The organism is Mesorhizobium sp. GW821-FHT04C10 (genome assembly GCF_059420305.1).
The window spans coordinates 2881291-2996633 of record NZ_JBWKTL010000001.1; the positions used below are offsets into that span (position 1 = coordinate 2881291).

107 protein-coding genes and 1 pseudogene (2 of these 108 only partly in view) are annotated in these 115343 nt (G+C 63.7%); 45 read left to right on the forward strand and 63 right to left on the reverse strand.

Translation table 11 applies throughout. From position 1 onward, the window contains the following. From AC07UC_RS13905 to AC07UC_RS13915, 3 genes are all read right to left on the reverse strand, one after another. A protein-coding gene (locus AC07UC_RS13905; RefSeq protein ID WP_494906330.1) for a SphA family protein crosses the window boundary here: on the reverse strand, window positions 1-141 show its start. Its footprint begins 819 nt before the window's first position; 141 of the gene's 960 nt are visible here — the first part of the coding sequence; the start codon lies at window positions 139-141; its stop codon lies off the left edge, out of view. Between the two features lie 35 nt (window positions 142-176). Then, window positions 177-1025: a transporter family protein gene (locus AC07UC_RS13910; protein WP_494906331.1), complete on the reverse strand. Its 849-nt coding sequence runs from the start codon at window positions 1023-1025 to the stop codon at window positions 177-179. A gap of 127 nt (window positions 1026-1152) precedes the next feature. Next, on the reverse strand, window positions 1153-1362 hold the full coding sequence (locus tag AC07UC_RS13915; RefSeq protein ID WP_494906332.1) for a hypothetical protein: 210 nt from the start codon (window positions 1360-1362) through the stop codon (window positions 1153-1155). A gap of 443 nt (window positions 1363-1805) precedes the next feature. On the opposite strand from AC07UC_RS13915, the gene AC07UC_RS13920 reads away from it, so the two are divergent. The 4 genes from AC07UC_RS13920 (at window position 1806) to AC07UC_RS13935 (ending at window position 4412) form a co-directional block, all read left to right on the forward strand. Further along, entirely contained in the window at window positions 1806-2597 is a 792-nt protein-coding gene (locus tag AC07UC_RS13920; protein WP_140774357.1) for a DUF2092 domain-containing protein, read from the forward strand. Further along, window positions 2594-2926 carry a hypothetical protein gene (locus AC07UC_RS13925; RefSeq protein WP_244735401.1) on the forward strand — a complete coding sequence of 111 codons (333 nt, stop codon included), beginning with the start codon at window positions 2594-2596 and terminating at the stop codon, window positions 2924-2926. The genes AC07UC_RS13920 and AC07UC_RS13925 overlap by 4 nt, the downstream gene beginning before the upstream one ends. 12 nt (window positions 2927-2938) lie before the next feature. Then, window positions 2939-3934, forward strand: a complete 996-nt coding sequence (locus tag AC07UC_RS13930) for an HAD family hydrolase (protein WP_494906333.1) — start codon at window positions 2939-2941, stop codon at window positions 3932-3934. Window positions 3935-3995: 61 nt separating this feature from the next. Further along, complete coding sequence (locus AC07UC_RS13935) at window positions 3996-4412, forward strand: hypothetical protein (RefSeq protein ID WP_140774354.1); 417 nt, start codon at window positions 3996-3998, stop codon at window positions 4410-4412. A gap of 474 nt (window positions 4413-4886) precedes the next feature. Here the strand turns inward: AC07UC_RS13935 and AC07UC_RS13940 are convergent, their stop codons facing one another. From AC07UC_RS13940 to AC07UC_RS13970, 7 genes are all read right to left on the reverse strand, one after another. Beyond that, complete coding sequence (locus tag AC07UC_RS13940) at window positions 4887-6176, reverse strand: NAD(P)/FAD-dependent oxidoreductase (protein WP_494906335.1); 1290 nt, start codon at window positions 6174-6176, stop codon at window positions 4887-4889. After that, complete coding sequence (locus tag AC07UC_RS13945) at window positions 6169-6918, reverse strand: ABC transporter ATP-binding protein (RefSeq protein ID WP_140774345.1); 750 nt, start codon at window positions 6916-6918, stop codon at window positions 6169-6171. Before AC07UC_RS13945 ends, AC07UC_RS13940 begins: the two co-directional genes overlap by 8 nt. Next, entirely contained in the window at window positions 6842-7672 is an 831-nt protein-coding gene (locus tag AC07UC_RS13950) for an ABC transporter ATP-binding protein (protein WP_494906336.1), read from the reverse strand. The genes AC07UC_RS13945 and AC07UC_RS13950 overlap by 77 nt, the downstream gene beginning before the upstream one ends. Then, entirely contained in the window at window positions 7669-8664 is a 996-nt protein-coding gene (locus AC07UC_RS13955; protein WP_140774343.1) for a branched-chain amino acid ABC transporter permease, read from the reverse strand. Before AC07UC_RS13955 ends, AC07UC_RS13950 begins: the two co-directional genes overlap by 4 nt. Beyond that, entirely contained in the window at window positions 8664-9614 is a 951-nt protein-coding gene (locus AC07UC_RS13960; protein WP_224620706.1) for a branched-chain amino acid ABC transporter permease, read from the reverse strand. The genes AC07UC_RS13955 and AC07UC_RS13960 overlap by 1 nt, the downstream gene beginning before the upstream one ends. A gap of 150 nt (window positions 9615-9764) precedes the next feature. Then, a complete protein-coding gene (locus AC07UC_RS13965; RefSeq protein WP_181180015.1) occupies window positions 9765-10877 on the reverse strand; it encodes a branched-chain amino acid ABC transporter substrate-binding protein in 1113 nt (370 codons plus the stop codon). Window positions 10878-11018: 141 nt separating this feature from the next. Continuing rightward, window positions 11019-11792, reverse strand: coding sequence for a GntR family transcriptional regulator (locus AC07UC_RS13970; protein WP_181180014.1), 774 nt, complete (start codon window positions 11790-11792; stop codon window positions 11019-11021). A gap of 125 nt (window positions 11793-11917) precedes the next feature. Here AC07UC_RS13970 and AC07UC_RS13975 point away from each other — a divergent pair, with 125 nt between their 5' ends. After that, window positions 11918-12670, forward strand: a complete 753-nt coding sequence (locus tag AC07UC_RS13975; RefSeq protein WP_494906339.1) for a pyrroline-5-carboxylate reductase family protein — start codon at window positions 11918-11920, stop codon at window positions 12668-12670. Between the two features lie 23 nt (window positions 12671-12693). On the opposite strand, the gene AC07UC_RS13980 is transcribed toward AC07UC_RS13975, so the two are convergent. The 7 genes from AC07UC_RS13980 to AC07UC_RS14010 form a co-directional block, all read right to left on the reverse strand. Then, window positions 12694-13443 carry an SDR family oxidoreductase gene (locus tag AC07UC_RS13980; protein WP_202326427.1) on the reverse strand — a complete coding sequence of 250 codons (750 nt, stop codon included), beginning with the start codon at window positions 13441-13443 and terminating at the stop codon, window positions 12694-12696. 24 nt (window positions 13444-13467) lie between these two features. Next, the gene (locus tag AC07UC_RS13985) at window positions 13468-14391 is read right to left on the reverse strand and encodes a 3-hydroxyacyl-CoA dehydrogenase NAD-binding domain-containing protein (protein ID WP_494906341.1); all 924 of its coding nucleotides are present in this window, start codon (window positions 14389-14391) and stop codon (window positions 13468-13470) included. Continuing rightward, window positions 14391-15257 carry a hypothetical protein gene (locus AC07UC_RS13990; protein ID WP_140774337.1) on the reverse strand — a complete coding sequence of 289 codons (867 nt, stop codon included), beginning with the start codon at window positions 15255-15257 and terminating at the stop codon, window positions 14391-14393. Before AC07UC_RS13990 ends, AC07UC_RS13985 begins: the two co-directional genes overlap by 1 nt. 1 nt (window position 15258) lies before the next feature. After that, window positions 15259-15582 carry an NIPSNAP family protein gene (locus tag AC07UC_RS13995; RefSeq protein ID WP_202326429.1) on the reverse strand — a complete coding sequence of 108 codons (324 nt, stop codon included), beginning with the start codon at window positions 15580-15582 and terminating at the stop codon, window positions 15259-15261. 79 nt (window positions 15583-15661) lie between these two features. Then, a complete protein-coding gene (locus AC07UC_RS14000) occupies window positions 15662-16960 on the reverse strand; it encodes an alpha/beta fold hydrolase (RefSeq protein ID WP_494906344.1) in 1299 nt (432 codons plus the stop codon). 11 nt (window positions 16961-16971) lie between these two features. After that, the gene (locus AC07UC_RS14005) at window positions 16972-17946 is read right to left on the reverse strand and encodes an alpha-ketoacid dehydrogenase subunit beta (RefSeq protein ID WP_202326431.1); all 975 of its coding nucleotides are present in this window, start codon (window positions 17944-17946) and stop codon (window positions 16972-16974) included. A gap of 1 nt (window position 17947) precedes the next feature. Further along, on the reverse strand, window positions 17948-18919 hold the full coding sequence (locus AC07UC_RS14010; RefSeq protein ID WP_494906346.1) for a thiamine pyrophosphate-dependent dehydrogenase E1 component subunit alpha: 972 nt from the start codon (window positions 18917-18919) through the stop codon (window positions 17948-17950). Between the two features lie 102 nt (window positions 18920-19021). Between AC07UC_RS14010 and AC07UC_RS14015 the strand changes: the two genes are divergently transcribed. Continuing rightward, window positions 19022-19768 carry an SDR family oxidoreductase gene (locus tag AC07UC_RS14015; RefSeq protein ID WP_140774332.1) on the forward strand — a complete coding sequence of 249 codons (747 nt, stop codon included), beginning with the start codon at window positions 19022-19024 and terminating at the stop codon, window positions 19766-19768. A gap of 30 nt (window positions 19769-19798) precedes the next feature. Here the strand turns inward: AC07UC_RS14015 and AC07UC_RS14020 are convergent, their stop codons facing one another. From AC07UC_RS14020 to AC07UC_RS14035, 4 genes are read right to left on the reverse strand one after another with little or no spacing between them, the layout of a single operon-like run. Continuing rightward, a complete protein-coding gene (locus AC07UC_RS14020; protein ID WP_494906349.1) occupies window positions 19799-21538 on the reverse strand; it encodes a cobalamin-dependent protein in 1740 nt (579 codons plus the stop codon). Beyond that, window positions 21528-22340 carry an alpha/beta fold hydrolase gene (locus AC07UC_RS14025; protein WP_494906351.1) on the reverse strand — a complete coding sequence of 271 codons (813 nt, stop codon included), beginning with the start codon at window positions 22338-22340 and terminating at the stop codon, window positions 21528-21530. The genes AC07UC_RS14020 and AC07UC_RS14025 overlap by 11 nt, the downstream gene beginning before the upstream one ends. Next, on the reverse strand, window positions 22340-23116 hold the full coding sequence (locus AC07UC_RS14030) for an aspartate dehydrogenase (RefSeq protein ID WP_494906352.1): 777 nt from the start codon (window positions 23114-23116) through the stop codon (window positions 22340-22342). The genes AC07UC_RS14025 and AC07UC_RS14030 overlap by 1 nt, the downstream gene beginning before the upstream one ends. A gap of 11 nt (window positions 23117-23127) precedes the next feature. Further along, entirely contained in the window at window positions 23128-23664 is a 537-nt protein-coding gene (locus AC07UC_RS14035) for a cupin domain-containing protein (RefSeq protein WP_140774328.1), read from the reverse strand. Window positions 23665-23815: 151 nt separating this feature from the next. Between AC07UC_RS14035 and AC07UC_RS14040 the strand changes: the two genes are divergently transcribed. Next, window positions 23816-25420: an FAD-dependent oxidoreductase gene (locus AC07UC_RS14040; protein WP_494906353.1), complete on the forward strand. Its 1605-nt coding sequence runs from the start codon at window positions 23816-23818 to the stop codon at window positions 25418-25420. A gap of 266 nt (window positions 25421-25686) precedes the next feature. Here the strand turns inward: AC07UC_RS14040 and AC07UC_RS14045 are convergent. After that, window positions 25687-27548: pseudogene (locus tag AC07UC_RS14045) on the reverse strand (ABC transporter ATP-binding protein). Between the two features lie 256 nt (window positions 27549-27804). After that, window positions 27805-28770 (reverse strand): LysR substrate-binding domain-containing protein, encoded by a 966-nt coding sequence (locus AC07UC_RS14050; RefSeq protein WP_244735412.1) that lies wholly within the window; start codon window positions 28768-28770, stop codon window positions 27805-27807. Window positions 28771-28977: 207 nt separating this feature from the next. Here AC07UC_RS14050 and AC07UC_RS14055 point away from each other — a divergent pair, with 207 nt between their 5' ends. From AC07UC_RS14055 to AC07UC_RS14075, 5 genes are all read left to right on the forward strand, one after another. Beyond that, window positions 28978-30816 carry an ABC transporter substrate-binding protein gene (locus AC07UC_RS14055; RefSeq protein WP_494906354.1) on the forward strand — a complete coding sequence of 613 codons (1839 nt, stop codon included), beginning with the start codon at window positions 28978-28980 and terminating at the stop codon, window positions 30814-30816. 101 nt (window positions 30817-30917) lie between these two features. Further along, window positions 30918-31925, forward strand: a complete 1008-nt coding sequence (locus tag AC07UC_RS14060) for an ABC transporter permease (RefSeq protein ID WP_244735417.1) — start codon at window positions 30918-30920, stop codon at window positions 31923-31925. Further along, complete coding sequence (locus tag AC07UC_RS14065) at window positions 31922-32794, forward strand: ABC transporter permease (RefSeq protein ID WP_494906356.1); 873 nt, start codon at window positions 31922-31924, stop codon at window positions 32792-32794. The genes AC07UC_RS14060 and AC07UC_RS14065 overlap by 4 nt, the downstream gene beginning before the upstream one ends. An 18-nt stretch (window positions 32795-32812) precedes the next feature. Next, window positions 32813-34483: a serine hydrolase domain-containing protein gene (locus tag AC07UC_RS14070; RefSeq protein WP_494906357.1), complete on the forward strand. Its 1671-nt coding sequence runs from the start codon at window positions 32813-32815 to the stop codon at window positions 34481-34483. A gap of 111 nt (window positions 34484-34594) precedes the next feature. Further along, window positions 34595-35392 (forward strand): M55 family metallopeptidase, encoded by a 798-nt coding sequence (locus AC07UC_RS14075; protein WP_065005242.1) that lies wholly within the window; start codon window positions 34595-34597, stop codon window positions 35390-35392. Window positions 35393-35631: 239 nt separating this feature from the next. Here AC07UC_RS14075 and AC07UC_RS14080 read toward each other — a convergent pair whose 3' ends face one another. Beyond that, entirely contained in the window at window positions 35632-36891 is a 1260-nt protein-coding gene (locus tag AC07UC_RS14080; protein WP_494906360.1) for an amino acid deaminase, read from the reverse strand. Between the two features lie 151 nt (window positions 36892-37042). Here AC07UC_RS14080 and AC07UC_RS14085 point away from each other — a divergent pair, with 151 nt between their 5' ends. Beyond that, entirely contained in the window at window positions 37043-38512 is a 1470-nt protein-coding gene (locus AC07UC_RS14085) for a M81 family metallopeptidase (RefSeq protein ID WP_494906362.1), read from the forward strand. Here AC07UC_RS14085 and AC07UC_RS14090 read toward each other — a convergent pair. The 6 genes from AC07UC_RS14090 to AC07UC_RS14115 all read right to left on the reverse strand — a co-directional run bounded on the left by AC07UC_RS14090 (window position 38509) and on the right by AC07UC_RS14115 (window position 44769). Then, a complete protein-coding gene (locus AC07UC_RS14090; protein WP_494906364.1) occupies window positions 38509-39519 on the reverse strand; it encodes an ABC transporter ATP-binding protein in 1011 nt (336 codons plus the stop codon). The two genes, AC07UC_RS14085 and AC07UC_RS14090, sit on opposite strands and share 4 nt — an antisense overlap. After that, window positions 39516-40511, reverse strand: a complete 996-nt coding sequence (locus tag AC07UC_RS14095; protein WP_140774319.1) for an ABC transporter ATP-binding protein — start codon at window positions 40509-40511, stop codon at window positions 39516-39518. The genes AC07UC_RS14090 and AC07UC_RS14095 overlap by 4 nt, the downstream gene beginning before the upstream one ends. Further along, a complete protein-coding gene (gene ddpC, locus AC07UC_RS14100; RefSeq protein ID WP_140774318.1) occupies window positions 40508-41392 on the reverse strand; it encodes a D,D-dipeptide ABC transporter permease in 885 nt (294 codons plus the stop codon). The genes AC07UC_RS14095 and ddpC overlap by 4 nt, the downstream gene beginning before the upstream one ends. Continuing rightward, on the reverse strand, window positions 41392-42408 hold the full coding sequence (locus AC07UC_RS14105) for an ABC transporter permease (protein WP_494906366.1): 1017 nt from the start codon (window positions 42406-42408) through the stop codon (window positions 41392-41394). The genes ddpC and AC07UC_RS14105 overlap by 1 nt, the downstream gene beginning before the upstream one ends. Before the next feature lie 17 nt (window positions 42409-42425). Beyond that, window positions 42426-43973 (reverse strand): ABC transporter substrate-binding protein, encoded by a 1548-nt coding sequence (locus tag AC07UC_RS14110; protein WP_140774316.1) that lies wholly within the window; start codon window positions 43971-43973, stop codon window positions 42426-42428. Between the two features lie 127 nt (window positions 43974-44100). Next, window positions 44101-44769, reverse strand: coding sequence for a helix-turn-helix domain-containing protein (locus AC07UC_RS14115; protein ID WP_202326447.1), 669 nt, complete (start codon window positions 44767-44769; stop codon window positions 44101-44103). A gap of 144 nt (window positions 44770-44913) precedes the next feature. On the opposite strand from AC07UC_RS14115, the gene AC07UC_RS14120 reads away from it, so the two are divergent. Then, on the forward strand, window positions 44914-46050 hold the full coding sequence (locus AC07UC_RS14120; RefSeq protein ID WP_494906369.1) for an NAD(P)/FAD-dependent oxidoreductase: 1137 nt from the start codon (window positions 44914-44916) through the stop codon (window positions 46048-46050). Window positions 46051-46068: 18 nt separating this feature from the next. Continuing rightward, a complete protein-coding gene (gene cuyA, locus AC07UC_RS14125) occupies window positions 46069-47067 on the forward strand; it encodes a D-cysteate sulfo-lyase (protein WP_494906371.1) in 999 nt (332 codons plus the stop codon). Window positions 47068-47109: 42 nt separating this feature from the next. Here cuyA and AC07UC_RS14130 read toward each other — a convergent pair whose 3' ends face one another. From AC07UC_RS14130 to AC07UC_RS14215, 18 genes are all read right to left on the reverse strand, one after another. Then, window positions 47110-47598, reverse strand: coding sequence for a hypothetical protein (locus AC07UC_RS14130; RefSeq protein WP_494906373.1), 489 nt, complete (start codon window positions 47596-47598; stop codon window positions 47110-47112). A gap of 113 nt (window positions 47599-47711) precedes the next feature. Continuing rightward, entirely contained in the window at window positions 47712-49334 is a 1623-nt protein-coding gene (locus AC07UC_RS14135) for an acyl-CoA synthetase (protein WP_494906375.1), read from the reverse strand. Further along, window positions 49331-50500 carry an acetyl-CoA acetyltransferase gene (locus AC07UC_RS14140; protein WP_494906377.1) on the reverse strand — a complete coding sequence of 390 codons (1170 nt, stop codon included), beginning with the start codon at window positions 50498-50500 and terminating at the stop codon, window positions 49331-49333. The genes AC07UC_RS14135 and AC07UC_RS14140 overlap by 4 nt, the downstream gene beginning before the upstream one ends. A 79-nt stretch (window positions 50501-50579) precedes the next feature. After that, complete coding sequence (locus AC07UC_RS14145; RefSeq protein WP_494906379.1) at window positions 50580-51944, reverse strand: aminotransferase family protein; 1365 nt, start codon at window positions 51942-51944, stop codon at window positions 50580-50582. A gap of 39 nt (window positions 51945-51983) precedes the next feature. Then, the gene (locus tag AC07UC_RS14150; protein WP_494906381.1) at window positions 51984-52793 is read right to left on the reverse strand and encodes a TetR/AcrR family transcriptional regulator; all 810 of its coding nucleotides are present in this window, start codon (window positions 52791-52793) and stop codon (window positions 51984-51986) included. 11 nt (window positions 52794-52804) lie between these two features. Continuing rightward, on the reverse strand, window positions 52805-53656 hold the full coding sequence (locus AC07UC_RS14155) for an ABC transporter ATP-binding protein (RefSeq protein WP_181180010.1): 852 nt from the start codon (window positions 53654-53656) through the stop codon (window positions 52805-52807). After that, a complete protein-coding gene (locus AC07UC_RS14160; RefSeq protein WP_494906383.1) occupies window positions 53637-54587 on the reverse strand; it encodes an ABC transporter permease in 951 nt (316 codons plus the stop codon). Before AC07UC_RS14160 ends, AC07UC_RS14155 begins: the two co-directional genes overlap by 20 nt. A gap of 11 nt (window positions 54588-54598) precedes the next feature. Then, window positions 54599-55684 carry an ABC transporter substrate-binding protein gene (locus AC07UC_RS14165; protein ID WP_494906385.1) on the reverse strand — a complete coding sequence of 362 codons (1086 nt, stop codon included), beginning with the start codon at window positions 55682-55684 and terminating at the stop codon, window positions 54599-54601. 413 nt (window positions 55685-56097) lie between these two features. Then, window positions 56098-56892, reverse strand: a complete 795-nt coding sequence (locus tag AC07UC_RS14170) for an SDR family oxidoreductase (protein WP_494906387.1) — start codon at window positions 56890-56892, stop codon at window positions 56098-56100. 2 nt (window positions 56893-56894) lie between these two features. Then, window positions 56895-57782, reverse strand: a complete 888-nt coding sequence (lsrF, locus tag AC07UC_RS14175; RefSeq protein ID WP_494906389.1) for a 3-hydroxy-5-phosphonooxypentane-2,4-dione thiolase — start codon at window positions 57780-57782, stop codon at window positions 56895-56897. Window positions 57783-57812: 30 nt separating this feature from the next. Then, window positions 57813-58448, reverse strand: coding sequence for a dihydroxyacetone kinase subunit DhaL (dhaL, locus tag AC07UC_RS14180; protein ID WP_202326452.1), 636 nt, complete (start codon window positions 58446-58448; stop codon window positions 57813-57815). Between the two features lie 5 nt (window positions 58449-58453). Continuing rightward, window positions 58454-59407, reverse strand: a complete 954-nt coding sequence (locus tag AC07UC_RS14185) for a dihydroxyacetone kinase subunit DhaK (protein WP_494908936.1) — start codon at window positions 59405-59407, stop codon at window positions 58454-58456. 43 nt (window positions 59408-59450) lie between these two features. Beyond that, on the reverse strand, window positions 59451-59654 hold the full coding sequence (locus tag AC07UC_RS14190; protein ID WP_056570758.1) for a hypothetical protein: 204 nt from the start codon (window positions 59652-59654) through the stop codon (window positions 59451-59453). Next, window positions 59654-60760 (reverse strand): ABC transporter ATP-binding protein, encoded by a 1107-nt coding sequence (locus AC07UC_RS14195; protein ID WP_494906392.1) that lies wholly within the window; start codon window positions 60758-60760, stop codon window positions 59654-59656. The genes AC07UC_RS14190 and AC07UC_RS14195 overlap by 1 nt, the downstream gene beginning before the upstream one ends. Then, window positions 60757-61845 (reverse strand): ABC transporter ATP-binding protein, encoded by a 1089-nt coding sequence (locus AC07UC_RS14200; RefSeq protein WP_140774302.1) that lies wholly within the window; start codon window positions 61843-61845, stop codon window positions 60757-60759. The genes AC07UC_RS14195 and AC07UC_RS14200 overlap by 4 nt, the downstream gene beginning before the upstream one ends. Further along, complete coding sequence (locus AC07UC_RS14205; RefSeq protein ID WP_483125715.1) at window positions 61845-62795, reverse strand: carbohydrate ABC transporter permease; 951 nt, start codon at window positions 62793-62795, stop codon at window positions 61845-61847. Before AC07UC_RS14205 ends, AC07UC_RS14200 begins: the two co-directional genes overlap by 1 nt. Window positions 62796-62799: 4 nt before the next feature. Beyond that, complete coding sequence (locus AC07UC_RS14210; RefSeq protein ID WP_202326455.1) at window positions 62800-63672, reverse strand: carbohydrate ABC transporter permease; 873 nt, start codon at window positions 63670-63672, stop codon at window positions 62800-62802. Between the two features lie 103 nt (window positions 63673-63775). Then, window positions 63776-65185, reverse strand: coding sequence for an ABC transporter substrate-binding protein (locus AC07UC_RS14215; protein WP_202326456.1), 1410 nt, complete (start codon window positions 65183-65185; stop codon window positions 63776-63778). A 395-nt stretch (window positions 65186-65580) separates the two neighbouring features. Between AC07UC_RS14215 and AC07UC_RS14220 the strand changes: the two genes are divergently transcribed. From AC07UC_RS14220 to AC07UC_RS14255, 8 genes are all read left to right on the forward strand, one after another. Then, entirely contained in the window at window positions 65581-66342 is a 762-nt protein-coding gene (locus tag AC07UC_RS14220) for a DeoR/GlpR family DNA-binding transcription regulator (RefSeq protein ID WP_140774298.1), read from the forward strand. Window positions 66343-66375: 33 nt separating this feature from the next. Then, window positions 66376-67209, forward strand: a complete 834-nt coding sequence (locus AC07UC_RS14225; RefSeq protein ID WP_494906396.1) for a class I fructose-bisphosphate aldolase — start codon at window positions 66376-66378, stop codon at window positions 67207-67209. A gap of 77 nt (window positions 67210-67286) precedes the next feature. Next, entirely contained in the window at window positions 67287-68249 is a 963-nt protein-coding gene (locus tag AC07UC_RS14230) for a LysR family transcriptional regulator (protein WP_494906398.1), read from the forward strand. 120 nt (window positions 68250-68369) lie between these two features. Next, window positions 68370-69536, forward strand: a complete 1167-nt coding sequence (locus AC07UC_RS14235; RefSeq protein ID WP_494906400.1) for a CaiB/BaiF CoA transferase family protein — start codon at window positions 68370-68372, stop codon at window positions 69534-69536. Then, window positions 69533-70867: an MmgE/PrpD family protein gene (locus tag AC07UC_RS14240; protein ID WP_140774294.1), complete on the forward strand. Its 1335-nt coding sequence runs from the start codon at window positions 69533-69535 to the stop codon at window positions 70865-70867. The genes AC07UC_RS14235 and AC07UC_RS14240 overlap by 4 nt, the downstream gene beginning before the upstream one ends. Continuing rightward, window positions 70867-72024, forward strand: a complete 1158-nt coding sequence (locus AC07UC_RS14245; protein WP_494906403.1) for an acyl-CoA dehydrogenase family protein — start codon at window positions 70867-70869, stop codon at window positions 72022-72024. The genes AC07UC_RS14240 and AC07UC_RS14245 overlap by 1 nt, the downstream gene beginning before the upstream one ends. 11 nt (window positions 72025-72035) lie before the next feature. Then, window positions 72036-72899: an HTD2 family dehydratase gene (locus tag AC07UC_RS14250; RefSeq protein WP_494906405.1), complete on the forward strand. Its 864-nt coding sequence runs from the start codon at window positions 72036-72038 to the stop codon at window positions 72897-72899. A gap of 38 nt (window positions 72900-72937) precedes the next feature. After that, the gene (locus tag AC07UC_RS14255; protein WP_494908937.1) at window positions 72938-73726 is read left to right on the forward strand and encodes an HpcH/HpaI aldolase/citrate lyase family protein; all 789 of its coding nucleotides are present in this window, start codon (window positions 72938-72940) and stop codon (window positions 73724-73726) included. A gap of 230 nt (window positions 73727-73956) precedes the next feature. Here AC07UC_RS14255 and AC07UC_RS14260 read toward each other — a convergent pair whose 3' ends face one another. The 9 genes from AC07UC_RS14260 to AC07UC_RS14300 are packed head-to-tail and all read right to left on the reverse strand — an operon-like array spanning window position 73957 to window position 82380. Next, window positions 73957-74970 (reverse strand): zinc-binding dehydrogenase, encoded by a 1014-nt coding sequence (locus AC07UC_RS14260; RefSeq protein ID WP_494906407.1) that lies wholly within the window; start codon window positions 74968-74970, stop codon window positions 73957-73959. A 56-nt stretch (window positions 74971-75026) separates the two neighbouring features. Continuing rightward, window positions 75027-76595, reverse strand: coding sequence for a class I adenylate-forming enzyme family protein (locus AC07UC_RS14265; RefSeq protein WP_494906409.1), 1569 nt, complete (start codon window positions 76593-76595; stop codon window positions 75027-75029). Between the two features lie 38 nt (window positions 76596-76633). Beyond that, window positions 76634-77260 carry a VOC family protein gene (locus AC07UC_RS14270; RefSeq protein ID WP_494906411.1) on the reverse strand — a complete coding sequence of 209 codons (627 nt, stop codon included), beginning with the start codon at window positions 77258-77260 and terminating at the stop codon, window positions 76634-76636. A gap of 14 nt (window positions 77261-77274) precedes the next feature. Continuing rightward, the gene (locus tag AC07UC_RS14275; protein WP_140774287.1) at window positions 77275-77697 is read right to left on the reverse strand and encodes a PaaI family thioesterase; all 423 of its coding nucleotides are present in this window, start codon (window positions 77695-77697) and stop codon (window positions 77275-77277) included. Then, window positions 77690-78415, reverse strand: coding sequence for an ABC transporter ATP-binding protein (locus AC07UC_RS14280; protein WP_494906413.1), 726 nt, complete (start codon window positions 78413-78415; stop codon window positions 77690-77692). The genes AC07UC_RS14275 and AC07UC_RS14280 overlap by 8 nt, the downstream gene beginning before the upstream one ends. Continuing rightward, window positions 78412-79200 (reverse strand): ABC transporter ATP-binding protein, encoded by a 789-nt coding sequence (locus tag AC07UC_RS14285; RefSeq protein ID WP_494906415.1) that lies wholly within the window; start codon window positions 79198-79200, stop codon window positions 78412-78414. Before AC07UC_RS14285 ends, AC07UC_RS14280 begins: the two co-directional genes overlap by 4 nt. After that, the gene (locus tag AC07UC_RS14290) at window positions 79197-80123 is read right to left on the reverse strand and encodes a branched-chain amino acid ABC transporter permease (RefSeq protein WP_494906417.1); all 927 of its coding nucleotides are present in this window, start codon (window positions 80121-80123) and stop codon (window positions 79197-79199) included. Before AC07UC_RS14290 ends, AC07UC_RS14285 begins: the two co-directional genes overlap by 4 nt. Further along, entirely contained in the window at window positions 80120-81133 is a 1014-nt protein-coding gene (locus tag AC07UC_RS14295; protein WP_172349247.1) for a branched-chain amino acid ABC transporter permease, read from the reverse strand. The genes AC07UC_RS14290 and AC07UC_RS14295 overlap by 4 nt, the downstream gene beginning before the upstream one ends. A gap of 5 nt (window positions 81134-81138) precedes the next feature. Next, the gene (locus tag AC07UC_RS14300) at window positions 81139-82380 is read right to left on the reverse strand and encodes an ABC transporter substrate-binding protein (RefSeq protein ID WP_172349248.1); all 1242 of its coding nucleotides are present in this window, start codon (window positions 82378-82380) and stop codon (window positions 81139-81141) included. 154 nt (window positions 82381-82534) lie between these two features. Here AC07UC_RS14300 and AC07UC_RS14305 point away from each other — a divergent pair, with 154 nt between their 5' ends. The 8 genes from AC07UC_RS14305 to AC07UC_RS14340 all read left to right on the forward strand — a co-directional run bounded on the left by AC07UC_RS14305 (window position 82535) and on the right by AC07UC_RS14340 (window position 90966). Further along, window positions 82535-83566 (forward strand): TetR/AcrR family transcriptional regulator, encoded by a 1032-nt coding sequence (locus AC07UC_RS14305; RefSeq protein ID WP_494906419.1) that lies wholly within the window; start codon window positions 82535-82537, stop codon window positions 83564-83566. 371 nt (window positions 83567-83937) lie between these two features. Further along, a complete protein-coding gene (locus AC07UC_RS14310; protein WP_494906420.1) occupies window positions 83938-84813 on the forward strand; it encodes a sulfurtransferase in 876 nt (291 codons plus the stop codon). 5 nt (window positions 84814-84818) lie between these two features. After that, window positions 84819-86219, forward strand: coding sequence for an LLM class flavin-dependent oxidoreductase (locus AC07UC_RS14315; RefSeq protein WP_494906421.1), 1401 nt, complete (start codon window positions 84819-84821; stop codon window positions 86217-86219). After that, entirely contained in the window at window positions 86216-86869 is a 654-nt protein-coding gene (locus tag AC07UC_RS14320) for a YkoF family thiamine/hydroxymethylpyrimidine-binding protein (RefSeq protein ID WP_494906422.1), read from the forward strand. Before AC07UC_RS14315 ends, AC07UC_RS14320 begins: the two co-directional genes overlap by 4 nt. A gap of 164 nt (window positions 86870-87033) precedes the next feature. Beyond that, on the forward strand, window positions 87034-87792 hold the full coding sequence (locus tag AC07UC_RS14325; RefSeq protein ID WP_494908938.1) for an ABC transporter permease: 759 nt from the start codon (window positions 87034-87036) through the stop codon (window positions 87790-87792). Then, window positions 87789-88556, forward strand: coding sequence for an ABC transporter ATP-binding protein (locus tag AC07UC_RS14330; protein WP_494906423.1), 768 nt, complete (start codon window positions 87789-87791; stop codon window positions 88554-88556). Before AC07UC_RS14325 ends, AC07UC_RS14330 begins: the two co-directional genes overlap by 4 nt. Before the next feature lie 22 nt (window positions 88557-88578). Next, complete coding sequence (locus AC07UC_RS14335) at window positions 88579-89601, forward strand: ABC transporter substrate-binding protein (RefSeq protein WP_494906425.1); 1023 nt, start codon at window positions 88579-88581, stop codon at window positions 89599-89601. Between the two features lie 6 nt (window positions 89602-89607). Then, window positions 89608-90966 carry an LLM class flavin-dependent oxidoreductase gene (locus AC07UC_RS14340; protein WP_494906427.1) on the forward strand — a complete coding sequence of 453 codons (1359 nt, stop codon included), beginning with the start codon at window positions 89608-89610 and terminating at the stop codon, window positions 90964-90966. Window positions 90967-91021: 55 nt separating this feature from the next. Here the strand turns inward: AC07UC_RS14340 and AC07UC_RS14345 are convergent, their stop codons facing one another. Continuing rightward, window positions 91022-91675 (reverse strand): MarR family winged helix-turn-helix transcriptional regulator, encoded by a 654-nt coding sequence (locus AC07UC_RS14345; protein WP_202326472.1) that lies wholly within the window; start codon window positions 91673-91675, stop codon window positions 91022-91024. A gap of 118 nt (window positions 91676-91793) precedes the next feature. Between AC07UC_RS14345 and AC07UC_RS14350 the strand changes: the two genes are divergently transcribed. Continuing rightward, on the forward strand, window positions 91794-93320 hold the full coding sequence (locus AC07UC_RS14350) for an MDR family MFS transporter (RefSeq protein WP_494906430.1): 1527 nt from the start codon (window positions 91794-91796) through the stop codon (window positions 93318-93320). Window positions 93321-93467: 147 nt separating this feature from the next. On the opposite strand, the gene AC07UC_RS14355 is transcribed toward AC07UC_RS14350, so the two are convergent. Together AC07UC_RS14355 and AC07UC_RS14360 are read right to left on the reverse strand one after the other, a co-directional pair. Beyond that, window positions 93468-94067 (reverse strand): hypothetical protein, encoded by a 600-nt coding sequence (locus AC07UC_RS14355; protein WP_494906432.1) that lies wholly within the window; start codon window positions 94065-94067, stop codon window positions 93468-93470. A gap of 323 nt (window positions 94068-94390) precedes the next feature. Continuing rightward, window positions 94391-95284: a LysR family transcriptional regulator gene (locus AC07UC_RS14360; protein ID WP_494906434.1), complete on the reverse strand. Its 894-nt coding sequence runs from the start codon at window positions 95282-95284 to the stop codon at window positions 94391-94393. A 129-nt stretch (window positions 95285-95413) separates the two neighbouring features. Between AC07UC_RS14360 and AC07UC_RS14365 the strand changes: the two genes are divergently transcribed. The 4 genes from AC07UC_RS14365 to AC07UC_RS14380 are packed head-to-tail and all read left to right on the forward strand — an operon-like array spanning window position 95414 to window position 100487. After that, the gene (locus AC07UC_RS14365; protein ID WP_494906436.1) at window positions 95414-96655 is read left to right on the forward strand and encodes an FAD-dependent oxidoreductase; all 1242 of its coding nucleotides are present in this window, start codon (window positions 95414-95416) and stop codon (window positions 96653-96655) included. Window positions 96656-96666: 11 nt separating this feature from the next. Continuing rightward, window positions 96667-96918, forward strand: a complete 252-nt coding sequence (locus AC07UC_RS14370) for a sarcosine oxidase subunit delta (protein ID WP_140774272.1) — start codon at window positions 96667-96669, stop codon at window positions 96916-96918. A gap of 1 nt (window position 96919) precedes the next feature. Then, window positions 96920-99814, forward strand: coding sequence for an FAD-dependent oxidoreductase (locus AC07UC_RS14375; RefSeq protein WP_494906437.1), 2895 nt, complete (start codon window positions 96920-96922; stop codon window positions 99812-99814). A gap of 1 nt (window position 99815) precedes the next feature. Next, complete coding sequence (locus AC07UC_RS14380) at window positions 99816-100487, forward strand: hypothetical protein (protein ID WP_494906438.1); 672 nt, start codon at window positions 99816-99818, stop codon at window positions 100485-100487. Window positions 100488-100515: 28 nt separating this feature from the next. On the opposite strand, the gene AC07UC_RS14385 is transcribed toward AC07UC_RS14380, so the two are convergent. Continuing rightward, window positions 100516-101934: a pyridoxal phosphate-dependent aminotransferase gene (locus AC07UC_RS14385; protein ID WP_494906439.1), complete on the reverse strand. Its 1419-nt coding sequence runs from the start codon at window positions 101932-101934 to the stop codon at window positions 100516-100518. 137 nt (window positions 101935-102071) lie between these two features. Here AC07UC_RS14385 and AC07UC_RS14390 point away from each other — a divergent pair, with 137 nt between their 5' ends. From AC07UC_RS14390 to AC07UC_RS14420, 7 genes are read left to right on the forward strand one after another with little or no spacing between them, the layout of a single operon-like run. Next, a complete protein-coding gene (locus AC07UC_RS14390) occupies window positions 102072-104081 on the forward strand; it encodes a CocE/NonD family hydrolase (protein WP_494906440.1) in 2010 nt (669 codons plus the stop codon). 18 nt (window positions 104082-104099) lie between these two features. Then, on the forward strand, window positions 104100-105050 hold the full coding sequence (locus AC07UC_RS14395) for an ABC transporter permease (RefSeq protein ID WP_494906442.1): 951 nt from the start codon (window positions 104100-104102) through the stop codon (window positions 105048-105050). Continuing rightward, on the forward strand, window positions 105034-105921 hold the full coding sequence (locus tag AC07UC_RS14400; protein WP_494906444.1) for an ABC transporter permease: 888 nt from the start codon (window positions 105034-105036) through the stop codon (window positions 105919-105921). Before AC07UC_RS14395 ends, AC07UC_RS14400 begins: the two co-directional genes overlap by 17 nt. Next, a complete protein-coding gene (locus AC07UC_RS14405; RefSeq protein WP_202326483.1) occupies window positions 105918-106883 on the forward strand; it encodes an ABC transporter ATP-binding protein in 966 nt (321 codons plus the stop codon). The genes AC07UC_RS14400 and AC07UC_RS14405 overlap by 4 nt, the downstream gene beginning before the upstream one ends. Next, entirely contained in the window at window positions 106880-107908 is a 1029-nt protein-coding gene (locus AC07UC_RS14410; RefSeq protein WP_494906446.1) for an oligopeptide/dipeptide ABC transporter ATP-binding protein, read from the forward strand. The genes AC07UC_RS14405 and AC07UC_RS14410 overlap by 4 nt, the downstream gene beginning before the upstream one ends. Window positions 107909-107924: 16 nt before the next feature. Next, on the forward strand, window positions 107925-109472 hold the full coding sequence (locus AC07UC_RS14415) for an ABC transporter substrate-binding protein (protein WP_494906448.1): 1548 nt from the start codon (window positions 107925-107927) through the stop codon (window positions 109470-109472). Window positions 109473-109518: 46 nt separating this feature from the next. Continuing rightward, window positions 109519-110199, forward strand: coding sequence for a TetR/AcrR family transcriptional regulator (locus AC07UC_RS14420; protein WP_494906450.1), 681 nt, complete (start codon window positions 109519-109521; stop codon window positions 110197-110199). Here AC07UC_RS14420 and AC07UC_RS14425 read toward each other — a convergent pair. Continuing rightward, the gene (locus AC07UC_RS14425) at window positions 110196-111734 is read right to left on the reverse strand and encodes a trimethylamine methyltransferase family protein (protein WP_140774260.1); all 1539 of its coding nucleotides are present in this window, start codon (window positions 111732-111734) and stop codon (window positions 110196-110198) included. The two genes, AC07UC_RS14420 and AC07UC_RS14425, sit on opposite strands and share 4 nt — an antisense overlap. A 70-nt stretch (window positions 111735-111804) precedes the next feature. Then, window positions 111805-113907 (reverse strand): oxidoreductase, encoded by a 2103-nt coding sequence (locus AC07UC_RS14430; protein ID WP_494906453.1) that lies wholly within the window; start codon window positions 113905-113907, stop codon window positions 111805-111807. A 329-nt stretch (window positions 113908-114236) separates the two neighbouring features. Between AC07UC_RS14430 and AC07UC_RS14435 the strand changes: the two genes are divergently transcribed. After that, window positions 114237-114527 carry a YciI family protein gene (locus AC07UC_RS14435; RefSeq protein WP_494906455.1) on the forward strand — a complete coding sequence of 97 codons (291 nt, stop codon included), beginning with the start codon at window positions 114237-114239 and terminating at the stop codon, window positions 114525-114527. A 15-nt stretch (window positions 114528-114542) separates the two neighbouring features. Next, on the forward strand, window positions 114543-115343 hold the 5' portion of the coding sequence (locus AC07UC_RS14440) for a maleylacetate reductase (protein WP_494906457.1). 261 nt of this gene lie beyond the right edge of the window; 801 of the gene's 1062 nt are visible here — the first part of the coding sequence; the start codon lies at window positions 114543-114545; its stop codon lies off the right edge, out of view.

Genomic DNA, 115343 nt, shown 5'->3' on the forward strand with positions numbered 1-115343 from the left:
GCCCGCGCCAGGGCCGGCGAAGGCGCCGGGGATATAGCGGCCCGCGACGGCCTCGGTGGCATTTGCTTCCTTTACGGAAGCGAACGCCGCAAGAACCGCTGTCGCGGTCACCAGCCAGGCAAGTGATCTTGCTTCAGTCATCGTCTCCCTCTCCATGCCGAGGTTTTCATTGGCCGCTAGAAACTCACCAACGAAACACCAACCTCCATATTGAAGTCGTACGGCCGGTCGTTCCCGATACCGATGCCTGGCCTGATATAACCGTTGATGGCGCCGCCATTCGGCATCCTGCCCAGATTGAACCCCAGGGCGACCTCCCAGGACATGGGTTCGGTCCTGGCTTCGAAATCGTAACTCGCGGTCAGGTCCGACGTCAGCCACCAGCGTTTGGCATGCGGCTTGTAGACGACGTAGATGTCGAAATCGCCGCGATTGACGTTGGCCCGGTCGCTGTCGCCGGCAAATGAAAAGCTCTGGATATAGGCCGGCGCGATTATGACCTCGGGGCTGGCAAAATAGGCCCAGGTCAGTCCGGGCGCTGCGACCCATTTGCCGGTGCCAAGCACGTCCTCGGAGGCGGTCGGCGCGTAGATCTCGGTGCTGAGGATAAATGCCTGCCGCCTGCTTAAATAAGGAATCCAGCTGAGCTTCGCCGAGATGTCGCCGAGGCCGAATTCGTCGTCGCCGCCCAGGTTGGTTGCGTCGAGCGGCAAGGTCAGGCGAACCGAAGCCTTTCCGTCGAAAAACGGCTCGGTGTAACGGACGTTCGTGATGTTGTAATATTCGTCCCCTGGCAGGAATCTATACTCGTTCGAGAATGACAGCGTCCTTGTCAGGACGGCAGGGTTCGTCCCCGAAGTATCCTTGGCCTCCTGGGCTTCGGCGTGTCCGGCAAGGGCTAGCGCAATGGCAAAGGCGAGCGCATGACAATTCGAGCCGGATGCGGGAGCTGCTGCTTCGAGCCCCTGAGGGCGGAAGGTGCCAGCCGGCAGGATTGCACCGGCGCCGGAGCGAATGCGTCCCATGAACATACCCGGTCACGACCCTCTGCTGCGCGCCGAAGCTTTTCGGCGCATCACACAATTGAATCGGAATGCCGGGAAGCGAAGTACGTTACAGTTACAGAGGCCACGCTCACGTTATCGCCGGATGTCACTGGCACATGCGAATAATGTCGGTCTCCAGCTCGGTGCAAAGCTCTTCATATTCGGCAATCGCATCGCGGTTCGCGTTTCCCTTTTCCTTTCTCAACCGATCCAGGGCCACGTTGGCGTCCTCGTAAGCGCCACACAGGCCGAGCAGATGAGGATCCGTCGCGCTGAGGATTTGAAGCATGCCGCGCAAGGCCGGCATCTTGATCATGAGCCTTAGCAAGCCCCGACGATCGTGGTCGCGTTCCGAAGGCATGGCCATGGGTTTCAAACCGGATGAAGGACCTCGTGCGTGGGAGGCATTCCATCAAACATCACCGCAGTTCGGGGAGGCGCGCCAGCACTTTACTGTTACAATCGAGTTTTCTCCGGGTCTGCCCGGGTCGTTCAACAGCGCTATCCGGCTTCTGGCGGCGTTTCCATCGGTCAATCTCCCGGAAGGCCTGCTTGTTACCGTTTCGTATCGGTATATGTGGCAGCCAAGTATTGTGCCTGCGGGGCCATCTCCTACTCTGACTGCCTGACGCGCTCGGTCAATCGGATGGGGCTTCTCCGAGGCCTGCATCCCTTGTCAGCCAGCGCATCCAAGCCGCAGTCATTGACTTCGCAGCCTGAAGTCTGTGCCGGCGCGACACCAAACCGTTGGAGTCCGCGATGCCAAGAGATCTCGTTTCCAAAAGCTTTATCCGTCCTTGCGGCTGGCTGCTTGCCGGCGCCCTGACCATCCTGCCGATCAGCAACGCGATGGCCGACGATGCGAAAGACATACTCAAGGCCATGTCGGACTACATGGCCAAGCAGAAGAGTTTTTCCTTCGGTTACGATTCCTCGATTGAAGTCGTCACGCGCGATTTCGAAAAGCTGCAGTTCGCCAGCTCGGGCAAGGTCGAGGTCGCCAGGCCCGACAAGATCGCCGTGTCGAGGATTGGCGGTTTTGCCGATGTCGAAACCGTCTTCGACGGCACCACCTTGTCGATCCTCGGCAAGAACTTGAACGTCTATAGCCAGGTAGAGGCCAAGGGCACGCTGGATGACCTTGGTGAGCGACTTTCGAGTGCCGGCATTGATCCGCCGGGAGCCGATATTCTGGCGTCAAACGTCTTCGATACCCTTATGGATGGGGTCACCGACGCCCGACACATTTCAAGCGCCTATATCGATGGCGTCGAATGCGAGTATCTCGCCTTCCGATCGCACGACGTCGACTGGCAGATATGGATTCAGGCCGGCGATCAGCCGATCCCCAGGCGCTATGTCATCACCAGCAAGCACCTCTCGCAGGCGCCGCAATACACCCTCCAGACCAGGGATTGGAAATTCGATTCCGATGTCGCGGCGAACGATTTCAAATTCAAGGCACCGGCCGACGCCAAGAAAGTCGACCTTAGCGAAATCGCGCAGATCGATGAGGTGCCAAGCCCTGAAGACGACGGAGACCAGCAATGACCAGGTTCGGCAAACTCCTGACGGCATCGATTTTCGGTGGATTTTTGTGCGCTGAAATCGGACCTGTTTCCGACCTCGCTTTCCTCGGGGTTCTCAACCCTGTTTCGACCGCACAGGCAAGGATCGGTCATCCGTTGACGCCGCTGTCCTATGCCGGAGTGGCGCGCCGTACGGCGCGCAGAACAACAAGGCGCGTCATTGCACGGCAGATCGCGGTGCTGCCGCCAGCCTGCGTCTACGGTCTCTACTACGGTCACTACTACTACAATTGCGGTGGCGTCTATTATGCGAGGACTGGTGGCGTGTACGTCGAAGTCGTCGTTCGGTAGATGAGCCCGATCATGGATAGACGCACGGTGCTTGCCGGCATGCTGGCGGCCGGACTGCCGCTCTCCAGCGTCGTGTCCGCTCGCGCTCAGGCAGCACCTCTCGCTTCATGGCATGAGGGGCCTGCCAAGGCATCGATCATGGACTTTGTCGCCAAGGTCACGACGCCATCCGGCCGTGATTTCGTTATCGCGGATGAACGGATCGCGGTTTTCGACAATGACGGAACACTGTGGTGCGAACAGCCTATCTATTCTCAACTCGCCTTCGCGCTGGATCAGGTAAAGCTGCTCGCGCCGGATCACCCGCAATGGCAGACGCAGGAGCCCTTCAAGTCGGTGATCTCCAATGACCTGAAAGGTCTGGTCCGCTCTGGCGAGCAAGGAATATTCGAGATCGTCGCGGCGACGCATGCCGGCATGACCACCGACGAGTTTGACCGCGCCGTCCTCGATTGGACCAGAACGGCAAGGCATCCCCGCTTCCGTCGCGCCTACACCGAACTTGTTTTCCAGCCGATGCTGGAACTGCTCGAGCTCCTGCGCCAGAACGATTTCAAGATCTTCGTGGTCTCGGGTGGCGGTATCGATTTCATGCGTCCCTGGATGGAAGCGGTCTATGGCGTCCCGCCGGAGAGGATCGTCGGCTCATCGGGCATGACCAGATACGTCGTCGGAGCGGACGGCAAGCCGGCCCTGATCAAGGACGCCAAGGTCGATTTCGTCGATGACGGTCCCGGCAAACCTGTCGGTATCAACAAATTCATTGGCCGCAGACCTATCTTTGCGTTCGGTAATTCCGACGGCGATCTGCAGATGTTGCAATGGACCGCGGCTGGAAGCGGCCCGCGATTTATGGGGATCGTGCATCACACCGACGCCGATCGTGAATATGCCTACGATCGCGTCTCTTCGGTCGGAAAGTTGGACAAGGCGTTGGACGAAGCTGTGAACGGCCATTGGGTCGTCGTTGACATGAAGCAGGACTGGAAAGCGGTCTTTCCTTCCTGAAAGGCACGGGCCTCATCGGGAATTCAATGCACGGGATCTGAATACGTCGGGGTAGAGAACAATGAACGGAAAACCGTTTCGTGGCGCAATGGCTGGCATTGTCTTGTTTGCCGGAGGAGCGGGCCATGTCGCAGCTGCCTCCATGGAGGCGTTGCAAGGCGCATGGACGATGAACGGGACGGGATGTGAGGACAATTTCGAGAAGCGGGGCAAAGGTTTTGAGTACAAGGACCGGAGTTCTTCGCTGACGACGGGAATCATCGTCTCCGGCAGCAGGGTCCTCGGACCCAACTCCAGTTGCAAGGCGGAGAAAATCTCACAGAATGGCGATCGCTTTTCGGTACTGCTGAGCTGCTCGGATGCGGTTCTGTTCAGCAGTTTCTCAGCATCCTTCCGTGTCATCGACAAGACCCATTTCGAGCGTTTCGACCCTCAATTTCCAGAGATTTCCGTCATCTATTACAAATGCGAATTTTGAAGTGACCGTGCGCGGCCCTGGCCAACAGGCTTCCGCGCTGTTTTCGGCGGCGCCCTGTTGTTTGGATCCGGTATCGCTCACGGCAGCCTGTTTGACGGACGTGCCGCCTTCCCGATCGCGTGGTCCGGTCATCATGTTCGTCGCGGCGATCGGTGCTTCTTGCGCGGCCTCCAGCCCGTGAGCGATCCTGGAAGCGGTCGCTCGTTCTCCGGCCCATTTCGATCATTCACGATATTCATTGGGCGATTTAGCCGCCATTACTACTGGTGATGAGGAAGACGACAAGGATTATAGCGCCACCCGTCGACCCCATGGAATCCTCTCAAAGAAAGCGCGACGGAACGAGCGCACGAAAACAAGAGGGGAGGGCATCGCGGGACTGCCGCCCCAATGGCATGACATGCCAGGGCAACACCTTGGCTGGACCATCAAGCCGTCGGCACACGAAATCTGCGTCGTCGGCCTATAACGCCATCAAGAGCTTCGATCCTTGAAGCGGTTCCAGAGATGCATGCTGTTGGCGACCTGCACGGCGACCGGATGGAACGGAACCGGTTTCATGTTGGTGACCGGCAAAGGCATCTGCTCGTCCCGGCGCCGGCCCGCTGCCCAGCGGCCGATTTCCTGGCCAAGCGACATTGCCAGTGCCACGCCGCGGCCGGAATAGACGCCGCCAAACACGAGGCCGGGCGCCAGGCGATAGAGGCGAGGCCTGCGATCAGGCACCACGGCAAAGGTGCCATGCCAGTATTCCACGATCGCCGGTTCGCCGCCGAATGCCCGAAAAGCCTTGCCCAGCATGTTCGAGACCTTGGCGCGGCCGCGATCGGCCTCGTCGAACCAGAATGTATGCGTGCCGCCGCTCACCAGCCGGCCGTCGACGTCGTAGTGGAAATAGCGGATGTCGTTGCGCATGTCGGACACTGCGGGGTTGCCGACAAGGATCTTGGTGCGCAGGCCTTCCGGCAGCGGGTTTGTCGCGGCCTGGAAGACCTTGAACGGCATCAGTGTCTTCTTCAGCCCAGGCCAGAGGTCGCCGGTAAGCGCATTCGTGGCAAGCACCACTTCCGGCGCCGTGACGCTTCCCGTCGCGGTGAAGACGCGCCAGCCGCCGTCCACCTTCTCGATGCGGGACGCCGGGGCGTTCTCGAAGATGGTCACGCCTTCGCGCTCAAGGGCGCCGGCAAGGCCAATGGTCATGGCGAACGGATTGATGTGACCGGAATTGTGCACCATCCAGCCACCGAGATAGGGGCTGCCGATGCGCGCGGTGGCTTCGGCCCGGTCAAGCCAGGAGACATTGGCGCCGAAGGCTTTCCACTCCTCGTGGAACTGGCGCGCGCGGGCAAGCGTGGCCTCGGTGTGCGCGGGCTGGATCCAGCCTTCCTGAACCTGGTGGGCGTCGATGTTGAAGCGCTGCATCAGGCCGAAGGCGACGCCGGCCGCATCCGCAACCATGCGATTGTAGCGCTCGCCGATCGTCTTGCCGTAGACCGCCTCGAACTCCGCCGGCGAGGCCTTGGAATGGTGGGAGATGACAAGGCCGTTGTTGCGGCCCGACGCCGCCGATCCGATCTCGTTGCTCTCGAGCAGGATGACGTTGACGCCGCTGTCGCGCGCGCCGAGTGCCGCGGCCATGCCGGTGAAGCCACCGCCGACCACCAGCACGTCCGTCCTCAGGTCGCCTTGCAGCGCCGGTGCGGCCGGGCGCCTGTTCGCGGTCTTGCGCCACAGATGCGGCGTCTTCCAGTCGACCTCAAACATGAAGGACGTCCTCGCTGGCGCCGCCGAGATAGTGTTCCCTCAGGGCCGAATGCGCGGCCATTTCCTGCGCCGGGCCATGCAGCTTCACCTTGCCGGTGTTGAGCAGGTAGGCGTAGTCGCCGCATTCGAGCGCCAGCTGAACGTTCTGCTCGACGAGCAGGATCGAAATGCCGTTGCGCGACAGGTCGAGGATGATGCGGAATATCTGGTGGACGATCTTCGGGGCGAGACCGAGAGACGGTTCGTCCAGCATCAGAAGCTTCGGCTCGGCCATCAGCGCGCGCCCGATCGCCAGCATCTGCTGCTGGCCGCCGGACATGCGGCTGGCCATGCCGTTGCGCCGTTCCTTGAGCACCGGAAACAGCTCGAACACCTCGGCGCGCAACGCTTCGAAACTCTTTCCGCCGCGACCGATATGGGCCGCGACCATGTTTTCCTCCACCGTCAGGCGCTGGAAGATCTGGCGGCCTTCCGGGCAGTGGGTGATGCCGAGACGCACGACCTGTTCGGGGCGCATCCCGGTGATGTCGCGGCCCTCGAAGGCGATGCTGCCGGCGGTGGGCCGCGCAACGCCGGAGATTGAGTTGAGCAGCGTCGTCTTGCCGGCGCCGTTGGGACCCAGGATGACGACGATCTCATGCGGATCGACGTCAATGCTGATGTCCTCAAGAACGCCGACGCGCCCGTATCCCGAGCTGAGCCCGGCGATCCTGAGCAGCGGCTCGGATGTCGTCGATGTCATTGGCGGTTCCCAGATAGGCGAGTTGGACGTCGGTGCTTGCCTGCACCTCGGTGGGCGTGCCCCGGAAGAGCAGTTTTCCGTGATGCATGACGATGATGCTGTCGCAGAGCGTCATGACGAGATCCATGTCGTGCTCGACGACGATCATGATGCGGTCGGGCGAACGCAACGCGGTGAGTTTTGCCGTCAGCTCCGCCGTCTCATGGTGGTTCAATCCGGCGGCGGGCTCGTCGAGCAGCAGGACGCGCGGATTGGCGACCAGCGCGCGGGCGATCTCCAGCATGCGTTGTCGGCCATAGGGCAGGCCCCCGGCATCGACGTCGGCATAGGACTGAAGGTCAAAAAACCGCAGGATTTCCATGCATTTTTCACGCCGGCGCCGGCGCTGGGCGTTGGCATAGGGTGGCCAGATCACTTCCCTCCAGGCGGCCGCAACCTCGGCGGGATAGAAACAGACCTCGAGGTTTTCGATGGCCGTCATCTGGTCGAAGAGGCGGATGTTCTGATAGGTGCGGGCAATTCCCGAATTGGCGATCTGGTATTTCTTGAGCTTGTCGAGACGCTTGCCGTCGAGCGTGATCGAGCCGGAGGACACCGTGTAGGAACCCGCCGTCATGTTGATCAGCGTCGACTTACCGGCGCCGTTCGGTCCGATGACGCCGTGGATCATGCCGGGGGCGAAGGCGGTCGACACGTCGTCGATGGCGACGACCTCGCCATACACCTTGCGAAGGCTCTGAAAGACCAGTGTCATTTTCCGAAAAGCCCCCGGATCAGTTTCTCCGGCCCGAAGCTGCGCGGCACGATGCCGGCCGGGCGCGCGATGATCAGCGAGATCATCAAAAGACCGAGGAAGAGGATGCGCCATTCGGCGAATTCGCGCAGCAGCTCCGGCAGCAGGATCAGGATTGCCGCGCCGGCGACGATGCCGAAGATGTTGCCGATGCCGCCGACCACGATCATCAGCACGATCAGCACCGATTCCTGCAGCGTGAAGCTTTCCGGGCTGACGAAACGCTGCGATGCGGCGAAGATCGCGCCGGCGATGGAGCCGATCGTGGCCGAGGTGGCGAAAGCGGCAAGCTTGGCATTGGTGGTGTTGATGCCGATGCCGCGCGCGGCGTCCTGGTCCTCGCGGATCGCCGCCCACGCCTTGCCGAGGATGGAGCGTTCGAGCCGCCAGACCACGGTGCCGACGATGAGCACGGTGATCAGCAGCAGCCAGAAGAAATCGATCGGCCGGGCGATCTGAATGCCGAGGATCGAGGCCTTGTCGAGGCGGGCAATGCCTTGCGGCCCTCCGGTCAGCCAGTCGAGATTGTTGATGATGATGCGGATGATCTCGCCGAAGCCAAGCGTGACGATGGCCAGATAGTCGCCGCGCAATCGCAACACCGGAATGCCGAGCAATATGCCGGTGATCGCGCCAAGGCAGGCGGCGACGAGCAGGATGAGCAGGAACGGCATATGCAGGCCGAGCTGGGGGCTTGCCAGCAGCCCGTAGCTGTAGGCACCGACCGCGTAGAAGGCGACGAAGCCGAGATCCAGCAGTCCCGTATAGCCGATCACGATGTTCAGGCCGATGCCGAGCAGGATGTAGATCAGCAGGCTGTTGAGGACACGCACATGGTAGTTGGGCAGGAAGGGCGTGGCCACGATCAGCGCGATCGCAATGGCTAGGACGAGCCAGGAGATGGTCCGGTTCGCACGCGGCCGGGCCGTGGCCAGGGTGTCGACGGCGGCCATCAGAATTCCCTCTTGTACACGATGCTTTCCTCGGAGACGGCCTCGCCGAGTATGCCGGCGGGACGGACCAGGAGCACGAGTATGAGGATCGCAAAGGCGAGAACGTCGCGATACTCGGTGCCTAGCACGCCGTTTGTGACAATGGGCAGCAGCGCGGTTCCCCACACTTCGATGAAAGCCAGGATGAAGGCGCCGAGCATGGCGCCGGGGATCGAGCCGATGCCGCCCAGGATGGCCGCGGTGAAGGCCTTCAGCCCGATGACGGCGCCCATGCTGGGCGACATGATGCCATAATAGCTGGAATAGAGGATGCCGCCGGCAGCACCCAGCAGCGGCCCGACGAAGAACACCATCGAGATGGCGCCGTTGACGTTGATGCCCAGCAGCTGCGCGGTCGGGCGGCTTTCCGACACGGCGCGCACGATGATGCCGATACGGCTCCGGTTGACCAGGACATGCAGGCCGAACATCAGCACGAAGGCGGCGATCAGGATGCCGATTTGCATCAAGGTGATGGTGCCGCCCATCACCTGATAGCGGACGACGGGGAAGAAGCTGGGAAAGGCGACCGGCTGTGGGCCGGCCAGGATCTGCACCCCGGTGACGAGCGACAATGAAACGCCGAGCGAGGACAGCATCGGCGCGAGCCGGGTGGAGCTCCTCAGCGGTTTGTAGGCGACCCTTTCGATGCCGACGCCGATGAGGCCGACGAGGAAGATCGCCACGAGAAAGGCCGCGGTCAGCGCCAGCGCGCCCGACATCCCGACATCGCCGACCAGCAGGCTGAGCGCCAGAAAGGCGACATAGGCGCCGAGCATGAACATCTCGCCATGGGCGAAGTTGATCATGCGCAACACGCCGTAGACCATGGTGTAGCCGAGCGCGATCAGGGCGTAGATCGAGCCGATGGTCAGGGCATTTACCGTTTGTTGGATAAGGTTTCCCAGCATGGGCCGGCGTCCTGTGCCTGCAACCCCATGGACCGGTCGAACCGGGAAGGGGAATGGTCGACGAGGCCGCCCGTACTTGCGGCAGGCACGCCCGTCAACAGGTGAGGGAGCCGCTTCGCACGTCGCGATGCGGCTCCGGCGGTCTGGCTGCTACTTCGAACCGACGAGCTTGAAGCCCGTTCCCTCCACCTTGTAGAGGTAGGATGGGGCGACTTTGAGTTCACCGGTGTCGTCGAATTCCAGTTCGCCGACGACCGTCTTCGCCTTGACCGCATGCAATGCCGCGTTGAGGTCCTCACGCGTCAGGCCTTTGGTCGTCTTCAGCACCTGTTCCAGGATCTGGCCCTGCACATAGCCGTAGATCGAATACGGGCCGGCTTCCTCGCCATACTTCGCCTTGTAGAGCTTGGCGAAATCGGCGATCTCGGGGGAGGCATCCATCGGCGGCACCTGGATCGCGACAAGCGTGCCCTGGATATTGGCTTCGCCGGCCTGCTTGATGAGGTCCGGCGTGTAGCCGCCGTCCGGCACCATCAGCGCGGCGGCGATGCCTTGCTCGTGCATCTGCTTGGCAAACAGCGCAAGCTGCGGCATGACGGCGCCGAGATAGATCGCATCGGGCTTCTTGGACTTGATCTGGGCCAGCACGGCGGTGAAGTCCACGTCGGACGGCGCCACGGCAATGGTATCGAGGACCTTGCCGCCGCCGGCTTCGAAGTTCTTGGCGAAGATTTCGGAAATGCCCTGACCGAAGACCTGCTTGTCGTTGACGATCACGGCAGTCTTGGCGCCGAGCTTGCCCAGCGCATATTCGGCCGGCAGCAATGCCCCGGCCAGATCGTTGGCCACCGGGCGCACCATGAACTTGTAGCCCTGCTTGGTGAGAGACGGATTGGAGCCGAAGGTCATGGTCGGCAGCGTGCAGTCTTCATAGATAGGCAGCGTCGACTGGGCGACGCCGGAATTGAAGTTCACCAGGCCAAGCACGACCTTGTCATTGTCGCAGAATTTCTGGGCCACGAGCGTTCCCTCGCGCGGGTCGGCCTTGTCGTCCTGCTGGTCATAGGCAATGGTGACGCCATTGACGCCGCCATCGGCGTTCAGCTTGTCGACGTAGAGCTTGAAGCCATTGTGCCAGGTGCTGCCGAAATAGGCCTGCGCGCCCGAGAGCGGCGCGGACATTCCGACGGTGATCTGCTCGGCCATGGCCGGCGCCGCAAAAAGCGAGGCGCCGAGAAGAAGTGTGGCGATAGATTTTTTCATCATGGTTCCCCTTAGCTGCTGACTACGACAGGGGAGGCCGTTCCGGTCTTCTTCCCCGTGTAAGCCCATCGAAGCAGACAAAGAGAGCGCCGTCAAGAAAGTGTCGACACTATTGCGTTCAATTTTGTGCTCAGATATCGATTATGCGTCGCGAGCCCTTCGGCGACGCTTCAACTCGGCGCCATTGTCGGGCGCGAAAACCTTGAGCAGGGCGTCCTTGAGCGCCTGCTGCGTGGCGGAGACGGTCATTTCGATATGTTCGCGCAACAGTTTCGCGCCATTCTCGGCATCGCGCTTGACGGCGGCTTCGACGATGGCCGAATGGGAGGTGATCTGTGCCTTGTCATGCGAGGGGTGTTCGATCTGGATGCGCCGGATGAAGCGGATGCGGGCATTGATGGAGCTGAGCTGCCCGACGAGTTCGGGATTTCCGGACAGTTCGGCGATGAGCAGATGAAAGCCTTCGTCCTCGGCCAGGATGATATCCGGCGGCTGGTTCGGGTAGACATCGACGATTGCTTCCCAATACTGCCGCAAACGGTCGATCTCGCTGTCGTCAGCGCGCTCGCACATCAACTTGAAGGCGGCGGATTCGATGATGGAGCGCAGCTCGTAGAGATCGAGCAGGCCCTCGGTGCTGAGGCTCCGGACGAAGAAGCCGCGATTGGGCGTGAGCGAAACGAAGCCCTCGGAGGCAAGCCGGTTCAGCGCCTCGCGGATCGGCGTGCGCGACACGCCGAGGCTGCGCGAAAGCTGGACCTCGTTGATGCGTTCGCCAGGCTTCAGCTTGAACTCGACCAGAAGCTTGCGGATGGTGAGATAAGCGCGTTCGCTGCTGTCGGCGCTGCGGCGCGTCTCGGCCTCGTTGGCAACGGACGAGTCGCTATCGGCGCCAGTCTCGGCTCGTTCGGTCATGAAGGTTCCAATCCGGTTTGTCTGCAGGCTGTGTCGACACTTTATGGTGCATCTTTCTTTCCCAACTTCACAGGAATGGCAAGCCACAGGTTGCAGGCTTGGGAGACAAGGCTCGGGAGACAAGCATGATCATCGGTGTTCTTGGCGTCGGGCATCTGGCGACATCCATGCTGGCCGGGTTCCTGCGTTCCGGGCTTGACCCCGCGGCAGTCATCCTGTCGCCGCGCGGCAAGGCCGCGGCACTTGCCGCCCGCCACGGCTTTCAATTGGCGGTGGACAATCGCGATCTCGTCGAACGGTCCGATGTCGTCATTCTGTCCGTGCGGCCCAGCCATGCGCCGGATGCGGTTCAAGGCTTGCCGTGGCGCGAAGGCCAGGTGGTGGTTTCGGTCTGCGCCGGGGTTCCGCTGTCACGGCTCGATGTCGCGCCCGCGCGCGCTGTGCGCGCCATGCCGTTCACCGCTTCGGAGATTGCCTCCAGTCCGACGGCCTACTTCCCCGATATCGAGCAGGCGCGGGCGGTTCTTGACCGGCTCGGCCCCTCGATCGCCCTTGCCAGCGAAACGGACTTCGAGGTGGCGACGGTCAGCGCCGCCGTGTACGGCTGGGCGCAGGATCTGATCCGCAACACGGCCGATTGGTCAAGCGCCAGAGGTCTCGACCCGGCAATCGCACGCCGGCTGGCGGCAATGACCTTCGTGGCGGCCGGGCGGCTGATTGCGGAGAAGAGCGAGCCGATGGATCAGATGCTCGAAGAGCTGGTGACGCCGGGCGGCATCACCGAGCGGGGGCTGCAGGTTCTTTCGGCGCGCGGCGTGCCAGCGGCCTGGGAGGAAGCCTGCGCGGCCGTGCTCGACAAATTGACCCGACCTGGCTGATGCGCGGCCTCTTTGCTGCGCGGTCACCGCTGCGGGGCTGGTGGATAAATGTGGCCGCCGCTGGCCTGTTCGCTCGGCGTGACGGTCAGTTCGGCAATGTCGACATGGTCCGGCATCCGCAGCGCTGAGACAAGCACGGCCGCGATATCGGCCGGGCCCAGCGGCCGCTGCTCGCTGTACATGCGCTTGCGCAGGCCCTCGCGGTCGCCGTCGAAGGCCTTCAGGTAGAAATCCGTTTCCACACGGCCGGGCGCGATCTCGGTCAGCCGCACGCCGGTGCCGGCGAGATCGAAGCGCAGGATGCGGCCAGCCTGGGAGAGGCCGGCCTTGGCCGCGCCATAGGTCGTCGTGCCGGGAAACACGGCGCCGGCCGCCGTGCTTGTCAGGTTGAAGATGTGGCCACGCTTGCGCGCGATCATGCCAGGCAGCAACAGGCGGATGAGCTGCAACGGCGCGGTGAGGTTCAGCGCCACAACCTCGGCCGTCTCCTCGGCACTCTGCTCCTGAAGGGGACGCACCGTGGCCAGACCGCCGGCATTGTTCACCAGCACGTCGATTTCCGCCGAACCGAGTGCCGAGGCGATCGCCTGATGGTCGCGCACATCGGCGACAAGCGGCTTGACGCGGGGCCCGAGCCGTTGCTGCAAGACCCGCAGCGCGTCATCGCTGCGCGCCAGCGCATGGACGGTCAATCCTTCGGCCACCAGGCTCTCGACGATCGCTGCGCCGATGCCCTTCGAGGCGCCGGTGACAAGGGCAGTACGGTAATCCATGGTTGCTCTCCAAAGCCGCTATGATCAAAGCGCGCCGCGTTCGGTAACCGTTTTCAAAATGTCGACGAGGCCGGCCTCGCGTGCCGCCTTCAGTTCGCGCTGGCTGCGCTCTCCCACGGCTGCATCCGTCGAAGCCGTGATCGCGCGGATCGTCTCGCCGTCGAGCTTGGCATCGAGCAGCGTGTCCCAGATCGCCTGATAGGTCGGGCCATATTTGTGCAGGAAATCCTCGATGCCATCGGCGTTGAGGCTGTTGGAAATGAACGAGCCCTGCAGCGTCCATTTCGGTCCCGGCCCGTACATGAAGGCTCGATCCACGTCCTCGACGGAGGCGACGCCGTCGCGCACCAGCGCGATCGCCTCGCGCCACATGGCGCCCATCAGGCGCAGGGCGATATGACCGGTCACTTCCCGGTTGAGCGTCACCGGCTTCTTGCCGATCGCCTCATAGAGGGCGCGCGCCCGGGCGATTGCCTGTGGATCGGTCGCCTTGCCGCCGACGATCTCGACCAGCGGCATCAGATGCGCCGGGTTGAAGGGATGGCCGAGCACGATGCGGCCGGGCAGGCGGCACTCGGCCTGCATGTCGGACACCAGCAGCGCCGAGGAGGAGGAGGCGATGATAGCCTCGTCACCGACATGGTCTTCGATTTCGGCGAGCAGCCGGCGCTTGAGGGCCAGGTTTTCCGGGCCATTCTCCTGCACGAAGCCGACGCCTTCGAGCGTCTCGGCGAGCGTCGGGAAAAGACGGAGCGTACCGGGCGCCGGCGAGGGGCCCTTCAATGCGTCGAGGTCGGCCATGAGGGTGGGCAACACCTCGCTGAATGCCGTCTCGCGCCGGTCGGTGGGATCGAACACGCGAACCGCATGGCCGGCATGGGCAAAGCAAGCCGCCCAGCGCTGACCGATCACGCCGAAGCCAACAATGCCGATAGTCAGCTTTTCCATCAGCCGGCCTTTCTGCCATCAAGCGCGACGCGAAAAGCCTCGTTGAGGTCGTTCCATGGAATCAGGAGATCTAGCCAGGCGCCGATCCGGCCAGCGACCAGGATTGCCTCGTCGATCAGGGCATCGAAGGGATGGCCGTCGCCCATCGCCGCCTCGAGCCGAAAAAGCAGAGCCGGCGTTTCTTCCATGTGGCAGAAGTCGCGCAGGCGCGTGCCGGTCTTGTTGAGCGCGAGCGCGGCCGTCTGCCGCCGCACGGCCTCGTCCCTGCCGCGTGCCGCGCGGATCCACCACAGCAGCTCGTGCAGCACCCGCGCTTCCGACTCCGCCGTGAAGACGGGACCGGCCGGGTGCATGATCGCGCGGGACGCGGTGACATTGCCGATATCGGCGGGACAAGCCGCCCACAACGCCTTGCGCGCGGCGATGATATCCTGCGGGAGCGGCGGCGGCGCCGACGGCTCGGCTGCGCCGCCATCCGATTGGACCAGCGTGCCTTCCAGAATGCGTCGGCCCTGATCCCGCTTCAGTGTCGCGGCGAGCTCGGCAATACCTTCCACCGGTGCGTCAAGATGGCCGAGAACGGTGATCTCGGCATTCTCCGCCTGAAGCGGCGCGAAGGTGATTTCGAGGAACTGCCGTACCGGCCAGTAGATGAAGGCGCCGGCGCTCGCGGCGAGCACATGCGTGGCGCCCTCGACATCCTCCACGAAGGGCGCATGCCAGTAGATATGGCTGCCGGCGATCTTGGGCGTATGGAGTTGCAGGCGCATTGGCAGCGCCGACAGCAAGGCACGGCGGGTGCGGTCGGCATTGCCACTGAGGCGCAGCGGCCAGCTTTGCCCCTCGGCCGAGAAAATCAGGTCCATCTTATTTTCCCGGATTGAAGAACGAAACGGGCTTGAGGATCTGGTTGCGCATATCGAGCAGATAGTCGGTCTCGATCACCTTGCGCCGGTAGGCCTGCCATTCCGGGTCGGCCTCCATGCGGTCGCGCCGCTCTTCCCGGTCGGCGAGGCTGTCATATTTCCACAGATGCACGGTGCGCGAGAGGTCGCCGATATGCGTCTGGAAGAAGCCGAAGGGCTCGCCCAGATAATGCCGCTGCATCGGCAGGCCGACCTCCTCGTAGAGGGTGAGGAAATGCGACAGCTTGTTCGGGCGGGCGGTGTAAACGCGGTGGTCGAAGATCATTTTTGGCACTCCTTCTGGCATCTGCTCCGGCGCCCCGGCGCCGGTCAAAATGGTCTGTCTGCCTTCCGTGGCCGACGGCTCAGCCGGCGCTTCGCACCGTCTCGGTTATCAGCCGTGCCGTGAGCGCCGGCGCCTCGATCTGCGCGACATGGCCGATGCCATCGAGAAGATGGACGGCGGCAAAGCCTGGCGCGCGCGCCGCATGGGCGGCCGGGATGATGCGGTCGAGCCTGCCCCAGATGAGCCGCGTCGGGACGGCGAGTTCCGCGAGCGCGCCGCCAAGATCGAAGCCTTGCGTGCCGTCGGGGAACAGGCTTTCTGCCATCGCTGCGAGCGTGTCGCGATTGCCGGTCTTTTCGATCTGCCGCAGCGCGGCCTGCGCGTAGCCGCCCGGCAAGGCCGAGGGGGCGCCGACCATGACCGCCAGCCACCGATCCAGCGCCTGGACGGTTGTTGCGCGGGCGAGCCCGGCAAGGAAGCCCGCATTGATCTCGGGGCCGAGCCCGCCGGGAGCGAGAAGCGTGACAGAGCGGACCGCAAGGCGGCCAAGCCGGGTGAGCGCGAGAGCCGCCGCGCCGCCGAGCGAATGGCCGACGAGATGGGCATTGCCCACGCCCATTTCCTCCAGCCGATCGGAAAGGAGGAAAGCGATCTCTTCGATGCTGCCCGCCGTCGTGGAGGCTTCACCGCCGTGGCCGGGCAGATCGAGGCTGATTGTCTCGATCCCCGATCCGAGCAGCGGAACGACCTGCTGCCACACGGAGCGATCCGCCCCGAAGCCATGGATGAAAACCACAGGCATGGCTTGTCTGGCCACCATCGGCGCGGCAACAGACGATGTCCGACCCGGGGCCGGCGTCCGTTGGACCGCGGCATCCTGTTGGTTCGTGCGAGCGGCAAGGGTGGCATCGATGTCGCGCTTCTTGATGCGTCCGCGCGGCCCGCTTCCCGAAATGGCGGCAAGGTCGAGCCCGGCCGCGGCGGCAAGCCGCCTTGCTAGCGGGCTGGCGATCGGGCGGCTGCCGGGCTGCCGGATGGAGGCAGAGGCTTCGTCAGCCACAAGCTCGCGCGGATTGGCTGCCGTGGCGGCTGCTGCCGCCGGCCCGGGCGAGGCTGGCTGGCCAGCCATCGGCTTCTCGTCCGCGATCGTGCCGAGCACGGCGCCCACCGGTGCTTCCAGTCCTTCGGCGAAGAAGATGTCAGCCAGCCAGCCGTCGCGGTCGGCTTCGATTTCGGTCGCGGCCTTGGCCGTCTCGACGGTGACGACCAGATCGCCGGCCTTGACCGGATCGCCTGGCTTCACCGCCCAGGCGATCACGAGCACGGCTTCCATATATTCGCCGCCGGCGCTGTCGATCGTGATCGGATGGGTTGTCATCGCCGCCTCCGTCACTTCAGCGTCTTCAGCGCGGCGGTGCGGATCTTTTCGGCATTCGGCAGCATCGCCGTTTCCAGCGGTTCGGAGTAGGGGATCGGCATGTCCGGCAGGGTGACGCGTGCGACCGGTGCATCAAGCTCGTCAAAGGCGTGGTCCATGATCGTTGCCGAAAGCTCGGCGGCATAGCCGCAGAAGCGCCAGCCTTCGTTGACCACCACGGCATGGTGCGTTTTCGAGATGGAGGCGACGATGGCGTCGACATCGAGCGGGCGCAGCGATCGCAGGTCGACGATTTCGGCCGAAACGCCGTCAGCGGCCAAGAGGTCGGCGGCCTTCAACGCCTCGACCACCATCTTGGAGGTGGCGAAGATCGAAATGTCGCTGCCCTCGCGCATGGTCGCGGCCTTGCCGAGCGGCACAGTCACATCGCCGTCCGGCACCTCGCCGCGAATGTTGTAGAGCAGCTTGTGCTCGAGGAAGACCACCGGCTGGTCGTCGCGGATCGCGGCCTTCAGCATGCCCTTGGCGTCGGCAGGCGTCGACGGGGCAACGACCTTGATGCCGGGTATGTGGGCAAGCATGGAATCGAGCGCCTTGGAGTGCTGCGCGCCGGCACCGGCGCCGCCGCCGCCCTGCGTGCGCAGCACGAAAGGCATCTTCACCTGGCCGTTCCAGATGTAGTTGTAGATCGAGGCCTGGTTGACCAGCGCATCGAGCGTCAGCGGTATGAAGTCCGCATACATGATTTCCAGCACCGGACGGGTGCCGGTCATGGCCGCGGTCACCGCCATGGCGGTCATCGCTTGTTCGGAGATCGGGGTGTCGCGCACGCGCGTCTCGCCGAACTCCTCCATCAACCCTTTCGTCACCTTGAAGACGCCGCCATAGCGGCCGATGTCCTCGCCGAAGAGGAAGACGGAAGGATCGGCCTGCATCTCTTCGCGCAGCGCCGCGTTGAGCGCCTCGGCGTACCGCATCATGGCCATGTCAGTGCGCTCCGCTGTAGGGATTGCAGGCTTCGTCGACGGAAAATTCCGGCAGGGGATCCGACAGCGCGGTCTCGAAGGCCTCGGCCACCTCGGCCTTGGCCGCCGCCTCCATGTCGGCGAGCTTGGTCTCGCCGACATCGCCAAGAAGTGCCTTGCGCGAAACCAGCAGCGGGTCGCGTGCCTTCCAGGCGGCGATGTCCTGCGGCTTCTGGTAGCCGCCCATGTCGGAGGTGGAAAAGCCTTCGATGCGATAGGTCTTGCATTCGACCATGCCGGGGCCTTCGCCGCGCCGGGCGCGCTCGGTCATGGCAGACACGGCGCGGTAGACGGCGACAGCATCGTTGCCGTCGACGATCTCGGCCGGCATCGCGTAGCCGGCGGCGCGGATCGACAGATCCTCGACCGGCGATTGAACGTCGGACGGGACGGTCAGGCCGAACTGGTTGTGCTCGAGCACGAAGACGACAGGCAGCTTCCACAGCCCGGCCATGTTCATCGCCTCGTGGCAGATGCCGGTCTGGGCGGCGCCGTCGCCGAAGATGCACATGGCGACGTTGCCGGTGCCGAGGATCTGCATTGAAAGCGCCATGCCGGTTGCCGCCGGGATGCCCGCGCCGACAATGGCATTGCCGCCGATGACGCCCTTCTCGGCATCAGCGATCAGCATGTGGCCGGCGCGTCCACCGCAGGCGCCGGTGGCGCGGCCGAGGATTTCGGCGACCACGGGGCGCATGGCCATGCCCTTGCCGATATAGACCGCGTGGCCGCGATGGGTGGTGGCGACCTTGTCACCCGCCTCCAGCACCGCCGTTGCCGCGACACCGACGGCTTCCTGGCCGTCGCAGCGATGGATGGGACCGCGCGTGCGGCCTTCCTTGTGGAGCGCGCCAAGGCTCTCTTCCAGATGCCGCACCAGCAGCATGCGGCGATAGATTTCCAGGTGCTGTTCGACGGAAGGAGTGTTTTTCACTGATATCTCCGATCTCGTGTCGAAATTAAATACAAAAGTGTCGACACTTTGCAAGGGGTTCTGCAAGATGGAGACGAAACAATCTGGAAAACAGGATCAACAATGCGTTTGAAGGACAAGATGGCGATCGTGACAGGCGCGGGGGCCGGCATCGGCGCGGCCGTGGCGGAACTGTTCGCGCAGCAGGGCGCGCGTGTCCTGGTCGTTGACCGGGACGGCGCCAAAGCACGGGAGGTTGCGCATAGAACGGGTCAGCTGGCGATGGAGGCCGATGTCTCGGACGAGAGTTCCGTCATGGCGATGGTGGCGCGCGCGCGGGAGGCGTTCGGGCGCATAGACGTGCTCGTCAACAATGCCGGCTACGGCATACGCGGCTCCGTCGTCACCACCGCGGCGCAAGACTGGGACGCGCTGATGGCCGTCAACCTCAAGGGCGTTTTCCTCTGCTCCAAATATGCCGTTCCGGTCATGGCCGAGGGCGGCGGCGGCGCGATCGTGAACACCGCCTCCAACGTCGCCCATGTCGGGATTGCCGATCGCGCGGCCTATGTCGCGTCGAAGGGCGGCGTCGCGGCGCTGACACGCGCCATGGCGCTCGACCACGCGGCGGAGAAGATTCGCGTCAATGCCGTGGCGCCCGGCACCACCTGGTCGAGCTATTTCGACAAGATTCTCGAAACCCATTCCGACCCCCAGGGCTTCGTCACGGCGTTGAATGCACGCGCGCCGATGAACCGCGTTGCCCAGCCGGTCGAGATTGCGCAGGCGATCCTGTGGCTTGCCAGCGACGAATCCTCCTTTGCGACCGGCTCGATCCTGACAGTCGACGGCGGCATGACGGCCTGGTGAGATTAGCGCCCGTCCGGACCATGGCGGGCGTCACCGACCGTTCGGAATGGAGCGCAGGGCGACGAGCATCGCATCGAGATCGGCGCATGGCACGCAGCCGAGCTTTGCGATGTCCTCGGTCACATCCACCGGCAGGCCGGAATTGGAGTCCTTCGGGACTTCGTTCAGCCGTCCGCCGATAAGCACCGGCAGGACAAGTCCGCGCGCCGACATCGCCGCTTTCACCGCCTGCGCATAGCGAAGCGCCACGCCATTGTAGGTGCTGACGGCGATGGCATTGGCCCCGGTCTCAGCCGCGTGGGCGACAAGCGCTTCGGGATCAACGGCCACGCCGGCATCGGCAATGCCAACGCCCAGGCCAGCCAGCGCCTGCTCGACGAGATACTTGCCGTGCTCGTGCACATCGGTCGTCCCGATGCAGACGATCAGGGGTTCCCGGCTTGCCAACGGTGTCTGCGTCGAAACCCAGTCTGCCGCCTTGTGGTTGAGCTCGCGGGCCCATTCGGCATGGATCAGTGGCGTGCGTCCGCGCCCGCTTGCCGCGCCCGGGCCGAAAAGATCCTCCAGGCGCTTCGGTCCCAGGCGGCGGATGGCGAGCATCAGCGCGGCCGGGTCTTGGGTATCCACCCCCCGCTCGGCCAGCCCCTTCATGACGGTGTCGGCAAAACGGCGTCCGCCTTCGACCAGCACATCGGCCATTGCCTCCGCCTTGGTCCAATCGAAGACCGGGTCGTAGAAAGGGGCGTGCAACGTCAGCCGATGCGCGAAGGTCTGCGCGTCGATGATCTCGTCGACATCGGGAATGCGCTGGTTCTCGGTCACCGGCACGGGATTGATCGCATGGCCGGACGGCCACCGCCCGACCGCCAGTATGTCGGCCAGGAGATAGCTTGCCAGGCTGGCATAGTTGCCCGCCGGGGTCGACTGATAGGAGACGGTGTTGCCGAAGATCATGGTGCCCGGCGTGTCGTTGACCCGCACCAGCGCGGCATGGAAGGCGGTGCGCGACAGCGGATCGCTGAAATGGTGGCCATAGCAATGGGCGAGGCGCGCGCCGATCAGCTCCTCGACGATGTGCTTTTCGATCAGCACCATGCCCAGCGCGCAGGCCATGTCGATGAACAGCCCGGCAAATCCGTCGTCGAGATTGGAATGGACGAGGATCTCGGCATCCTGCGCTGCGATCAGGCCGAGCGCGGTGACGGTCGCCTCGGTGGTCGCCACATCGTCGTCCCAATAGGGCAGCCGGAAAGTGAAATACTGCCCCAGATTGCCGACCGCCGTCGCCCCGGCGGCGATGGCCGAGCGGGTGTTTTCCAGCGCACCCGGCAGGCCGAGCATGAAGTCGCCGAAATGGGCGGCGGCGGGTGCGGCATTGGTGATGCGGGCAAAATCCCCGGGACCGGTGAGCACGATGCCGGTGCCGCGCGCCGCCTTGGCGCGCATGGCTTGCGGATAGCCCATCGACCAGTCGAGGGTGATGCCGAAACGGTCGACCGTCACCCCAGCCTTGCGGCATTGCCCGTGCACCTCCGCGATCGCCGCGATGGTGCGGTCGACGCTTCTGAAGCCGATATGGGCGTGCTGCATGACGCGCTTCTCGGCCGCTGCCTTGCGCTTCCAGGCGGCCTCCGAAGGCATGCCGGTTTCGGTGAGGAAGAGGCAGCTGCCGAGCCGCCAGTCGCGCGCCATGGCGCGGCCTTCGGCGAGGAGGTCGGCGCCCGGCTTCAGGCGCGGATCGATGAGAGCGGCGGCGATTTCAGCGGTCATGATATTTGCTCTCGGCTCCGGCGATGAAACGGCGAAGGATGGCGGCAAAGCCCTCGGGATCGGCGAGAGGATGAAAATGCGCGCCGGGAACAGTTACATGGTCGGCACCCGGTATTGCCCTGGCGATAGCCTGCGAAAGGGCGGGCGGCGTCAGGATATCTCCAGCGGCCGCAATCACCTGCACCGGGGCGGCGATACGCGGCAGGTCGGCGAGGCGATCGTGGTCGAGCAGCATGCGCACACGCGCCGCGGCGACGGCGAGTGGCGCCAGCGTATGCGGGGCGCTTGCCGCCGCCGCGTCGAGTTGCCCGGCATGCGTCTCGAGGTAGGACGGTTCGTGGCACAGCACATGGCCAAGGCGCTGAAAGGTTTCGGCCATGCCGGCATCAAGCAGTTCGGCACGGGCGCCAAAGAGCGTGCGGAAGCGGACGTCGGCCCGCGCCCAGGAGCTGCTGATCGTATAGCTCAAGCCGATCTCGGCATGATCGAGCGCCAGCACCTGCGCGATGGCGCCACCGGTCGAATGCCCAACAATATGAGCGGGACCGCCCGTCTGTGCCAGCAGGCCGGCAATGTCGCTGGCGATCAGGGAAATGGAATAGAGGCTGTTCGGGCGATCGCTGCGACCCGCGCCGCGATGGTCGGTGACGATGATGCGATGGTGGGCCTCGAGCAGCCGAACGACGCCGGCCCAGAACCTCCCATCGCCGCCGAGCCCGGGGATGAGGATCAGGCGCGGGCCATGGCCGCCTGATGTCTCGTAGTGGATGCGGCAACCATCGGCGGCGGCGAAGAAGGGCATCAGCGATGGCCTTCCCGGTCGAGCAATTCGCGAAGGGCCGCGACGAGGCTGAGCGCGGTGAGCGCCGAAGTCTTGGGATTGTCGGGCGAGGGCGCGTTGACGAGATGGAAGGAGGCGGTGCCGGCGGCACTCTCGACTTCGATTTCGTGGGTGTTGCCGGCAGCCGCCGGATCGGCAACCACACGCACCGTCACCTTGTCGGCGCCCGCCGCCAGCGCTACGGCGAAAGCGGCATTGAGGTTTTTTGGATAGCGCCTTGCCGCCTCGGTTGGCGTGCCCTCGAAGAGAGTTACGGCGCCATTGTCGGTTGTACGGCCGGCGGAAGCCAGCTCCGCCGCCCAGGCGGCCGGCGGCTTGCGCGAGGTGTAGCGGACGCGCGCATCGGGAAGTACCGCTATCGCCTGCAAATAGTCGAGGCCTCCCAGGGCGCCCGACGGCAGGACCAGGCGCGCGTTTCCGATGCGCTCGGCATCAGTCAGTCGGGCGGCAAGCGCCGGATCGGACAGCGCGCCGACCGAAGCGATGATGGCCGGGATGCCGGCTTCAAGAAGCGCGGGCACGCAGGCGGCCACCGCTTGCTGGCTCGCCGCCTCCACCACCGCCGTGGGCCGTGCGTCGATCAATGCGTCAAGCCGCGTCACCGCGCTGACATGTGCCGGCAATGCCCGGCTGGCGCCTTCGCGCAACAGCGCCACCCAGCGAACCGCATCCGGCGGGAAGGCGCGGACGATCTCGTGCGCGATCGCACCGTAGCCGATGAGGCCAATCGTCAGCATCCTGGCCTGCTTCAGGAGGTCTGTTTCGTGGGATCGAACTTGTCGGCGAGATCAGCCCCGAACACCGTCTTGCGCTCGATCTCCAGCACGTTTTCCGGACGCGGAAAGTTGGACGGCACGCGCTCGCCTGGCTTGCGCGGTTTGCCGATCAGGCGGAAGAAGTCCTCCAGACCATTGGGCACGATCAGCCAGATCCAGCGCAGCCGCGTCTCGCCATCGTTGATGAACATGTGCCTGACATTTTTCGGCAGGAACACCACGCTGTCCGGGGTCAGCGGATATTCCTTGCCGTCGATGACGGCACGGCCATGGCCTTCGATGACATAGACCGTCTCCTCGTTTCGGTCATGCGTGTGCTCGCGCACATAGCCGCCGGGCGCGACCGATTGCGTGCCAAGTGCGAAGGGGTGCTCCATGCCGACGATATGCGGTGCCAACGCCACGTCGATATGGCCGTTTGCCGGTACCGGCTGCCAGTAGCTTTCGCGGGATTCGGATCCGGAAACATGGATGCCGGACGGAGCGGTTGGGAGGCGGGTATCGTCCATGGTTTCTGCCTGTCGAAAGAGCTGTGGGATCATGCCGGGGACGCTGGCAACCTCAGGGAAGCTACAATGCAAAAAGTGTCGACACAAGAGTAGACAGATCTAATTTCCTGTTCCTATAGTGACGCGGCTATGAAAAAGCAGGGGAACGCCAATGGACGAATTCGACGTTCTGGTCATCGGTTCGGGCTCGGCGGCCTGCTCAGCGGCCCTGAGGGCCGCCAAGGGCGGTCTCAAAGTGCTGGTCATCGAGAAGACCGAATGGCTGGGCGGTACATCGGCCATGTCCGGAGCCGGTGTATGGATACCGGCCAATCATGTCGCGGCCGAAGCCGGCATCGCCGACAGCCGCGAGGACGCGCTCGCCTATCTGCGCGCCGTCGCGCCCGAAGGGTGGGAGCGGAAGGAAGACGCGCTCTGGACTGCCTTCGCCCAGGCGGCACCGGATATGCTGCGCTTCCTCTCCGGCAACACGCCGCTCGACTTCCGCCTGATCAACGAACCCGACCCTTTTGCCGAGGCGCCGGGTGGCAAGCTCTACGGCCGCATGCTCTCGCCCAGGCCGGTCAGCCGCCGCATCCTGGGCAGGTTCGCATCCAGCCTGCGCCGATCCACCTTGCCGCACAGTTTCACCTACCAGGAGATCGTCGACCTGGATCTTTATCATCACCCGATCCGCGCGGGATTCAAACTCTGGCCGAAGCTTCTTTGGCGATGGCTGACCAATTCCGGGGGGCAAGGCACGGCACTGATGACCGGGCTGATCAGGGGCTGCCTTGATGCCGGCGTCACCTTCAGGCTGGGAACGCGCGCCGTTACCCTGCTGCAGGATCTGGACTCACGTATCACCGGCGCTGAGGTGGAAAACGAGGGCCAACGAAAGAAGATTGTCGCGCACCGAGGCGTCGTGATCGCCACCGGTGGGTTCGAATGGGACAACGAGATGCGCAAGCACCATTTCCCCGGTGCATTCGACCGGATCGGCAGTCCGCGCGGCAACGAGGGCGACGGCCAGAAGCTTGCGGCGTCCGTCGGTGCGCAACTGGACCGCATGGACCAGGCGAACGTCTATCCCTGCCTGCCGACACGCTACCAGGGACAGCCCCACGGTCTGCCGATGACCTTCCAGGCCGAGCCGCATTCGATCGTGGTCGACCGTCACGCAAAGCGCTTTGTCAGTGAAAACGCCTTCAATATCGGCGAGGCGATCGATGCGCGCGGGCCGGACGGCGCGCCCATCCATCTGCCCTGCTACCTCGTGGGCGACCATCGTTTCCCGCGGACGTCGTTGCCGTTCCGCTGGTACGCCTCCTATGAGCGGGACTGGGTGAAGAAGGCGGATACGATTGCCGGCCTTGCCGCAAAGCTCGGGCTGCCGCCGGCAGCGCTCGAGGAGACGATTGCCCGCTGGAATGGCTTCTGCGCCAAGGGGCACGATGCGGATTTCCAACGCGGCGAGAACGGTTGGGAGGCATACAAGGCGCATGGCCCGGAGAACCGTCTGAAGCCGATAGACAAGCCTCCCTATGTCGGCATGACGATCAATCGCTCTATTCTCGGCACCAAGGGTGGCGCCCGCACCAACGAGCGGGCGCAGGTGGTGAGACCGGACGGCTCGATCATTCCCGGCCTCTACGCGGCAGGGCTCGCGATGGCCAATCCGATCGGCACGCGCGCCGTGGGGGCCGGCACCACGCTCGGCCCCAACCTGACCTGGGGCTTCATCGCCGCCGAGACGATCCTGCATCAGAACAGGTGATCGCGTAGCGAACAAGACGAAGATCTCCGACCGTCGTCCTTTAAAACAAGAAGATCAGTGTTTGCGGCACGCTCTCCTCTTTGCACTGTGCGCCAGGTGCCCGCCGCTTCCTGCGTTTCTTGCTGATCGTTCGGCCGACCAGTTGCTTCGGAAGCAACCCCCGTCGAGTGGGAGGCGACTTGGCGGCACCGCCGGTGATAGTGCCGTCGGTGGTGATGGCAGCATCGGTGCCGTAGCGCGTGACTGATGTGGGCGTGATGGTCCGATCAGGCCGGTGATGTCTCGCGCACGAAATGGGTAGGCGAAACGGCATTCATCGGTAGGCGGACCGGAACAAAATCAACGCCGCGTACCGCGCTGGGGATCTCATCCGACATCGGTTCGCGTCCAACCGTTCGTCGCGCCGGATCCGCGACGGGAACCGCCGAAAGCAGCTTGCGCGTGTAAGGGTGTTGGGGATTGCCGAAGACCGATCGGCGGTCGCCGATCTCCACGATCTCGCCCAGATACATGACGGCAACGCGATGCGCGATGCGCTCGACCACGGCCATGTCATGGCTGATGAACAGAATGGCGATGCCCATGTCGCGCTGCAGGTCCATCAACAGGTTGATGACCTGGGCCTGGATCGTGACGTCGAGCGAGGCGACCGCTTCATCCGCGATGAGGAGGCGGGGATCGAGGGCCAGAGCCCTGGCGATGCAGATGCGCTGCCGTTGACCGCCCGAGAAGGCATGAGGGTAGCGTTCGAGATATTCCGGCGGCAGATGCACTTTTGCCAGCAGGTCCGCCGCCCGCTTCCGCAGCTCACTGCCGCGCGCGATGCGGTGGACGCGCATCGGGTCGGTCAGGGCCTGCCCCACCGTCATCCGCGGATTGAGCGAGGAGAACGGATCCTGGAAAACCATCTGCACCTCGCGGCGGAAGCCCGCGAGGGTTGCCCGTCCTGCGCCGATCATCTCCTTGCCGTCATAGCGAATGGCGCCGGACAAGGGCTTGTCCAATTGCATGATGCTGCGCGCCACGGTCGACTTGCCGCAGCCAGATTCCCCCACCAGCGCCAGGGTCTCACCCGGGAGAATATCGAAGGAAACGCCCTCCACCGCATGAACCCGGCCGGCGACGCCGCCGAAGAGACCGCCTCTCAGGTCGAAACGCGTAACAAGCTCGCGGACTTCGACCAAGGGCTTTCTGTCCGTTGCGGGCGGTGCGACGCTCATGCCGAAACCTCCGGCTGCGAGACTTCGGCATTGTATATGACCAGCGGGAATTTCTCGGGCCCATCCTTATCGGCCATGCTGCCCAGCCTCGGCACCGCCGAGATCAGCGCGCGTGTGTAGCGGTGTCGGGGATCCACGAGGATCTGGTGCACCGAGCCTGATTCCACGATCTCGCCCTTCAGCATGACACAGACGCGATCGGCGATTTCCGCGACCACACCCATGTCATGGGTGATGAAAAGAACGGACATGCCGATATCGCGCTGCAGTGCGCGGACAAGATCCAGAATCTGCGCCTGGATGGTGACGTCGAGCGCGGTGGTCGGCTCATCGAGGATCATCAAGGAAGGGCGGCAGGCCAAGGCAATGGCGATCATGACGCGCTGGCGCATGCCGCCGGACAACTGGTGCGGGTATTGGTCTAGCCTGAGGGCGGCGTCGGGCACGCGAACGAGCTTGAGCACATTCAGGGCGATGTCGCGCGCCTCGCGCGGCGACTTGCCCTGGTGTCTCGTGACCACCTCCGCAATCTGGTCGCCGACGGTGAACACCGGATTGAGGCTCGACATCGGGTCCTGGAACACGATCGAGAACTCAAAGCCACGCAGCCCCTCCATGCGCTTTTCGGAAAGCTTTGCCAGGTCGGCCACGCCGCCGTCCTTGAGCCTCATCAGGATGCGGCCGCCCGTGATCCTGGCGCCGTCATATTCCGTCAGGCGCATTACGGTCATGGCGGTGACCGATTTGCCCGAACCCGACTCGCCCACCAATGCCACCGTCTCGCCGCGCCTGATCTGGAACGACACGCCCTGAACGGCCCGCACCGCTTTTGTCGCCGTCGACCCGAAGCAGACTTCAAGGTTCTCGACCGACAGGATCACATCGTCGGGAAGGCTCGCGGTGGCGATGGACTTGAGGGTCAAAAGGCACTCCAGGCGCAATGGTCGCGACACCGGGTATCGAACGCAGCGAGCATGTGGGCTGTCAATAGGGGCCCATCGCCAAGTCCCCTGGAAGCCGTGCCTTGGAATGCCCCGGAATGCCTCGCCGGACGGTATCTTCCCTGCGATTGTCAGGCTTCCCGGTCGCTCCACCAGAGTTATGCAATCTCTGCATCGCCCTGTCGGATTTCGCATTAAACGCGCGAATGGGCCTTCGGTCCGCTCAGCGCATGGTCAGTGTCGGATCAACCAGGTTGCGTCCGCGCGTCTGCTCAGCGGTTCGCGAGAGATATTTCCACAGCGCTTCGCCGTCACGGCTGCGCGCGCCCACACGGCGGAAAATCCTGATCTCGATCTCCAGGGACAGCTGTTGCCCGCCAATCTGGATGAGCTCGCCCTGGGCGATCGATTTCTGAACGCAGATCTGCGGCAGCCAGACCACGCCTTGCCCGGCGATCGCCATCTGCTTCAGGCCTTCGGCAAGCGAGGACTGGTAGACGATGCTGAGATTGAGAGGACGCCGCCAGCGTGACTGGATGAGCGAGATCAGCTTGCCGAGATAGCCGTCGCTCCAGGAATAGGCGAGGTAGGGAATCCTGGTACCCTCCGGCACATCGACATCGAAGAGCGGCGCTCCGGTCTGGTCGACACCAGACACCAGAACGAGGCGATCCCTGCCGATTTGAAGCGATTCGAACGGTCCGCCCTCAAGGACCGGCGGTCCGTCGGGGTGATCGTAAGTGATGGCGAAATCGCATTTGCCGGACGACAGGTGCTCGACGCATTCCAGGAAGTCGCCAGTGTGCATGCTGCTGCGGACCGGCGCATTTGGCAGTTCGGGCTGGCTGATCCACCTGGGAAAAAAATAGATAGCCAGCGTATGAAGCGCGGCGAAAGTGAGAAGCCGTGAGCTGGCGCCGGCGGCGTTGCGGCAGTCGGTCCGCAGGCGGTACATGTCGCGAAGCATTTCCTGGCAGCGCGGAACGAAGATGTTGCCCGCGCTGGTGAGGTGCACCGGATATGTACTGCGGTCGATGAGTTCGGCGCCAACCCAAGCCTCCAGCGCCTTGATGCGACGGCTGAAGGCCGGCTGCGAGATATTCCGGGACGCCGCGGCGGTCGAGAAATTCCGCGTCGCGGCGATCTCGAGGAAGTCTTCAAACCACGCCAGCTCCACGGTCGACCTCATGCATTATTCGCATAACTGATCCTATCTACGCATTGGACAGTGGCGCAAGCCTCCTCCTAGCTTTCACACGCAACGATAAAAAGACCTCGAGTCAATTGTGGGAACATACTCATGAAAATGAAACGTGCCTTGGCACTAGCGTTCTGCATGGGCATAGGCGCTTTTGCGTCGCCTGCCGTGGCAGAAACCAAGAATCCCGGAACGTTTGTGTTTCTTTGGACTGACGATGTTCAGTCCTTTGATCCGGCCTACATTGCAAACACGCCGAGCTCCTACGGCGTGCTCAACGTCTACAGCCGCCTGTTGAATTACAACGGCTCCCAGATTTCCGAATTCGTGCCCGCATTGTCCGCGGAAGTGCCGAGCCTCGAAAACGGCCTGATCAAGCAGAACGCGGACGGTTCGGTCAGCTACACCTTCCCGATCCGGAAGGGCGTCCACGCCCACAAGGTCGGCATCAAGGGCGAAGACGGCAAGATCACCTGGCAGTACTATGACGGGCTGAGCGACGAGCAGAAGGCCAAGATCGAGCCCGGCTATGGCGAGATCACGGCCGAAGACGTGCGCTACTCGCTGCTGCGCGCCATCCTGATGGGCCAGTCGTGGATGTCCAACGCCATCACCGAGGTGGTGACGGCGAGCAAGTACACCGACGTCGCCAAATGGGTCGAAGCCGAAGGCAAGGTGTCGGACATCAAGGATGCCAGCCCCGAAGCGCTGCGCAAGGTATATGACGAACTCGCGTCGCAGATCACCGTCGAGGGCGACAATGTCACGCTGAAGCTGCCGAAATCCTTCCCCGCCACGCTTGGCGTCCTGGCGCTGCCGTTCGGTGCCTCGATCGTCGACAAGGAATGGGTCGCCTCCGTCGGGGGCTGGGATGGCGACGGGAATACCTGGAAGAAGTACTACCGTCCCGAGCTCGGCGACGATCCGCTGTTCGCCCAGGAAAACGGGACCGGTCCGTTCATGCTCGACGAATGGGATCGCACCGATCGCCGCATCACGCTGAAGCGTTTCGACAATTACTTCATGGGCAAGGCCTCGCTCGAGCGCGTGGTCATGCGCACGGTTCCGGAATGGACCACGCGCCGCCTGCAGTTGCTCTCCGGCGACGCCGACTTCGTGACGACGCCCGTCGAGTTCCTGGACGAGCTCAGCAAGACGGACGGTGTCAAGGTCGTCGACGGCTTGCCCAAGGTGTTCAGCCGTGGCCTCTATTTCGCATGGCCGCTGGATGATGCCGACAACCCCGCCATCGGCAGCGGCAAGCTGGACGGCAACGGCATCCCGCCGGACTTCTTCTCCGACATCGATGTTCGTCAGGGCTTCAACTACGCCCAGAATTACGATGCGCTGATAAAGCAGGCGCTGCTCGGCAAGACCGTGCAGGCGCGCGGTCCGACCGTGCGCGGCATCATGGGCTACCGCGCAGACTCGCCGATCTACAGCTACGATCCGAAGAAGGCCGCGGAGCACTTCAAGAAGGCCCTCGGCGGCAAGCTGTGGGATACCGGCTTCACTTTCACGGCCTATGTGCAGGAAGGAACGCCGCAAGGCACGGCCGCACTTTCCGCGCTCCAGCAGGGACTGCAGCGGATCAACCCGAAGTTCAAGATGAAGATCCAGTCGCTGCCCTGGGCCTCCATCTCGGACAAGCTCAACAATCGTGAAAAGCCTGCTTCGCCGCTCACCTACATGGGCTGGGGACCGGACTATTCCGACCCGGGTGGTCCGCTGGGTGCGGCGACCTACTATCTGTCCCCGACCGGTCTTGTCGGTGGCATGCTCGGCCAAGGCTACCGTGACCTGATGGCGGAGAAGTTCAAGCCGCTTCTCGACCAGGCCTGGGCCTCGAGCGATCCCGCCGTGCGTGAGCCGATCTATGCCAAGCTGCAGGAAATGTCCTACGACTATGCCACCACGCAGTTCCTCTGGGAGGACTTCGGGTACATCGTCACCCGCAGCAACATCGACGGCTACGTGCACAACATGATCCTCTACGGCGCCTGGGATTTCTATCCCGTCACCAAGAAGGCCGACTAGAGAGCTTCGGGTTTCGCCGGGCGCCATCGTCGCCCGGCGAAACGGCTATTCCTCATGGTGCGGATGCTGATGTGCTGAACTACGCTTTGCGGCGGCTCCTGATGTTGCCCGTCGTTCTCTTCGCCCTGTCGCTGATGCTTTTCGCGCTGCAGATGTCGCTGTCGCCGACACAGCGCCTGGCGGCGTACGCGCCGTCCCCGGACTTCCTCAAGGGCGGCCAGGACAGCATTCGCAGGATGATCGAGCAGTATGGGCTGAACGATCCCTTCTACATTCAATACGGACGCTGGATCGGCAACATCCTGACCGGCAATCTGGGCTGGTCCGAGACCGCGCGCCAGCCTGTTGCCCACGCGCTGGCTTCCCTGCTGCCGGCGACGCTGGAACTGGTCCTGCTGGCGTTCATTCCCGGCTTTCTGCTCGCCATCTACCTGGGTTCGCGGGCCGGCATCCATCTCAACCGTTGGCCGGATCATGTGATCCGCATCTTCACCATCCTGGGCTGGTCATTCCCGGTCTATGTCTTCGGACTGCTGATGTTGCTGATCTTCTACTCCGCGCTTGACTGGTTCCCGCCCGGGCGCCTCAGCCAGTGGGCCCAGGCCGCCGTCACCGCGCCCGGCTTCACCCGCTACACCGGCGCGAACACGATCGATGCGCTGCTCAACGGCAATCTGGCCATTTTCTGGGATTCGCTCAGGCATCTCGCCGCGCCCGTCATCACCCTGACCTACGTCAATCTTGCCAACATGACGCGTGTCATGCGCACGTCGATGCTGGAAACGCTGCGTCAGGACTATGTCCGCACGGCACGCGCAAAGGGCATGCCCCGGCGTGTGGTGGAACTGCACCATGCCAGGCGCAACGCGCTGCTTCCGGTCACGACGATCGCCGGAATGGAACTCGCCGCCATGATGGGTGGCGTCGTCATCACCGAAACCATCTTCGACTATGCGGGCCTCGGCCAGTTCGCGGCCAAGACGGCCGCCAACCTGGATTTTCCGGCCGTGCTGGGCTTCGGGCTCTACTTCGCGGTGGTTCTCGTGGTGCTGAACCTGGCCGTCGACATGATCTATCCGCTGCTCGATCCGAGGGTAAAGACGCGATGAGAGTGCTTGGCTATCTGAAGCGTAATCCGATCTCGCTGGTCGGGGTGCTGCTGTTGCTGGCATTCGTGCTGATCGCGATTTTCGCGCCGGTGCTCGCACCGCCGCAGGAATTCCAGATGTCGGTATACGACACGCCGAGAGCGGGCTTCCTGGCAACGCCGCAACCGCCATCGCCCGAGGCGATCTTCGGAACGACCGAAGGCCAGTACGACATCTACTACGCCGTGATCTGGGGCACCCGCACGGCATTCAAGATCGGCCTCGGCGTCGTCGCCATCTCCGTGCTGATCGGCACGATCATCGGATCGCTCGCGGCCTTTTACGGCGGCATCGTGGACGAAGTGCTGATGCGTGTCGTCGACGTCTTCATGGCGGTTCCCTTCCTCATCGCCGCCATGGTGCTGACCGCCCTGCTCGGCAAGGGGCTCGGGCCGATAACCGTCGCGCTGACGACTTTCGGTTGGATGGGTTATGCGCGCGTGGTGCGCAGTGAAATCCTGCGGATCCGCGAGATGGATTTCGTGAATGCGGCGAGAAGCTACGGCGCCGGCGACTTCAGGCTGATCGTGTTCCACATCCTGCCCAACGCCTTCTTCCCCGTGCTGGTTCTGGCTACCATGGCCACGGGTTCGATGGTGCTGACCGCGTCCGCCCTGAGCTTCCTCGGAGTGGGCACGGAGGAAGGCTACGCCGATTGGGGGCAGTTCATCGCCTATGCGCGCAACTGGATCGTCGGCCAGCCCGGCAATCCGTTCCAGTACTGGTACACGCTCGCCTTCCCCGGAGCCGCGATCTTCCTGTTCGTGCTGGCGTGGAACCTCGTCGGCGACGCACTGCGCGACATTCTCGATCCCCGCCATACAAACTGAAATCAGGGAGTATCCCCCGTGTCTTCGCTTTCCCCCCACGCCATCGAGCTTCTTGAAGACCTTATCCGCCACGAGGTGGAGGACAAGGCGATCCCGTCGATCTCCTATGCCATGGTCGACAGGGACGGCCTCATGACGCACGGCCACATACAGCGGCACGATCGCCACTTCGACATGAAGGATGACACCTGTTTCCGCATCGGCTCGATCACAAAGACCTTCACATCGGTTGCCATCATGCAACTCGTGGAGAAGGGACTGGTCGACCTTGATGTCGATGTCTCGGAGTATCTGCCCGGTTTTCACCCGGTCAATCCGTTCGCCGGGCGTGAAAGCGGACCCCACGGCTCGCATGTCAGCCTGGGCAAGCTCATGAGCCACACCGCCGGGATCGTGCGCGAACCCAAAAGCGGACACTATCTGGATTCACACAAGCCGCCGCTTGCCGACACTGTCGCCGAACTTGCCACATCCACGTTGAAGCAGGATCCCAGCGCCGGGATCATGCATTATTCCAATGCCGGCATTGCCGTGGTCGGCATGGTGATCGAGCGGGTGACGCGAAAGAGCTACTCCGACTATATCACCGAGAACATCCTGAAACCGCTGGGCATGAACGATACGTCGTCGGGCATGGCCCCGGGCATCCGTGAAAGGCTGGCGCCGGCCGACATGTGGACGCTGGACGGGGATAGCCCCGCGCCGGTGTTCAATCTGGGCGGATCGCCCGCCGGCAACATCTTCTCGACCACTTCCGATATGGCCAATTATACGCGGTGCCTGCTGCGGGGCGGCTTCGCGCCCAACGGCGATTCCATTGTCAGCCCGGCATCGCTGCGCAAGATGTGGACCCCGATCGGCAAACGCCCCGAAGGTCACAACAAGGACCTCAATGGGTATGGGCTGTGCTTCGGCGTCGGCGACATGGACGGGTGGACTTCCGTCGGCCATGGCGGCGCGGTTTACGGCTATGCGTCGCAGATGATGCTCCTGCCGAGGGCCGGCTTCGGTGTCCTGATCTTCGCCACGCTTGATTTCGCCAACCAGATAGCCTCCCGGCTCGCGGGCGACGGCTTGCGCATCGCCCTTGCCGATAGCGGCATGGGACGCATGCCGCTTCGCAGCCAGACCCCGCCGCGCATCACCGAAGACCAGTTCGCAAGCCTGCCCGGCCTCTATCGTCATGAGGTGGGCGGCGAGGTCGTCGAGGTGAAGAACAAGGACGGCAAGCTGTATCTGATGGGCGAGGGCGTGCCGCTGCAGATCCGCCCGGTCTCGGGCAACGACTTCGTCATCGACGGACGCATCTACGGTCGCGGCGCCGACTACGCGCATATGAACCTCTCCTTCTCCAAGGCCAACCAGTTGACCTGGAAAGGGGCGAACTGGTCGCGTGTCGATAGTCTGCCTGTCGAGAAGGTGCCGCCGGAGATCGCGCCGCACCTGGGCGAGTACGGGCCGGATTTCAACATCACCTACCTGACCTACAGCCACGGCCAGCTGAAATGCCTGATCGAGTATTTCTGCACCCATACCTGCGAGCCGGTGGATGCCGGCCGGTTCCGCATGCACGGGCTGCTCTACGAGGAGGAGATTCTCGAGTTGGACGCCGTCGACGACAATGGACGCCGCGGCATTCGCGTCGGCCCCATGTTCCTGGAGCGGCGACGGGCTGAAATGGCAGCCTGAGACGCCTCGGCCCGGGCAGCCATCGCTGCGCGGGCCGCCTCCACCGCACGAGCCAGGACGCCATTGAAGCCGCGTGCGCGGTGACCTTCTCTGAAATCGAAAGGCAAGCACATGAAAGTCTTTATCAGCGCCGACATCGAAGGCACGGCGGGCATCACCAACTGGGACGAGGCGCGCAAGGGCAATCCCGACTACGCCGAGTTCCGGGAATACATGACCGACGAACTGGTCGCGGCCTGCGAAGGCGCCAAAGCGGCGGGTGCGACCGAAATCGTCGTCAAGGACGCCCATTCGACGGCGCGCAACCTCATCCTGTCCAAGCTTCCAGCCTATGTCCGCATCGTGCGCGGCTGGAGCGGCCATCCGGATGCGATGATGTTCGGCATCGACGACACCTTCGATGCCGCTCTCTACACCGGCTACCACAACAAGGCCGGCACCGACACCAATCCGCTGGCACACACGTTGACCGGCACCGTGTCCAGGATGCTGATCAACGGGGAGGTGGCATCCGAATATACGCTGAACGCGCACTGCGCCGCCCGTTACGGCGTGCCTTCGGTCTTTCTGTCTGGCGATGCCGGCATGTGCGGCGAGGCGAGGGCACTGGTGCCAGAGATCGCAACCGTTGCAACCAGCGAAGGCTTCGGGCCGGCGACGTCGTCCCTCTCGCCGCAAGGCTCGGTCAAGGCCATACGCGAGACCGTGGAGGCCTCGCTTTCGCGCGATCTGTCGAAATGCCTGCCGAAGCTGGCCGACCGGTTCGAGCTCATCGTCGAATACACCACGCCTATCGAGGCCTACAGGGGAAGCTGGTACCCGGGCATCGAACATCCCGCCGCGCGCACGCTTCGCTTCGAGGCAGACAATTTCTTCGATATCCAGCGCGCGATACGGTTTGTCGTATGAGTTAGGGCAATTCCAGGAAAAGTGTGAGCGGTTTTCCGTCCGGAATTGCCTCAAAAACAAAGAGATGGAGCGTTTCGCCGTTTCCCTGAAACGGCGAAACGCTCTAGCCCGCCAGTGTGAGATCGACTTGTTTCCGGCGCGGCCCGTTCGATCGTCGACGGGCTGTTCGGGCAGGTCGTCAGAGTAGGGTGAAATCGTTTCGGCGGCGCGATGATCGCGACGCCATCGCTGGCTTCCGATCAGAAGTAGGTCTTCAGCGCGCCGACGATTTCATAGGCATCATCGACCAGGAAAAGAATCTGCCATTTGTCGAAGGTTGTGCAGGGATGCGACACGCCCAGTCCGATGCGATCGCCGACTTTTACCGAAACCGTCGCCGGAACGCGCATATAGGCGTGCTGGTCGTTGCTGGCGAAGATCTCGCAGCCCGCCAGCGTTTCGGGCGAACCACCATCGCGAGACACGAGAAGCGGTACCGGCAGTCCGGCGTCGGTTCCGAAATCCCGCTTGCCGGCGGTCAGGATGGCCAGCCCCGGTTCGGGGCAGGACTGGACATGGGTCCATACTTCCAGCGCGTTGACCAGGCCTTCGTTCTCGCCGGTCGCGGCAAGGATGCGCTTCTGCTCGGCCTGGTAGATGCCGCTGTCATGGCTGACATAGCAGCCGCTGCGCGTCATGACCTGCGCGCCGCTGCCGGAGAGGCGATCGAGCACGATGTCGTAGAACGACGAACCGCCGGCCGTCACGATCGGTGGCGCGCGCTCGAACAGGTTTTCGCCGGCGCATGCTTCGTAGAGCGCGCCGATCTCGTCGACGAAATCCGCGACCGCCTGTGCCGGGCCACCGTCCTTCGGCTTGATCAGTCCCTCGAAAGCCTCGACGCCGCAGAGCCGCAGTTGCGGCGCCGCATGCGCGGCGCGCGCGACCTCGAGCGCCGTGTCGTTGTCGCGGCAACCGGTCCGGCCGCCCGGATATCCGCGCTCGACCAGCACCTGGATCGGCCGCGAGGCCGGTCCGGCGCGTCCGACCGCCTCGCTCGCCAGGCGCACGGCATCGAGGCTGTCGATCAGCATGTAGAAGTCGAGGCCGGGCGAGGCGTTCAGCTCGGCGACCAGAGCGTCCAGTTCCAGCCGTCCGACAAGCTGGTTGGCGAGCACGATGCGATCGATGCCGAACCGACGGCAAACCTTTATCTGGTGCAGCGTGGCGACGGTCACGCCCCAGGCGCCGTCGCGCAATTGCCTCTGCATGATCTGAGGGCACATCGTGGTCTTGACATGCGGCGCGATGACCGCGTTGCGCTTCGCCAGGAAACGCTGCATCCAACGCGAATTGTGATCGAGCGCCGACTCCCTGATGACCGCTGCCGGCAGCGGCACATCACCGCGCAGGAGGTTCCAGCCCATCGAACCGACATCATGAAGACGGACCGCGACGCCAGGCGGAATGGCCTTGGTGGTTTCGTCAAGCACCAGATCGTCGAGCGGGTGAAGATGCATGTGAATTTCCGATTTTCTGCCACCCGCCGGAGGCCGCGTGAATGCGGCTTGGCGCAGCTGTTACATGGTCCAGGTGCTTGCGGAAATCATATAATAGTTTGATGATGAGAAAAGTTTTTTCTTAAACGAAAGACGAGTTGAGGGCGAAAGAATGCGCATTTTCATAGCGGGCATGGACACCGAGACCAACACGTTCGCGCCTATCCCGACCGGCTACCATAGTTTCGAGGAAATGGGCATCGCGCGGGGCGACGCCACCTCCAAGGCTTTGAATGAGCCGTCCTGTCAGCTGTTCGTGTGGCGTCAGCGCGGCGAAGCCGACGGCCACGAGATCGTGGAAAGCCTGTGCGTTTGCGCCGAGCCCGGAGGCATAACCATCCGCAATGTCTACGAACAGTTCCGCGACGAGATCCTCGACGAGCTCAAGGCCGCCATGCCGGTCGACTGCGTGCTTCTGGCGCTGCATGGCGCTTTCGTCGCGGAAGGCTATGACGATACCGAGGGTGATCTTCTCGCGCATGTCAGAGCTGTCGTCGGACCCGACATCCCGATCGGGGCGGAGCTCGATCTGCACTGCCACACAACCCAGAAGATGGTCGACAACGCCACCGCCATCATCGCCTACAAGGAATATCCTCACACCGACATCATGGACCGGGCCGGCGAGCTCTACCGCATTATCGTCGACGCGGTGGAGGGCAAGGTCAGGCCGGTGATGGCGCTTTACGACTGCCGCATGATCAGCACCTTCCGGGTGCAGGAGCAGCCGATGCGCGGCTTCGTTGACGGCATGACTGCCGCCGAAGCCGAGCCTGGCATATTGTCGGTGTCGCTCGGACATGGCTTTCCGCATGGCGACGTCGAGGATGTCGGAGCCCGCATGCTGGTCGTCACCGACGATGACAAGCCGCTTGCCGAGCGGACCGCCGAAAGGTTCGGCAAGCAGCTTTTCGCCTTGCGCAACGACCTGATCCCGAAATTCCTGGGCATCGACGAGGCGCTCGATATCGCGCTCGCCGAGCCGCAAGGGCCGGTCGTCATCGCGGATGTTTCGGACAATGCCGGCGGCGGCGCGCCGGGGGACTCCACCTACATCCTGCGCCGGCTGATCGAGCGCGGGATAGGGAACGTGGCCAGCGCCATGTACTGGGACCCGATCGCCTATCGCTTCTGCGTCGAGGCCGGGATCGGCGGTACCATAGACCTGCGGGTCGGCGGCAAGTGTGGCGTGTTCTCGGGTATGCCTGTCGACCTGCGCGTTACAGTAAAGGGCCTCGGCCGCGAACTGACGCAGCTGTTCGGCACCATGCCCTGGCCGCTCGGGGATGCGGCATGGGTCACCACCGACGGCGGCATCGACCTGATCATCAACACGGTACGCACGCAGGTCTTCCATCCCGATTGCATGACCGCGCTCGGTCTCAATCCAAGCGAGCGACGCATCGTCATCGTCAAATCCAATTACCATTTCCAGGCTGGTTTCGCGCCGATCGCCAAGCGCATCCTGTTCTGCGCCCCGCCCGGTGCGACGCAGCCCAACTTCGCCGCGATCCCCTACACAAAGCTCAAGACGCCCTATTGGCCGAAAGTGGAAGACCCATTCGCGGCCGACGCGGCTTAAGCAATCGCATCATTCGGGGAGGAAAACACCGGTCGCGGCGCCGTGCGCGGTAACGCCGCGTCGTTTGCGCGCGTGACCAGATGACAGCGGACTGTTCGCGATCCGTCGGCGGCTACCAGAACCTGCGGCAGTTCGCAGCCGGTCGTCGCGGAGGGGCAACGCTCCTGGAAGAAGCAGCCGGTCGGCAGTGTCCGGTTGCTCGGCAATTCGCCGGCGCGCGGTGCGATCGAGTTCAGGGGACGATCGAAACTCGGAACGGCATCGAGGAGCGTCCTGGTGTAGGGATGCCTGGGAGCGTCAAGCACGTCGAGTGTCGGGCCTTCTTCGACGATCTGGCCGAGATACATGACGGCGACACGATCGGCCACGTGGCGCACCAGCGACACGTCATGCGAGATGAGCACATAGGATAGTTTGCGCTCCGCCTGCAACGACAGCAGCAGATTGACGATCTGCGCCTGCACCGACACGTCCAGCGCCGAGGTCGGCTCATCGAGGACCAGCAGCGCCGGTTCGACGGCGAGTGCCCTGGCAATCGCGATGCGCTGGCGCTGGCCGCCCGAGAACTCGTGCGGATAGCGATCGACATGCTCCGGCCGCAAGCCGACCGAGACGGCCAGTTCGGTTGCGCGCTCGATCAGTTGCTTGCGGGTGTAGCCGCCGCGAATGTGCAGAGGTTCGGTGATCAGGCGCCAGACCGGAAGACGCGGATCGAGCGACGATTGGGGGTCCTGGAAAATGATCTGCAACTGGGTGCGCCGTGCGCGGTCCCGTTCGGTTCCCCTGAGTTTGATCGCACCCGCGGAAATATCGGTCAGGCCGAGAATCGCCTGTCCAAGCGTGGTTTTTCCGCAGCCGGATTCCCCGACAATGCCGATGGTCTCGCCTTCGGCCACGCTGAACGACACGCCGTTGACGGCATGGACGTCGGCGCCACCGAACCAGCCCGAGGTGACGCGGTAGCGGACTTCCAGGTTCTCGACGGAGAGGAGCGGAGGCTCGGTCACGCGGCTTGCGTCTCCTCGATACGGCGCCAGCAGGCGGCGCGGCGGGTGGGCTCCATGGCAGCCAGCGGCGGCACCGAGACGCAACGGTCATCCGCCTCGCGGCAGCGCGCCCGAAAGAGGCAGCCGGCGGGCGGGTCAAGCAGGTCGGGCAAGGTACCGGGGATCTGTTCCAGGGGCTGCTTGGGTGGTGCCAGTCCCGGCAGGCAGCGTATCAAGGCGCGCGTGTAGGGATGGGCTGGCGCCGCCAGCACAGACGCGGTCGTTCCGGCTTCCGCGACCCGTCCCGCATAAAGCACGTAGAGCCGGTCGCAAAGCTGCGACACCACGGCCATGTCATGCGATATGAAAACGACGGCCGTTCCGGTGCTCATCGCCTTGTGCTTGATGAGGCCCAGGATCAGCGCCTGTACCGTCACATCGAGTGCCGTCGTCGGCTCGTCGGCAATGATGAGCTTGGGTTCGCAGGAAAAGGCCATGGCAATCAGCACGCGCTGCCGCATACCTCCGGACAGCTCGAACGGATAGGCCTGCATGATCCGCTCCGGCTCGCTGATCAGCATGTCGCGCAGCAGGCCCGAGGCTTTGCTCGTCGCCGCCGCGTTGTCGAGGCGCTGGTGACGGCGGATGACCTCGACGATCTGCTCGCCGATCCGTCGGGTCGGGTTGAGGGCGTTCATCGGCTCCTGGAAGATGGTCGACACCTGCCGCCCGCGCACATGCTGGAGTTCGCGCTCGCTGAGCTTCATCGGATCGCTGCCGAACAGGCGGATGCCGCCGCCGGTGATGTGCGCGCTTCCCTTGGGCAAAAGCCGCGTCGCCGCCATCATGGTCACCGATTTGCCGCACCCGGATTCTCCCACGATGCCGACGATCTCGCCGGCACGGACATTGAGGCTGACCCCGTTCAGCGCCTTGATCGGCCCGCGATAGGTGCGGAACTCGAGCGAAAGGTCGGTGATTTCGAGCAGGACATCGCCGGAGGGTTCGGTCATCGGCCACCCAGCCGCGGATCGAGCATGTCGCGCAATCCGTCACCCAGCAGGTTGAAACCCATCGCGCTGATCAGAATGGCCAGGCCGGGAAAGGTGACATACCACCACTGGTCGAGGAAATAGTTGCGCCCGCTCGACACCATGGAGCCCCATTCAGACGTCGGCGGCTGGGCGCCGAGGCCGATGAAGCTCAAGGCCGCGGCCGTCAGTATGGTGCCGCCAAGGTCCAGCGTTGCCTGAACGATGATGGGTGACAGGGCGTTGGGCAGTATGTGCCAGCGCAGCATATAGGCAGGCGAAGCCCCGAAGCTGCGCGATGCCTTCACATAGGTGCGGTTGCGCAGCGACAGCGTCTGCCCACGCGCCAGCCGCACATAGGCGGGCACCCGCACCACGGCGACGGCCAGCATGGCGTTGAACAGGCTCGGTCCCAACGCGGCGGCCAGCGCCATGGCGAGGATGAGTGCCGGCAGCGCCAGGAAGACATCCATCAGCCGCATGATCGCGGTATCGACGATGCCGCCGACCACGCCGGACAGGCAGCCGATGATCGAGCCGATGACGGTCGAGATGATGACGATGGCAAAGGCGATGCCGCAGGACGCGCGCGCGCCGAAGAGCACCCGCGAGAACAGATCGCGCCCAACCTCATCGGTGCCGAAGAGGTGCTGCAGGCTGGGGGCGGCAAGCCTTGCCGAAAGCGAGATCTTGTCGGGCGGGTAGGGCGCCAGAAGGGGGGCGGCCACGATCACAAACAGCACCAGCAGCGCGATCGCGGCGCCGACCAGGGTGAGGGGGCTTCCCTTCACGCGATACCACAACCGTCCCATGCGAAGCCGCGATGCCGGCCGGGGCGATGTGGCGATGCCATCCGCCGCCATCAGCCGAGTTCCCTGATCTGTGGGTCGAGCACCATGTAGGTCAGATCGACCGCGAGGTTGATCAGCACGTACCCCAGCGAAGCGACAATGGTGAAGCCCATGATCGCGGGAAAATCCAGCGTCTGGATCGATGACACCACATAACTCCCCATGCCTGGCCACGCGAAGATCGTTTCGGTCAGCACCGCGCCGTAGAGCAGATCGCCGAAGGCGAGGCCAAGCAGCGTCACCGACGGGATCAGGGCATTGGGCAAGGCGTGCCGCAGGATGACCGCCGACCGCGACAAACCGTTCGCACGCGCGGTGCGCACATAATCCTCCTGCAGGACGTCCAGCATCGAGGCCCGGATCTGGCGCGTGATGATGCCGAGATTGGCGAAGGCCAGGACAAAGGCCGGCAGGACGAGGTGATAGAGCGACGACCAGAAGGCTTTCAGGTCGCCGGCGACAAGCGAGTCGACCAGAAAGAAGCCGGTGACACGCGGCGGCGCGGCGATGCCAAGCGTGATGCGGCCGCTGCCCGGCAGGATCGGTATCTTGACATAGAACAGGAGGATGAGCGCCAGCCCGAACCAGAATACCGGCATTGAAATGCCGGCGACCGACACGACACGCGCTGCCTGGTCGACCGGTCCGTCCTTGTAGATCGCCGAAAGCACGCCGAGCGGCACGCCAATCATGATCGCCATCACAAGTGCTGTGATGCCAAGCTCAAGCGTGGCAGGAAGGAAAAGGGCGATATCGCCAAGCACCGGGCGGCGCGTTCGCAAGGACTGACCGAGGTCACCGGACAGAAGCTGATGGACGTAGATGGCGAATTGCTGGGTAACGGGCTTGTCCAGACCAAGCTCCTGGCGCACATGCGCCAATGTCTGGGCCGAAGCCTTGTCCCCGGCGATCAGCTGCGCCGGATCGCCGGGGATCAAATGCGAAATCGTGAAGGTGATGATCGCGACACCAGCCACCACGAACACCAGCAAGACGAGGCGCCGAAGGATCGTTGATATTAGCGACATACCTTCGGCGCCGATTTCTATTCGGACTTGGACATATCGGCGATGTTGTAGACCTGGATCAGCATCGGATTGTAAACGTACCCTTTCACCGAGGATCGCATGGCGAAGATGTCGTTCTTCTGGAACAGAAGGACGTATGGTGCATCCTCGTTGGTGATTTTCTGCGCGTCGATATAGAGCTGCTCACGCTTCTTCTGGTCGACGGTCGCGAGCGCCTGGGTGATCAAATCGGTCACTTTCGGGTTTTCATAGAAGGCCCGGTTGCCGGGTGCGCCCATCTTGGTCGGGTCGAACCAGATGTTCATGAACATGAACGGATCGGCGAAATCGGGGGTCCAGGCGCCGGTCGCGATGTCGTAGTCGCCCTTGGCGACCAGCTCGCGCTTGGTCGTGTCGGCGACATTCTTCATGTCCATCGTTACGCCGATTTCGGCGAGCGAAGCCTGCAGCGCAAGACCCACCGGCTCCCAGGCTGAGTCAGCCTGCGAATAGGTGAAGCTGATGTGCAGATTGGAGACGCCGGCTTCGGCAAGCAACTGCTTGGCCTTCTCCAGATCGTAGCTGTACTGCATGCCCTGCGGGTCATGGCCCCACATGCCGTCCGGGACAGCCCCGCGCATCTGTTCGGCCTGGCCCTGCATGACGCCATCGACCAGCCCCTTGTAGTCGGCTGCATAGGATATGGCCTGACGGACCTTCGGATTGTCGAACGGCGCTTTCTTGTTGTTCAAATAGAGATAGACGACATAGAGGCTGGGATTGCTCTCGATGGTCACCCCCGCGCTCGATTTCATGGCCTCGGCCTGGTCGACCGGAACCTGGTCGATCAGGTCGGCGTCTCCGTTCTCCAGTTGCAAGCGACGCGATGACATCTCGCGTACGATCTTGAAGATGACTTGCTTGAAAGCCGGCTTCTTGCCGGCATAGTGCGGGTTGGGATCGAGCGTGATCTGCTGGTTGCGCTCCCAGGCCGAGATCTTGAAAGCGCCGCTGCCGGCGGTGTGCTCGGCGAGCCAGGCTTTCGCGTCATCGCCGTTGACCGCGTGCTCTTGCGCCTTCGGATTGATGATCGACCCGGCCGACGTGGCGAGCGCCGACAGGAACGGTGCGAATGGCGCCGACAGTTCGAACTTCACGGTCTGCGGGTCGACAATGACGACATCCTTGACGGTCGGGAACATGTCGCCCGGGCCAGCCGCCAGCTTCTTTACGCGGTCGAATGAATATTTGACCGCGGCGGCATCGACCGGCGAACCATCGTCGAACATGTGTCCCGACGCCAGCTTGAATGTCCAGCTGAGGTTGTCGGGCGCCGTGGTCCAGCTCTCGGCAAGCTCCGGAATGACCTCGGTCTTGGCGCCATCATATTTCACCAGGCGCTCGTAGGCCGGAAAGATCAGCGTATAGCCGTTGTTGGAGACCTCGACGCCGGGGTCAGCCGTGGGCGGATCCTCGGACTTGTCGATAACCAGGACATCCTTGTCGGTGGCCCAACTCGGTCCTGCAAAGGTCAAGGCTGTCAAAGCGGCAAATGCCGCAAAAGTCGGCAGGCGACGTAACAACATGATGCGCTCCCCTCGAGCTTGTGTTTTGCATCTCTCACGGGATCACCGAGGGATGCCTTTCGCACACGCTAACACCCGCATTTCGGATGGCAAGCCGATTTTTCTGATAGGAAAGCGATTTTTCTAATTAGCCAAGTGTCATTTCCGCGTCGACAGTCTCGCGCTCGTCATGAGGGCGCACGCCCTTGGCGCCGCTGATGAGGGTCTGCTCCGACTGGCCGGATGCCGACGTGCACACGCATAGAATCCGGGCCGGCGTGTCGCCGACGCTGACATAGGCGTGCCCCATTGTGCTTTCGAAGTAGACCGACTCTCCCGTCTTCAGCCTCAGCGTTTCGTACACGTCGGTGTGCAGCTCGACTTCGCCCTCGAGAACATAGGTGAACTCCTGGCCGGGATGACGGATGAGCTCGCCGAACGTTTCGATGCTTTGCTGGGTGATTGCCCCCAGCATGGGGATCATTTCCTTGCGCGACAGCTCCGTGCATAGAAAGCGATAGACGTAGTTGGGGGTCTCGACGATCCGCCCGTCCTCAAGCCGGCTGACGGCGCGCGCGCCGTGCGCGATGGGAGAGACGCTGGCCTTTCTCACGCCGAACAGCTCGGTTATGTCGACCTTGAGCCCTTGGGCAAGCTGCAGCAGCTTGTCATAGGTCAGCGACATCTGGTTGTTCTCGACCTTCGACAGGGTGGAGATGGCGAGCCCCGACATCTGGGCGACCTGCGTCAGCGTCCAGCCCCGCTCCCGGCGCAGCAGTTTGAGGCATTCTCCCAGACTTGGTTTCGAATCGCTCATGGCGGACCCTTTTTGCATTGGCCGCAGTCTAGGGTTGAGACCGAACAAAGTCGACTCGCAAGCGACGGGGCCTTTATCATAGGAAAGATGTTTGACCGATCGGAAATATTCTGCTTGGCTGCCGGCGCTTGCGCGAGGGAGGCTATGCAGGACGTTCTTATCATCGGCGGCGGCATGGCTGGCGCTTCGGCGGCGTTCTTTCTTGCGCCCGGCCGACAGGTGACCGTGCTTGAAGCCGAAGCCCATTGCGGCATGCACACAACGGGACGGTCCGCCGCTCTCTTCATAGAGGGTTACGGGAACGCCGCCATCCGCGCCTTTACGCGCGCCAGCCGGCAGTTCTTCCTTGAGCCGCCGTCCGGCTTCTGCGACGTACCCTTGCTGACGCCTCGCGGCGCCATGTTGATCGGCACGGCGGCGCAAAGACCCGGGCTGGAGGCACTGTTTGCCGAGAGGGTCACGGAATCGGCAACAGCCATGGAATGGCTCGACCCCGACGCTTGCCGATCGGTCATTCCAATCCTGCGACCTGAGTACGAGGCGAGCGCCTTCCTCGACCGTTCGGCGATGGACATCGATGTCGACGCTCTTCACCAGGGCTTTCTGCGGGGCGCACGCCGTCAGGGCGCGCGGATCGCTACCAATGCCCGGGTCGAGGCGATCGAGCGGGTTGGTGGCAGATGGATTGTGACGACCACGGCCGGCGTCTTCGAGGCGCCCATCCTTGTCGACGCGGCGGGTGCATGGGCGGACCAGGTGGCCGCGATGGCAGGAGCCACGCCGCTTGGCCTGGTCCCAAAACGGCGAACGGCAATGCTCGTCGAACCGCCACCCGGCATCAACGCCAGCGACTGGCCGGGCGTGATCGATGTCGACGAGATGTTCTATTTCAAGCCATCCTCGGGAATGCTGTTGCTTTCACCAGCCGACGAGACACCGAGCGAACCGTGCGATGCACAGGCCGAAGAGATCGATATCGCCATCGCGGTCGATCGCGTTCAACAGGCCGCCGCGCTGCCGGTAACGCATGTTTCGCGCAGTTGGGCGGGGCTGCGGTCGTTCTTTGCGGACAAGACGCCGGCGGTTGGTTGGGACACCCACGTCGAGGGCTTCTTCTGGCTGGCCGGACAAGGCGGCTACGGCATCCAGACCGGACCCGCGCTCGGCCAACTGACCGCGGCGCTCGTGACCGGTGGCGACCTGCCCAGGCCATTTCCTGGCGAAGGCGCTGATCCCAGCCTGTTGTCGCCGGCCCGCTTTCATGCACCACGACCGACCTGAATGACTGTTGAGGCGCCCATGTTGCCGGATACGATCCCTCGATCACGCTTCTGTCACACGCCCACGCCGCTGGAGCCGATGGCTGCGCTGTCGCGCCACCTAGGCGGACCCAACCTCTTCGTCAAGCGCGACGACTGCACGGGTATGGCGCTCGGCGGCAACAAGACGCGCAAGCTCGAATTTCTCGTTGCCGAGGCCATGGCTTCCGGTGCCGACACACTGGTGACGGCTGGCGGCGTACAGTCAAACCATTGCCGTCAGACCGCGGCGGTCGCGGCGCGGCACGGATTGCGCTGCGAACTGGTTTTGTCGCGCAACGTCGCACGCAACACGCCGGGCTACGACCGCACCGGAAATGTTCTGCTCGACCGGATGTTCGGGGCCGAACTGCACTTCGTCTCAGGCGATTCAATCCCCGCGATAGAACTTGAACGTGTTGCCGAGGATATCCGTGAGCGTGGCGGAAGGCCTTTTGTGATGCCCATCGGCGGCTCGACCGCGACCGGGGCGCTTGGCTATGTCGGCTGCGCCGAGGAGCTTGTTCGACAAAGCAGCGACAGCAGCTTGACGGTCGATGCGATCGTCCACTGTACCGGCAGCGGTGCCACGCAGGCCGGCCTTCTCGTTGGCCTCGCTGTCCTGGGGCATCAGGCGCCCGTGGTCGGCATCAGCTCGGCGGAACCGAGCGATGTGATCGAGGCGCGCGTGCACGAATTGTGCGGCGAGACGGCCACCAAGCTCGGAGCTTCCGTCGTGATAAAGCGAGAGCAGGTGGAAGTTCTCGACGGGTATGTGGGACCAGGCTACGGACTGCCGACTGAAGCCATGCGCGAAGCCATGGACCTGTGCGCAAGGCTGGAGGCGTTGCTCCTCGATCCGGTCTACACCGGAAAGGCCATGGCCGGCCTGATCGATCTTGTGAGAACGGGACGCTTCTCTGCCGGTCAGAACGTGGTCTTCGTTCATACGGGTGGCGTACCCGGCCTGTTTGCCTATGAAGACGTGCTGAGCCCATGACTGGCCGGGAGCTCGTTGCTTCGCCTGGGCTGTGACGGCGCGCTACGACGTCTCGTTGCCACCCAAGGAGGCCGCACGGTCACGGTCGATGCGGCCAGCCTTGGCAAGTTCGGCAAGCAGCTTGGTTGCCGCCTCGAGGTAGCTGGCGCTTATCTGCTCGGCCATCGGCAGCGCGCACCAGGCGCTCAGTTCCGCGATCAGGGCGTAGCTGCTTCCGTCGACTGGCGCTGAAGCAAGTCCTCCGTCCCTGTCCATGACGACCGCGACGACGCCGTCCGCCCCGTAACCGATTGCCGCGATCCGTTGAATGCCAGGATCGCCTTCGACGCGAACGTCGAACAACACGGAGCCGTCCGTCTTCTGCGCAATGTCGCCCACACGATCAGAGAACGGGCGATTCAAACCCCCGGTATCGGCCAGCGACTGCTCAAGCAAAACGAGATCAACGTACTGCGCCCCCATCCTCGTGACTATGGACGCGTTCGTGCAATCGGCAATCCCTCCCTTCAGCCTTTCACACAGGAAAACCATGGGACCCGGCCACGCCAGCAAGCGCGTCCACACCGCTGTAACCGCCAGCAGGCCACGACTATCGGTCCGTTGGAAAGCAGCGTCGCCTCCGCGGCCTTGCCGTGCCGATCCCTCTATCGTCGCTCATCGTCCTGACTCGGCTGGATCTGGCTGGCGAGCAATTCCCTGAGCGTCTTCTTGACCACTTTCCCATAACCGGACTTTGGCAGCTCGCTCCAGAACAGATAGCGCTTGGGCAGCTTGTAGCGTGCGATCTTGTCGATCAGCCAAGCATCGATGTCCAACGTCGCGGCGTCGGTGCCTGGCGCGGCGACACAAACAGCAATCCCAACTTCGCCCCAGATCGGGTCCGGGAAGCCAAGCACCGCCACCTCGCTGATACCGGGATGAGTGAGGATCTTCTCCTCGATTTCGCGCGGGTAGATGTTCGAGCCACCGGAAATATACATGTCCGATACCCGGCCAGTTATGTACAAGAAGCCTTCCCGATCCATGTGCCCGATGTCGCCGGTGCAGAACCAGCCGCCCCTGAAGGCCTTCACGTTCGCTTCCGGATTTTGGAAGTATCCGGGAAAGACGGCCGGGCCGATCACGCAGATTTCTCCCGTTTCGCCGAGCTCGAGTTCCTTGCCCTCGGGCGACCTGATGGCAATTTGCATCCCTGTCCGCTCGAAGCCGCAGGTGCCGATCCTCGCATCGGGACCGTCACCCAGTCGATGGTGGTTGGGCGGGAGAACGGTGATGTTGCCTGTCACCTCGCCGAGCCCGAAATACTGGACCAGAACAAGCCCGAGCTTGGTCAGGGCGTGTTCCTGATCCGCGCGATACATCGGGGCTCCAGCATAGATGACATGGCGCAGCGATGAGTGGTCATACCGATCCACGGCCGGATGCTCGACGAGCATCTTGAGGATTGTCGGGACTGTGAAGACGTTGGTGATGCGCCACCTTTCGATCAGGGCCCACGCTGCTTCGATGTCGAAGCGATCTGTCGCCAGCAGCACCGTCTTGGCGCCTCGCGCCACCTGTGTCAGCTGGTGAACGCCGGCGCCGTGGGACAGTGGCGCCACCACCAGCGATGCGTCGTCTTCCGTCGTCCCCGGCATGAGATCGCAGAGATGGTTGGTGATGACGAACGCCATCTGTCCGTGCGTCAGCACTGCCGCCTTCGGCCGTCCCGTCGTGCCTGATGTGAACAGGAACCAGCAGGGGTCGTCTCGTTCAACCGCCGCCGTCTCGACCCGCTTGCCGTGGTGCTGAGAAACCACCATGTCGTAGTCCGCACCGAAGGCAGCTTCGCCGATGGATATGAAGAAGCGCAGAGGCGCGGAGGATGCGGCACAAGCGGCCTGATGATGCGCAAACATATTGCCGCAGATCATCCCAATGGCGCCGCTTGCCTCTGCCTGGTAGGCGACTTCTTCAGGCGTTTGGCGGAAATTGGTGGGGACCCATACCGCTCCGATGCGGAAGCAGGCGAACATGGACTCGAACATCTGGTTGCAGTTTTGCGACTGCACGAGAACGCGATCGCCTTTCCTGACCCCGTAAGTTTCGGCAAGGGCGCAAGCCATCGCATCGATGCGCCGATCGATCTCGCGCCATGTCCAGCTTTCATCTCCCCAGACAAACGCAATCCGTTCGGGAAATCGGCGCGCCGCCTGGGTGAGGAAATGCGACAGATTCATCACGCGCCGGGACACCGGTTCGATCGAGCCTTCAGCTGGCCTGCTCATCGGGACCGCTCCAGGATCGAGACGTAGTTGGTGACGGCGGCACCTCCCATGTTGAAGACACCGGCAAGGCTTGCATTCGAAACCTGCATTGCGCCGGCCTCGTTCATCAGTTGCTGTGCGGCCATCACATGCATGGAGACGCCGGTGGCGCCGAGCGGATGGCCGCGCGCCTTCAGGCCTCCGGAGGGATTGACCGGCAGCCGGCCGGAACGTTCCGCGACCCCTTCGCGCACGATGCGAAACCCCTGGCCGGGCAGCGCCAGGCCCATCGCCTCGTATTCGATCAATTCCGCGATGGTGAAGCAGTCATGTGTCTCGACAAGGTCGAGATCATCGATGGCCAACAGGGAGGTCCCGAGCGCCGTTGCCCAGGCCCGCCGCGCGCCATCAAAGGCGATCGGATCGCGCCGGCTCAGCGCCATGAAGTCATTGGCATGGCTTCTGGCGCGAAATGCGATCGCACGAGACATGTGGGCCGCCGTCTCCTCGTCCGCTATGACGATGGCGACAGCGCCGTCCGACACCAGGGAGCAATCGGTTCGCCGCAGAGGTGCGGCGACATAGGGGTTGCGCTCCGACACCGTATTGCAGAAGTCGAAACCCAGATCCTTGCGCATATGCGCAACCGGGTTGGCGACCCCGTTGCGATGGTTCTTCGCGGCGATCATCGCCAGTTCCTCGGATCTGTCGCCATGGCGCTGGAAATAGGCCTGCGCGATGCGCCCGAATACGCCCGCGAAGCCGCCTTCCACATCCGCCTCTTCCTTGCGATAGCAGCCGGACATCAGGACATCGCCAACCTCGCTGGAGGGCAGGCCGGTCATCTTTTCGGCGCCGATCACCAGGGCGATCCGTCCGCGACCGGCCTCGATGAAATCAAGTGCGCCAAAAAGTGCCGCTGAACCCGTCGCACAGGCGTTTTCGAAGCGCACGGCAGGGGTCGCGGCAAGACCTTGATGTTTCATGCCGACAAGCGCCGCCTGAAAATCCTGACGGGAAAAGCCATTGTTGTAGACGCCGACGAAGATGCCATCGACATCGGCGGGTCCGACGCCCGCATGGTCGAGCGCCGGGCCAACGACTTCTGCCATCAGTGTCTCGGTGTCGGGGGCGGCGGACTTGCCGAAATCGCCGTGGGCCCAACCGATCATCCGCGCTTTGGCCATGCCAGTTCCTCTCGGCACTCGAGGAGCGCCGTCCAATCAGCCGTTCTTTTGCTTGCGGCACGCACTGCCGCTATTGTGGTCAGGCGCTTGCGCGCCATTCCGGCCTTGCCGAAATCTCGCTCTCGAAAGCGCGGATGCCGGCGGTGAAAGATTCCATCAGTTCCTCGATTTCCGCTTCGCGGATCGTCAGGGGAGGGCAGACCATCAGCCATTCTCCAAACGAACCGCCCGCGGTGCGCCGCGAGAACAAGAGCAGTCCGTGGTCGCGGCAGATCATTCCGATCCGTTCGCTTGCCCGCATCTCTGCCGGGAACGGTTCCTTGGTGACCTGATCCGCGACGATCTCCACGGCCATGTGCAGTCCAAGCCCGCGAATGTCGCCGATAATGCCGGTCTTGCCTTTGATATCCTCCAGTCGGGACTTGATCAGCGCGCCCAAATTGCGCGCCCGTTCCATCAGGCCATCTTCCTCGACAACCCTCAGGACCATGTCGGATGCGGCGCAACTGACGGGATTGGCCGAATAAGTATGGCCGTGCTTGAAGCCCCCCGAACGGCGCACATCGCTTACCATGTCCGCCGAGGCCAGGACCACGCCAAGTGGCGCATAGGAGCCGCTGACGCCTTTTGCGAGCGTGACGATGTCGGGCCGGCAATCCGGCCAATGATGACCGGCGAGGAACTTGCCCGTCCTGCCGGCGCCGCTCATGATCTCGTCGTAGATCAGCATGACGCCGTAACGGTCGCAAATCTCGCGGATGCGGGTGGAATAGCTGTCCGGGGAAACCAGGGCTCCGGTCGACACGCCGCCGACCGGTTCGATCATGAAGGCGAGGATGGTTTCGGGACCTTCCCGGAGGATCGTTTGCTCCAGCTGCCGCACACAGCGGTCGACGACATCCTGTTCGCTTTCGCCGGCCGGACGCCGATACATCAGCGGCGCGTCGATCTTTGGCATGTCGACGAACATCGGCCTGTAGGCTGCCGCATAGTCCGGGTCACCGGTGATGCCGAGAAGCGCCGTAGTCGCGCCATGATAGGAAGGGACGCGGCTGATGATCTTGAAACGTGATGCCTGGCCTCGCGCCACCGCCACCTGACGGGCGAATTTGATCGCGGCCTCATTGGCCTCCGAGCCGCCGGAGACGAAGAAGGCGGCGCCATAGTCCCAGTTGCTCAAGCGTTCGAGCCTGGCGGCCAGCCGCTCGTTGGGGTCATTGTCCCATCTCATACTGTGCGCGTAGATGATGCGCCCCATCTGGTCGCGCATCGCTTCAAGCACCCTGGGATGGGCATGGCCGACATTGACCGAAATGGCGCCCGACGATCCATCCAGCAGCCGGCGACCGGTGCTGTCCCAGATATAGACGCCTTCGCCGCGGACGACTTTCGGGAATTCCTTTGTGCCTTCGGGCGTGATGAAATGCTGATAGCGCAGTGTCATGAGTATCCTCGCACGGTTGCCTGCGGGAGGCGGGTCTCTTCAGGACCGCTTGGCAGGGTAGGAGAAGCCATTGAGTGGGGAATTCGCCGTCAGCAGCTTCGGGTCGGGGTCGGAGCCGAACAGCATGCGATGGCGCGTGAAGGCCAGGAGCTCGGCCACGTGCTCGTCATTGCGCGGATCGTCGGGGAAAGCCGCGCCAAAGATCTCGTCGACATAGATGCGAGTCATGATCTCGTCGGCGAATGCACTCGTTGCGTGCCCGATGAACCGGTCGAAGGCCGCGGGAACCGGCTGCCTGGCATGATCCCTGGCGATGGTCGAAAGTATTTCGGCCCACTGCGCGGTCAGCCTCAACCAGACCGCATTGGCTTCCGCGTCCTGCCGCTTCATCTGGAACAGCGACCGGAAGAACATCCGGCGGCGGCGGAATGCCCCCACGATTTCGATGAATGTCGCCTTCATCTGGGAGAAGAGGTCGACAAATTCGTCGCCTTCGGGAATCGCCGGCGCGATGTCGACCGCGGCGAACTCCGAGAACACCTCGAGCACCAGGTCGCGGATGCTGTCGAAATGCAGATAGAACGTTCCTGCCGCGACCTTTGCCTTGCCGGTGACCGAGCCGATCGTCAGGCTGGCAAGGTCGCTTTCCGTCAAGCAATCGAACGCCGCCCGTTTCAGCTTCGCGCGTGTGCGCGCACTCTTGCCTTCGCCACCCGCGCCCTTGATCTGTGCATTCAGCGCGGCAACGTAGCGATCGCCCAATGCCAGATGGGATCCGGCAGGACCTGTTTGGCTCTGGCTTGCGGAAGTTCCAGCCGGCGAGGCATTTGGCGCGTTGCGGTCCGTCATCTTGTCTCTCATCAGGAAGCCGCCGCAAGCAGCGTGCGATCAGGCAGGGCCTCGCCGACCAACCTCTCGAATTGAGCGGCCAACTCGGCCACGTCGAGCGCTGCTTTCTTCTCGCCCGACAGATCCATCACCACCTTGCCGCGATGCATCATCAGCACGCGATCGGTGTGGCTGAGCGCATGACCAAGATCATGCGTGACCATCACCGTCGTGATGTCTTGCGCGCGCACGATCTCTCCGGTGACATCCGCCACGATTTTCGCGCGCTTGGGGTCGAGCGCCGATACGTGCTCATCCAGCAGCAGGACGCGCGGGTTGCGGACCGCGGCCATCGCCATCGCCACAGCCTGGCGCTGCCCCCCGGAGAGGGTGCCCGTCGATTCGCCGAGCCGGTCTTCCAGCCCCATGCCAAATCGCTGAAGCGCGCTTCTTGCTGCCAGCCTCACGCCGTCGCGGTCATAGCGGCGAAGGCGGAAGGCACGCTCCCTGCCCATCACGGCCAGTGCGAAATTCTCCTCGATGCTGAGCGAGGAAAGCACGTTGTGCTCGGGGTTCTGGCGAACGAGCGCAATCTTGGAAGCCCTCTGCCACGAGGGTTTCTCGCTCATGTCCTCGTCGTCGATGTGCAGGGATCCTTCATCGAGGAGCAATGTCCCCATGAGGATTGAAAGCAGCGTGGACTTGCCAGCACCGTTGGAGCCGATCAGCGCAACGTAGGAGCCGCGTGCGATATCAAGGGTCAGATCATCCAGCGCGGTGAAGACTTCCTTTTTGCCAAGGCCGGCAAAGCGCTTCGTCGCATGGCGAAGCCGTATGGCTGGTGGTGCGCCACCAATGCGTCGCTCAGAGAAGGGTGGTGACACGATCGTTCTCCAGGAATTGCACATGTTTGCGCCGGCGGGCCCGCCAGCCTTCGAACCCGGAAAGCGTAAGCGTGCCCTTTCCGTGGATGCGGGCCGCGATGAAGGCGAACACCAGGAGCGCGGTGATCAGCCGAACGGAGTTTGGCGGAATGCCCATTCTGAGGCTGAGCGCCACGATACAGCGATAGATGATCACGCCGACGATGACGGAGGCCACCCCGACGGCGACCTTGTCGGAACGAATGACGCTGGTGCCGATCGTCAGGGCTGCGAGGCCGACCACGATCACGCCGCCCTGGATGGAGACATCCATGAACCCCTGGCTCTGCGCCACCAGCGCGCCCGATGCAGCCGCCAATGAATTGGCCAGCATAAGACCAAGAACCTGGTGCATCTCCGTGCGGATGCCGAGGCTTCGCGCGGTCTGTATGTTCAGCCCGCTTGCGCGCGTCGCGAGGCCGTATCCGGTATGCAGGAGCCAGACCAGGAGAGTGGCGAAAATCAAGGTCACGACGCCCGCCACAAGTATCGAAGCGGACTGGTTGCCGAGGCCCAGATGCTCGGCCCAGGTGAACAACGTTTCCACGCGCACGAGAGAGACATTGCCCGTGCCCATCACCGCGATGCTGACGGACCATGCCGCCGTGGTCATCAGAATGCCCGCGAGCAGAACGTTCATCTGCAGGATCACGTGCAGCAGAGCCGTCACAAGTCCGGCAAGCGCGCCGGCACACATGCCGAGCAACAGCGAACTGATGGGATCGAACCCCATGAGAAGGCTGCTCGCGGCTGCCGCGCCGCCGAGGCCGAACGAGCCCTCAAGTGTCAGATCCGGCAGGCTGAGCACGTTGATCGCCAGGTAGATACCGAGCGCCAACGGTCCATAGAGGAGCCCGATCTGGGCTCCGATCACAAGCACATCGATGAGCATCGAAATTCGCCTCAGTAGGTTTTGACCGCCGAGGTCATCATAGTCTCGGGAATCTTGAGCCCCAAAGCGCCCGCTTCGGTCTTGTTGATCTCGAAGCCGGCAATCTTGGGGATGATGACCGGTGTCGTGGCGGGGCTGGCGCCCTTCAGCACGGCTACCACAAGGTCGGCCGCCTTCATTCCAACAGTCACATAACTGTAGCTGCCAGCCAGGATCGCGCCACCCTTGACCGCATCGGATGTGCAGCCGAACACTGGCAGCTTGGCGTCCTTGGCTACCTTTAGAGCGCCTGCCATGCCCGAGATCGTCGTCGTGTCGCAGGGGAACTCGATTGCCTGGACGCGCCCTACGAGCGATTGCGCCGCCTGGGTGGTTTCACCGGCATTGGCGATGCCCGCGGTGACGTGCTTCAAACCCTTGCTTTCAAGGTGCGCGATAGCGCGCGCCGCCAGCGGATCGCCGGCGGGATCACCAACCTTGTAGATGAGGCCGATCGTCTCGATCGTTGGCAGGATGTTCAGCATGCCGTCGATTTCCGATTCGACAGGGAGGGGATCCGAAACCCCGGTCATGTTTCCGCCGGGCTTTTCGAGGGACTGGACAATGCCGGCCTCGACGGGTGTCGATACTCCGACGAAGACCACAGGCACGGTCTTGGTCGCCTGCTGTATGGATTGCGCCGCGGCGGTGCCGATGACCACGATGAGATCGCAACCACCATTGGCAAATTGCTGCGCTATGGTTTGCTGGGTTGCGGCGTCAGCCTCGGGGTTCTGGATGTTCTGGACGATCTTTTCGCCGCCCGAAGCCTTCAGGCCGTCGTTCATTCCCTTCAGGATGTCATCGATGACGGGGGCCGACGCATATCTGTTCACACAGACTGTCTTGCCGGAAAGTGCAGCATCCTCGGCCTTCGCAATTCCCGAGCAGGCGAGAGTCAAGCCTGCAACCGTCGACAATGCGATCAGTGGCTTCATGTCAGTTCCCCATGTTTGGCCGCCTTGCCGGCAGCGCTTGTCTGTTCCAATTATGAAACTGAATGCAGTTTCATAATTTGTCAATCCTTGTTGCGAAGGATTTGTTTCGGACTGTTCCATTGCTCCGCCCCAACGGGTGGGTACCCGAAGTGGGATGGCTGCTTAACTGCGGATGTCGCCGAAAGGAGACGGGCCGATCTCGGCCCCCGAACCAGCCGCGTTCGCAGCGGTTCATCGACCTTTTTTCGGGATGACGAAACACCGCGCGGAGGGAAACCAGTCCTCCTCCTGGGTCTTAGGTTCGCCAGGCCATATGAGGAACACGAAGGAAATAGGTTTGCGAACCTGCCGCTAACGTATTGATTTTCTGTGGAAAACGATGACCTTTCGGGTCCACCGGATTATTCTACATCAAAATGCTACGCTCAGTTCTCGAGGCTGAATTGGGCGATAGCTCCGCGCTGCACGTGGCGGCGCGAAAGGCGCGAGCCTCCGACCTTGGCAATGCGCCCTAGCTATTGGAAGCTGCAATGCTATCGCAGCGATGTCGCCATTACGCCGCCGTCGACGGTGAGGACGGCCGCGTTGACCTTGTCCATCTGGGCCAGATGCAGGAATGCGTTGGCAATGTCGCTTGCCGTTACCTCTACTCCAAGCAGATTGCCGGCCATGTATTCGTGCGGAGTCATCCCGCGCGCGCTGGCACGCTCAACGATCATCTGATCGGTCATCAGGCCGGAGCGGATACGCCCCGCATTGATGCCATTGGCGCGGATCCCCTCGCGGCCATGGTCGACCGCATATTGCTTCATCAAGGCCAGCGTCGCGGCCTTGGGTATGCCGTACGGACCGAAATCCTTTCCCGGATTGACGGACTGGTTGGAAATGTTGAACAGGATCGCGCCGCCCCTGCCTTGGCGTCGAAAGATCTGTATCGCCGCCTGGCAGGCGTTCTGGTGGCCGAAGAAGTTCAGTTCGAAGCTTCGCCGCAGTTCCTCCATCGGCAGGTCGCCGATCGCGCCTTGCTGGGCGGAGCCGGCGTTGGAGACGAGGATATCGAGGCCGCCCAGCTCATCCGCCGCCAGGTCGAGCACGCGCTTCACCGACGCCGCATCCGTCACGTCGCACCGGTATGGCCGGCAGCCATATTCGGCGGCGAGCGACCCGAGTGCGGCATCGTTGATGTCCAGCGTTGCGACAGCGGCACCCGCCTGGGCAAAGACGCGCGCAATCTCGCGGCCTATCCCGCTCGCTGCGCCGGTTACAGCCACGACCTTGCCCTGCATCGGCTTGAGGGCCACGTCGTGTGATGCCTCATCGAGGGTCATCGTCAAGCTGCCTCTGCCGTTTCCAGGTCGCGGAACATGGCATAGGCCTTGTCCGCTTTCTCACCGCGATGAACGATGGCGGCGAGCGCCTTGAGCATGGCGACGGGGTTCGACGACTGGAAGACGTTGCGGCCCATGTCCACGCCGGCCGCGCCCTGGTCGATCGCCAGCCACGCCATCTGAAGCGCCTCGCGCTCCGGCAGCTTCTTGCCGCCGGCAATCACGATCGGCACCGGACAGCCGAGCGCGATGCGCTCGAAGCCCTCGTCGACATAGTAGGATTTCACGAACTGAGCTCCGAGCTCAGCCGCGATGCGCGTCGCCAGGCCGAAATAGCGGGCATCGCGCACCATGTCCTTGCCGACGCCGGTAACCGCCATGGTGGGAATGCCATAGCGTGTGCCGGTGTCGATGAGCTTGACGACGTTGGAAATGGATTTGTGCTCGTATTCGGCACCAACATAGACCTGGGCGGCCATGGCCACCGCGCCGAGGCGGATCGCATCGTCGATGTCGACCGCCACCAGTTCGTTGGAAAGTTCCGTCAGGATCGAATTGCCGCCCGAGCAACGCAGCACCACCGGCTTGTTGACCTCCGGCTGTATCGTGGCGCGCAAGCCGCCACGCGTGCACATCAGCACATCGGCGTGTTGGGCAAGCGGCGCGATCGTCAGGTCCATCCGCTCAAGGCCAGTCGTCGGACCCTGGAAATAGCCATGGTCGAAGGCGAGCATGACTGTCCTGCCACTGTCGGGATTGAAGATGCGCGACAGCCTCGCCTTCATGCCCCAGTCGTGATGCGCCGCTCCCTTGAGGTAGAAGCGGCTGGTGTCGGCGGGACGGTCCCGGCCCCAGTCCTTGCCGTCCTTGATGTCGTCGAGATCAGCCATGTCGAAGTCCTTTTTCCGTAACCGGCAGGGTCAAGCCCTGGCCGTGAAGTCCTGCATTGCCTTTAGAATGAGCGAAACCGAGATCGCGCCCGGATCCGGGTAGCCAATGCTGCGCTCGCCAACCGAGCGCGCCTTTCCCGTCGTCGCTATCATTGCCTTGCTGGCCTCGACCCCATCCAGCGCGCCCTGGGTGGCCGCCGCCGTCGCGGCGGCGAGGCCCTTGCCAACGGCGGCGCGCGCGGCCCGCGCGGCCGGGGCAAGCGCGTCGACCATGGTCTTCTGGCCCTCGGTCACGCCGCCGCGCTTCAGCACCGCCGCAAGACCCTCTTCCAGCGCCGTCGCGAACGAGGCGTCGTCGATGACATCAGATGCCGCGAAGGCCTTGGAGCCGGCGCGAAACAGCGTGCCGAACACAGCACCCGCCGCACCGCCGGTATTGGACAGGATAGCGGTGCCGACCGCCTTATAGGCGGCTTCGGCACTTTCGGCGGCGCCGGCGTCGAGCGCCTCGAGCGCGGCCTCGAAGCCGCGGCGCATGCCGACGCCATGGTCGCCATCGCCGATGGTCAAATCGGCCTCGGTCAGCACGTCGGTCTGGTCGATCAGGGATTGCGCGACGGAGCGCATCATCTCGCGCGTAGCGTTGGCATCGAGCGTTTCGATCATCGCCGTTACATCCTTGAATAGCCGAGCGATTCCGCCGGCATGTCGAGATAGTGTTTCAACTCGTCGTCGAGCTTCATCAGCGTCACCGAGAAACCGGCCATTTCCTGCACGGTCAGCCATGTGCCGACATCGGTGCGGTGGACCGAGATGCCTTCGCGCTCCAGGATCGCGCGGATGCGCCGGTTGACGATCAGCATCTCCATCATGGTGGTGGCGCCGAGATTGTTGATCATCAAGGCAACTTCGTCGCCCCTGGCGAACGGCAGATCGGCGAGGATCTTGTCCATGAGCTCGTCGGCGATCGCATCGGCCGATTTCAGCTTCTGGCGCGCGATGCCGGCTTCGCCATGGGCTCCCATGCCGACCTCGATCTCGTCGTCCCCGAGTTCGAAGGTCAGCTTGCCGGTCTCCGGGATCGATCCCGCGGAGACCGCGACGCCCATGCTGCGCACCCAACCCTGTGCCTTGCGCGCGACGCGTTCGACCTCGTCAAGCGTCCCAAGCTCGCTGGCTGCGCCGCCCGCCACCTTGATCATGTAGATGTCGCCCGCGATGCCGCGACGGTCGTGCATCCGTTCCGGCGGCGCGGCCGCGACATCGTCGCAGACGCGCACGGTGCGGACCTCGATGCCGTCATCCTCGAGCAGTTCCACGGCCATGTCGAAATTCATGTTGTCGCCGGCATAGTTGCCGTAGAGAAACAGGACGCCCTTGCCGCGATGCACCGCCTTGGCCGCGGCCGCGATCACATCGGGCGAGGGCGCGGCAAAGACGTTGCCGCAGGCGGCGCCGTCACCCATGTTCTTGCCGACGAAGCCATGGAAAAGCGGCTCGTGGCCGGAGCCTCCGCCGATAAGCAGCGCCACCTTGCCGTCCGGGATGTCCTTGCGGATCAGCGCCGGCTTGCCGTCGAGCTTGTAGACACGGCCGTCATTGGCAAGCGCCAGCCCATCGATCATTTCTGGTACGACGCGCTTGACGTCGTTAAGGATTTTCTTCGGATTAGCCACGGTCTTCCTCCTCGGTTTCCGGCCGCCCGTCGGGCACGTGATCCAGGATCATGAAAAGCACAACCCCGGCAAGCAGCACCGGGAAACCGATGACGAAAAGCCTGTGCGTGAAGGGCTGGCAGAGCATGGCGAAGCCGCCAAGGATCAGCACGCTCGCCAGGCGATAAAACCATTTCTTGCTGAACAACGGACCCATCAGCGGGAACCCTCCGCCTGCGAGATGCGGCGTCCGCCGGCTGCGTCGAACAGGAAGCCGCGGCCTTCCGGAATGCGGAATGAACAGGCATCGCCCTGCGTGAAGCGCATCGACAGCGGAACGACCTTGCGGAATGAACCTCCTGATGTCTCGACCTGGATGGCGCGCTCGAAGCCGCGATTGTCCACGGCATAGATCGTGCCCGTGCTGGCCCCGGCGGCATCGGCGGAGCCGACCTCGATGTCCTCCGGCCAGACACCCAGCAGCACCTTGCCGCTCCCGCCGGCGACCGTGCCGAACTCGCCGATCGGGATGCGCTGCCGCGCACCCTTGACGATGACATGGCCGTCCTCGATGCCGGCCTCGAAGAAGGCCATCGAAGGGCTGCCGACCAATCGGCCGACGACGACATTGGCCGGAAGCCGGTATATGTCCTCTATGGTGCCCGCCTGCTGGATGACGCCGCCGTCGATGATGCCGATCCGGTCGGCGATGGCGATGGCGCCATGATAATCGTGCGTGGCGTAGAGCATCGTCGAGCGATGCTGGCGGTGGATCTGGCGCAGTTCCGCGCGCAAGCCCTCGCGCAATTTGAGATCGAGCGCCGACAGCGGCTCATCGAGCAGGAACATTACCGGGCGGCGTACAAGCGCGCGGGCGATGGCGACACGTTGACGTTCGCCGCCCGACAGCGTGTCCACGTCGCGATCGAGCAGATGAGAAATGCGCAGCAGTTCCGCGGTGCGGCCGACGCGAAGGCTGATTTCGCCTTCGGATTCGCGGAACGCCGGCGAGCGCAACGCAAAGGCAATGTTGTCCTTTACGTCGAGCACCGGCAGGAGGTTGAAGCCCTCGAACACGATGGCGATGTCGCGGCTGCCCGGGTCGGAGTCGGTCACATCGCGCCCGGCAAGGTCGACGCGCCCGGCATCGAGATCGATCAGGCCGGCGGAGGCGAGCAGCGTCGAGCTCTTGCCGGCGCCGGTCGGTCCGAGGAGCGCGAATATCTCGTTGTCATTGACGGTGAGGTCAAGGCTGCGAAGCGCCGTCTTTCCGCGATAGGCCTTCTTCAGTCCCTTCAATTGGAGCATTGGCTTGGGGGTCATGCCGCGACCTCCGCGTCGACACGCCGGCCGGTGGCGGCATCGAAAAACAGCAAGCCATCCGGATCGAAATGCACGCGCATCACGGAGCCCGATGGCGACCGGCGCTTGTCGACACCCTGGTGGATCGTGTCGCCGATGCGGAACGAGAAGAAGCGTTCGCGGCCGATGGAAAAGACATCGTCCACCGCGATTGCGACGCCGGCGGCCGGATCGTCGGTCAGGTGCACGTTCAGCGGGCGCACGCCGAGCTTCAACGGCCGCTTCGACGAGAGAGCCCAGTCGGGAAGGCGGTCGCGCGCGGCGGTCAGCGTGACGTCGCTGTCGCCCAGCCGCAGGCCGCCCTCGACGGGCGCGAGGTCGATGAGGTTCATCGACGGCGAGCCGATGAACTGGCCGGCGAAGATGTCGACCGGTTCGAAGAACATGCGGTCAGGGTTCGAGACCTGGACGATGCGGCTGTTGTTCATGAGCACGATGCGGTCGGCGAGCGACATGGCCTCGCGCTGGTCGTGCGTGACATAGATCGTGGTGACGCCGAGCTGGCGCTGCAGATGCCCGAGCTCCCAGCGCATTTCTTCACGAAACTGCTCGTCGATCGCCGACAGCGGCTCGTCGAGCAGCAGGACGGCCGGATCGCGGATGACGGCACGCGCAAGCGCCACTTTCTGCCTTGCGCCGGGTGGCAGCGCGCCGGGATAGCGGGCTAGCTCGTCGCCGAGCTTGAAGATGTCGGTGACCCAGTCGAGCTTGCGCGCGATCTCGGCCCTCGCGACGCCGCGCGCCTTCAGCGGAAAGACGATGTTTTCCTTGATGCTGAGATGCGGGTAGAGCGAAACGAACTGGAACACCATGGCGATGTTGCGCTCGCTGGCGCTCAGATCGTTGACGGCCGCACCGTCGAACAGCACGTCGCCGCTGGTTGCCTTCACCAGGCCCGCGATGCAGCGCAGGGTCGTCGTCTTGCCGCAGCCTGAAGGCCCCAGATAGACGACGAACTCGCCGTTCTTCACGGTCAGGCTGACGTCGTCCACCGCCTTGAAGGCGCCGAACTGGATGCTCAGGTTCCTGAGAGTGATCTCGGCCATCAGTACTTCTCGCCCATCTTGGTCAGGTGCCGGACAAGGATCATCGACAGACCGATAATGATGACCAGAAGAATGACCGCGAGCGCCGACGCTTCCCCGGTGTAGAAATAGCTGAATGCCGTCTTGGCCACCGAGAAGGATACCGTCTCCGTGCTCGACCCCGGGCCGCCGCCTGTCAGCGCGACGAAAAGGTCGTACTGCTTGAAGCTGTCGATCAGGCGCAGGATCAGCGCGATGAACAGCACAGGCGCCGACATAGGCAGCGTGATGCGGAAGAAGCGATAGGCGGGGCTGGCGCCGTCCACCTCGGCCGCCTCGTAAATGGTCTCGGGAATGCCGCGAAAGGCGGCGGTCGCCAGAAGCACGATGAAGGGCGTCCACATCCAGGTGTCGGCGGCGGCCGCCGCCCACAGCGCCGGGCTGGTCTGGCCAAGCCAGTCGACCTTGCTGAAGCCGACCGACGACACCAGGAAATTGATGACGCCCCACTCCGAATTCAGCATGTAGCGCCACAGGAAGCCCACCACGACCGGGGACAGCATCATGGGCATCATCAGCATGGTGAAGATGACGTCGCGGCCGCGGAAATTCTTCTGCATCTGGTAGCCGACGAAAATGCCGATCAGCATCTGCAGCGTGACGCAGATGAACACGAACTTGCCGGTGAATATGAAGCGGTCCCAGAGATCGGGATCCGAAAGCAGGAACTTGTAGTTGTTGAAGCCGACCGGCTTCATCGTGCCTTGGCGCAAGGCCGAGAAATTGAAGAACGAATAATAGATCAGCGAGAAGATCGGATAGGCGACCATGAATATCAGGATCGCCAGCGTCGGCGACAGGAAGCCGAAGATCATCATGCGGCCAGAGGAGCGCTTGCGCAGTTGCGTCTGCCGCGCCGCGTGGGCGGCGGCCTGCGTTTCGGGTGCAAGAGGCGTGTTGGTGGCAGTCATTGGTCTACCTCCTTCCCAGCACGCCGAAGGTCATCCCCATCAGCAGATGTTTGCGGATGAGATAGAAGAAGATCAGCACGGGAATGATGAGGACGACGCCGGCAGCGCATATCTGCGTCCACTCGATGCCGGTTGCGCCGGAAGCGGCCGAAATCTTGACGGGCAGGGTCTTGGCCTGGGTGGTCGTGAGAATGGATGCGAAGGCGAATTCGTTCCAGGCGAAAATGAAGCAGAAGCCGGCGGTGGCGGCGATGCCGCCCTTCACCATTGGCAGCACCAGTTTGAGGAATGCGTACATGCGCGTGTAACCGTTGACGATGGCGATCTGCTCGACCTCCTTCGGCACGCCGTCGAAGAAACCCTTCATGATCCAGGTGGCCAGACCGACATTGGCGAAGATCGAGACGAGGACCAGACCGGTTCGCGTGTCGGCGAGCCCGAGCCGCGCGAACATCAGATGGTAGAAGACGAGAACCGCGACCGGCGGCAGCATGCGGGTCGACAGGACGAAGAACATGAAGTCGCCCTTGCCGATGAAATTGAAGCGCGAGCAGACATAGCCGGCCAGCGTCCCGAAGAAGACGGCGAGCGACGTGCCGGCGACAGAGACGATGATGCTGTTGATAAGCGAGTCGAGGACCCCGACCGCCGAAGCGCTGTCCTTGGCCGCACCGATGCCGAAGACCGCCTGGTAGCCGCTGAAGTCCGGCGTGAAGAGGAGTTTCGGCGGCATGGTGAAGAAATCCATGCGGCTCTTGAACGAAGACAAAAGCAGCCAGAAGATCGGGCCGACATTGTAGACCGTGTAGATGGCGAGCAATCCCAGCACCAGCCATCTGCCGGCAAGGTCCATCGTCGATGTCTTGGAATGCGTCATGACGACCTGTCTTCGAGCCGGCGCGGTGCGGGCTCTGCTGCATGGGACGGGGATGAGAAAGGGCACGCGGAAGACGCTCCGCGTGCCCTTCGGGTCAAGGCGGTTATTCGACGGGAACGACCGCGTCGACGCCAACCGGCGATATGACCTCGTCCGGCACTTCCGGGGTCTTGTCGCCACGCTTGATTTCGTATCCGGCGCGTTGGAGCGTGCGCTCGTTCTTTTCCGCGGCGTCCGAAAGGGCCTGCTGCACCGTCTTGGCGCCGGTGGCGGCGTTTGAGATCTCCTGCTGCAGCTCGTCGAGCAGCACCGGATATTCAGGCAGGTGCCAATAGTCGTTCAGATATTGCAGCGCGGTGGAGAACTGCCGGTTGTAGGAATTCAAACCCTGCCAATCCGGGCTTTCCAGCACCTGCTTCAGGCCGGTCTGGCAGACGGCGGCATAGCGCTTCTGCTGCTCGGGCTGAAAATACCATTCCATGAACTTGGTCAGCTCGGGCAGTTTCTTGGAGTACTTGTTGATGCCCATGCCCTGGCCGCCGACCGAGAACTGGCGACGGAACTTCTTGTCGCGGCCGATGGCGCCCGGCAGAACCCCAAATGCGATCTTGTCGGCGAATTTGCTGACCTTGGGATCGACATTGGATCCGTTGAAATAGAACCACTGCATCGCCATGGCGACCTGGCCTTGCTGGATCGCGGTGTTGACCTCGTCGAAGCCCCAGTTGGTCGATCCGGGCGGACCATACTTGAACATATCGACATAGGCCTGCACCCCATCCACCGAAGCCGGCGAGTCGAGGTAGCCCTTCACTTCCATCGTCTCAGGATTGTAGAGCTCGCCGCCGAACGACCAGAGGAAGGAGTTGGATGCCGTGGTCGCGAAGTCATAGTCGCGGCCGCCCATCTGGCCCCAGCCATAGAGCCCCTGCTCGGGACGCGTGAAGAACTCGGCCACCTGCTTGGCGTCCTGATAGGTCTGCGGCACCACCAGGTCCCTGCCGTACTTGGCCTTGAAGGCTTCCTTCTCCTTGGGATCCTCGAACAGGTCCTTGCGGTAGGTCAGGCCATAGGCATCCTGGTTGGCCGGCAGGCCGAAGAACTGCCCGGAGCCATCCGGATACTCACCATAGCGCGAGAGCGAAGCCGCCGGGAAGATGTCGGCCTTCAGGTAGGTCGACTTCTCGAAGATGTCATTGAGCTTGACGGCATGCTGGGCAAACTCGGCGGTGGACTGGCTGTCCCACATTGCGAAGTCGAAGGCGTCGCCCTGGATGGCGAATTCGGACGCGATCTTGTCGTGCCACTGCGGGCCATAGGGGACAAGCGCGGGCACGATCCTTACCGATTTGTCCGGATAGTCCTTGGCGATGGTCGTCAGCGCGTCGGCGCAAGTGCCTGCGTGCCAGACGAAAGTCAGATCGGTGGCGCGGGCAGAACCCGCGGTTGCAGCGAGCGCGGCTGCAAGCGCTGCGGCTGACGTCAACAGACGCGTGCGCATGGCCATGTTCATGTTCTCCTCCACTTGTCAGTTCAGGGGGCAATGGTCGGACCCGACCCTCTCCTAACCCCTGTCCAAAGCCTATGCATGGGCGTTATAAATATCAATAGAAAAGTTACAAACAGTGCTTTTTGATGTTAAATATGGTTGCGCGGTTTGCACGAAACATTTGCTAACACGCCCATTCCGGGGTCGCGCTGCACTGCGAAAAGCCATTTAAATCCATAATTCTGAGGTACTTCGCGCCGAGACCACGGAATTCGGATGTTTTCTCGCGGCGCAGTGCAACATCGAAATTTTGATATCTTAACATTTTTCTCTGGCGCGCTTTGTCAATGATGTTAAAACAGGCAAGGGGCAAAATCGCCGGAGGGACAAGCAGCTTGGAATCCGAAGAGGCGCAACATTTGTCGAAGGCGGACCATCGCCGTTCGGAAATCATCCGCATTCTGATGGAAAGCGGAACGGCGCAGATCAAGGACCTGGCCGTCCTGCTCGACGTATCGCTGATGACCATCCACCGCGATCTCAACGATCTGCATGACCAGGGCCTGGTGCGGCGTATCCGTGGCGCCGTCTCGGTAGAGAAGTCGATGCTGTTCGAGAGCAGCTACCTCTACCGGGCGCGTCAGCATGTAGAGGAGAAGCGCCGGCTGGCGCGCGCCGCGGCCGCCCATATCGAACCCGGCAACGCCATCGTCTGGGACGACAGTTCGACGACCTTCCATGTCTGCGACTTCATCGAGCAGATGACGCCGATAACCGTCATCACCAATGCACTGCCCGTGATGGAGCGGCTGCGCGACAAGCAGGACGTCGAACTGATCGGACTGGGCGGCAAATACCACCGGGTCTACAACGGCTTTTTCGGCATAGCCTGCGAAAGGGCGATCCGCTCCTACCATGTCGATGTGGCGTTGATGTCGACGACCACCATCCAGGGCATGTCGCTCTATACCCAGGACGAACAGGTCGTGCGCTCCAAGCAGGCGATGATGGAGATCGCGCGCAAGAAAATTCTTCTTGTCGACGAGAGCAAATTCCACTTCTCGGCCCTCAACTACGTGGCCGAACTCACGGCATTCGATGTGGTCCTGGTTTCGCAATCGGTTGACCGCGACATCGTGCAGAACATGAAGGAAGCGGGCGTCAGGCTGGAACTTGTCTGACCGGGCCGCACCCCACCCAAAGGAATGAAAGAAATGTCCGAAATCGGTAAGGCACGCCGGCTTGCACGGTTGCTCAACAAGAAGTCGGGGCGAATGCTCTGTGTTCCGCTCGACCACGGCATGCAGGTCGGACCGATCGCCGGCATCGCGGATCCCGCGCCTTTGATCGACATCGTGGCGGAGGCAGGGGTCGACGCGGTCATCGTCAATCCCGGCATGCTCTTGCGCCATGGCCACCGCCTGGCAGGCGGGCCTGCCGTGATTCTGCGCCTCGACCAGACGACCATGTGGCGCCACGGGACGCCGACAGGGTATCCGGACACGCACAGTCGTCTCGTCGCGACGGTGGAGGAAGCCGTGCAAATGGGTGCCGAAGCGGTGATCACCTACCTGTTCACCTGCAACAACCGCCCGGAGGAGGAAACGAAATCGTTCGAAACCGCGGGTATCGTCGCTTCCGAATGCCGGAAATGGGGTGTCGTGCATGTCATCGAGGCGATGGCGGCAAAGGGCGGCTTCGCGCGCGCCGACGACCCGGCCGTGGTGGCGATGAACTGCCGTATGGCAGGCGAACTCGGTGCCGACATGATCAAAACCGACTGGTGCGAACCAGAGCGTTTCACCGACATTGCCAGGCAATCGCTGGCGCCCATCGCCGTCGCGGGCGGTCCGGCCTTGGCCACCCTGGCGGGTACGCTGCAGTTCGCAAAGGACACGATCAGCGCCGGCGCGACCGGCCTGATGTTCGGACGCAACGTGTTCCAGCAGGCGGATGTCGCGGCAACCCTGGCGAGATTGGCGGACGTGGTTCATGATCGCTCGGAATTCCAGGGCGGTTCTTGTGCGATGCCGTTGGGCCCGGGGTAGACGGAGGGCCGGTTTTCGCCGTTGCCTCAATAACAAAATGTTATACGGTGACCCTGCATCAAGCGTAGGGAACTGGTTTGGACCTTCGTCAGCTTAGATATTTTTCCCAGGTCGTGGAGAGCGGCTCGTTCTCCAAGGCCGCGACGCAGCTGCACGTGGCGCAGCCGGCGCTGAGCCAGCATGTCCGGCACATGGAAGAGGAGCTTGGCCTCTCCCTTCTGCATCGCGGGCCGCATGGGGTCAGCGCGACGGAAGCCGGCGCGCGCCTCATGGTGCACGCCAAGCGCATTCTTGCCGAATTCGCCGAAATCACCGACAGCGTCAGGGGCGCCGCCATCGCCCCTCGTGGCGAGGTGCGCTTCGGATTGCCGGGCACAGTCAGCGAGCTGCTCGCGGCGCCGCTGATCGAGGCCGCCCGCGAGCGCTTCCCCGAGGTTCGCATCCGCGTCGTGGAGGCGATGAGCGGCTACATTCTGGAATGGCTGAAACTTGGGGAAGTCGACCTTGCGATGATCTATGCGACGTCGGATCCCCGAGGACTCGCGGTACATCATGGGCTGTCCGAGGAGATCTGTCTCTTTGCCAGCCCGTCGATGCCCGGGGCGGACGCCTTTCGGGGCTCCTCCGTGGAGCTTCGCGACGTCGCCGGATTGCCGCTTGTCGTACCAGGTCCCGGGCACGGCCTGCGGGAACTGATCGATGCCGTGGCGACGTCGGTCAAGGCCGTCATCAACCCGGCGATTGAAATCGACTCCTACACCCAGATCAAGAGATTGGTGACGCGCGGAATCGGTTACGGGATCTTGCCGAGGATGGCGATCAACGCGGAGGCCCAGGCCGGACTGTGCCGGGCGTGGAGTTTCAAGAACCCTCCGATTACCCGGAAAGTGTATCTGGCCTACTCGACGGAACGCCCCCTGCAAACCGCTCCCCGCGCCGTCGGGCAGTTATCGTGGGAAATCCTTCGCCAGCTGGTCAAGGACCAGATCTGGAGCGCCGAGCTGTCCGACGAAAATCAGCGCCCCGACCTCTTTGGCTAGCCTGTTCCGGGCAGGCGCACGACTGTACCGTTTCGCTATACCTCCCATTACAAAACGCTATTTGACGCAGTGGCCCCTTCCGGTGCGATGGTGTCGGAAAAGCAGGACAGGGAGCATGCCATGCCCGGCGCGCTGGAGGGAACGACCGTCATTTCGCTGGAGCAAGCCGTGGCCGCGCCCCTGGCGACGTCGCGGTTGGCCGACGCGGGCGCACGTGTCATCAAGCTCGAACGGCCCGAGGGTGACTTCGCGCGAGGCTATGACGATTACGTTGACGGCCTCTCCAGCTATTTCATCTGGAACAATCGCGGCAAGCAATCCTGCACCGTCGATCTGAAGCGGCCCGACGATCTCGCACTCGTCGAGTCCATGCTCGCCTCAGCCGATGTGTTCGTGCAGAACCTTGCGCCTTCCGCGACCGACAGGCTGGGCATCGGCAGCGCTGATCTCAGGAAGCGGTTTCCCAGGTTGATCGTCTGTGACATTGGCGGCTATGCGCCGGGAACGCCCGACCATGATCGCAAAGCCTACGATCTGCTGATCCAGGCTGAAGCGGGTTTGGCGGGAGTAACGGGATCCGCTTCGTCGGGCCCGACCCGCGTCGGCATATCGATATCCGACATCGCCACGGGGCAGGGGGCCTACGCCGCTATCCTCGAAGCGCTGATCGTGCGCGCTCGAACCGGGGAAGGGGCTCACCTTCAGGTTTCGCTATTCGACACGCTCGCCGAATACATGAACGTGCCCTATCTGGCGCAGCGTTACGGCGGCAAGGAGCCGCGACGGCTCGGCCTCGCCCACCCCTCGATCGCGCCCTATGGGCTGTTCAAGGTGAGCGACGGCGAAATCCTGATCGCCGTCCAGAATGAGCGCGAATGGGCCGTGTTCTGCGACAGTGTCCTGCGCCAGTCGTCGATCGCAACGGACCCAAGGTTCGAACGCAACGTCCTGCGCATCAAGAACCGCGAGCCGCTGGACGCATGCGTACAGGCGCTGCTGGCGAGCTATACCATGGCCACATTATGCGAACTGCTGGACCAGGTACGCATCGCATATGGGCGTGTCTCAACCATGGCGGATCTGGCGGTGCACCGCAGCGCGACCAAAGTCCCGGTCGAGACATCGGTGGGGCAGGTCGAGCTTTTTGCCCCGCCTGTCACGGTCAACGGCAGGCGGCCGGTGCTTGGCAGGGTGCCAACGCTTGGCGAACATGACCTGGCCTTGCGGCAGGAGTTCGGCACCGCCCGCAGGGTGGATGCCAAACGGATAGGAAATACAGTGCCATGAGCTTGACCCGTAACCTGACCCGCCTGATCCGCGAAAAGCCGGTAACCGAACGCGACCTCGAATGGGCGTCGCTGTTCGTCCTCGATACGCTTGCCTGCGCCCTCGGCGCGCTGCCGACCGAGCCGGCCCGCATGCTCAGGACGGTCGCGCCGCCGACGCAAGCGGACACCGCCCGCAAGGCGTTTTATCTGGGCGGTCTGTCCCATATCCTGGAGATGGACGATCTGCATCGGGATTCGGTGACCCATCCGGGCAGTGTCGTCATTCCCGCGGCCTGGGCGGTGGCTCATGACCTCGATCTTGGCGGCGAAGCTTTTCTCAAGGCGGTTCTCGCGGGATATGAAGCCTGTTGCCGAATAGGCATGTCCGTCGGCAAGAAGCATTACCGGGTCTGGCACAACACCTCGACCTGCGGTCCGTTCGGCGCCGCGTTTGCCGCGGCTGAACTCATCGGCCTCGACGACACCAAGACCGTGTGGGCGCTTGGCAATGCGGGCACGCAGTCGTCAGGGCTCTGGGAATTCCTCGCCGAAGGCGCCATGAGCAAGCATCTCCACACCGCCAGAGCCGCGGAATCGGGCCTTCTCGCGTCATTCCTGGCCAAGGAGGGATTCACCGGCGCGGAGAATATCCTCGAAGGCGAAAAGGGGTTTTACGCCGGCCTCTGTCCGGACCCGATCCCGGAGGCCGTGACAAGCGGACCCGAGCGCCCGTGGCAGCTGATCAACACCTCGATCAAGCCTTGGCCTTGCTGCCGGCATACCCACCCCGCGATCGACGGCGCGATCGCCCTGCATCACGAGATCGCCGGCGAGGCCATCGCACGGGTTCAAGTCGGAACGTATCGTGCCGGCCTCGACGTGTGCGACCGTCCGAGCCCGGAAGATCCATACAGCGCCAAATTCTCGCTGCAGCATACGGTCGCGATAGCCTTGGCGGACGGCCGCGTCGACCAGGCCAGCTTCGACGCGGATGCACGGCAACGGATGGTCGGCGAACGCGGCAAGGTCAAGGTCGAACTCGCGCCCGGGATTGAAGCGGCTTATCCCAGGTCATGGGGAGCCGAGATCGTGGTGGAGACCGCTTCCGGGAGGCGCCTTTCCGCCACGCGCCACGATGCCAAGGGCGATCCCGACAATCCGGTGACGGCCGCCGAACTGTCTGGGAAGGCCCGCGCGCAACTTGTCGAAGGCGGCTGTTCGGAAGGCCGTGCCGACGACCTGATCAGGGCGATCCTTGGCCTGCCCGATAACCGTCCGGTGCGCTCGCTGGGCTTGTTTGAAATAGCTGGCGATGCGCGGGCCCCAGTCCGTGCCGCACGGAGCGCCTGATGTTCAAGGACTTTGACAACGAAGACATCCGCGACGCCGTGCGTCGGCTCTGCGAGCAATTTCCGGGCGAATACTGGCGCAAGCTCGACGCGGACCGCGCCTACCCGGTGGATTTCGTCAACGCGCTGACGGAGGCTGGTTATCTTGCGACCTTGATCCCCGAGGAATATGGCGGGTCCGGCTTGACACTGTCGGCCGCGGCCGCCGTGCTCGAGGAGATCCAGCGAGCCGGGTGCAACGGTGCCGCATGCCATGCGCAGATGTATGTCATGGGGACAGTCCTGCGGCATGGCAACGCGTCTCAAAAGGAGCGTTATCTTCCGAAGATCGCCTCCGGCGAATTGAGGCTGCAGGCGTTCGGCGTCACCGAGCCGACCAGCGGCACGGACACGACTTCGATCCGGACCTTCGCCCGCAAGGAGGGCGATCATTACGTCGTCAACGGCCAGAAGATCTGGACAAGCCGGGCGGAATATTCCGACCTCATGCTCCTGCTCGCGCGGACCACTCCAAAGGACCAGGTGGCCAAACGGACCGACGGCCTTTCAGTGTTCATCCTGGACATGCGGGCGGCGCTTCAAGAGGGGCTGTCGATCCGGCCGATCCGCACGATGATGAACCACTCCACGACCGAGGTCTTTTTCGACAATGTCAAAGTCCCCGCCGAAAACCTGGTCGGAGAAGAAGGCAAGGGCTTCCGCTACATACTGTCCGGGATGAACGCCGAGCGCATCCTGATCGCCGCCGAGTGCGTTGGCGATGCCAAGTGGCTGATCAACAAGGCTTCCACTTACGCCTGCGACCGCAACGTCTTCGGCCGGGCCATCGGCGCCAACCAGGGCATCCAGTTTCCCATCGCCAAGGCCTATGCCAACATGCGCGCGGCCGAACTCATGGTCCGCGAGGCGACGCGGCTCTATGAAGCGGGCCTCGACTGTGGTGCCGAGGCCAACATGGCCAAGATGCTCGCCGCCGATGCCTCGAATGAAGCCGCCAACGCATGTGTCCAGACCCATGGCGGTTTCGGCTTCGCCGAAGAATATGATGTCGAGCGCAAGTTCCGCGAAACCCGGCTTTACCAGGTCGCGCCGATCTCGACGAACCTCATCCTGTCCTACCTTTCCGAGCATGTGCTCGGAATGCCACGTTCCTATTGACGGGCGGTCAGGTGGACGCGACCGAACAGAAACCATTCGCGGAATGGATTGGCCGGCAGAGCGAGAGCTTCGATGTCGTTTCGGAACGTCTCGTGCGGAGTTTCAAGGCAATTTTCGAACCCAATCTCGCACCTTCGGCGGCACGCCAGGCGCCGCTTGGCATCCACTGGTGCCTGTCGCCTGCGATAGCCGGCATGGATCAGCTGGGTGCCGATGGCCATCCGGCCAAGAACCTGTCGCTGCCGCCCGTCCCGCTGCCGCGCCGCATGTGGGCGGGAGGTGAGCTCCGGGTGCTTGATGCTTTCCGGGTCGGTGATGAAGTTCGCCGAGTCTCCACCATCCGCGACATCGTCCGCAAGCAAGGCCGGTCTGGTGAGCTGTGGTTTGTCGCTGTCGGCCACGACTATCACTCAGATCGTGGCCTGGTGCTGAGTGAACGGCAGGATATCGTTTACCGGGAAGCGGCCACGCCGGGGGACGGTGCTCGTCCCAACAATGCACCCGCGGTGCCGACGATAATCCAGCCCGCTGGAAAGGTCTGGTCGCTCGTTCCGTCGCCCACGCTGCTCTTTCGCTACTCGGCCATCACTTTCAATGGCCACCGCATCCACTATGACCTGCCTTACGCGACGAAGGCGGAGGGATATGAAGGGCTGGTGGTCCACGGCCCCCTCCAGGCGACGCTGCTCCTGAATCTCGCGGCGTCCCAACGCGCGGACATCCCCTTGACGTTTCGCTACCGTGGCGTTGCCCCGGCAATCGCGGACCGTGAACTGACCTTCAGGGCCGGCATGGATGGGCAGCGGTTCTGGGCGCAAGGCAGGAATGGCGCCGTGCACATGGAAGCTGATATCGACCAGGGACCGGCCCGATGATCGCGCACATATCAAGTGCGCCTGTCGCGCCCTTGTTTGTGCCGGCCGACCGCCCCGAGCGTTTTGAAAAGGCAGACCGGTCCGGAGCAGACGCGGTCATTGTCGATCTCGAGGACGCTGTTGCGCCCGCCGCCAAGGATGGCGCCCGCTCGAACCTTTGCCATGCCCTGAGATTGCAGAACCCCACCTTCGTCCGGGTGAACAGCGAAGACAGCGGCTGGTACCATGCCGACCTTGCCGCCGTCAGGGCACTCGGGCTTCGACGTATCTGCCTGCCAAAGGCGGAGTCCGTGGCAACGCTCGACGCGATCATCGAGACCCTTGGCGTGGACGTCGAGATCATGGCGCTGATCGAAACCGCCAGGGGCCTGGAGGCGGCTGCGGCCCTGGCCGCCCACCCTCATGTCGCGAGATTGGCGTTTGGCCCTGCCGACTTCGCCCTGGACCTGGGTACGGCAGCTTCCGATGCGATCAAAGCGCATGCCTTGATGCGGCTGGCCGTGGCAAGCAGAGCAGCCGGGAAGGCGCTGCCATTGGACGGTCCGTCCTTCGAGGTCGCGGATACCACCAAACTGGCCTCCGAATGCCGGCAAGCCTTGAATCATGGGGCCGGCGGGAAGCTTTGCATACACCCCGCCCAAACATCGGATGTCATCGCGGCCTTTCGGCCAAGCGCCGAGCAGCTCGGCTGGGCACAGCGTGTCGTCGACGCGGCCCAGGATGGCGCGGCGCGCCTTGTCGACGGCAAAATGATCGACGCCCCCATTATCGCCCAGGCCCGGGCGCTTCTTCTGCGGGGCCGTTCGCAATCCGGTAAAGCTGTCTAAACACGGCTGTATCCGCGACACTTCCCGGCAAGATCAAAGACAAGGATGCGCTGCCGCTGGCCCAGGGCGTCTCATTCGACATCGATTAAGACCGCGGGCTGATGATTTCGCCATAGTCGCACGACGTTGCGATGCGGCCTTCAAGGAAAGGTTGGGCGGGGTCGCCCGCCCAACATCGATCCGATCATCGCTGGGATCGCAAAGATCGGCTTTCCGGCCAGGTGTTGCTGTCAGGGTTCTATGACCACCTTGCCGTAGACCTGCCGGTCGTCCAGCAGTCGCATGGCCTCGCCGGCCTCCTCGAGGGAAAACCGCCGTGGGTGGAGCGCCGGCTTCAGCTTGCCGCCTTTGACAAGGTCGAGCAGCGCCAGCACGTCGTCGCGCGACCAGCCGTTCGAGCCGACAATGTTCAGCTCGAAGGTCCAGATCAGGCGCAAATCCTCGTGTGGATCGTAGCCGGCCGTGGCACCGCATGTCAGCAGCCGGCCGTCACGACGCATGACGCGCAGCGACGGCACCCAGGTGTCGCCGCCGGTGAAGTTGACGACGACATCGATGCCGCCTTCGTCGCGTCCGAAGACCCGCGCCCGGCCGAACTGCCGCCGGCATTCCGCCACCCAGTCTCCCTGCGCGTAGTTGATGCCGGCATCGGCCCCCAACGCCTTCAGGCGATCGAGCTTTTCGTCACTCGACGCGCAAGCGATCACCGTCGCGCCGGCCTGTTTGGCAAGCTGTACGCAACACGTGCCGACGCCGCCGGACGCACCGAGAATCAGCACCTTCTCGCCCGGCTTGATCTTGCCCCGCGTCATCATCATGCGATAGGCGGTGCCATAGGCCACGGGCAGTGCGGCGGCGTCCGCGAAGCTTACGTCGTCGGCCAGCGGAATGATCATGTGGGCGGGAACCCGGACCAGTTCGGCGAGCCCGCCGTCGAAGGTCTCGCCGAGCAATCCGCCCTTGACGCGGTCGATCGGGTCGACAAGCACGCGCTGCCCCGCGCTCAGGCCCTGGACATTCTCGCCCACGGCCGCGATCTCGCCCGCGACATCGATGCCGAGGATGAGCGGCATGTTTATCTTGATGCCCGGCATGCCCTTGCGGGTGAAGACGTCATGATAGTTGAGCGTGCAGGCGCGCACCCTGACCACCACATCGTCCGCCCCCGGTGTCGGGTCGCTGTAGGACGGCTCATGGACCATCCGGTCGAGACCACCATGTTCATAGGTTACGACGGCACGCATGCTGATCTCCCTTTTGTCGTTTCTTGTCTTGTCTCGAGTGGCGGCGAGCCAGCTGACTAGCCCAGTGTTCCAAAGCGCTCGATCATCATCCGCTGCACGACCTTGCGGTCGATCTTGCCCGGCCCATTGAGCGGCAGCTCTTCGGTGAAGACGATCTTGCGCGGATGGGCATAGGCAGGGCCGACCGAGAGGCAGAACTGCTTGAGTTCCTCCTCGGTGATATCGCGACCCTTGGCCTTGACCACCATCGCCACGGGCACTTCGCCCTTGATGCGGTGCGGGACCGGCACCACCGAGGCTTCGGCGACGGCGGGATTGCGCAGCAGCATGTTCTCGATCTCGAGCGGATAGACGTTCTCGCCGCCCGAATTGAACATGTCGTCGGTGCGGCCGCGGAAATAGAAGAAGCCGTCGTCGTCCTTGGAAAAGACATCGCCGGTGCTGAGCCAACCGTCCTTCAGCCTTTGCCTGTTGACCTCCGGCAGCTTCCAGTAGCCAGGCGTCACGCCTGGATTGCGCACCAGCAATTCGCCGTAGGACGGGTCTTCATTGCCGGCCGCGTCGACGAGCTTCACTTCGCCCTCCGGCCAGATCACGCCGCAGCTGCCATGGGGGACGGCGCGTCCATCCGTCGGCGTGCCGATCATCACCGGCCCGCCTTCGGTCAGGCCATAGCTCTCCGAGGCCGCGACACCGAAGGCCGCTTCGACGGCGTCGAGCAGTTCCTTGGGCGTCGGCGCCGAGCCGATCTTCAGGCCCTTCAGCGCCGAGAAATCCAGCGTCTCGATCAGGTCGCGCTCCTGGAGGAGCAGCGTGAACACCGCCGGAACCGCGCCGGCATGGGTGCAGCGGTAGTCCGCCAGGGTCTGGAGGAAGCGGCGCGGCTCGAAATTCGGCAACAGCACCACCGAGGCGCCCCAGCTCAACATCGGCTTGATGGCGCCGGCCATGGCGTTCTTGTGGTAGAGCGGAACCGCCGCCAGCGCCCGGTGCTCGGGCAGACCCGGCCAGTATTTCTGCAGGCAACGAAGCCACCAGACTTGCCCGGCATGGGTAAGCACCACGCCCTTGGGCCGGCCGGTCGAACCCGACGTGTAGGGCTGGAAGGAGGGATGGTCGTCCGACAGCCTGGCTGGATCGAACCGCGGCTCGGTCGCCGACAGCGCCGCCTCATAGTCCAGCCAGCCGGGTCGCGACGTCTCGAAGGCGATTTTCACCTTGCATCCGATCAACTCCGCAAGCGGGGCGACGTGCGGATTCGCCGCTTCCTCGACGAGAGCGCCGACGCATTCGGCATCCCGCATGATGTACTCCAGCGTGTCGGCGCCGAGCTTGGTGTTGAGAGGAACCGGAACGATGCCGGCACGCATGGCGCCGAAGAAGGTTTCGACAAACTCGAAGCGATTGCTGACCGACAGAGCCAGCCGGTCGCCGGGCTTCAGGCCGCTGTCGACCAGAAGGCGGGCCGCCCTGTCGAGCCGGTTCTCAAGTTCGCGATAAAGCACCTCGCGTGGCTGGTCGCGCGACAGGTCGATGATGGCGATGTTGTCGGAGTAAAGGCCGGCGGCATCGTGGTTCCAGTAGCCAAGATTGTTCCAGCGCGGATTGTCTGGCGTGATCGGCATGGCAGGCTCGCTTTCGAAAATCGTATGGTCTGGCGCGGTCAGGAGGCTGTGAGAACGACCTCACCCCGGGGTGATTGCAGGACGGCGAGGAATCCCGGTTGGGCAGCGAGCCGTACGGGCACGTCGATGCCCATTTCGCGGTAGACCCGCGACAGCGCTTCGGCTTGCGGATGCAGCACGGTGAACTCGCGCAGTGCACCGCCGACGGGCGTGCTCGCGGCGGGATGCGGCGATGCCTTCCAGTCGATGGCAAAGGGGATCATCTCGCCGAACGCGGTATCCTCGATGTAGAGACAGGCCCAGTCGAGCCGCACGCCGTCCGGCCGCGTCCTGCCCATTTCGATCGGGCCCCTGGTGCGGATGCCCGCCCGGCTTGCCGCCGCCGCATAGGCGTCGAGGTTGCTGGTGCGCACGGCAAAGGTGGCAAGCCCGGGGTGGGCGAGGGCGGCGATGCTGCCGCCGCGATTGCCTTCGAGCGATTGCGCCGGATCGGGCGAAATGATTTCCAGATAGGTGGCGCCAAGCGAAAGCAGGCTGTTGCGCGTGCCGAAGCCAGGATGCGATCCGCCCCGGGCCGGATCGACGCCGGTGAGCTTGCCGATAAGTGCCGACCCGGCATCGAGATCGGGTGCCGCCCACAGAATATGATCGAGTTCGACGCTCATGTCGGTCCTTCCTGTCAGTCCTTGCGCGACAGCGTCAGATAGACGCCGCGCCCGCTGGCAACGAGCCTGTCTTGTTCATCGAACACCTTGGCTTCGGCGGTCGCCAGCGTGCCGCCCAATTTGATGATGGTCGCACGGGCCACGAGGGCGCCGGGCAAGGCGGCGCGATGGTAGTCCACCCGCATATCGACGGTCGGCACGCCTCGGCCGATCTTCGCGGCGACCGCATAGTCGCCGGCAAGATCGATCAGCGCCGCCAGGATGCCGCCATGTGTGTAGCGAACCACCGGATCCGACACGAACTCCTCGCGCCACGGCAGCAGGATTTCCACGCCGTCCGCGGACATCGACTTGAGGGTCACCCCAAGCCATCGATGAAACGGCGCGTCGCGAACCATGCCATCCAACGCCTCGAAATCCACTGTGGCGTCAGCCATGAAATCCTCCCAGATAAAGATCGGCGACCTTTGGATCGCGGGCCAGGGCCGGCCCTTCGCCCTCATAGGCATTGCGGCCGAGGTCCAGCACATATCCGCGATGCGACATGGCCAGCGCCCGGGTGGCGTTCTGCTCGACCATCAGGATCGTGACGCCGGACTTGTTGATCGCCGACACCTGTTGGAACATCACGTCGACGAACCGGGGCGCAAGACCGGCTGTCGGCTCATCGAGCAACAGCACCTTCGGCTCCGGCATCAGCGCCCGCGCCATGGCCAGCATCTGCCGTTCGCCGCCCGACAGGCTTCCGGCCATCTGCCGACGCCGCTCGCGCAGCCTCGGAAAAAGCTCGTACATGAGCTCCAGCCGCTGTTTCAGCAGCAGGTCGCGACGTGGCTTCAGGCCGATCTCGAGGTTCTCCTCGACAGGCATCGTCTCGAACACGTTTTCGCGCTGCGGGACATACCCCAGACCCTGGCGGACGATCGTGCTCGGCGGCAGGCCGGCTATGTCCTTGTCATCGAGCGCGATCGTCCCGCTCTTTGGCGCCACCAGGCCGACAAGCGCCTTCAGCAGCGTCGATTTGCCGGCGCCGTTGGGGCCGACGACGGTGACGATCTCGTGCTGGCGCACCGTGATGCTGACGCCGTTCAGAATATCAAGCTGAGGCACGTAGCCGGCAACGAGAGAGGCGATGGTGAGCACATTGGGCTTCATGCCGCCGCCTCCGGGGACGGACTGCCGAGATAGGCTTCGACGACACCGGGATCGGCGCGCACCTGCGCCGGCGTGCCGGCCGAGATGACACGGCCCTGAGCCATGACGACGACGCGGTCGGCGCGGCTCATCACGATGTCCATGTCGTGTTCGACGAACAGGAAAGTGGTGCCGCGCTGTTCCCGCAACGCGGCGATGTGGTCGAGAATAGCGCGGCCGAGCGTCGGATTGACTCCTGCCATGGGCTCGTCGAGCAGCACCATGGACGGCTCAGTCATGAGTGCCCGTGCGATTTCCAGAAGCTTGCGCTGGCCTCCCGAGAGCGCGCCGGCATAGTCCTGAGCCTTGTCGCGCAGACCAAATGTCTCGAGCAAGCCCGCGGCCCGTGCGTGCGCGGCGGCCTCGGCGGCCCTGGCGCGTCCTGGCCCGACAAGCAGCGAAATGAGGTGTTCGCCGGGCTGGCGCGGCGCGGCGAGCAGCATGTTGTCGATGACCGACATGCCGGCGAGGACCCGAGTTAACTGGAAGGTACGCACCATGCCGAGTTGCGCGATCCTGTGGGGCGCCATGCCACCGATCGATCGTCCGGCGAAGCGGATGGCGCCGGAGTCCAGCCTGGCAAAGCCGCTCAGCAGATCGAACATCGTCGTCTTGCCGGCGCCATTGGGGCCGATCAGCGCCGTGATCGAGCCGCGCTCGACGCTGAAACTCGCGCCATCGACGGCGCGAAGGCCGTCGAAATCCTTGACCGCGTCGGCCACCTCCAGGATGGTCTCGGTGCTCATGGCCGCACCTTCATCTCGTTGACATTGCCGAGCAGGCCTTGCGGCCGCAGCCGGCTGATCAGGAGCAGAAACAGGCCGACGATGACGAAGCGCAACGAGGCCTGCTGGCCGGCCGACAGCGATGTCTCGATCAGCCTGGTGCCCTCCAGGAGCATCCAGAACAGCACGCTGCCGAGCGCCACGCCGCCATAGCTGGCGAAGCCGCCCAGCACCAGCAGCGCATAACCGAAGAAGGTGAATGTCGGATCGAAGACGGTCGGGTAGAGATAGGTGACGTTGAGCGCGACGAAGAAACCGGCGACCGCCGCCAGCGCCGCCGCCAGGGCGAGCGACTGGAGCTTGTAAGCGAATACGTCCTTGCCAAGCGCGGCGGTGGCATCCTCGTCCTCGCGAATGCCGCGCAGCACACGGCCCCACGGGGTTGCCTGCAAGGCCCTGAGCATCAGAAGAAGCCCGATGAAGACCAGCCACACGACGATGAACAGCGGCAGTTGCGTGTAGCTGCCGAGCCCGATCGTGGCGAGCCATGGGAGCATCCAGTCCGACACGGCGCGCCATTCGGCGTCGAAGCCCAGAACACCCTGGTTGCCGCCTGAGAAGGCCGCGTTCTGCAAGGTGTATCTGACGATCTCGGCGAAGGCGATGGTGGCAATGGCGAAGTGGTCCGAACGCAGGCGCAGCGACGCGATGCCGACGAACAGGCCTGCCAGCACGGCCAACACAATGCCCGCCGGCAGCGCCAGCCAAAGCGACCAGCCGCGGTCGACGACCAGGATGCCAACCGTATAGGCGCCAATCGCCATGAAGCCGGCCTGGCCGAAATTCAACAGGCCGGTGAAGCCCGCATTGAGCTGCAGGCCGAGCGTGAATATGCCGTATATGCCTGCAAGGACGCCGACATTGATCCAGAAATCGATGCTCATGAGCGGCGCTTTGCCCGGCCGAATATGCCTTGCGGCATGAACATCAACATCAGGATGAGCAGCGCGAAGCCCACCGCGGGTTTCCATCGCGCGTTGAACAGCAGGGTCGACCATTCCTGCGAGAGGCCGATCACCAGCCCGCCGACAAGTGCGCCGTAAGGGTTGCCGACGCCGCCCAGGACTGTGGCGGCGAACAGGCTGAGAAGCAGCGTTATGCCGAAGTTCGGATTGAAGCTGCCGATGGCGGTCGCGTAAAGAATGCCCGACAGCGCCGCCAGGAAACCGGCGGCGATCCAGGTGACGTTGATGATGTGCTGCGTGTCGATGCCGGACACCTCCGCCAGGGCGCGATTGTCGGCGAAGGCCCGCATCTCCTTGCCGATGCTGGTGAAGCGCAGCGCCAGTCCGACGATTATCATCGCCGTGAGGCCGACGACCAAGGCCAGCGCCTGCAACGTGCCGAGCCGAAGCGGCCCGATGGCGATCGAGGAGACGACATTGGCGCCAAGTGTCCTGACCTGGCTGCCGGCGAAAAATTGCACGGAAAAACGCAGCACCAGGCCAAGCCCGATGGCCGACAGGAAAAGCTGCAGGCTGCCGGCCTTCGCCTGGCGCAGCGGTTGCCAGATGATCTTCTCGGTGAGGAGCGCCAGCGCCGCCGTCGCTATCATCGCCGCCAGCATGGCCAGGGGCAAGGGCAGGCCGAGCCAGGCGAACAGGATCGTGAAATAGGCGCCGGTGACCAGCAGGTCGCCATGCGCGAAGTTGACCAGCTTGAGCACGCCGAGCACGAGCGTCAGGCCGATCGCGCCAAGGCCGGTGTAGCTCCCGGCGACGAAACCGTTGATCGTGGCCTGCAATGCCGGCACCGGCCCGAAGGCGACGGCCAGCGCGCACAACAAAACGACCAGCACGGCCAGCAGCAGGGCTGGCCGTGGCAGGGCCGAAAGAGGGGATGAAAGGGCGGAAGCCTTGGCTTGCGCCCTTTCGGTTTGGGCAGTGGTAATCACGAAGGCTACTTCACATCCACCTGTTCGATCTTGACCTGTTTGCCGCCCTGATACTGGAAGACGTCGTACAGGCTGGACGATGGATCACCATTGTCCTTGAAGCGGAAAGCGCCGGAAACGCCGACATAGTCGATCGGCTTGCCGGCGGCGGCGGTCTTCACCGCATCGGCCAGGGTTTCGATGGTGAACTGCGGCGCACCGTCCTTGGTCACCGAGCGAATCTTGTCGCGAATGGCGCCGGGCTCGGTCGAGCCGGCCTCAACCGCGGACAGGAAGCAAAGGATGGCGGCGTCGAAGCTGTTGGCGGTATAGGACGCATTGGCGACGCCGCCGGCTTCGTCCCAAAGCTTGTTGAATGCCTTGAACGCGTCGGTTCCGGTCGGTGATCCGCCGGCAACGCCATAGGCGCCTTCGAGTGCTTCAGGCGGGATATTGTCGGGAACCTTGGCGAAGGACAGCGCGTCGGCAACGAAGACCTTTTTCGCGTCGAACTTCCCGGTTCGCACCAGCGCGGCGCCGAGCTTGGCATAGGTTTCCGGATAATCGATCACGACATAGGCGTCCGGATTGCCGGCCACGGCCTGACCGGCCTCGGAATCGAAGCTTTCCTGCTGCGGGTCGAAGGAAATCGTGGTCGATATGGTACCGCCCTCAGCCTGCCAATCCTGCGTGAAGCTCTTTGACAGCGCATCGCCATAGGGTTCGTTGCGGAAGATGATCGCGACGGCCTTGCCTTTGCCGACATGATTTTCGATGGCCTTGACCAGCGCCTTCGACTGCAGATCGTCGGCCGGCACGGGGCGGTAGATCGTGCCATCGTCCTTCACCGTGCGCAACCGCGTGCTCGACGCAAGCGGCCACAGCGTGATCTTGCGCTGCATGGTGATGCCGTTGAGCACGGAGATGGATTCCGGTGTTGTCGATGGGCCCATGATGCAAGAGGCGCCCTTGTCGACCAGCGTACGCGTTGCCGAAAGGGCGGCCTGAGGATCGCCCTGCGAATCCGCGGAGACGATGCTGACGGTGATCGCCGCGCCGGCGTCCTTGGCCGCCTGGTTGGCGACCTTGGCCGACAGGTTGATCGCCTTTTCGGCCGGCGGCCCGAGTTCCGAAAGGGGACCCGTCGATTCGAGCAATGCTCCGATCTTCAGATCAAGCGGTTCTGCATAGGCCCCCGGTGCCGAAGCCAGGATCGCGAGCGCTGAAACTGCCGCCCAAGCCGCGAGCCGTCCGATTTTGCACGACATTTCCATCTCCATGACATTTGAAAACAAGCGATTGACAGGCACTACTGATCGTTCAGTAATGAAGCGTATCAAAGGCTTTTGAGTCAAGCGATTGGAATTCCCTTTTTTTGCAATATGAAGGACGTTTGTTGCGCGGCGGCGGCGAGGGAGGAACATGGGAAAGCTCGAAATGTCTTCGGCATGGTCGTCAGCGGTGACGATCACCTCCGCTGCGCCGGACAGTGTGGTCGGGCGCCTGACGGTCCCGGGCGCCCGTTCGGCGGGCTCGCCGCTGGGGCTGCTTACGGATTTCGCGGGCCAGCTCGCGTCCGCTGGCGCCGCCTCGGCACTTGGCCCGACGCGCAAGGCGCAAGAGATCGAATGCCGGACAAGTCTGTTTTCCCGCCATGTCGAAGGCCGGTTGAAAGGCGAGGCGACCTTGCTCTTCAGCGATGGCTCGACAATGAACTGGCAGATCCTGGTCCATGACGAGGAAGGCAAGACGGTTTGCGCCGTCAGCATGACCCATCTGGTCGTGCAGGCCGAGCCGACAGCCGTCGGCGAGCCGGCCGGACCCTTGTCGAATTCCGGCGAGCCTGTGTCCGATGACGCGTCGTCCCCCGACGAAGCGATGAGCCCGGCCGACAAAAGACGCGCCCAGATCGCCGCCGCCGCCGCCGCCGTCATTGCCCGCAAGGGCTTTGGCAATGCCACCATGCGCGAAATCGCGGACACGGCAGGCATGCATGTGCCGACGATGTACCAATATGTCGCCAGCAAGGATGAAATGCTCGAACTGGTCTATATCTGGACCATGGCGCGGGTGCGCACCGACGTGGACCTTGCCACCGTCAATTGCAGCACGGCCACCGAGAAGCTTCGCGCCACCATCACGGCGATCATAGACAAGGGCGACCGCTTCGGCAGGGATGTCGGCGTGCTCAACCGCGAACTCAAGTCCCTGTCACCGGCCGCCAGGATTCGCGTCCTGGCGGAATATCGCAAGCTGCTGCTGCAGATCGCGCAACTCGTCAGCGACGGAATAGCGGCGGGAGAGTTCCGTGCTGTCGAACCCGAGATCGCCGCCAATTTTGTCGATGCGGTCTGCGATATCTGGGCATTGCGACCCTTCGCGGTCAGACAGTTCGGCCAGGCGGCCTTTCACGACGAGGTCGCGGAACTCATTTTGCGCGGATTGAGGAACTGACGTTTCGAAGGGTCTCGTCTCGATGATCCTGAGCCTCCTGCATGGCCCAAGGCGGGAGATGCGAGGTCAGTGGTATCGTGCGGACCAGCGAAGCCACTATAAGGCGCGCACGATGCCAGCCGGCCTAAAAGGGTGACCGGCCGTCGGTCTATTGTGCATCATCCGGGCCTCTTGAGCGCCAGCAAACAGAAAACAAATCCCTGATCCCGCCTGCCGGCGACCGTTCATTTCCTTTCGTTGTACAATAATGTCTATAAAAATAATCAACATTAACACCTAGCGCTATGGTTCTCGAGGCCGTGCGCGGGTGGCTACGCAACGAACAAGACAAGAAGCTCACCGCAAGCTCTCAACCGGTCTCACAGGCAATCGTGACGCAATCCCATCCATCTCTCAGCATACCCGGCCGTCTGATCGATGTCGGCTGGCTAGCCACGCGCCTTGGCACGCCTGGTCTGGTGGTGCTTGACGCAACCGTACCCTATGGACCTGGGGGGCCTGACGGCGCGCTTGGGCGCAGCCACTGGCAGGAGGCGCATATTCCCGGGTCGCGTTACGCGGACTTGCAGCGATCGCTTTCGGACGCCGCCGCACCGTTCTCCTTCGCCTTTCCGCCTGCCGAAAAGCTCGCGGCTTCGTTGCAGGCGCTCGGCGTCCATGACGGAGCGGCGGTGGTCATTTACGACGACTTCCTCAATATGTGGGCGACGCGCATCTGGTGGATGTTGCGCGCCATCGGCTTCACCAATGCCGCGGTGCTCGATGGCGGCTGGAAGGCGTGGGCCGCGGCGGGGAAGCCGACCGAGTCGGGGACGGGTGCGGCGACGCCCGCGGCCAAGCCGCTGTCGGTGCGTCCGCTTCCATCCTTCACGGACATTACGACGGTGCAGGCGCATGTCGCCGGTCAGCGCCAGGGCGAAGCACTGGTCTGCGCGCTGCCCGAAGGCTATTTCACCGGCGCCGACAAGGTCGGGGGCCGTGGCGGTCACATACCGGGCAGCATCAACATTCCCGCCGGCTCGCTGCTGGATGCCGAGGGCAGGTTCCTGTCGCCCGAACAACTGCGCACCCGTCTTGCTCCTGTCGACGGGGCATCTTCCGTCACCCTCTATTGCGGCGGCGGCATTTCGGCGACCGTCGTTGCCTTCGCGCTCGGGCTGACAGGTCGCGAGGACGTCAAGGTCTACGACGGTTCGCTGGAGGAGTGGAATGCCGATCCCTCCCGGCCCCTGGCGACCACGGGCTGACGGCCATGCAAAAGCTGATCCGCCTCAACGGCTTCAAGCAGTCGACCGTCAGCCATGCGGCAGTGGGCGCATGGCGGCATCCCGACAACCAGTCGCACCGTTATCGCGAGCTCGACTACTGGATCGAGACGGCCAGGACCCTGGAAGAGGGGCTGTTCGACGGCCTGTTCGTGGCCGACGTGCTCGGCGTGCTCGATACACATGGCGGCAGCATGGCCGGCACACTCAAGCAGGGCGTGCAGACACCTTCCACCGATCCACTGCTTGTCGTCTCCGCCATGGCCGCCGCGACCAGGCATCTGGGCTTCGCCATCACCGTCTCGACGACCTACGAACAGCCCTATGCGCTCGCCCGCAAGCTGACGACGCTCGATCACCTGACCGGCGGCCGCATTGGCTGGAACATCGTTACTTCGGCACTGGAAAGTGCTGCCCGCAATCTCGGCCATGACACGCAGGTGCCGCATGACGAGCGCTATGCGATCGCCGACGAGTTCCTGGAGGTCGTCTACAAGCTTTGGGAAGGCAGCTGGGAGGATGACGCGGTCGTCATGGACAGGGCCGCGGGCATTTTCGCCGACCCGGCCAAGGTCCATCCGATCCGTCACAAGGGGCGCTACTTCAGCGTGCCGGACGCTTTCGTTGCCGAGCCGTCGCCGCAGCGCACGCCGGTACTTTTCCAGGCCGGTGTTTCCGGGGTGGGCCGCGAGTTCGCCGCCCGCCACGCCGAGGGTGTCTTCATCGCGATCCACCGTCCCGACCTCGCGCGCAAGATCGTCGACGATGTCCGTGCCCGCGCCGAACGGCTGGGACGCGATCCGCAAAGCCTGAAATTCTTCGCCATGGCGACGGTCGTGACCGGCGCCGACGATGCGGCGGCACAGGCGACGCATGAAGCCTATCGCGAGGTGATCAGCACGGAAGGGCATCTGGCGCGGCTGAGCGCCATTCTTCAGCTCGACCTTTCCAGGCTCGATCCCGACGCGCCCCTCGAATATGTCGAGACGCAAGGCATCCGCAGCGTGCTGGAGATCTACACCAGGCTTGATCCGACCCGCCGCTGGACGCCGCGCGCGATCGGCGAGTTCCTGGGCATTGCCGGCGGCGGTGCCGAGATTGTCGGTGGCCCGGTTCGGGCCGCCGACCAACTCGAAAGCTGGTTCGACGAGGCCGGCATCGACGGCTTCAACATCACCGATCCGATGCCGCTTCGCAGCTATCGCGATTTCAACGCCTTTGTCTTGCCGGAACTTCGCCGGCGAGGGCGTGTGCGTGAGCACTATGACGGCACGACCTACCGCGAGAGCTTCTACGGCGCCGGGCACAAACGGGTGCCCGACGACCACCCGGCAAGCACCTATCGGGATCTTGCCTCATCCCCCAATCACCTCTGGAGAACGGCATGACCGACATCGTTCAACCCAAAAGCCTGTCCGGCGCCACCGCCATATTCGAAGGTGAGGTCGGCGCGAATTTCTCCCTGGTTCCCGCGTCCGACCGCTTCGTGCCGATCATACTGGACGCGGTCGCCGGGCTGAGCGAAATCGAGGGGCTGACGGTCTCCACCGACAGCATATCGAGCCATCTCGCCGGCACGCCCGACATCGTGTTCGGTGCGCTGACGACGACGTTCGTGCGTGCCGCCGCAAGCGGTGCGCATGTCGTCCAGACGGTGCTGGCCTCGCGCGGCTGCCCTGGCTGGGAGGGGACATTCGTGCCGGTTTCCAGCGCCGAGGCAAGCACCGGCGCGGTATCCGCCGCCGTGGCCCGGTTCGGAAGTCCCGCCGCTTCGGGAATACAGGTTGCCGCGCAGTTCGCGTTGCTGCCGCTGGCCGCATCGGACTACATCGAGACGATCGCCCAGACACTCGTCTTTCTCAAAGCCGTCGGTCTGCCGACCACCTCCAAGGATTTCGGCACGCGTGTCGACGGCGATGCCGCGCATGTGCTGGCCGCGTTCTCGACCATACTGACGCATTTCGGCAATCCGGCCGGACACGTCGTGCTGCAGGCGACCCTGGTCGCCAACAGCCCCTCCGGGGAAGCCTTCAAGTGACCACGGCAAAGCTGGCGCGAAGACCGGACGAAGCCTACGAGCTGCCCGCGGGGCGACCGGCCCACGGGCAGGACGCGCGCAAGGTTGTCGCGTCCGTCGCTTCATCGCCTGTCGCGACGGTCGTCGCGCAGCCGAGCGACCTTGGAAAACGCCTCGGCAACGCGATCGGCGCGGCCTGGCCGGCAACGCTCCTCGTCGCGGCGATCATCCTCGCCTGGGAACTCTATGCCCGCTATTCCGGCATCAAGGCGACGACGCTGCCGGCGCCGTCACGCGTCGTGGAGCAGATCGTCGTCAACCGCCAGTCGCTGATCGACAACGCGCTTCCCACGATCGCCGCCACCTTGAGCGGCTTTGCGCTTTCGGTGGCGTCCGCCTTCCTGTCTTCCGTCCTGGTCGACTTCGTGCGGCCGCTGCGCCGTGCGCTGTTTCCGGTCTTCATCATCAGCCAGACCTTGCCGCTGGTGGCGATCGCGCCGCTGGTCGTGTTGTGGTTCGGCTTCGGCCTCCTGCCGAAGATATTGCTGGTGGCCCTCGTCACCTTCTTTCCAATGATGGTGGCGCTGGTCCAGGGGTATGACTCGACCGACAAGGACATGGAGTGGCTGCTGCGCTCCATGGGGGCCACGCGTCTCCAGGTCTTCCTCAAGGCGCGCCTGCCTTCGGCTGTCCCCTTCTTCTTCACCGGCCTGCGCATTTCGATCACCTATGCCGTGGTGGGTGCGATCTTCGCCGAATATTCCGGAGCGGCGAAGGGGCTTGGCATCTACATGCTCAGCGCCAAGAACAATTTTCGGCCCGACCTCGTGCTCGCGGCCGTGTTCTGCAGCGCTCTCGTGACGCTCGTGCTCTTCGGCTGCACCGTCCTGATCGAGCGCCTGTCCATGCCCTGGGAGCAGGTGCGCAGGGACGGTGGCAAATGACCGCGTCGAGGCTCTCGCTGCGCCATGTCGCCAAACGCTTCGGCGCGCTCGATGTGCTGGGCGACATCAATCTCGATGTCGCCGCCGGCGAATTCGTGTCCATCCTCGGTCCGTCCGGGGCGGGCAAGTCGACCCTGTTCCAGATCCTGACCGGCGCCACCATGCCGGGGGCGGGCAGCATCGCCTTCGACGGGACCGAATTGACGGATCCCGCCGGCAGGTTCGCCTTCATGCCGCAACGCGACGCCCTGATGCCGTGGCGGCGCGTGCTCGACAATGCCGTGCTCGGCCTTGAAGTTCAGGGCGTGCCGCGCCGCGAGGCACGCCGGCGCGTCGCTCCGCTGTTCGAGCAGTTCGGGCTGGCCGGCTTCGAGCAGCATTATCCCAGCCAGCTGTCAGGCGGCATGCGCCAGCGGGTCGCGCTGTTGCGGACCGTCGTCCAGGACCGGCAGATGCTGCTGCTCGACGAGCCGTTCGGCGCGCTGGATGCGCTGACGCGCACCTCCATGCAGCAGTGGCTCGAGCGCATGTGGGAACGCCATCGCTGGACCGCGCTGCTCATCACCCACGATGTGCGGGAGGCGGTTTTTCTGTCCGACAGGATCTATGTGCTCTCGGCACGCCCCGCCCGTGTGGTCCGCGAGATCGCCGTGCCGCTCGGCCGTCCGCGCACCGTGCATGATCTTTCCGCCCCCGAAGCGACAAGGATCGAAGCCGAGCTTCTCGATGCGCTGCTCGGCAGCGCTTCGTCCGAACTTGCCTGATATCGAACCAAAGGAGACTGAATTGATCGACCTCGACCGCCGCAAGGCAATCAAGCTCGCCGCCAGCATGTTGGCCGGCGCGATGATCTTCGCATCCCCCGTCTATGCGCAGGAGGCGAAGAAGGTGACCGTTGCCCTCGACTGGACACCGAACACCAACCACATCGGCCTCTACGTGGCGCGCGAAAAGGATTTCTACAAGGAGGCCGGTCTCGACGTCGAGATCCTGCCCTATTCCGACACCGCCGCCGGCACCCTGGTCAGCAATCACCAAGCCGACTTCGGCGTCGCCGGCGTGGGCTTCTACACCCAGCACGCGGCCGGCGCCGACCTCAAGGCGGTTTACGCTGTTGTCCAGCATGAGACCGGGCGCGTCGTCTTCAACGCCGACCGCGCGGACATCAAGTCGCCCAAGGACCTGGACGGCAAGACCTATGGCGGATTCGGCAGCGCCTGGGAGAATGCGTTGATAGGCAGCATCATCAAAGCCGACGGCGGCAAGGGCGACATCAAAACCGTCACGCTGGGAACGTCGGCCTATGAGGCTCTCGCCAATGGCTCGGTGGATTTCACGCTCGAGGTCGTGACATGGGAAGGCGTTCAGGCCGAGTTGCTCGGACAGAAGCTGACGACCTTCAAATACAGCGACTATGGGGTTCCCGAGCAGCATACCACGCTTCTGGTTTCGAGCGATGCCTACCTCAAGCAATCGCCGGACGCGGCCAAGGCCTTTCTCGCCGCAACGCAGAAGGGGTACGCCTATGCAGTTGATCATCCAGATGAAGCCGCCGACCTTCTGATCGCCGCCAATCCGGACGCCCTCACCAACAAGGACCTTGTCCATGCCTCGGTGAAGTCGCTGGTGGAGGGACATTATCTGCGCGGCGAGAACGGTGCGGTCGGCACCATCGATCCGGCCAAGAACGCCGCCATCGGCGACTATCTCTTCGCCAACGGCATCCTCAAGGACGGCAATGGCGCGGCGCTGACTGAAAAGCCTGATTTCGCGGGCTACATCTCCAACGACTACCTGCCGAAGAACTGACGACACATGTCCGCCATACCGCGCTTCCTTCGGCTGAACGCCGTCGTCTACGGCCTCGGAAACCACGAGGCCGCGTGGCGCATGCCGGAAAGCGATCCCTTCGCGACCACATCCTTGGCGCATTGGGTAAGGCTGGCGCAACTGGCGGAAGCGGCCGGCTTCGAATCCCTGTTTCTCGGCGACGTGCTGGCTCTTCTGCAGGGCGCCGAGAAACACCTCTCCGACACGATGGATCCGCTCGTCATCCTGTCGGCCCTTGCCGCCGTGACCAGCCGCATCGGCCTGATCGGCACGCTCTCGACCTCGTTCGAGCCGGCGTTCCACATAGCGCGCCGCTTCGCCTCTCTCGATCATATCACCGGCGGACGCGCCGGCTGGAACATCGTCACCTCATCCAATCGCCTCGAGGCGAGCAATTTCGGCACCGACCGACTGCCGGACCATGCCGAACGCTATGCAAAGGCAAGGGATGCCGTCGATGCCGCCATGGCCCTGTGGGACAGCTGGGATGCCGACGCCCGCATCGGAGACAAGCAGGCGGGGCTCTATTTCGATCCCGCCAAGGTTCGTGCCGTCAATCACAGCGGACCGTTCGTGCGCACGGCCGGGCCGCTCAACACGCCGCGCAGCCCGCAAGGGCGGCCGCTCCTGGTCCAGGCAGGCTCATCCGAGGACGGCCGGGACCTCGCGGCTTCGCGTGCCGACCTGGTCTTCACCGCGCAGCTTTCCCTCGACGATGCCCGGGCTTTCTATCGGGATATCAAGACACGCGCCGAACGTGCGGGCCGCGATCCCGACACGGTCCTGGTCATGCCCGGCATCATGCCGGTGGTTGCCGAGACGCGCGCCGCCGCGCAGGCCCGCCTCGACGCCATCGACGGCGTCATCGTGCGCGAGCACGCGCTTGAACAGCTTTCGGAGTATCTGCAGACCGATGCCCGGAGCTTCGACCTCGATGCACCGCTGCCGGCAAGCGTCGGTGATGAAGGCCGCTCGCAGGCCAACAAGAGCCGTTTCGCCCTCATCGTCACGCTGGCGCGCCGGGAAGGATTGACGGTACGTCAACTCCTGCAGCGCGTCGGCGGCGGGCGAGGGCATTTCTTGCAGGCGGGGACAGCGGCCGAGATCGCAGACACGATGCAGGAATGGTTCGAGACTGGCGCGGCTGACGGCTTCAGCGTGATGTGTCCCGTGCTGCCCGCGGATCTGGAAACCTTCAGCGCTGGTGTCGTCCCGGAGCTCAGGCGACGCGGGCTTCTGGGTACCTACGCGCCAGGATCCACCTTGCGCCAGCGCATCGGACTGCCAAGCGAGTTCGATCGGCGTGGCCATCGAGACGCGCATGAGGCGAAAGGAACCGGCTGACCGAGCCGTCGTCCACAAAGGGGCGGACCAGGCTTTTGCACGATATGGGCGGCGCCTATTTCGCCTCGGGCAGTTCCAGCACCGGTTCGGTCTCGTCCATCATCTGCTTGACGGCATCCGCCGACCTGCGCATCCCCGCTTCGTCGATGGCCCAGCCGGCGAAGCGTTCCAGCAGGGTGGCGAACGTCACCAGTTCCTGCTCGTCCCATTGCGCCAGTGCACCGGCGAAGATCCGCAATTTGGTCTGGCGCACAGCCGTCACCAGGCGCTCGCTCTTGGCGGTGAGTTTCAGGCAAATGCGCCGGGCATCGAGTTGCGATGCGACGCGGAAGGCGTAACCGCGTTCGACGAGATCAGCCGAGATGCGGCTGGCGCGGGAGGGGTCGATCCCCATGCGTTCGGCGATGATGCCGACCGTCACCTCGTCCTGCGGCGTGTCGCCGACGATCGCACTGAGCGCTATGATCGCATCGAGATGGCTCACTTCCAGCGATGGATCGATGCGCTCCAGGATCAAACGACCGAATTCCCGGCGCTGGACCGAGCGGCGCACCTTGTTCATCACCGCATCGATGGCGGCGACGGCCTCGGCCGCCGCTTCCGACAGGCCACTGCCGCGCGCCAGATCCGCCAGATCCTGATCGCCATGCGTCTGGCACGGTGTGGAAAATCGGTCAGGCTTGCCCGGCCCGGTATCGTTGCTGCTCATATCACAGCGCGCTAACAAAAATACATGTCGATGTCAATTACATGCTGAGAGCATATATCTGATATTGACATATATCTGCCGTCGGCACATAAACCGCGCCCAGCCTGCGGAGATACCGATGACACTCGACTCGACCCTTCCGGACGCGGCGCCCGTAGAGGAGGCCAGGCCCGACCTTGCGACGCTGATCGTCTATTTCGGTGCGCTGATCGCCATGTTCATGGCCACCATCGACATGCAGATCGTGGTCACCGCCTTGCCCACCATCGCCGGAGAACTGGGCAATTTGCATCTGTTCGGTTGGGTCGGCGCCGCCTACCTGCTGTCGACGGCCGCGGTCGCGCCCTTCTACGGCAAGCTCGGCGACATGTATGGCCGCAAGAACGTCGTGTTGACGGCGATCACCTTGTTCCTGCTGGGTTCGCTGGTCTGCGGCATGGCATGGTCGATGGAGAGCCTGATCGCCGCGCGCGTCCTGCAGGGCCTCGGCGGCGGCGGCTTGATGGTTTCGGCTTTCGCCATGATCGGCGAATTGTTCGGGCCGCGCGACCGCGCCAAATATCAAGGCTACAGTTCGGCGGTGTTCGCCCTGTCCTCGGTCCTCGGTCCGTTGGCCGGCGGCTATATCACCAGCCTGTTCGGCTGGCGCTGGGTGTTCCTGGTCAATCTGCCGATCGGCATCGTCGTGCTGGCGGTGCTGGCGTTCGCCATGCGCAGCCGGTTCAACGAGAAGAGGCACCGCATCGACTATCTGGGCGGCTTGCTGCTGGCCGTCGGCACCACGGCAATCGTCTATTGGGGCTACCATGTCCTCGACCCCGCCGGCCCGGATCTGCTTACCTTCGTGCTGCCGGCCCTCGCATTGGCGGCAATCGCCTCGTTCATCATGGTCGAGCGGCGAGCCGAGGAGCCGATCGTGCCCTTGCGGCTGTTCGGCATCTCGACGGTCCGCATCGTCTCGGGCGTGTCGGTGGTCGCCGGATCGGTGACGCTCGGCATGTTCTTCTATTTCGCGCTCTACATGCAGACGCTGACCGGACTGAGCCCGGCCGAAGTCGGCTTCCTGTTCCTGCCGGCTTCCCTGACCTCGATGGTCATCTCGATCGTGGCCGGACGAGTGATTGCCGCGACCGGCCGCTACAAATGGATGCCGGTGGCGGCGATGGGTATTGGCGGGCTGCTGATGATAGGTTTTGTCTTCATCAATTCGCACACGCCGATCTGGGTTCTGGCGGTGATGATGGGCCTGTTCGGCATCAGCATGGGCCTGCAGTTCCAAGTGCTGATCGTGGCGATCCAGGCCGCGGCGCCGCTGCAGGATATTGGCGCGGTGACGTCGCTGATCACCCAGGCGCGGACGATCGGGGCGTCCTTGGGGCTGGCGCTGAACGGCGCGGTGATGACATGGGCCCTGAACCGGCAGACTTCGGAGCTTCCGGCCGACGCCGCCGCCCTGCTGCCGGACGGCCTGACCGGGCTGAACCCGCATCTGGCCTCAAGCCTGCCGGCCGCGATCCGCGATGTGGTGCTCGGCCACTATTCGAGTGGCTTCAACGTGATGTTCCTCTGGGTGGCGGCGCTCTACTTCGTCGCCATGGCCCTTACGCTTCTGCTCGAGGATGTCCAGATCCCGAAGCGGGGCTGAGCCCGAGCATCGGCAAGTCGGGTTGGGCCTGTTGCCATGGGGCTGGCGGACCACGTCGCTGCCCGACGTTCTCGGCGCGCCGTGGCTATCGATCGGTTCGATCAGAGTTGCGCGCGTCTGTTTTCGATTGCACAAAGTGTCGAACATTCACCAAGGGCAAGCGACCTTAAGTTCTCGCATCGCCTCGTCGTAGTTATTCATTCTATATTTTGACTTGCGAGACCAGCTTCCATCGTTGGCTTCATACCGTATTGATAGAGAGTGCAGACTTGCTAGAGAGTCTAGAAACCGCCCAGCTTCCGCGGTCTTCCAAATGCCAGGCAGCATCCGCTCTACGGCCCAGATCTCCTTGCGCTCCGAACCTTCATCCCGACGGACAAAAATATCGTGGAACTTGCCGCTGACACCAACGTCCGACACCAGTGCGACTGTCAGGTTACCCGCCTTGCAGCCCACTGAAATCAGCGAAGAAGTTGGCGAAGTAGCTTTCTCCGGCTCATCAAGCGAAGGAACGAGAAACGCGGAAACTTCAGGCGCCCCCATCGCGTCTTTGGATTTTGTAGTGAACCACGCGCTGCGCGAGCTTCGGTTTACATCCGGTTGTTTGGCGTCAGCAAGGCGTGCGGCAAACAGAGCAGCCAACATCGCACCGAACGCCAACTTCAGCACTAAGGATCGCTTCGGACTGTTGTGCAGAATCGCCGCGTCATTTGACGAACTGCCCCCGGCGAAATATCGGTTGCGCATAGAACCCCATCGCTTATGGTTGCCGGCGCCAACAGTATTGTTTGGAAACAATTAATATTCTATGGCTTACACTTCTATAAGATAACAGGATCGATACCTCAGATCCACTTGTTCTGCAAGAAGGGTTTCCTTGATATAAATGATATTTCGTCGGACAGAGCCATTCGGTGCGCTCCCTATCGAATGATGGAAACAAAGGGCTATTTTCTGAGCCATACTTCTAACGAGATTTGCATCCTATCTTGCCGATAGGCTTCCATGGCATGTCGCGTTACCCTAGGACGGAAAACCGATCTCTTTTGAGCCGAGCAAGGATCGGTGAGCTAGATCTCGCCGTGGAGCGGGATCGCCCCTGACAGCCATTGCACGAACAGCGTCGCCGACCGCGAGAGGCGGCGGTGCTGATTGGGAACCACATGCAAGGCAACCGGCAGGATTTCGCCCGCGCCGAATGGCGCCACCAGCCGCCCCGAGGCCAGATAGGCCGCCGCATAGGTCGACATGACCGCGGTGATGCCGCCCGCGCATGCCGCAACCTCCAATGCCGCCGCCGCATTGTCGGCCTTGATCGGCGCCTTGTGCGGCGAAATGACGATGTTCTCCTTCTTCGCCCAAAGATCCAGCAACTGCATCCTGCCTTGCACGTGGATGAGCCGGGCTGCGTTGAACCAATCGGCACTGGGTCTCGCTCCAGCCTTGTGGCCGGTCTCGGGGTCGCAGAGAAGCACCAGCCGCTCTCGCCCCAGCCGCACGGCGCCCGATGCCGGCTGCAGCGGATCGAGCGCCAGAATGCTCAGATCCGCCAGTTCCACGTTGGGGTCGGTCCAGATCGTGCTGTTCAGCCGGACTTCGATCCTCGGATGGGCGGCGGAAAAACCAACCAGATGCCGTGCGAGCCACAGCGTGACGAAGCTGAGCGGGGCTGAAACCGTCACGCTGGTCTGCGCCTGCGCGCCCAGCAGCCCCTCGGTCGCCGCCTCGGCCCGATCCAGCGCCTCGGCTATTCCCGGCAGATAGGCGGTGCCGACCTCGGTCAGTTCCAAGCCGTTGCTGCGCCGATGGAAGAGCGGCCTGGCGAAGAACTGCTCCAGCGCCCGGACCCGTTGGCTGATTGCACCCTGGGTGCAATTCAATTCCTCGGCGGCCTTGGTGAAGCTAAGATGCCGGGCCGCCGCTTCGAAGGCCTCCAGATAGGTGAGATGCGGAAGATTTCGCATGCCGAGACCTCTTTTCGGTTCTTTATCCATTACGAAAACGAGGTCACTGGGTAAAGAACGATTTCTTGCGCCGGGCCGGCCTGGCGGGTTTCTCTAAGGCCAATTCCAGCCGCCGAGCCGCAGGACATCATGCCTTTCTCTCTGCTGAAATACGGCTTGCGCGCCAGGCACGTGTCCTTTCGCGACATCCCCCCAACGCCCGACCTGAAACGATCCTACGATGTGGTGATCATCGGCGGCGGCGGTCATGGCCTCGCGGCGGCTTATTACCTGTCCAATGTGCATGGCATCCGCGATGTCGCGGTGCTGGAAAAGGGCTATCTCGCCGGCGGCAATACGGCGCGCAACACCACCACGATCCGCTCGAACTACATGACCGAGGAATCGGTCCGCTTCTACAAGGAAGGTGTCGAACTGTTCGAGACCATGTCGCGGGATCTTGGCTTCAACGTCATGTTTTCGCAGCGGGGGCAGCTGACGCTCGCGCATTCCGAGGCGACGCTGCGCAGCTTTCACCTGCGTGCCGAGATGGGCAAGCATATGGGCACAAGGATCGAAGTGGTCGATGTCCGGACGGTGAAGGAGCTTTGCCCGCATCTCAACCTCGATCCCGGCGGTCAGCACGAGGTGATGGGCGGGCTCTGGCATGCCGACGGCGGCACGGCCCGCCATGACGCCGTGGCGTGGGGCTATGCCAAGCATGCAGGCGCGCGCGGCGTGGAGATCCACCAGCGCACCGAGGTGACCGGCATCGAGCGCGCGGGCGACCGGGTCACCCACATCAGGACGAACCGTGGCACGATCGCCGTGGGCCAAGTGCTGCAGGCCGTCGGCGGGCTCAACGGCCAGGTCGCCGCCATGGCGGGCATCCGGCTGCCGATACGCTGCTTCCCGCTGCAGGCGATGGTGACGCAGCCGCTGAAGCCATTCCTCGACATACTCGTCTCCTCAGCCAATCTGCACACCTATCTGGTGCAGTCCTCGCGTGGCGAGGTCGTCATCGGCGGCGGCTCCGATCCCTACCAGCTGGCTTCGACACGCTCGACGCTGGACCAGAAGGAACACCTCGCCGAAGGCGCGCTGCACCTCTTCCCCTTCCTGCACAAGGTCAAGCTCTTGCGGCAATGGGCCGGGATTACCGACATGACGCCGGATTACAGCCCGATCATGGGGGCATCGCCGTTGCGGAACTATTGGCTCGACTGCGGCTGGGGCACCTGGGGCTTCAAGGCGACGCCGGTGGCCGGCAAGCGCATGGCCGAGACCATCGCCACCGGGCGCGTGCCCGATGTCCTGAAACCGTTCGACCTCAGCCGGTTCGACAGCTTCGCGCTGCTGAACGAAATGGGCGCCACGGCCGCCAGCCACTGACGAGTATTCCGATGAAGCTCTTGACCTGCCCGGTGAACGGCCCGCGCAACATCACCGAATTTCAGTATCTCGGACCGGTCCGCGCGGCCAGCGCCGACCAGCCGGAGCAACTGATCGAAGCCCTGTTCTATGCCGAGAACCCGCTCGGCGTGATGCGGGAGTGGTGGCGGCACACCCCGTCCAACACCGTGCTGATCGCCGAACGCCACACTGTCAGCGACCAGATCCTCGCCACCTATCTTCCCAATCGAAAGCCTGCCTGACATGACCGAACGGCTGCCGCTTCCCTGGGGATCGCGCCTCGACCGCACCCAAAAAATCCGTTTCGCCTTCGATGGCCGGCCGCTCGAAGGTTTCGCCGGCGACTGCATTGCCTCCGCCATGGCCGGCAGCGGCCGCTGGATCCTGTCGCGCTCCTTCAAGTATCACCGTGCGCGCGGCATCCTCACCATGGCGGGGCAGGACGCCAACACGCTGGTGCAACTGCCTGACGAGCCGAATGTGCGGGCTGATCTGCGCCCGATCGCCGAAGGGCTGAAGATCACTGCCCAGAACGTCAATGGAACCGCCGAACGCGACCGGGGCGCGGTGCTCGACAGGTTGGGCCGCTTCATGCCCGTCGGGTTCTACTATCGCAGCTTCTTTGGTCCTGGAGAGAAAAGCTGGCTCAAATTCTGGGAACCGATGATCCGCAGATCGGCCGGTCTCGGCAAGGTCGACCTTACCGCCGGTCATGGCCATTATATCAGGGAAAACCTGCACACCGACGTGCTGGTCGTCGGCGCTGGCCCGGCCGGGCTTTCGGCGGCCGTCAGGGCAGCCGAGGCGGGTGCGCAGGTGCTGCTGGTCGACTTGAACCCGGAAATCGGCGGTGCCTTGACCTATGCGCGTTTCGGCCTCGAGACGGCGGAGGCCGAGGCGACCTTGCAGGCGCTGCGCGTCGCTGCCGAGAAGCTTGGCAATCTGCGGGTGCTGACCAGCGCCACATGCAACGGCTGGTTCGCCGACAACTGGCTTCCGGTGCTGCACGGCGAGACGCTCTACCGCGTTCGCGCCAGGCAGGTCGTGGTGGCCGCGGGGTCGCATGAACAGCCCCTGGTGTTTCGCAACAACGACCTGCCGGGCATCCTCCTGTCGTCCGCGGCGCAGAGGCTGATGCGCCACTATGCGGTTCGCCCCGGCCGGCGCGCCGTGGTCTTTGCCGGCAACCGGGACGGATATCTCGCCGCTCACGACCTTCTCGACGCAGGCGTGTCCCTGGCCGCCGTTCTTTCCCCGGCAGCCGATGCGTCCGACAGCACCCTCGCGCAACACCTCGTCGAGCGTGGTGTCCGTATCATCCCGAATGTCACCGTCACGGAGGCGCTGGGGACCGGAGGCAATCGCCATATAAGAGCCATCCGCTTCACCACGCCCGAACATGGCGCGGAACTGCTGGCGTGCGATCACCTGGTGGTGGCGGCGGGCTACACGCCGTCTTACCAGCTGCCGCTGCATGCCGGCGCGAAGCTGGGATTTGACGAGACCAGCCGGCAATTCGTGCTGAGCAATCTGCCGGAGGCGTTTCATGTCGCCGGCTCGGCGGCGGGTTATTTCGAGCTCAACGCGGTGCTGCGCAGCGGCGAGATCGCTGGCGCGGCCGCCGCACGGGGGGCAGGACATCACGCCGACCTGCCGGCCATCATCCCGGATGCCGGCGCGGCGGCGATGAACCATTTTCAACCGCTGTCCGCCCATGCCAAGGGGCGGGACTTCGTGGATTTCGACGAGGACCTGCAGGTCAAGGATATCAAGAACGCCGTCAGCGACGGCTATAGCGAGCTTGAACTGGTGAAGCGCTATTCCACCGTCGGCATGGGGCCGTCGCAGGGACGGCATTCGGCTTTGATGACGGCCAGGATCGTCGCGGCGGAGACGGGCCGCACAGTGGGCGAGGTTGGTATCACCACATCCCGGCCGCCATTCGGTCCGGAAAAATTGGGACTGCTGGCCGGCCCGAACCATGTGCCCTACCGGCATACGGCGATCCACGCCGAACATGTCGCAAACGGCGCGAAGCTGACGCCTGCCGGTGCGTGGTGGCGACCGCTGCACTACGGCGGAGATGGCGATGTCCGCAAGACGATCTCCGACGAGGTCAGGCTGGTGCGTGACAAGGTCGGCATGCTTGACGTTTCGACCCTGGGCAAGCTGGCGATACGAGGGCCGGATGCCGGCGCCTTCCTCGACCGCATCTACACGATGGCGCATGCCAGGCAGCCGGTGGGTCGCGTGCGCTACTGCCTGATGCTGAACGACATGGGATCGGTCATCGATGACGGGGTGGCTTACCGGCTATCCGAGACCGAATTCTACGTGACCGCCACCACCGGCGCCGTCGCCCGCGTCTTTACCGACATGCTGTTCGCGAACACGCAATGGGGCATGCGGGTCGATATCCAGAACGTCACCGCCGCCTTCGCCGCGATCAATGTCACCGGCCCTTCGGCACGCAAGGTTCTCGAGGCACTCGGCGGGGACATCGATCTCTCCCCGGACGGCTTCCCCTATCTCAATGGCCGCAGCGGCGTGATCGGCGGATGCCCGGTCCGGATCATGCGCATCGGCTTCACCGGCGAGTTGAGCTACGAACTCCATGTGCCGCAGTCCTTCGGCGCGGCACTCTGGCGAAAGCTGCTGGAGGTGGGGTCGCCCCACGGGCTGCGACCCTATGGGCTGGAAGCCTCGCGCATCCTGCGTCTGGAAAAGGGGCACATCATCATCGGCCAGGATACGGACGCGCTCTCGACACCCGACGAACTGGGCATGGGTTGGGCGCTGTCGAAGGCCAAGACGCGCTATGTCGGCAAGACCGCCATCGAGGCGCGCGGCGGGCTGGGCCTGAAGCGCAAGCTTTGCGGTTTCGAACTGCCCGAGGGGCACGGTGTCCGGCTGGCGGAATCCTGCCTCGTGCTGCGCGACGGCCGCCCTGTGGGCTTCGTCACCTCGACCTGCTTCTCGCCGACGCTGGGCAAATGGATCGGACTGGCCTACGCTGACCCGCGTGACGCGGCGCCCGGATCCAGCCTGCGCATACGCGGCCTGTGCGGCAAGGAACTGCAGGCCAAGGTGGTGCCGACGCCGTTCCATGACCCCGAAAACCAACGGCAGGAGATGTAGGATGCCCCCGAGCAGCCATTCCGCATCGGCCGGTCATCCCGAGGGTATTGATCCCGGTCTGCGCCACCACGCCCTGGCGCGGCGCCTCGCGCGCAGGGATGGGGTGCCCGGAGCGCAGCAGAATGTCGTGCTCGATTGCACGCCGACCGAGCGGTTCGGGCTGCGTGGTCCCGGCACAATGGACTGGCTCGGTGAAGCAGGTCTCTCCGCACCAGAAGTGGTGAATACCGCCATTGTCCTGCCTTGCGGCACGTCGGTGCTGCGACTTGGCCAGCAGGAGGTGTTGCTGGCGGCGCCTCCTGGCGACGGCGGTGCGCGGTTGCGCGACCTGCGCAAGGCCTGGCACGACAGCGAGCTTCCCTCCAAGGGATTTGACGCCTATCGCGACGAAGGCTGGGCGTGGTTCGTGATATCGGGTCCGGCGGCGCCCGCGCTGATGCGGCGCATCTCGATGGCCGATCTGAGGCCGGAAAGCCTCAAGGCCGGCGATGTCTCCCAGACCCGCGCCTTGCATCTGGACGCGGTCGTGGCCCGCTTCGACCGTTTCGGCGCGATATCCTATGACATTTTCTTCGATATCGCCTCGGCGGCGTTTGCATTGGATGTCCTGACCGAGACGGCTGCAGGAATGAATGCCGGCTTTCAACTGGCGGTTCTCCACCCCGCGGAATAGTTCGGTCCTCGCCTGATACCTGCTCGGGTCAGCTCCGAATTGTTGCCGCTGATGCGCGATAGCGGTCGACGAGGGTCACCAGACGCTCGCAGGCCGCAACAGCAGCGGCGTGGTCCTGCGAAAAGTTCAGGCGGACGCTGTTTTCGGAGAACGGACTGAATTCCGTTCCGGGTGTCACGATGACGCCCGCCTGCAGGCGCAGGATACGGACAAAATCGCCACCTGCCACGGCAAGGCGGGGCAGAGCCGGAAAGATGTAGCTGCCGGCCTCGGTCGTGCGGACCTGGATTCCGGAAGTCGCGCGGAAAACCTTCAACAAATCGTCGCCGATCGCCTGGTGCTCGCGGATGCGCTGGTCCATCCAGTCAGCCGGTTCATCGAACCATGTGCGCAAAACGGCCTGGCTGTAGCCACCGGCGCGCAAGGAAACGATGGCCTGCAGCTTCTCCATCCTGGCAATGATTTCTCTCGATCCGAAGGCCACGCCCAGCCGATAACCGCTGAGCGATTCCGTCTTCGATGGCCCCATGATGGTCACGACGTTCTCCGCGTCCAGCTTCTGCGCGCGCAAGTGGGTGTAGTCCACGCCGGCGTACAGGAGCCGCGAGTAAAGCTGGTCGACGATGACGGTGGCGCCGTATTGGCTTGCCAGCGCGGCAATCGCCTCGATTTCCGCTCGGGAGTAGACCACGCCGGCCGGATTGTTTGGGTTCGAGAACAGGAAGACTTTTGCGCCCGACCTGAATGCGTCTTCCAACTGGCTGAGATCGAGGCCCGAACGGCCTTCGGTCGTTGCGTAGTCCATCCGCACGGGCATCATTTCGCCTTCGCAGAATTCGACCAGCTTGCGGTTGGCGAAATAATCGGGCTGGACGACCGCCACCTTGTCGCCCCGCGACACGGTGGAGGCGACGGCCAGGAACAATGCGCCCTGGGTGCCGGGGGTGATGATCAGGCCGTCGCGCGCATCGACAGGGGCTCCGGTGAAGCCTGCCAGCCGCGTGGCCAGTTCTTCGCGGATGCCGAGATCACCGCGATATTCTGTATAGGCCTGCCTGCCGCCGGCTTCGACGCCGGCCGAGAAGACCTCGAACGAGCCGGGTGTCGGGGTGAACGCGTCCACGTCGCCATGCGAAAAATCGACCGGCCGGCCGGTGATCGCGTCGCCCAGCAACACGGCGTCGATCCCGCCGGATAACTGGCGGCTCTCCTGTCCGGGCGCCGCGTCGGTGCCGAGGCCGCTGAATTTGCTCTGGATCGTCATTGGAACTCCTGACTGAAAGCACTGCCGCTGCCGCGATGCCATAGCAGCACATGTCAAGCAACGAAATTTGGAAGATGGAACCCGCCGATTTCCGGAGAGCTTTGCGACCCTCGCGGATGCGGTTCGACCGCGCAGGCATATCGGCTGTGCTTCAACATCGCGATGACGGAGACCGGCCGCCACCCGACCAGGAAGCCCCACGCCGCCTCACGGCTACCGAAGAACGGTTCGCATTCGGCATCAAAAAAAGCGAAGCGGGATTGCGCCGCAAATGCGCTTGTTATACGAACGTTCAACAAGAGCATTTGCGGGTACCTGCCGTGGTACGAACCGAGTTTCCCTTTGCCGTCGAAACCGTCGATCCGCTGTGGATCACGCTGGCCGACGGCACCCGCATTGCCGCCACGTTGTGGCGTCCGCGCACCGAGGGCAAGGTGCCGGTCGTTGTCGAGATGGTGCCTTACCGCCGCCGCGACGGCACCGTGGCGCGTGATGTCGATATCCATCCCTGGCTAGCCGGCCACGGCATCGCCTGCGCCCGCATTGATATCAGGGGCTCGGGCGATTCCGACGGCGATCTCGCCGACGAATATCTGCCGCGCGAACAGGAAGACGCCTGCGAAATCATCGCCCATCTCGCCGCCCAGCCTTGGTGCAACGGCAATGTCGGCATGACCGGCATTTCCTGGGGTGGCTTCAACGCGCTGCAGGTCGCGGCGCGGCGGCCGCCGGCCCTGAAAGCCATCATCACCAACTGCGCCACCGACGACCGCTACGCCGACGACATCCACTATATGGGCGGCGCGCTGCTGACCGAGCAGGAGATGTGGTCCAACTTCATGCTGGTGAAGAAGGCGATGGCGCCCGATCCGCAGATCGTCGGCGACGCCTGGCGCGCCATGTGGGGGAGCCGCCTTGCGAAGACGAGCTCACTGTCGGAAGTGTGGCTCGCGCATCAGCGCCGCGACGATTACTGGCGGCAGGGCTCCGTTTGCGAAGATCATTCCGCGATCGAATGCGCCGTCATGGCCGTCTGCGGCTGGGAGGACAGCTATTCGAATTTTGTCCCACGCCTGCTCGAACATTTGCCGGGTCCAAAACTCGGTATTGTCGGCCCGTGGTCGCATGCCTATCCCTGCCGTGGCGCGCCGGGACCGCTGATCGGCTATCTGCAGGAGGCGCTGCGCTGGTGGCGCCACTGGCTCGTCGGTGAAGACACCGGCATCATGGACGAGCCGCTCTACCGCGTCTGGGTCACCGGCGCAGAGCGGCCGCAGCCCTTTTACCTCCCGGATCATGCGGGATCATGGGCCGCCGAGGACCAGTGGCCATCACCGCGCATCGAGCGCCGCACGCTGCACCTGAATGCCGCCGGGTTGAGCCGTGAAGCTGCGCCAGGGGCAACGCTGTCCGTCCGCTCGCCAGCGACCGCCGGGCGCGATTGCGGCCGCTGGGGCGGCTATGGCGGCTCCTGTCCCGATATGCCCATTGATCAGCGCCGTGAGGACGGCATGGCGCTGTGCTTTGACACTTCCTCGCTCGAAGACGATCTGACCCTGCTCGGCGCTCCCGAGCTCGATCTGCTCGTCACCGTCGACCAGCCGCACGTCAATCTCGCCGCCCGGCTCTGCGATGTCTATCCCGACGGCACCTCGGCGCTGATGACCTATGGCGTGCTCAACCTCAGCCACCGCGACAGCCATGAGCATCCGACGCCATGTCCGGTGGGAACGCCGTTTCGCGTGCGGCTGAAGCTCAACGATTTCGCCCGCACCCTGCCCAAGGGCCATCGCATCCGGCTGGCGCTGGCCAACCAGCACTGGCCGATCCTGTGGCCGCAGCCGCATTTGTCGACGCTGTCGGTGGCGAGCGGCGACAGTACGGTGATGCTGCCGGTACGGCCCCTGTCGGCTCGCGACCGCGATGTCCGCTTCGAGCCGGCTGAAACCGCGCCGCCGGTTCCCACCACGACGCTGGACGAGGGCTTTGATCGCCGTATCGTCACCGAGGATGTCGGCTCGGGCGTTCAGACCATCGCGCTGACCTCCGACCATGGCCGCCGGCGCTATGATGATCGCGCCATCACCGTCTCCTCGGCCAACAGCGACACGATGAGCATCCGTGCCGACGATCCGCTGTCGGCGAAACTCGTCACTGAATATCGCTGGGCGATTGCCAGTGGCGATGCCGACACCGAGGCCAACGCGGTGACCGAACTGACAGCGGATGAAACGCATTTCAACCTGAGTTGGCGCATCGAGGCACGAGAACGGGGCACGCTCGTCCACAGCGCCTCGGCAAGTCGGCGCATCAGGCGCGATTTCGCCTGAGTAGAAGGGAGAGAGGCCATGCTCGCATATGCAGTGAAGCGCATCGGTCTCGGCCTCCTGATCCTCGTTCTTGTCATGATCGCGATGTACGCGGCCGTCTTCCTCGTTCCCGGCGATCCGGCAACCGTGGCGCTTGGTCCGCGTGCCACACCGGAATTGAAGCGGCTGCTGATCGAGCGCATGGGGCTCGACCAGCCGGTGTGGTGGCAGATCGTCGAATTCTTCCGCAACGCGCTCACCGGCAATCTCGGCTACGACGTCTGGTCGAACCGGCCCGTTTCCACCCTGGTGCTGGAAGCGTTGCCGAACACGCTGATCCTCGGCCTGACGGCGCTGGCCGTCGCGCTCCTGATCGGCGTTCCACTCGGCTGCCTGTCGGTGATGCGGCGCGGCACGGCGGCCGATGCCGTCATCGGCGTGCTCTCGGTCGGCGTCATCGCGGTGCCGTCCTTCGTCGTCGCCATCTATTCGCTGCTGGTCTTTGCGGTGACGCTGCGCTGGCTGCCGGCCATCGGCGCCGGCGAGGCCGGAGACTTCATCAGCCAGGCCAAGGCGCTGGTGATGCCGGCGGCCGCCATCGCGCTCGGCTGGATCGGCTACATCGCCCGCATGGTGCGCGCCTCGATGATGGAGGTGATGGGCGAGCCGCATATCCGCACCGCGCGTTCGTTTGGTTTGCCCGAGTGGAAGATCGTCTCCAAATACGCGCTGCGCATCGCCATCATCCCGACCATCTCGCTGGTCGCCGTCGGCCTCGGCAGCATCCTGTCCAGCGCCGTCTTCGTCGAGGCGGTGTTCGCCCGGCCCGGCATCGGCAAGCTGATCACCGATGCCGTCAACACCCGCAACTACCCGGTCGTCATGGGCACGGTGCTGATCATGACCGCCATCTATGTCTCCATCACCATAGCCGCCGATCTGTTGATCGCGCGGCTCGATCCGAGGGTGCGCGATGTCTTCCGTGGCTGATGCCTCGTTGTCCGTACCGGACCGACAACGGTTCGTCCTGCTGCGCGCATTGCTTGCCGACCCGTTCACCTGCGTGGCGCTGATCCTGGTGACAGGCTTCCTCGTGACCGCGCTCTTCGCGCCGTTTCTGGCGCCCTATTCGCCGGTCAAGATCGACGTGCTGCACAAGCTGCAGGCGCCGTCGGCGGAGCACTGGTTCGGCACCGATCATCTCGGCCGCGATCTCCTGTCGCGTGTCATCTATGGCGCGCGCACCGCACTCACCATCGCCATGGTGTCGGTGGCCATCGCCGGCGCCATCGGCCTTCTGCTCGGCCTGATCGCCGGCTACGGCCCGCGCTGGCTCGACGCCATCCTGGTGCTGAGCTTCGACAGCCTGAACTCGCTGCCGATGATCATGTTCGCGCTCGCCATCATCACCGTGCTTGGCGCCGGCACCGGCACGCTGATCATCGTCATCGCCGCGACCTCATTCCCGAGCTATGCCCGGCTGATCCGGGCGCAGACGCTGGCGCTGAAGAACAGCGACTACATCCTTGCAGAGCGCCTGATCGATGCCAGTGCGGCGCGCATCATCTTCGTCCATCTGCTGCCCAATGTCGTCGGACCGCTGATCATCCTTCTGTCGATGGATATTCCGGTCGTCATCATGGTCGAGGCCGGCTTGAGTTTCCTCGGCCTCGGTGTGCGTCCGCCGACACCATCCTGGGGCTCGATCCTCTATGATGGCTATACCAGCATTCGCTCGGCGCCCTTCATGGTCATCTTTGGTGGCCTGCCGCTGGTGCTGGCCACGCTTGGCTTCACCTTCCTCGGCGAAGGCCTGCGCGACTATCTCGATCCGCGCCTACAGTTGCGGAGGCCTGCATGACCGGTTCGCTCGCCGCCAGCGATCTCAGCGTCCGCTACGAGACGCCGCATGGCGCCGTGCACGCGTTGCGCCATGTCGACATCGAGGCGCATCCGGGGGAAGTGATCGGCATCGTCGGCGAGAGCGGCTGCGGCAAGTCCACGCTGGTCACCGCGCTCGCCAATCTCCTGCCGGCCAATGCCCGCATCGACGGCTCGATCTCCTACAACGGCGTCGATCTGGCGAAGCTCGACGCGTACCATCAGCGCCTGCTGCGCGGCGACGAGATCGCGCTGGTCAGCCAGGATCCGATGACGGCGTTCAACCCGGTGCTGACCATCGGCGACCAGCTTGTCGACTTCCAGCACCACCGCAAGGATCTTGGCCGGGCCCAGAAGCGGGCGCGCATCGCCGCCATGCTCGGCCGCGTCGGCATCGCCGACGCCGAACGGCGCATGCAGAGCTATCCGCATGAACTATCCGGCGGCATGCGCCAGCGTGTCGCCATTGCCGCCGCGCTGCTGACCGATCCCGGCCTGCTCATCGCCGACGAGCCGACGACGGCGCTCGACGTCACCATGGAGGCGCAGATCATCCATCTGCTGCGCGAGCTCAGGCGCGACTATAATGGCATCATCATCGTCGTCTCGCACCATCTCGGCGTCATCGCCGAGCTCTGCGACCGCGTCTATGTCATGTATGCCGGCGAGGTGGTCGAAGGCGGCGAGGTCGATGCCATCTTCCACGACGCCAGGCATCCCTATACGCAAGCGCTGCTCGCCTGCGACCCCGCCCGCTTCCATGAGCGGCTGGACAGGCTGCCGACCATTCCGGGCTCGCTGCCCAACCTGACACAGCCGCCGTCCGGATGCGTCTACGCACCGCGTTGCGACCGTGCCTTCGCGCCATGCACAACCGTCGCGCCGCCGCTGGTGAAACTCGCCGCTTCTCATGTCGCGCGCTGCCATGCGGTGACGCCATGAGCCCGCTGCTTGCCGTTGAGGATCTCTCCGTGAGCTTCGTGCGCGGCGGCTTGCTCAACCGGCTGATCAATCCGTTCCCGCTGCCTGGCTTCAACGTCATCGACGGCGTGACGCTGTCGCTGATGCCGGGCGAGACGCTCGGGCTGGTTGGCGAATCCGGTTCCGGCAAGACGACGCTGGCCCGCACCATTCTCGGCCTCATCCGGGCAGCCGCCGGCCGCATCGTCTTCGAGGGCAGGGAGGTGCGGACGCCAACTGATTTCCGCGCCATGCGCCGGCGCTCGGCGATGATGTTCCAGGACCCTGTCGCCTCGCTCAGCCCGCGCCTGCGCATCGGCACGCTGCTCACCGAACCGCAGATCATCCAGGGGTTGCCGATGCCGGACCGCCGCGCAGCAGCCAAGGCGCTGCTGGCGCTTGTCGGTTTGCCGGCCTCCTTTGTCGACCGCTTCCCGCATGAGCTGTCGGGTGGGCAGGCGCGCCGCGTCGGCGTTGCGCGCGCCCTGGCGATGAAGCCGCATCTGCTGCTCGCCGACGAGCCGACAGCCGGCCTCGATGTCTCGGTACAAGGCGACGTGCTGAACCTGATCGGCGAACTCAAGCGCGAGCTCGGTTTCGCCGCCATGATCGTCACGCACAACCTGGCCATGATCCGCCACGTCAGCGACCGGCTGGCCATCATGTATCTCGGCCGGCTGGTCGAGACCGGACCGACGCAAGATGTGTTTTCGGCGCCACTGCATCCCTATACCGCGACGCTGATCCAGTCAGAGCCGATACCCGATCCGCGCCGGCGCAGCCAGAACCCTGCCGTTACCGGCGAGATCCCGAGCGTGTTCCGGCGGCCTTCGGGTTGCGAGTTCCACACGCGTTGTCCGATCGCGCGCGACCGTTGCAAGACCGAGGCGCCGGCCTACCGGCCGATGGGCGCCGATCGGATGGTGCGCTGCCATTTCCCGCTGGAGACCGGCGGGCAAGAACGGGAAGCCTTCTCACGCGCTTCCATCAACCAAAGGGGAAACTGAGATGTCAGAATGGACCATGGACAGACGTGCATTCCTGAAGGCGGCCGGCGTGCTGGGCGCCGGCCTGGCGATGAAGCCGGGCTTTGCCTGGTCGGCGTCCGGCGACACGTTGCGCATCCGCATGGAAGGCGATCTTCAGTGCCTTGATCCCGCCTTCATGAATGGCGGCATCGAGGATGTCATGATGCGCGGCATCTATGTCTCGCTCAACCATTTCGGCGACATTCGGAAAGGTTCGCCCTGGTCGCTGTGGGGCGCGGAAAAGCTCGAGCAGAAAGACCCCAAGACCATCGCCTTCACCCTGATCGACGGGTTGAAATGGTCTGGTGGTTTCGGCGCGGTGACAGCCGACGACGTGAAATTCTCCTTCGAGCGCATCGCCGACAAGGCGCTGGCATCGCCCTGGGCCTATCAGTTCGAGAAACTCGACCGTGTCGAGGTCGTCGATGGCAGGTCCGGCATCATCCATCTGAAGGAGCCCTACCAGCCGATCTTCGTCACCAGCCTGCCTTACTATGGCGGCCACATCATCAGCCGCGCCGGCACCGAGAAGGCGGGCGGCAAGTTCACCACGCAGCCGCCGGCGACATGCGGGCCCTATCTCTTCTCGGACTGGCAGCAGAAGCAGAAGGTGACGCTGACGGCCAACCCGGACTGGCCAGGCCCGAAGCCAGATTTCTCAAAGGTCGAGATCTATGTCGTGTCGGACGATCAGGCGGCTCAGCTTGCCTATGAAGCCGATGCCTTCGACTACACCAAGATCGCCATTTCGGCGACCAAGGCGGTCAAGGAGAAGCCGCCGGCGGACACAAACCTGATCGAGGCGCAGTCGACCCGTTATGTCTGGCTGACCATCAATATGCTCAGCCCGCGACTGAAGGATCTGAAGGTCCGCCAGGCGGTGCAGTATGGGGTCGATGTCGGGCAGATCCTCACCGGCGTGTATGACGATCTCACCAAGCGTTCCACCGGTGTCGTCCAGCCCGGCACCAAGTTCGCGCGGGCCTCGAATCTTATCGCGGCGCCGGATTATGAGAAGTCGGCCGCACTCCTCAAGGAGGCTGGTGTCGGCGACCTATCGCTGACCCTGACGGTGATGAATGATTCCATCCGCACCGCGACCGCGCAGATCATCCAGGCCAGCCTCGAACAGGCCGGCATCAAGGTCGAGATCCAGCCCTATGACGAAGCCGCCTTCTGGGGCGTCGGCGACAAGACGCAAGGCGACGGCTACAAGAATATCGACCTGGCGCTGATGGATTTCGCCGGTGGCATCGATCCGTCGGAAAACCTGGTCTGGTTCCGCCCCGACCAGATCGGCGCCTACAACTGGTCGGGCTTCGACAGTCCCGAATTCGAGACCAGCTACCAGCAGTTGGTGGCCGAAAGCGACGAGGCCAAGCGCATCGCACTGTCGAACCGCATGGAGGATCTGATGGAGCAGTCCGGCGGTTTCGTCTTCATCTGCCATCAGCCGCTGGTCGCCATCCACAAGACCGCTTTCGACCCGGTCATCTATCCCGACGGTCACCCCAATCCGGTGCTGTTCAAGAAGAAGGCGTGAGCGCGCTTTCATGGACAGAAAGGGCATTATCGATTAGCTGGAGTCCATGACGGAAGCCCAACCAGAAGATGCAAAAAAGAAGCGCGGCGCGAAGAAGGCTCCGCCGCGCTTCAGCCGCGAACAGGCTGACGTGCGCCGCTCCATGCTGATCGAAGCGGCGACGCGCTGCCTGTCGGTCGGCGGCATCGGCGCCTTCACCATCGACAGGATCTGCAGGCAAGCCGGCGTTTCGCGCGGCCTCATCAACCATCATTTCGAAAGTCTCGACGGGCTGCTGGTCGAGGTCTACAAATCCTCGCTCTACGCCAGCGTCAACAACCAGATCGCCGAAGCCAAGCGCCGCCGTGCGGAGACTTCCGATTGGTCGCCGCAGGCCGCACTTGCCGCCCTGGTGCACTCCAATTTCTCGCCCGAATATTTCAGCCGCGAGAACCTGCTGATCTGGCTGTCGCTGTGGGGCGAGATCGCTGTCAACCCGCGCCTCAAGGCGGCGCATCGCGAACTCTACGATGCCTACCGGGCGGAACTCGCCGAGGATATCGCGGCGGTCGCCATACCGCGCGGCAGGCAAGTCGACGCGCCGTCGCTGGCGCGCAATTTCATCGCGCTTGTCGACGGGTTGTGGCTCGAATGGTGTCTTGATGAAAGCGTGGTGACACCACAGGCGGCGGAGGCGGCGGGGTTCGAGATGCTGGAGGCGCAGGTGGGGCGTTTGCGGGACGCCTAGTTCAACGGCGACCCACCCTCGCGTTTGCGCCGCTCCATATAGTCGCGCAGCGCCTCGTCGATGCCGGGATCGATCGGCGGCTGCTCGTATTCGGCGACCATGCGCTTCCACACCACATTGGCCCGCTCACGCGCCGTGACCTGGCCGCGCTCGACCCAGGTGTCGTAATTATCCCAGTTGGACACCAGCGGCGAATAGAAGGCGCGTTCGTAGCGTTGCATGGTGTGCGCGGCGCCGAAGAAATGCCCGGCCGGGCCGACCTCGCGCACCGCCTCCAGCGCCAGCGTGTCGATGTCGACCACGGGCGGATCGAAATAGGCCGACATCATCTGCAGCATCTCGGCATCGATGACCAGTTTCTCGAACGATGCGGTCAGCCCGCCGCCGAGCCAGCCGGCGGCATGCAGCACCAGGTTGGCGCCGCCCATCAGGCAGCCCCACAGCGACATGGCGCTCTCATAGGCGGCCTGCGCGTCGACCGAGTTGGCGGCGGTGACATTGCTGGAGCGGAACGGCACGCCGATCAGCCGGCAGAGCTGCCCGGTGATCTGCGCGGCCTGTGTGTATTCGGGCGTGCCGAAGGCCGGCGCGCCGGTCTTCATGTCGACATTGGAAGTGAAGCCGCCATACATGACCGGCACGCCCGGACGCACGATCTGGGTCAGCACGATGCCGGCCAGCGCCTCTGCATGCTGCTGCGACAGCGCGCCGGCAAGCGTCACCGGGCTCATCGCGCCGGCCAGCGTGAACGGCGTGATGACATTGACCTGGCCATGCTCGGCCAATGCGATCAGCCCTTCGGCCATCGGCTCGTCAAGCTGCAGCGGCGAGTTGGTGTTGATGATGCCGGTGAAGACCGGCATCTCCCGGGCAAGGTTTTCGCGCGTCGTGCCGAGCGAAATCGCCACCATTTCAAGCGCGTCGATGGCGCGGCCCTGACCAAGGGTTTGCGGCTGCCAGTTCTTGTCGAGCAAGGTGATCTCGGCATAGTAGAGGTCGAGATGGCGCGTGTTCTGGTGCAGGTCGAGCGGCTCGAACGGACCGCCGCCTTCCTGGTGCAGGACATTGAACGACTGGATGAGTTTCAGATAGTCGCACATCTCGGCATAGGTGCCGGGGCGGCGGCCGCGATCATTGTCCATGACATAGGCCGGGCCGCCGACCGACGACAGGATGCAGTGCCGGCCGCCGACCTTGACGTTCTTGGCGGGATTGCGGGCGCGCAGCTCGAAGGATGATGGCGCCATGGCGACGCGCTCCATCACCATGGCGCGGTCGAAGCGTACCCGCATCGCGCCTTCGTCGACATCGCAGCCGGCGGCGCGATAGAACTGCCGTGCCCGCGGCTGCAGCACGCGCATGCCGATCTCTTCGAGAATGGTGAGGCCCATTTCGTGGATCGTCTGGACCTGGTCTGCCGACAGTATTTCGATCGGCGCGTAGGGCCGCGTCAGCTGCTTCCACGGACGCTGCTCGATGCCGCCGATCTCGCGCTGAGGGCGGCCGGGTCTGCGACGTGCGGCGGTGCGTTCCATGGCCTTCCAGACCTCCCTGTTTGACGCAATTCCTATGGGAAAACCGCTTCACATTTTTCCCGGAATTGCACTATTCGGCTGCCGTGCGCATATCGAAATCCGCTACCGCGTCGACGATCGGCGTGTCGCGGCGATAGGGCTGCCAGCGGACCTTCGCGCCGATCTCGCGGGCGAGCTTGTGACCGCTGTGAACGGCATGGGCGATGGCGCCCGGCGCCAGCGTGTCGCCGATCCGATCGACGCTGCGGATGCCTGCGGCCGCAAGATCGTCGGCACGCTGCGTCAGCGCCTCGAACAGCTCGTTGCGCGGCAAGCGCAGCCCGACGATCAGCACCGAGCGGCAGGCGATGCGGCTCTGCTCGCCGGTGAACAGATGCGCCAGCGTCGCCGTCTCGCCATCGAAGGATTTCAACAGGTGCAACGTCGTCACCGGCACGTTGCGGCGCGCCAGCGCACGATGCACCAGCGGCAGCTCGTTGGTCATGATCGTCCATGCGGACGCCTGGCCGGCCGGTGTGACATAGCTGACCGGGATGCCTTGTGCGGCCAGATGCTCGGTCAGCACGCCGCCCATGTAATAATTGTCGAAATCGAAGACCAAGGTTGGTCCTTGCGGAAGGCGGCCGGCGGCGATGTCGTCGGGCGTGAACACTTCCGCGTGGTCGAGCCGGCCGACCGGAATCTCCATCGAGGAATAGAGCATGTTGGTCCAGCGCGCGCCGGTCGCAAGCACGACCCGGTCCGGCGCGAGGTCGATGATCTCGTCCGCGCCCAGAACACTCTCGGGATAGAGCGAGACATTGCTCATCTCGCCGAGCCGTCCGAGGCGGTAGTCGACGACGCGGTTCCAGGCCGCCAAGCCGGGCAGGGTCTTCTCAAAGGTCAGCCGGCCGCCGAAGCCGCGGCTGCTGTCGGCGAGCATCACCTCATGGCCACGCCGGCCAAGCGTCAGCGCGCATTCGAGCCCGGCCGGTCCGCCGCCGACAATCAGGATGCGCTCCGCTCTGTCGGCACGCTCGACACGCTCGGGATGCCAGCCGCGCCGCCATTCCTCGCCGGCGGTCGGGTTCTGCGTGCAGCGCACCGGCACGCCGTCATGCCAACTCGAAATGCAGATGTTGCAGCCGATGCATTCGCGGATCTCGGCCTCGCGGCCTTCGCGGATCTTGGCCGGCAGGAAGGGGTCGGCGATCGAGGGCCGCGCGCCGCCGATGAAGTCGAGCACGCCGCGCTTGATCTGCGAGACCATCGTGTCGGGCGAGGTGAAGCGGCCGACGCCGACCACCGGCTTTTTCGTCATCGATTTGACGAAATCGATCACGGGCTCATGGCTGCCTTCGCCGGTGAAGCGCGACGCCGAACAGTCGGTCGGGCTGGAATCCATCTTGACGTCGAACAGGTCGGGCAGGTCGGCCAAAAGTTCGATCAGCTCATGCGCCTCGGAAGGCTGGTTGCGGCCGGGCCGGCCGCGCAGTTCCTCGAGGCTGACGCGCAGCGCGACGCCGCAATCCTTGCCGACGGCATCCTTGGTGACCTCAATCATCTCGCGCACGAAGCGCACGCGGTTCCCGATCGGTCCGCCGTACTCGTCGGTGCGATGGTTGTACTCCGGTAGCAGGAACTCGTAGCCGAGATAGCCCATGCCGGCATAAACGTAGACCACGTCGAAGCCGGCCGTGCGCGCCTTGCGCGCCGCCTCGGCCTGGCATCGCAGCACCTCCTTCATGTCGGCCTTGTCCATGGTCTTCGGCCGCAGATTGCCCATGAAGCCGACATGCGTGGCCATCCAGGGAATACCCGATGGCGAGAGCGGCGGCAGCCGGCTCGTCCTGTTCATGACGGACGCGCCGCCATGCCAGAGTTCGACGCCGGCAAGCGAGCCATGGCGGTGCACGGCCTCCGTCATCAGCGCATGGGCACGGATATCATTGTCGTCCCAAAAAGTGGCGAAAGGCAGCGGAGCGTCGTCCGAACTCGGATCGATCGAACAGGCGCCGGTGCAGATCACGCCCCATCCGCCCTCGGCCTTGGCTTCGCGAAAGGCCGCACGCACCCTTGGAAGGGCGTTGGTCATGCCGCTGGCGTGCGGCACCTGGTAGAATCGGTTCGGCGCGGTGACCGGCCCGATCCGCATCGGCTCGAACAGGATCTCGTAGCGGGGATTGCAGGTCATCGGGGCTCGGCGAATATGCTTGTTGAACGATCGTACAACAAGCATATTCGCCGGCATTGCAGAACGCAATGGCCCAAAGCAACGGCGCTGGGGATCGGTTCGAAAGCAGGGTCAATGCGACGGTGTTGGGATGGACCGATCGCACGGGTTCACAACACGATCGCATTTGTCCAAATTGGACAGATCTTGAAACCGGTCGGCCCTATTTCGGGCTAACCTCTTGCGGCCCGTCTTTCGTCGCCAGCCCTCAAAGGTCACTCGACCCGTTTTGGGGGTCGTTTCGTTCCGATCGCTGGCAACGGCCTGCCGGGCCTTTTGGGAGGAATGTCGTGACACTGTTTGCCGTCCACTGTCTGGACCATGCCGATGCCTTGCCGAGGCGCCTGGCCAATTATGACGCGCACAAGGCGCACCTCGCGCAGGGGTGTGTGAAGACCGTCATCTCGGGTCCGCTGGTGGCAGAGGACGGGGAGACGATGATCGGCTCGCTCTTTGTGTTTTCCGCCGAAAAGATCGAGGATGTCAGGGCATTCAATGCCGCGGATCCGTTCAACGCGGCCAATGTCTGGCAGTCGGTCAGCATCAACCCGTTCCTGATGCGCGTCGACAACCGGAGCTAGGTCCGAGGCGAATTCATGGAACCCTTCGTCTATAACGGCCAGCCGGCCCGCGTCATTTTCGGATCCGGCACCATCCAGCAGCTGCCGGCGGAACTGGACCGGCTGGGCTTGAAGCGGGTGGCCGTGCTGGCAACGCCGCCGCAGGAGCCGGAAGCGCGACGGCTCGTCGAACAGCTCGGCGGCCGCGCCGCCGGCGTCTACGCGCGGGCGACGATGCATACGCCGGTTGAGGTCACCGAGGATGCGCTGCGTGTCATTCTGGACCTCAAGGCCGACGGGCTCGTTGCCGTGGGCGGCGGCTCGACCACGGGCCTTGCCAAGGCCATCGCGCTGCGCACCGACCTGCCGCAGATCGTGGTGCCGACCACCTATGCCGGTTCGGAAATGACGCCGATCCTCGGTGAGACCAGGGACGGAGTGAAGGTCACCCAGTCGAGCCCCAAGGTGCTGCCCGAAATCGTGATCTACGATATCGACCTCACTCTGTCGCTACCCGCGGCCATGTCCGGCACCAGCGGGCTCAATGCGATCGCGCATGCGGTCGAAGCGCTTTATGCACGCGAGCGCAACCCGGTCATCAGCCTGATGGCGACGGAAGCGATCGGCGCGCTTGCCGCCGCCCTGCCGACAATCGCCGTCGAGCCCGGCAACCGGGAAGCGCGCGCAAAGGCGCTCTACGGCGCCTGGCTTTGCGGCATCTGCCTGGGCTCGGTGGGCATGGCGCTGCATCACAAGCTTTGCCATACGCTCGGCGGCAGCTTCGACCTGTCGCATGCCGAAACGCATGCGATCGTGCTTCCCCACGCGCTTGCCTAC

Coding starts and splice junctions, on each gene's coding strand:
- AC07UC_RS13910 (WP_494906331.1), bottom strand. CDS start 1,025: ATGGGACGCATTCGCTCCGGCGCCGGTGCAATCCTGCCGGCTGGCACC.
- AC07UC_RS13915 (WP_494906332.1), bottom strand. CDS start 1,362: ATGATCAAGATGCCGGCCTTGCGCGGCATGCTTCAAATCCTCAGCGCG.
- AC07UC_RS13920 (WP_140774357.1), top strand. CDS start 1,806: ATGCCAAGAGATCTCGTTTCCAAAAGCTTTATCCGTCCTTGCGGCTGG.
- AC07UC_RS13925 (WP_244735401.1), top strand. CDS start 2,594: ATGACCAGGTTCGGCAAACTCCTGACGGCATCGATTTTCGGTGGATTT.
- AC07UC_RS13930 (WP_494906333.1), top strand. CDS start 2,939: ATGGATAGACGCACGGTGCTTGCCGGCATGCTGGCGGCCGGACTGCCG.
- AC07UC_RS13935 (WP_140774354.1), top strand. CDS start 3,996: ATGAACGGAAAACCGTTTCGTGGCGCAATGGCTGGCATTGTCTTGTTT.
- AC07UC_RS13940 (WP_494906335.1), bottom strand. CDS start 6,176: ATGTTTGAGGTCGACTGGAAGACGCCGCATCTGTGGCGCAAGACCGCG.
- AC07UC_RS13945 (WP_140774345.1), bottom strand. CDS start 6,918: ATGACATCGACGACATCCGAGCCGCTGCTCAGGATCGCCGGGCTCAGC.
- AC07UC_RS13950 (WP_494906336.1), bottom strand. CDS start 7,672: ATGACACTGGTCTTTCAGAGCCTTCGCAAGGTGTATGGCGAGGTCGTC.
- AC07UC_RS13955 (WP_140774343.1), bottom strand. CDS start 8,664: ATGGCCGCCGTCGACACCCTGGCCACGGCCCGGCCGCGTGCGAACCGG.
- AC07UC_RS13960 (WP_224620706.1), bottom strand. CDS start 9,614: ATGCTGGGAAACCTTATCCAACAAACGGTAAATGCCCTGACCATCGGC.
- AC07UC_RS13965 (WP_181180015.1), bottom strand. CDS start 10,877: ATGAAAAAATCTATCGCCACACTTCTTCTCGGCGCCTCGCTTTTTGCG.
- AC07UC_RS13970 (WP_181180014.1), bottom strand. CDS start 11,792: ATGACCGAACGAGCCGAGACTGGCGCCGATAGCGACTCGTCCGTTGCC.
- AC07UC_RS13975 (WP_494906339.1), top strand. CDS start 11,918: ATGATCATCGGTGTTCTTGGCGTCGGGCATCTGGCGACATCCATGCTG.
- AC07UC_RS13980 (WP_202326427.1), bottom strand. CDS start 13,443: ATGGATTACCGTACTGCCCTTGTCACCGGCGCCTCGAAGGGCATCGGC.
- AC07UC_RS13985 (WP_494906341.1), bottom strand. CDS start 14,391: ATGGAAAAGCTGACTATCGGCATTGTTGGCTTCGGCGTGATCGGTCAG.
- AC07UC_RS13990 (WP_140774337.1), bottom strand. CDS start 15,257: ATGGACCTGATTTTCTCGGCCGAGGGGCAAAGCTGGCCGCTGCGCCTC.
- AC07UC_RS13995 (WP_202326429.1), bottom strand. CDS start 15,582: ATGATCTTCGACCACCGCGTTTACACCGCCCGCCCGAACAAGCTGTCG.
- AC07UC_RS14000 (WP_494906344.1), bottom strand. CDS start 16,960: ATGACAACCCATCCGATCACGATCGACAGCGCCGGCGGCGAATATATG.
- AC07UC_RS14005 (WP_202326431.1), bottom strand. CDS start 17,946: ATGGCCATGATGCGGTACGCCGAGGCGCTCAACGCGGCGCTGCGCGAA.
- AC07UC_RS14015 (WP_140774332.1), top strand. CDS start 19,022: ATGCGTTTGAAGGACAAGATGGCGATCGTGACAGGCGCGGGGGCCGGC.
- AC07UC_RS14020 (WP_494906349.1), bottom strand. CDS start 21,538: ATGACCGCTGAAATCGCCGCCGCTCTCATCGATCCGCGCCTGAAGCCG.
- AC07UC_RS14025 (WP_494906351.1), bottom strand. CDS start 22,340: ATGCCCTTCTTCGCCGCCGCCGATGGTTGCCGCATCCACTACGAGACA.
- AC07UC_RS14030 (WP_494906352.1), bottom strand. CDS start 23,116: ATGCTGACGATTGGCCTCATCGGCTACGGTGCGATCGCGCACGAGATC.
- AC07UC_RS14035 (WP_140774328.1), bottom strand. CDS start 23,664: ATGGACGATACCCGCCTCCCAACCGCTCCGTCCGGCATCCATGTTTCC.
- AC07UC_RS14040 (WP_494906353.1), top strand. CDS start 23,816: ATGGACGAATTCGACGTTCTGGTCATCGGTTCGGGCTCGGCGGCCTGC.
- AC07UC_RS14050 (WP_244735412.1), bottom strand. CDS start 28,770: ATGAGGTCGACCGTGGAGCTGGCGTGGTTTGAAGACTTCCTCGAGATC.
- AC07UC_RS14060 (WP_244735417.1), top strand. CDS start 30,918: ATGTTGCCCGTCGTTCTCTTCGCCCTGTCGCTGATGCTTTTCGCGCTG.
- AC07UC_RS14065 (WP_494906356.1), top strand. CDS start 31,922: ATGAGAGTGCTTGGCTATCTGAAGCGTAATCCGATCTCGCTGGTCGGG.
- AC07UC_RS14075 (WP_065005242.1), top strand. CDS start 34,595: ATGAAAGTCTTTATCAGCGCCGACATCGAAGGCACGGCGGGCATCACC.
- AC07UC_RS14080 (WP_494906360.1), bottom strand. CDS start 36,891: ATGCATCTTCACCCGCTCGACGATCTGGTGCTTGACGAAACCACCAAG.
- AC07UC_RS14085 (WP_494906362.1), top strand. CDS start 37,043: ATGCGCATTTTCATAGCGGGCATGGACACCGAGACCAACACGTTCGCG.
- AC07UC_RS14095 (WP_140774319.1), bottom strand. CDS start 40,511: ATGACCGAACCCTCCGGCGATGTCCTGCTCGAAATCACCGACCTTTCG.
- ddpC (WP_140774318.1), bottom strand. CDS start 41,392: ATGGCGGCGGATGGCATCGCCACATCGCCCCGGCCGGCATCGCGGCTT.
- AC07UC_RS14105 (WP_494906366.1), bottom strand. CDS start 42,408: ATGTCGCTAATATCAACGATCCTTCGGCGCCTCGTCTTGCTGGTGTTC.
- AC07UC_RS14110 (WP_140774316.1), bottom strand. CDS start 43,973: ATGTTGTTACGTCGCCTGCCGACTTTTGCGGCATTTGCCGCTTTGACA.
- AC07UC_RS14115 (WP_202326447.1), bottom strand. CDS start 44,769: ATGAGCGATTCGAAACCAAGTCTGGGAGAATGCCTCAAACTGCTGCGC.
- AC07UC_RS14120 (WP_494906369.1), top strand. CDS start 44,914: ATGCAGGACGTTCTTATCATCGGCGGCGGCATGGCTGGCGCTTCGGCG.
- cuyA (WP_494906371.1), top strand. CDS start 46,069: ATGTTGCCGGATACGATCCCTCGATCACGCTTCTGTCACACGCCCACG.
- AC07UC_RS14130 (WP_494906373.1), bottom strand. CDS start 47,598: ATGGTTTTCCTGTGTGAAAGGCTGAAGGGAGGGATTGCCGATTGCACG.
- AC07UC_RS14135 (WP_494906375.1), bottom strand. CDS start 49,334: ATGAGCAGGCCAGCTGAAGGCTCGATCGAACCGGTGTCCCGGCGCGTG.
- AC07UC_RS14140 (WP_494906377.1), bottom strand. CDS start 50,500: ATGGCCAAAGCGCGGATGATCGGTTGGGCCCACGGCGATTTCGGCAAG.
- AC07UC_RS14145 (WP_494906379.1), bottom strand. CDS start 51,944: ATGACACTGCGCTATCAGCATTTCATCACGCCCGAAGGCACAAAGGAA.
- AC07UC_RS14150 (WP_494906381.1), bottom strand. CDS start 52,793: ATGACGGACCGCAACGCGCCAAATGCCTCGCCGGCTGGAACTTCCGCA.
- AC07UC_RS14160 (WP_494906383.1), bottom strand. CDS start 54,587: ATGCTCATCGATGTGCTTGTGATCGGAGCCCAGATCGGGCTCCTCTAT.
- AC07UC_RS14165 (WP_494906385.1), bottom strand. CDS start 55,684: ATGGAACAGTCCGAAACAAATCCTTCGCAACAAGGATTGACAAATTAT.
- AC07UC_RS14170 (WP_494906387.1), bottom strand. CDS start 56,892: ATGACCCTCGATGAGGCATCACACGACGTGGCCCTCAAGCCGATGCAG.
- lsrF (WP_494906389.1), bottom strand. CDS start 57,782: ATGGCTGATCTCGACGACATCAAGGACGGCAAGGACTGGGGCCGGGAC.
- dhaL (WP_202326452.1), bottom strand. CDS start 58,448: ATGATCGAAACGCTCGATGCCAACGCTACGCGCGAGATGATGCGCTCC.
- AC07UC_RS14185 (WP_494908936.1), bottom strand. CDS start 59,407: ATGATCGATGGGCTGGCGCTTGCCAATGACGGCCGTGTCTACAAGCTC.
- AC07UC_RS14190 (WP_056570758.1), bottom strand. CDS start 59,654: ATGGGTCCGTTGTTCAGCAAGAAATGGTTTTATCGCCTGGCGAGCGTG.
- AC07UC_RS14195 (WP_494906392.1), bottom strand. CDS start 60,760: ATGACCCCCAAGCCAATGCTCCAATTGAAGGGACTGAAGAAGGCCTAT.
- AC07UC_RS14200 (WP_140774302.1), bottom strand. CDS start 61,845: ATGGCCGAGATCACTCTCAGGAACCTGAGCATCCAGTTCGGCGCCTTC.
- AC07UC_RS14205 (WP_483125715.1), bottom strand. CDS start 62,795: ATGACTGCCACCAACACGCCTCTTGCACCCGAAACGCAGGCCGCCGCC.
- AC07UC_RS14210 (WP_202326455.1), bottom strand. CDS start 63,672: ATGACGCATTCCAAGACATCGACGATGGACCTTGCCGGCAGATGGCTG.
- AC07UC_RS14215 (WP_202326456.1), bottom strand. CDS start 65,185: ATGAACATGGCCATGCGCACGCGTCTGTTGACGTCAGCCGCAGCGCTT.
- AC07UC_RS14225 (WP_494906396.1), top strand. CDS start 66,376: ATGTCCGAAATCGGTAAGGCACGCCGGCTTGCACGGTTGCTCAACAAG.
- AC07UC_RS14235 (WP_494906400.1), top strand. CDS start 68,370: ATGCCCGGCGCGCTGGAGGGAACGACCGTCATTTCGCTGGAGCAAGCC.
- AC07UC_RS14240 (WP_140774294.1), top strand. CDS start 69,533: ATGAGCTTGACCCGTAACCTGACCCGCCTGATCCGCGAAAAGCCGGTA.
- AC07UC_RS14245 (WP_494906403.1), top strand. CDS start 70,867: ATGTTCAAGGACTTTGACAACGAAGACATCCGCGACGCCGTGCGTCGG.
- AC07UC_RS14260 (WP_494906407.1), bottom strand. CDS start 74,970: ATGCGTGCCGTCGTAACCTATGAACATGGTGGTCTCGACCGGATGGTC.
- AC07UC_RS14265 (WP_494906409.1), bottom strand. CDS start 76,595: ATGCCGATCACGCCAGACAATCCGCGCTGGAACAATCTTGGCTACTGG.
- AC07UC_RS14270 (WP_494906411.1), bottom strand. CDS start 77,260: ATGAGCGTCGAACTCGATCATATTCTGTGGGCGGCACCCGATCTCGAT.
- AC07UC_RS14275 (WP_140774287.1), bottom strand. CDS start 77,697: ATGGCTGACGCCACAGTGGATTTCGAGGCGTTGGATGGCATGGTTCGC.
- AC07UC_RS14280 (WP_494906413.1), bottom strand. CDS start 78,415: ATGAAGCCCAATGTGCTCACCATCGCCTCTCTCGTTGCCGGCTACGTG.
- AC07UC_RS14285 (WP_494906415.1), bottom strand. CDS start 79,200: ATGAGCACCGAGACCATCCTGGAGGTGGCCGACGCGGTCAAGGATTTC.
- AC07UC_RS14290 (WP_494906417.1), bottom strand. CDS start 80,123: ATGAGCATCGATTTCTGGATCAATGTCGGCGTCCTTGCAGGCATATAC.
- AC07UC_RS14300 (WP_172349248.1), bottom strand. CDS start 82,380: ATGTCGTGCAAAATCGGACGGCTCGCGGCTTGGGCGGCAGTTTCAGCG.
- AC07UC_RS14305 (WP_494906419.1), top strand. CDS start 82,535: ATGGGAAAGCTCGAAATGTCTTCGGCATGGTCGTCAGCGGTGACGATC.
- AC07UC_RS14315 (WP_494906421.1), top strand. CDS start 84,819: ATGCAAAAGCTGATCCGCCTCAACGGCTTCAAGCAGTCGACCGTCAGC.
- AC07UC_RS14320 (WP_494906422.1), top strand. CDS start 86,216: ATGACCGACATCGTTCAACCCAAAAGCCTGTCCGGCGCCACCGCCATA.
- AC07UC_RS14330 (WP_494906423.1), top strand. CDS start 87,789: ATGACCGCGTCGAGGCTCTCGCTGCGCCATGTCGCCAAACGCTTCGGC.
- AC07UC_RS14340 (WP_494906427.1), top strand. CDS start 89,608: ATGTCCGCCATACCGCGCTTCCTTCGGCTGAACGCCGTCGTCTACGGC.
- AC07UC_RS14345 (WP_202326472.1), bottom strand. CDS start 91,675: ATGAGCAGCAACGATACCGGGCCGGGCAAGCCTGACCGATTTTCCACA.
- AC07UC_RS14350 (WP_494906430.1), top strand. CDS start 91,794: ATGACACTCGACTCGACCCTTCCGGACGCGGCGCCCGTAGAGGAGGCC.
- AC07UC_RS14355 (WP_494906432.1), bottom strand. CDS start 94,067: ATGCGCAACCGATATTTCGCCGGGGGCAGTTCGTCAAATGACGCGGCG.
- AC07UC_RS14360 (WP_494906434.1), bottom strand. CDS start 95,284: ATGCGAAATCTTCCGCATCTCACCTATCTGGAGGCCTTCGAAGCGGCG.
- AC07UC_RS14365 (WP_494906436.1), top strand. CDS start 95,414: ATGCCTTTCTCTCTGCTGAAATACGGCTTGCGCGCCAGGCACGTGTCC.
- AC07UC_RS14370 (WP_140774272.1), top strand. CDS start 96,667: ATGAAGCTCTTGACCTGCCCGGTGAACGGCCCGCGCAACATCACCGAA.
- AC07UC_RS14375 (WP_494906437.1), top strand. CDS start 96,920: ATGACCGAACGGCTGCCGCTTCCCTGGGGATCGCGCCTCGACCGCACC.
- AC07UC_RS14380 (WP_494906438.1), top strand. CDS start 99,816: ATGCCCCCGAGCAGCCATTCCGCATCGGCCGGTCATCCCGAGGGTATT.
- AC07UC_RS14395 (WP_494906442.1), top strand. CDS start 104,100: ATGCTCGCATATGCAGTGAAGCGCATCGGTCTCGGCCTCCTGATCCTC.
- AC07UC_RS14400 (WP_494906444.1), top strand. CDS start 105,034: ATGTCTTCCGTGGCTGATGCCTCGTTGTCCGTACCGGACCGACAACGG.
- AC07UC_RS14405 (WP_202326483.1), top strand. CDS start 105,918: ATGACCGGTTCGCTCGCCGCCAGCGATCTCAGCGTCCGCTACGAGACG.
- AC07UC_RS14410 (WP_494906446.1), top strand. CDS start 106,880: ATGAGCCCGCTGCTTGCCGTTGAGGATCTCTCCGTGAGCTTCGTGCGC.
- AC07UC_RS14415 (WP_494906448.1), top strand. CDS start 107,925: ATGGACAGACGTGCATTCCTGAAGGCGGCCGGCGTGCTGGGCGCCGGC.
- AC07UC_RS14420 (WP_494906450.1), top strand. CDS start 109,519: ATGACGGAAGCCCAACCAGAAGATGCAAAAAAGAAGCGCGGCGCGAAG.
- AC07UC_RS14425 (WP_140774260.1), bottom strand. CDS start 111,734: ATGGAACGCACCGCCGCACGTCGCAGACCCGGCCGCCCTCAGCGCGAG.
- AC07UC_RS14430 (WP_494906453.1), bottom strand. CDS start 113,907: ATGACCTGCAATCCCCGCTACGAGATCCTGTTCGAGCCGATGCGGATC.